At 71.7% G+C, this 115,343-nt stretch carries 100 protein-coding genes, 1 tRNA gene and 1 pseudogene (1 of these 102 running past the window's edge); 30 read left to right on the top strand and 72 right to left on the bottom strand.

Annotation, left to right across the window (positions count from 1 at the left end; translation table 11 throughout):
- The 8 genes from rapZ to LUM46_RS17095 form a co-directional block, all read right to left on the bottom strand.
- Window positions 1-491 carry the 5' portion of an RNase adapter RapZ gene (gene rapZ / locus LUM46_RS17130; RefSeq protein ID WP_274995431.1) on the bottom strand. It extends 448 nt beyond the left edge of the window, so 491 of the gene's 939 nt are visible here — the first part of the coding sequence; it begins with the start codon at window positions 489-491; its stop codon lies off the left edge, out of view.
- A gap of 19 nt (window positions 492-510) precedes the next feature.
- Window positions 511-2,457, bottom strand: a complete 1,947-nt coding sequence (gene uvrC / locus LUM46_RS17125) for an excinuclease ABC subunit UvrC (protein ID WP_274995429.1) — start codon at window positions 2,455-2,457, stop codon at window positions 511-513.
- 44 nt (window positions 2,458-2,501) lie between these two features.
- Window positions 2,502-2,987, bottom strand: a complete 486-nt coding sequence (locus LUM46_RS17120; RefSeq protein ID WP_274995428.1) for an OsmC family protein — start codon at window positions 2,985-2,987, stop codon at window positions 2,502-2,504.
- A gap of 41 nt (window positions 2,988-3,028) precedes the next feature.
- Window positions 3,029-3,694, bottom strand: coding sequence for a response regulator (locus LUM46_RS17115; RefSeq protein ID WP_274995426.1), 666 nt, complete (start codon window positions 3,692-3,694; stop codon window positions 3,029-3,031).
- The gene (locus tag LUM46_RS17110; protein WP_274995425.1) at window positions 3,691-5,022 is read right to left on the bottom strand and encodes a sensor histidine kinase; all 1,332 of its coding nucleotides are present in this window, start codon (window positions 5,020-5,022) and stop codon (window positions 3,691-3,693) included. The genes LUM46_RS17115 and LUM46_RS17110 overlap by 4 nt, the downstream gene beginning before the upstream one ends.
- Window positions 5,023-5,094: 72 nt before the next feature.
- Complete coding sequence (locus tag LUM46_RS17105; protein ID WP_274995424.1) at window positions 5,095-6,201, bottom strand: acyltransferase family protein; 1,107 nt, start codon at window positions 6,199-6,201, stop codon at window positions 5,095-5,097.
- Window positions 6,202-6,306: 105 nt separating this feature from the next.
- The gene (gene uvrA / locus LUM46_RS17100) at window positions 6,307-9,252 is read right to left on the bottom strand and encodes an excinuclease ABC subunit UvrA (protein WP_274995423.1); all 2,946 of its coding nucleotides are present in this window, start codon (window positions 9,250-9,252) and stop codon (window positions 6,307-6,309) included.
- Window positions 9,253-9,334: 82 nt separating this feature from the next.
- The gene (locus LUM46_RS17095; protein ID WP_274995422.1) at window positions 9,335-12,127 is read right to left on the bottom strand and encodes a tetratricopeptide repeat protein; all 2,793 of its coding nucleotides are present in this window, start codon (window positions 12,125-12,127) and stop codon (window positions 9,335-9,337) included.
- Window positions 12,128-12,347: 220 nt separating this feature from the next.
- On the opposite strand from LUM46_RS17095, the gene LUM46_RS17090 reads away from it, so the two are divergent.
- On the top strand, window positions 12,348-12,629 hold the full coding sequence (locus tag LUM46_RS17090) for a YciI family protein (protein WP_274995421.1): 282 nt from the start codon (window positions 12,348-12,350) through the stop codon (window positions 12,627-12,629).
- A gap of 161 nt (window positions 12,630-12,790) precedes the next feature.
- Window positions 12,791-13,657 (top strand): hypothetical protein, encoded by an 867-nt coding sequence (locus tag LUM46_RS17085; RefSeq protein ID WP_274995420.1) that lies wholly within the window; start codon window positions 12,791-12,793, stop codon window positions 13,655-13,657.
- A gap of 153 nt (window positions 13,658-13,810) precedes the next feature.
- Here the strand turns inward: LUM46_RS17085 and LUM46_RS17080 are convergent, their stop codons facing one another.
- The 6 genes from LUM46_RS17080 to LUM46_RS17055 all read right to left on the bottom strand — a co-directional run bounded on the left by LUM46_RS17080 (window position 13,811) and on the right by LUM46_RS17055 (window position 21,351).
- Window positions 13,811-14,812, bottom strand: a complete 1,002-nt coding sequence (locus LUM46_RS17080; RefSeq protein ID WP_274995419.1) for a TerC family protein — start codon at window positions 14,810-14,812, stop codon at window positions 13,811-13,813.
- Between the two features lie 226 nt (window positions 14,813-15,038).
- Entirely contained in the window at window positions 15,039-17,153 is a 2,115-nt protein-coding gene (uvrB, locus tag LUM46_RS17075) for an excinuclease ABC subunit UvrB (protein WP_274995418.1), read from the bottom strand.
- Window positions 17,154-17,198: 45 nt separating this feature from the next.
- Entirely contained in the window at window positions 17,199-18,587 is a 1,389-nt protein-coding gene (locus LUM46_RS17070) for an NAD(P)/FAD-dependent oxidoreductase (protein WP_274995417.1), read from the bottom strand.
- A gap of 142 nt (window positions 18,588-18,729) precedes the next feature.
- Window positions 18,730-19,416, bottom strand: coding sequence for a pyroglutamyl-peptidase I (locus LUM46_RS17065; RefSeq protein WP_274995477.1), 687 nt, complete (start codon window positions 19,414-19,416; stop codon window positions 18,730-18,732).
- A 44-nt stretch (window positions 19,417-19,460) separates the two neighbouring features.
- The gene (coaE, locus tag LUM46_RS17060) at window positions 19,461-20,090 is read right to left on the bottom strand and encodes a dephospho-CoA kinase (protein ID WP_274995416.1); all 630 of its coding nucleotides are present in this window, start codon (window positions 20,088-20,090) and stop codon (window positions 19,461-19,463) included.
- 64 nt (window positions 20,091-20,154) lie between these two features.
- Window positions 20,155-21,351, bottom strand: coding sequence for a cytochrome P450 (locus LUM46_RS17055; protein ID WP_274995414.1), 1,197 nt, complete (start codon window positions 21,349-21,351; stop codon window positions 20,155-20,157).
- Window positions 21,352-21,617: 266 nt separating this feature from the next.
- Here LUM46_RS17055 and LUM46_RS17050 point away from each other — a divergent pair, with 266 nt between their 5' ends.
- Window positions 21,618-23,507, top strand: a complete 1,890-nt coding sequence (locus LUM46_RS17050) for an ABC transporter ATP-binding protein (RefSeq protein WP_274995476.1) — start codon at window positions 21,618-21,620, stop codon at window positions 23,505-23,507.
- A 48-nt stretch (window positions 23,508-23,555) separates the two neighbouring features.
- Here LUM46_RS17050 and LUM46_RS17045 read toward each other — a convergent pair whose 3' ends face one another.
- From LUM46_RS17045 to LUM46_RS17020, 6 genes are all read right to left on the bottom strand, one after another.
- The gene (locus tag LUM46_RS17045; protein ID WP_274995413.1) at window positions 23,556-26,297 is read right to left on the bottom strand and encodes a tetratricopeptide repeat protein; all 2,742 of its coding nucleotides are present in this window, start codon (window positions 26,295-26,297) and stop codon (window positions 23,556-23,558) included.
- Between the two features lie 191 nt (window positions 26,298-26,488).
- Complete coding sequence (gene rpsA / locus LUM46_RS17040) at window positions 26,489-27,967, bottom strand: 30S ribosomal protein S1 (protein WP_274995412.1); 1,479 nt, start codon at window positions 27,965-27,967, stop codon at window positions 26,489-26,491.
- A gap of 226 nt (window positions 27,968-28,193) precedes the next feature.
- Window positions 28,194-29,963, bottom strand: a complete 1,770-nt coding sequence (locus tag LUM46_RS17035) for a dipeptide ABC transporter ATP-binding protein (RefSeq protein ID WP_274995411.1) — start codon at window positions 29,961-29,963, stop codon at window positions 28,194-28,196.
- Window positions 29,960-30,922, bottom strand: coding sequence for an ABC transporter permease (locus LUM46_RS17030; RefSeq protein ID WP_374726987.1), 963 nt, complete (start codon window positions 30,920-30,922; stop codon window positions 29,960-29,962). The genes LUM46_RS17035 and LUM46_RS17030 overlap by 4 nt, the downstream gene beginning before the upstream one ends.
- Window positions 30,919-31,926 (bottom strand): ABC transporter permease, encoded by a 1,008-nt coding sequence (locus LUM46_RS17025; protein WP_274995410.1) that lies wholly within the window; start codon window positions 31,924-31,926, stop codon window positions 30,919-30,921. Before LUM46_RS17025 ends, LUM46_RS17030 begins: the two co-directional genes overlap by 4 nt.
- A gap of 163 nt (window positions 31,927-32,089) precedes the next feature.
- Window positions 32,090-33,745: an ABC transporter substrate-binding protein gene (locus LUM46_RS17020; protein WP_274995409.1), complete on the bottom strand. Its 1,656-nt coding sequence runs from the start codon at window positions 33,743-33,745 to the stop codon at window positions 32,090-32,092.
- Window positions 33,746-33,971: 226 nt separating this feature from the next.
- Here LUM46_RS17020 and LUM46_RS17015 point away from each other — a divergent pair, with 226 nt between their 5' ends.
- Window positions 33,972-34,775: a class I SAM-dependent methyltransferase gene (locus tag LUM46_RS17015; RefSeq protein ID WP_274995408.1), complete on the top strand. Its 804-nt coding sequence runs from the start codon at window positions 33,972-33,974 to the stop codon at window positions 34,773-34,775.
- A 61-nt stretch (window positions 34,776-34,836) separates the two neighbouring features.
- Here the strand turns inward: LUM46_RS17015 and polA are convergent, their stop codons facing one another.
- Window positions 34,837-37,566 carry a DNA polymerase I gene (gene polA, locus LUM46_RS17010; RefSeq protein ID WP_274995407.1) on the bottom strand — a complete coding sequence of 910 codons (2,730 nt, stop codon included), beginning with the start codon at window positions 37,564-37,566 and terminating at the stop codon, window positions 34,837-34,839.
- A 7-nt stretch (window positions 37,567-37,573) separates the two neighbouring features.
- On the opposite strand from polA, the gene LUM46_RS17005 reads away from it, so the two are divergent.
- Window positions 37,574-38,014, top strand: coding sequence for a PaaI family thioesterase (locus LUM46_RS17005; protein WP_374726986.1), 441 nt, complete (start codon window positions 37,574-37,576; stop codon window positions 38,012-38,014).
- Window positions 38,015-38,089: 75 nt separating this feature from the next.
- On the opposite strand, the gene LUM46_RS17000 is transcribed toward LUM46_RS17005, so the two are convergent.
- Window positions 38,090-38,737 carry a GNAT family N-acetyltransferase gene (locus tag LUM46_RS17000; RefSeq protein WP_274995406.1) on the bottom strand — a complete coding sequence of 216 codons (648 nt, stop codon included), beginning with the start codon at window positions 38,735-38,737 and terminating at the stop codon, window positions 38,090-38,092.
- A 124-nt stretch (window positions 38,738-38,861) separates the two neighbouring features.
- Window positions 38,862-39,515 (bottom strand): ANTAR domain-containing response regulator, encoded by a 654-nt coding sequence (locus tag LUM46_RS16995; protein ID WP_274995404.1) that lies wholly within the window; start codon window positions 39,513-39,515, stop codon window positions 38,862-38,864.
- Between the two features lie 92 nt (window positions 39,516-39,607).
- Between LUM46_RS16995 and LUM46_RS16990 the strand changes: the two genes are divergently transcribed.
- Window positions 39,608-39,691 (top strand) — tRNA-Leu (locus LUM46_RS16990).
- Window positions 39,692-39,779: 88 nt separating this feature from the next.
- Here the strand turns inward: LUM46_RS16990 and LUM46_RS16985 are convergent.
- The 26 genes and pseudogenes from LUM46_RS16985 to LUM46_RS16860 all read right to left on the bottom strand — a co-directional run bounded on the left by LUM46_RS16985 (window position 39,780) and on the right by LUM46_RS16860 (window position 73,212).
- The gene (locus LUM46_RS16985; RefSeq protein WP_274995402.1) at window positions 39,780-41,504 is read right to left on the bottom strand and encodes a RyR domain-containing protein; all 1,725 of its coding nucleotides are present in this window, start codon (window positions 41,502-41,504) and stop codon (window positions 39,780-39,782) included.
- 134 nt (window positions 41,505-41,638) lie between these two features.
- Entirely contained in the window at window positions 41,639-43,075 is a 1,437-nt protein-coding gene (gene pyk, locus LUM46_RS16980; RefSeq protein ID WP_274995401.1) for a pyruvate kinase, read from the bottom strand.
- Between the two features lie 70 nt (window positions 43,076-43,145).
- Window positions 43,146-44,624: a glutamate synthase subunit beta gene (locus tag LUM46_RS16975; protein WP_274995400.1), complete on the bottom strand. Its 1,479-nt coding sequence runs from the start codon at window positions 44,622-44,624 to the stop codon at window positions 43,146-43,148.
- Window positions 44,617-49,188 carry a glutamate synthase large subunit gene (gltB, locus tag LUM46_RS16970; RefSeq protein WP_274995398.1) on the bottom strand — a complete coding sequence of 1,524 codons (4,572 nt, stop codon included), beginning with the start codon at window positions 49,186-49,188 and terminating at the stop codon, window positions 44,617-44,619. The genes LUM46_RS16975 and gltB overlap by 8 nt, the downstream gene beginning before the upstream one ends.
- 115 nt (window positions 49,189-49,303) lie before the next feature.
- Window positions 49,304-50,404, bottom strand: a complete 1,101-nt coding sequence (lgt, locus tag LUM46_RS16965; RefSeq protein ID WP_274995396.1) for a prolipoprotein diacylglyceryl transferase — start codon at window positions 50,402-50,404, stop codon at window positions 49,304-49,306.
- Window positions 50,401-51,333, bottom strand: coding sequence for a tryptophan synthase subunit alpha (gene trpA / locus LUM46_RS16960; RefSeq protein ID WP_274995394.1), 933 nt, complete (start codon window positions 51,331-51,333; stop codon window positions 50,401-50,403). The genes lgt and trpA overlap by 4 nt, the downstream gene beginning before the upstream one ends.
- Window positions 51,330-52,604: a tryptophan synthase subunit beta gene (gene trpB / locus LUM46_RS16955; RefSeq protein ID WP_274995393.1), complete on the bottom strand. Its 1,275-nt coding sequence runs from the start codon at window positions 52,602-52,604 to the stop codon at window positions 51,330-51,332. Before trpB ends, trpA begins: the two co-directional genes overlap by 4 nt.
- 11 nt (window positions 52,605-52,615) lie before the next feature.
- Complete coding sequence (gene trpC / locus LUM46_RS16950) at window positions 52,616-53,431, bottom strand: indole-3-glycerol phosphate synthase TrpC (protein WP_274995392.1); 816 nt, start codon at window positions 53,429-53,431, stop codon at window positions 52,616-52,618.
- A 230-nt stretch (window positions 53,432-53,661) separates the two neighbouring features.
- Window positions 53,662-54,138, bottom strand: coding sequence for a DUF2752 domain-containing protein (locus tag LUM46_RS16945; RefSeq protein WP_274995391.1), 477 nt, complete (start codon window positions 54,136-54,138; stop codon window positions 53,662-53,664).
- Complete coding sequence (locus LUM46_RS16940) at window positions 54,122-54,412, bottom strand: DUF4190 domain-containing protein (protein ID WP_274995390.1); 291 nt, start codon at window positions 54,410-54,412, stop codon at window positions 54,122-54,124. The genes LUM46_RS16945 and LUM46_RS16940 overlap by 17 nt, the downstream gene beginning before the upstream one ends.
- 7 nt (window positions 54,413-54,419) lie before the next feature.
- Entirely contained in the window at window positions 54,420-54,680 is a 261-nt protein-coding gene (locus LUM46_RS16935) for an HGxxPAAW family protein (RefSeq protein ID WP_274995388.1), read from the bottom strand.
- A 60-nt stretch (window positions 54,681-54,740) separates the two neighbouring features.
- Complete coding sequence (locus LUM46_RS16930; protein ID WP_274995387.1) at window positions 54,741-55,388, bottom strand: Trp biosynthesis-associated membrane protein; 648 nt, start codon at window positions 55,386-55,388, stop codon at window positions 54,741-54,743.
- The gene (locus LUM46_RS16925) at window positions 55,385-56,986 is read right to left on the bottom strand and encodes an anthranilate synthase component I (RefSeq protein ID WP_274995386.1); all 1,602 of its coding nucleotides are present in this window, start codon (window positions 56,984-56,986) and stop codon (window positions 55,385-55,387) included. Before LUM46_RS16925 ends, LUM46_RS16930 begins: the two co-directional genes overlap by 4 nt.
- Entirely contained in the window at window positions 56,983-57,384 is a 402-nt protein-coding gene (gene hisI / locus LUM46_RS16920; RefSeq protein ID WP_274995385.1) for a phosphoribosyl-AMP cyclohydrolase, read from the bottom strand. Before hisI ends, LUM46_RS16925 begins: the two co-directional genes overlap by 4 nt.
- Before the next feature lie 665 nt (window positions 57,385-58,049).
- Entirely contained in the window at window positions 58,050-59,939 is a 1,890-nt protein-coding gene (locus LUM46_RS16915; RefSeq protein ID WP_274995384.1) for an ABC transporter ATP-binding protein, read from the bottom strand.
- Window positions 59,936-61,870, bottom strand: coding sequence for an ABC transporter ATP-binding protein (locus LUM46_RS16910; protein WP_420875789.1), 1,935 nt, complete (start codon window positions 61,868-61,870; stop codon window positions 59,936-59,938). Before LUM46_RS16910 ends, LUM46_RS16915 begins: the two co-directional genes overlap by 4 nt.
- A gap of 200 nt (window positions 61,871-62,070) precedes the next feature.
- Window positions 62,071-62,841 carry an imidazole glycerol phosphate synthase subunit HisF gene (hisF, locus tag LUM46_RS16905; RefSeq protein ID WP_274995383.1) on the bottom strand — a complete coding sequence of 257 codons (771 nt, stop codon included), beginning with the start codon at window positions 62,839-62,841 and terminating at the stop codon, window positions 62,071-62,073.
- A complete protein-coding gene (locus tag LUM46_RS16900) occupies window positions 62,841-63,794 on the bottom strand; it encodes an FKBP-type peptidyl-prolyl cis-trans isomerase (protein ID WP_274995381.1) in 954 nt (317 codons plus the stop codon). Before LUM46_RS16900 ends, hisF begins: the two co-directional genes overlap by 1 nt.
- A 120-nt stretch (window positions 63,795-63,914) precedes the next feature.
- Complete coding sequence (gene pafA / locus LUM46_RS16895; protein WP_274995380.1) at window positions 63,915-65,276, bottom strand: Pup--protein ligase; 1,362 nt, start codon at window positions 65,274-65,276, stop codon at window positions 63,915-63,917.
- A 305-nt stretch (window positions 65,277-65,581) separates the two neighbouring features.
- Window positions 65,582-66,268: pseudogene (gene prcA, locus LUM46_RS16890) on the bottom strand (proteasome subunit alpha); the annotation flags it as partial.
- Entirely contained in the window at window positions 66,265-67,104 is an 840-nt protein-coding gene (gene prcB, locus LUM46_RS16885; protein WP_374726984.1) for a proteasome subunit beta, read from the bottom strand. The pseudogene prcA and the gene prcB, both read right to left, overlap by 4 nt.
- Entirely contained in the window at window positions 67,101-67,298 is a 198-nt protein-coding gene (locus LUM46_RS16880; RefSeq protein ID WP_274995379.1) for a ubiquitin-like protein Pup, read from the bottom strand. Before LUM46_RS16880 ends, prcB begins: the two co-directional genes overlap by 4 nt.
- Before the next feature lie 96 nt (window positions 67,299-67,394).
- Window positions 67,395-69,056: a depupylase/deamidase Dop gene (gene dop / locus LUM46_RS16875; RefSeq protein ID WP_274995470.1), complete on the bottom strand. Its 1,662-nt coding sequence runs from the start codon at window positions 69,054-69,056 to the stop codon at window positions 67,395-67,397.
- Window positions 69,057-69,161: 105 nt separating this feature from the next.
- On the bottom strand, window positions 69,162-70,823 hold the full coding sequence (gene arc, locus LUM46_RS16870) for a proteasome ATPase (protein ID WP_274995377.1): 1,662 nt from the start codon (window positions 70,821-70,823) through the stop codon (window positions 69,162-69,164).
- A 141-nt stretch (window positions 70,824-70,964) separates the two neighbouring features.
- Window positions 70,965-71,978 (bottom strand): tRNA (adenine-N1)-methyltransferase, encoded by a 1,014-nt coding sequence (locus tag LUM46_RS16865; RefSeq protein WP_274995376.1) that lies wholly within the window; start codon window positions 71,976-71,978, stop codon window positions 70,965-70,967.
- Between the two features lie 58 nt (window positions 71,979-72,036).
- Window positions 72,037-73,212 carry a site-2 protease family protein gene (locus tag LUM46_RS16860; RefSeq protein WP_274995375.1) on the bottom strand — a complete coding sequence of 392 codons (1,176 nt, stop codon included), beginning with the start codon at window positions 73,210-73,212 and terminating at the stop codon, window positions 72,037-72,039.
- A gap of 93 nt (window positions 73,213-73,305) precedes the next feature.
- Between LUM46_RS16860 and LUM46_RS16855 the strand changes: the two genes are divergently transcribed.
- A complete protein-coding gene (locus LUM46_RS16855) occupies window positions 73,306-74,226 on the top strand; it encodes a RecB family exonuclease (protein ID WP_274995374.1) in 921 nt (306 codons plus the stop codon).
- A 52-nt stretch (window positions 74,227-74,278) separates the two neighbouring features.
- Here LUM46_RS16855 and LUM46_RS16850 read toward each other — a convergent pair whose 3' ends face one another.
- Complete coding sequence (locus tag LUM46_RS16850; RefSeq protein WP_274995373.1) at window positions 74,279-74,968, bottom strand: HAD family hydrolase; 690 nt, start codon at window positions 74,966-74,968, stop codon at window positions 74,279-74,281.
- 145 nt (window positions 74,969-75,113) lie between these two features.
- Here LUM46_RS16850 and LUM46_RS16845 point away from each other — a divergent pair, with 145 nt between their 5' ends.
- A complete protein-coding gene (locus LUM46_RS16845) occupies window positions 75,114-75,674 on the top strand; it encodes an HD domain-containing protein (RefSeq protein WP_274995372.1) in 561 nt (186 codons plus the stop codon).
- Between the two features lie 17 nt (window positions 75,675-75,691).
- Here the strand turns inward: LUM46_RS16845 and LUM46_RS16840 are convergent, their stop codons facing one another.
- Window positions 75,692-76,234, bottom strand: coding sequence for a hypothetical protein (locus tag LUM46_RS16840; RefSeq protein ID WP_274995371.1), 543 nt, complete (start codon window positions 76,232-76,234; stop codon window positions 75,692-75,694).
- Window positions 76,235-76,401: 167 nt separating this feature from the next.
- Here LUM46_RS16840 and LUM46_RS16835 point away from each other — a divergent pair, with 167 nt between their 5' ends.
- The 3 genes from LUM46_RS16835 to LUM46_RS16825 all read left to right on the top strand — a co-directional run bounded on the left by LUM46_RS16835 (window position 76,402) and on the right by LUM46_RS16825 (window position 77,979).
- Window positions 76,402-76,632, top strand: a complete 231-nt coding sequence (locus tag LUM46_RS16835; RefSeq protein WP_274995370.1) for a hypothetical protein — start codon at window positions 76,402-76,404, stop codon at window positions 76,630-76,632.
- Between the two features lie 282 nt (window positions 76,633-76,914).
- On the top strand, window positions 76,915-77,316 hold the full coding sequence (locus LUM46_RS16830) for a hypothetical protein (RefSeq protein ID WP_274995369.1): 402 nt from the start codon (window positions 76,915-76,917) through the stop codon (window positions 77,314-77,316).
- 96 nt (window positions 77,317-77,412) lie between these two features.
- On the top strand, window positions 77,413-77,979 hold the full coding sequence (locus tag LUM46_RS16825; protein WP_274995367.1) for an HDIG domain-containing metalloprotein: 567 nt from the start codon (window positions 77,413-77,415) through the stop codon (window positions 77,977-77,979).
- Here the strand turns inward: LUM46_RS16825 and LUM46_RS16820 are convergent.
- Together LUM46_RS16820 and LUM46_RS16815 are read right to left on the bottom strand one after the other, a co-directional pair.
- Window positions 77,972-78,481: an NUDIX hydrolase gene (locus LUM46_RS16820; protein ID WP_274995365.1), complete on the bottom strand. Its 510-nt coding sequence runs from the start codon at window positions 78,479-78,481 to the stop codon at window positions 77,972-77,974. The two genes, LUM46_RS16825 and LUM46_RS16820, sit on opposite strands and share 8 nt — an antisense overlap.
- The gene (locus LUM46_RS16815; protein ID WP_274995364.1) at window positions 78,445-79,179 is read right to left on the bottom strand and encodes a helix-turn-helix domain-containing protein; all 735 of its coding nucleotides are present in this window, start codon (window positions 79,177-79,179) and stop codon (window positions 78,445-78,447) included. Before LUM46_RS16815 ends, LUM46_RS16820 begins: the two co-directional genes overlap by 37 nt.
- A gap of 166 nt (window positions 79,180-79,345) precedes the next feature.
- Here LUM46_RS16815 and LUM46_RS16810 point away from each other — a divergent pair, with 166 nt between their 5' ends.
- Window positions 79,346-79,633: a hypothetical protein gene (locus tag LUM46_RS16810; RefSeq protein WP_274995363.1), complete on the top strand. Its 288-nt coding sequence runs from the start codon at window positions 79,346-79,348 to the stop codon at window positions 79,631-79,633.
- 105 nt (window positions 79,634-79,738) lie between these two features.
- Window positions 79,739-80,632: a PAC2 family protein gene (locus LUM46_RS16805; RefSeq protein WP_274995362.1), complete on the top strand. Its 894-nt coding sequence runs from the start codon at window positions 79,739-79,741 to the stop codon at window positions 80,630-80,632.
- 87 nt (window positions 80,633-80,719) lie between these two features.
- Here the strand turns inward: LUM46_RS16805 and LUM46_RS16800 are convergent, their stop codons facing one another.
- The 3 genes from LUM46_RS16800 to LUM46_RS16790 form a co-directional block, all read right to left on the bottom strand.
- Window positions 80,720-80,935, bottom strand: a complete 216-nt coding sequence (locus tag LUM46_RS16800; RefSeq protein ID WP_274995361.1) for a hypothetical protein — start codon at window positions 80,933-80,935, stop codon at window positions 80,720-80,722.
- Window positions 80,936-81,057: 122 nt separating this feature from the next.
- On the bottom strand, window positions 81,058-82,368 hold the full coding sequence (gene mshC, locus LUM46_RS16795; RefSeq protein WP_274995360.1) for a cysteine--1-D-myo-inosityl 2-amino-2-deoxy-alpha-D-glucopyranoside ligase: 1,311 nt from the start codon (window positions 82,366-82,368) through the stop codon (window positions 81,058-81,060).
- Between the two features lie 63 nt (window positions 82,369-82,431).
- Window positions 82,432-83,352, bottom strand: a complete 921-nt coding sequence (locus tag LUM46_RS16790; protein ID WP_274995359.1) for an undecaprenyl-diphosphate phosphatase — start codon at window positions 83,350-83,352, stop codon at window positions 82,432-82,434.
- Between the two features lie 68 nt (window positions 83,353-83,420).
- Here LUM46_RS16790 and LUM46_RS16785 point away from each other — a divergent pair, with 68 nt between their 5' ends.
- On the top strand, window positions 83,421-84,395 hold the full coding sequence (locus tag LUM46_RS16785; protein WP_274995358.1) for an aldo/keto reductase: 975 nt from the start codon (window positions 83,421-83,423) through the stop codon (window positions 84,393-84,395).
- 16 nt (window positions 84,396-84,411) lie between these two features.
- Here the strand turns inward: LUM46_RS16785 and LUM46_RS16780 are convergent, their stop codons facing one another.
- Window positions 84,412-84,729, bottom strand: a complete 318-nt coding sequence (locus LUM46_RS16780) for a primosomal protein (protein ID WP_274995357.1) — start codon at window positions 84,727-84,729, stop codon at window positions 84,412-84,414.
- 185 nt (window positions 84,730-84,914) lie between these two features.
- On the opposite strand from LUM46_RS16780, the gene LUM46_RS16775 reads away from it, so the two are divergent.
- The 3 genes from LUM46_RS16775 to LUM46_RS16765 all read left to right on the top strand — a co-directional run bounded on the left by LUM46_RS16775 (window position 84,915) and on the right by LUM46_RS16765 (window position 87,131).
- Window positions 84,915-85,964 (top strand): DUF418 domain-containing protein, encoded by a 1,050-nt coding sequence (locus LUM46_RS16775; RefSeq protein WP_274995356.1) that lies wholly within the window; start codon window positions 84,915-84,917, stop codon window positions 85,962-85,964.
- Between the two features lie 106 nt (window positions 85,965-86,070).
- Window positions 86,071-86,286: a DUF5703 family protein gene (locus LUM46_RS16770; protein WP_274995355.1), complete on the top strand. Its 216-nt coding sequence runs from the start codon at window positions 86,071-86,073 to the stop codon at window positions 86,284-86,286.
- Window positions 86,283-87,131, top strand: coding sequence for a fructosamine kinase family protein (locus LUM46_RS16765; protein ID WP_274995354.1), 849 nt, complete (start codon window positions 86,283-86,285; stop codon window positions 87,129-87,131). Before LUM46_RS16770 ends, LUM46_RS16765 begins: the two co-directional genes overlap by 4 nt.
- 7 nt (window positions 87,132-87,138) lie before the next feature.
- Here the strand turns inward: LUM46_RS16765 and LUM46_RS16760 are convergent, their stop codons facing one another.
- Window positions 87,139-88,488 carry a M20/M25/M40 family metallo-hydrolase gene (locus tag LUM46_RS16760; protein ID WP_274995353.1) on the bottom strand — a complete coding sequence of 450 codons (1,350 nt, stop codon included), beginning with the start codon at window positions 88,486-88,488 and terminating at the stop codon, window positions 87,139-87,141.
- 97 nt (window positions 88,489-88,585) lie between these two features.
- On the opposite strand from LUM46_RS16760, the gene LUM46_RS16755 reads away from it, so the two are divergent.
- Genes LUM46_RS16755 through LUM46_RS16745 form a run of 3 tightly spaced genes read left to right on the top strand, consistent with a single transcriptional unit; the run spans window position 88,586 to window position 89,915 of the window.
- Window positions 88,586-88,828: a hypothetical protein gene (locus tag LUM46_RS16755; RefSeq protein ID WP_274995352.1), complete on the top strand. Its 243-nt coding sequence runs from the start codon at window positions 88,586-88,588 to the stop codon at window positions 88,826-88,828.
- Window positions 88,825-89,700: a Fic family protein gene (locus LUM46_RS16750; RefSeq protein ID WP_274995351.1), complete on the top strand. Its 876-nt coding sequence runs from the start codon at window positions 88,825-88,827 to the stop codon at window positions 89,698-89,700. The genes LUM46_RS16755 and LUM46_RS16750 overlap by 4 nt, the downstream gene beginning before the upstream one ends.
- Window positions 89,697-89,915 (top strand): hypothetical protein, encoded by a 219-nt coding sequence (locus LUM46_RS16745; RefSeq protein WP_274995350.1) that lies wholly within the window; start codon window positions 89,697-89,699, stop codon window positions 89,913-89,915. Before LUM46_RS16750 ends, LUM46_RS16745 begins: the two co-directional genes overlap by 4 nt.
- A 168-nt stretch (window positions 89,916-90,083) precedes the next feature.
- Here LUM46_RS16745 and LUM46_RS16740 read toward each other — a convergent pair whose 3' ends face one another.
- The gene (locus LUM46_RS16740; RefSeq protein ID WP_274995349.1) at window positions 90,084-92,198 is read right to left on the bottom strand and encodes a M3 family metallopeptidase; all 2,115 of its coding nucleotides are present in this window, start codon (window positions 92,196-92,198) and stop codon (window positions 90,084-90,086) included.
- 51 nt (window positions 92,199-92,249) lie between these two features.
- On the opposite strand from LUM46_RS16740, the gene LUM46_RS16735 reads away from it, so the two are divergent.
- Window positions 92,250-92,699, top strand: a complete 450-nt coding sequence (locus tag LUM46_RS16735; protein ID WP_274995347.1) for a DUF6314 family protein — start codon at window positions 92,250-92,252, stop codon at window positions 92,697-92,699.
- A gap of 76 nt (window positions 92,700-92,775) precedes the next feature.
- Here the strand turns inward: LUM46_RS16735 and LUM46_RS16730 are convergent, their stop codons facing one another.
- The 6 genes from LUM46_RS16730 to LUM46_RS16705 all read right to left on the bottom strand — a co-directional run bounded on the left by LUM46_RS16730 (window position 92,776) and on the right by LUM46_RS16705 (window position 99,891).
- Window positions 92,776-94,107: a ricin-type beta-trefoil lectin domain protein gene (locus tag LUM46_RS16730; RefSeq protein WP_274995346.1), complete on the bottom strand. Its 1,332-nt coding sequence runs from the start codon at window positions 94,105-94,107 to the stop codon at window positions 92,776-92,778.
- 148 nt (window positions 94,108-94,255) lie between these two features.
- Window positions 94,256-95,938, bottom strand: coding sequence for an ABC-F family ATP-binding cassette domain-containing protein (locus LUM46_RS16725; protein ID WP_274995345.1), 1,683 nt, complete (start codon window positions 95,936-95,938; stop codon window positions 94,256-94,258).
- A gap of 243 nt (window positions 95,939-96,181) precedes the next feature.
- Window positions 96,182-96,694 (bottom strand): DoxX family protein, encoded by a 513-nt coding sequence (locus tag LUM46_RS16720; protein ID WP_274995344.1) that lies wholly within the window; start codon window positions 96,692-96,694, stop codon window positions 96,182-96,184.
- Window positions 96,695-96,842: 148 nt separating this feature from the next.
- Window positions 96,843-97,784 (bottom strand): ABC transporter permease subunit, encoded by a 942-nt coding sequence (locus tag LUM46_RS16715; protein WP_274995343.1) that lies wholly within the window; start codon window positions 97,782-97,784, stop codon window positions 96,843-96,845.
- The gene (locus LUM46_RS16710; RefSeq protein WP_274995342.1) at window positions 97,781-98,794 is read right to left on the bottom strand and encodes an ABC transporter ATP-binding protein; all 1,014 of its coding nucleotides are present in this window, start codon (window positions 98,792-98,794) and stop codon (window positions 97,781-97,783) included. The genes LUM46_RS16715 and LUM46_RS16710 overlap by 4 nt, the downstream gene beginning before the upstream one ends.
- Window positions 98,791-99,891 (bottom strand): LolA family protein, encoded by a 1,101-nt coding sequence (locus LUM46_RS16705; protein ID WP_274995341.1) that lies wholly within the window; start codon window positions 99,889-99,891, stop codon window positions 98,791-98,793. The genes LUM46_RS16710 and LUM46_RS16705 overlap by 4 nt, the downstream gene beginning before the upstream one ends.
- A gap of 145 nt (window positions 99,892-100,036) precedes the next feature.
- On the opposite strand from LUM46_RS16705, the gene LUM46_RS16700 reads away from it, so the two are divergent.
- Together LUM46_RS16700 and LUM46_RS16695 are read left to right on the top strand one after the other, a co-directional pair.
- On the top strand, window positions 100,037-100,720 hold the full coding sequence (locus LUM46_RS16700; protein ID WP_274995340.1) for a response regulator transcription factor: 684 nt from the start codon (window positions 100,037-100,039) through the stop codon (window positions 100,718-100,720).
- A 5-nt stretch (window positions 100,721-100,725) separates the two neighbouring features.
- Complete coding sequence (locus LUM46_RS16695) at window positions 100,726-102,051, top strand: sensor histidine kinase (RefSeq protein WP_274995339.1); 1,326 nt, start codon at window positions 100,726-100,728, stop codon at window positions 102,049-102,051.
- A gap of 54 nt (window positions 102,052-102,105) precedes the next feature.
- Here the strand turns inward: LUM46_RS16695 and LUM46_RS16690 are convergent, their stop codons facing one another.
- Complete coding sequence (locus LUM46_RS16690; RefSeq protein ID WP_274995338.1) at window positions 102,106-102,678, bottom strand: TetR/AcrR family transcriptional regulator; 573 nt, start codon at window positions 102,676-102,678, stop codon at window positions 102,106-102,108.
- A gap of 106 nt (window positions 102,679-102,784) precedes the next feature.
- Between LUM46_RS16690 and LUM46_RS16685 the strand changes: the two genes are divergently transcribed.
- Window positions 102,785-104,185, top strand: coding sequence for an FAD-dependent monooxygenase (locus LUM46_RS16685; protein ID WP_274995337.1), 1,401 nt, complete (start codon window positions 102,785-102,787; stop codon window positions 104,183-104,185).
- Between the two features lie 60 nt (window positions 104,186-104,245).
- Here LUM46_RS16685 and LUM46_RS16680 read toward each other — a convergent pair whose 3' ends face one another.
- The 5 genes from LUM46_RS16680 to aspS all read right to left on the bottom strand — a co-directional run bounded on the left by LUM46_RS16680 (window position 104,246) and on the right by aspS (window position 108,913).
- Window positions 104,246-104,842, bottom strand: a complete 597-nt coding sequence (locus tag LUM46_RS16680) for a DUF4190 domain-containing protein (protein ID WP_274995336.1) — start codon at window positions 104,840-104,842, stop codon at window positions 104,246-104,248.
- Window positions 104,843-104,980: 138 nt separating this feature from the next.
- A complete protein-coding gene (locus LUM46_RS16675; RefSeq protein WP_274995335.1) occupies window positions 104,981-105,559 on the bottom strand; it encodes a DUF4190 domain-containing protein in 579 nt (192 codons plus the stop codon).
- 120 nt (window positions 105,560-105,679) lie between these two features.
- Window positions 105,680-106,246, bottom strand: coding sequence for a DUF4190 domain-containing protein (locus LUM46_RS16670; protein WP_274995334.1), 567 nt, complete (start codon window positions 106,244-106,246; stop codon window positions 105,680-105,682).
- Window positions 106,247-106,343: 97 nt separating this feature from the next.
- A complete protein-coding gene (locus tag LUM46_RS16665) occupies window positions 106,344-107,126 on the bottom strand; it encodes a GNAT family N-acetyltransferase (protein ID WP_274995333.1) in 783 nt (260 codons plus the stop codon).
- On the bottom strand, window positions 107,123-108,913 hold the full coding sequence (gene aspS / locus LUM46_RS16660; RefSeq protein ID WP_274995331.1) for an aspartate--tRNA ligase: 1,791 nt from the start codon (window positions 108,911-108,913) through the stop codon (window positions 107,123-107,125). The genes LUM46_RS16665 and aspS overlap by 4 nt, the downstream gene beginning before the upstream one ends.
- A gap of 248 nt (window positions 108,914-109,161) precedes the next feature.
- Between aspS and LUM46_RS16655 the strand changes: the two genes are divergently transcribed.
- The 5 genes from LUM46_RS16655 to LUM46_RS16635 all read left to right on the top strand — a co-directional run bounded on the left by LUM46_RS16655 (window position 109,162) and on the right by LUM46_RS16635 (window position 113,364).
- A complete protein-coding gene (locus tag LUM46_RS16655) occupies window positions 109,162-109,485 on the top strand; it encodes a hypothetical protein (RefSeq protein WP_274995329.1) in 324 nt (107 codons plus the stop codon).
- Window positions 109,482-111,182 (top strand): polymorphic toxin-type HINT domain-containing protein, encoded by a 1,701-nt coding sequence (locus tag LUM46_RS16650; RefSeq protein ID WP_274995326.1) that lies wholly within the window; start codon window positions 109,482-109,484, stop codon window positions 111,180-111,182. Before LUM46_RS16655 ends, LUM46_RS16650 begins: the two co-directional genes overlap by 4 nt.
- Entirely contained in the window at window positions 111,179-111,565 is a 387-nt protein-coding gene (locus LUM46_RS16645) for an SCO4402 family protein (protein WP_274995325.1), read from the top strand. The genes LUM46_RS16650 and LUM46_RS16645 overlap by 4 nt, the downstream gene beginning before the upstream one ends.
- Window positions 111,562-112,824, top strand: a complete 1,263-nt coding sequence (locus LUM46_RS16640) for a hypothetical protein (protein ID WP_274995324.1) — start codon at window positions 111,562-111,564, stop codon at window positions 112,822-112,824. Before LUM46_RS16645 ends, LUM46_RS16640 begins: the two co-directional genes overlap by 4 nt.
- A gap of 69 nt (window positions 112,825-112,893) precedes the next feature.
- Window positions 112,894-113,364 (top strand): PPOX class F420-dependent oxidoreductase, encoded by a 471-nt coding sequence (locus LUM46_RS16635; RefSeq protein ID WP_274995322.1) that lies wholly within the window; start codon window positions 112,894-112,896, stop codon window positions 113,362-113,364.
- 10 nt (window positions 113,365-113,374) lie between these two features.
- Here the strand turns inward: LUM46_RS16635 and LUM46_RS16630 are convergent, their stop codons facing one another.
- A complete protein-coding gene (locus LUM46_RS16630) occupies window positions 113,375-113,911 on the bottom strand; it encodes a hypothetical protein (RefSeq protein ID WP_274995321.1) in 537 nt (178 codons plus the stop codon).
- A 180-nt stretch (window positions 113,912-114,091) separates the two neighbouring features.
- On the opposite strand from LUM46_RS16630, the gene LUM46_RS16625 reads away from it, so the two are divergent.
- Window positions 114,092-115,306: a pyridoxal phosphate-dependent aminotransferase gene (locus LUM46_RS16625; protein ID WP_274995320.1), complete on the top strand. Its 1,215-nt coding sequence runs from the start codon at window positions 114,092-114,094 to the stop codon at window positions 115,304-115,306.
- Window positions 115,307-115,343 lie beyond the last annotated feature (37 nt).

Here is a 115,343-nt window from a genome sequence, read left to right as displayed (position 1 = left end):
ATCCGCAGGTCGGCCCGTGCGGCCAGGGTCGCGACGACGGACCGCTCCTCCGCTATGCCGTCGAGGATGCGGCCCTCGCCCTGCAGCGGGTGCGGCCGCCGAACCTGCTCGAACCGGCGCACGAGCACCTCGTCGCTCGCGTCCAGGAACAGGATCCGGTAGGCCACCCCGGCCTCCGTCATGTGCACGAGCACCTTGTCCAGCTCCGAGAAGAACTGTCGGCCGCGCACGTCCACGACGACCGCGACGCGCTCGATGCTGGAGCCCTTGGCCATGAGGTCGACCAGCGGGATGAGCATCATGGGCGGCAGGTTGTCGACGACGTACCAGTCGAGGTCCTCGAGCACGGCAGCGGCCCGGGACCGGCCGGCGCCCGACATTCCGGTGATCACCAGGACCTGTGGTTCGCTGCGCTCGGGGCTGTGCGTGGCGGCCTCGACCTCGGCGATCCCGTCGGGAGCGGTGGTGGGTGACGGCTCGGTGTTGCTCATGGAGCCAAGCATGCCAGCGTCAGCCCTTGAGAGCCGCCACCACCGCCTCCGCCGTCTTGTCCCCCATGCCACGCACGCTGGCGATCTCCTCGACGCTGGCGGCCTTGAGCCGCTTGACCGAGCCGAAGTGCGTCAGCAGCATCTTCTTGCGCGCCGGCCCGAGCCCTGGGACGTCGTCGAGCACGGAAGCGGTCATGCCCTTGCTGCGCCGCCTACGGTGCTGCGTGATCGCGAACCGGTGCGCCTCGTCGCGGACCCGCTGCAGCAGGTACAGGCCCTCGCTGGAGCGCTGCAGGATCACCGGGTAGTCGTCGCCCGGCACCCATACCTCTTCCAGGCGCTTGGCCAGGCCGCAGAGCGCGACGTCGGTGATGCCGAGCTCGTCCATCGCCTTCTTCGCGGCGGCGACCTGGGGCGGCCCGCCGTCGACCACGACGAGGCTCGGCGGATAGGCGAACCGCGCCTTCTCCTCCGGCGCGTCGGCGTCGACCTCGCCACCGGACAGCTCGGCGGCCATCTCGACGTCGTTGGACTTGAGCCGGTCGGCCAGGTAGCGCTTGAAGCGGCGCGTGATGACCTCGTGCATGGCCTCCGTGTCGTCGCGGGCGCCGTCGCCGTCCGACCCCCGGATGCTGAACGAGCGGTACTCGCTCTTGCGCGGGAGGCCGTCCTCGAAGACCACCATCGACGCCGACTGGTAGGTGCCCTGCGTGTGCGAGATGTCGTAGCACTCGATCCGCAGCGGCGCCGACTCGAGGTCGAGCGCCTCCTGGATCTCCGCCAGGGCCTGGCTGCGCGTGGTGAGGTCGCCCGCGCGGCGCGTGCGGTGCACCATGAGCGCGTGCTCGGCGTTCTTGCGGACGGTGGCCGCGAGCTCCTTCTTGTCGCCGCGCTGCGGCACGCGCACGTCCACCCGCGCGCCACGCAGGCCCGTGAGCCAGGCGCCGACCTGCTCCAGGTCCGGCGGCAGCACCGGCACGAGGACCTCGCGCGGCACCGCGTCCCTGGCCTCCGGTCCGTCCACCTCCTCGGCAGCTCCGTACACCTGCTGCAGCAGGTGCTCCACGAGCTCGCCGTCGGTGATGTCCTCGACCTTCTCGACCACCCAGCCGCGCTGGCCGCGGATGCGCCCCCCGCGGACGTGGAACACCTGGACGGCGGCCTCGAGCTCGTCGCCCACGAGGGCGAAGACGTCTGCGTCCGTGGCGTCGCCGAGGACCACCGCGTTCTTCTCCGTGGCCCGCCGCAGGGCCTCGATGTCGTCGCGCAGCCGGGCCGCCTGCTCGTACTCCATCTCGGCGGCGGCCTCCTGCATGCGCTTGGTCAGCCGGCGCTCGAACTTCGCGGTGTCACCCGCCATGAAGTCGCAGAAGTCCAGGACGAGCGCCCGGTGGTCGTCGACGCTGATGCGGCCCACGCACGGCGCCGAGCACTTGTCGATGTACCCGAGCAGGCACGGCCGGCCCGACTGCCCCGCGCGCTTGTAGACGCCGGCCGAGCACGTCCGGATCGGGAAGACCCGCAACAGCAGGTCGAGGGTCTCCCGGATGGCCCAGGCGTGCCCGTACGGGCCGAAGTAGCGGGTGCCCTTGCGCTTCGCGCCGCGCATGACCTGGGCGCGCGGCACCTCCTCGCCCAGGGTCACGGCGAGGTACGGGTACGACTTGTCGTCCCGGTACTTCACGTTGAACCGTGGGTCGTACTGCTGGATCCAGGTGAACTCGAGGGCGAGCGCCTCGACCTCGGTGCCGACCACCGTCCACTCGACCGACGCCGCCGTCGCCACCATCCGCCGGGTGCGCTCGTGCAGGTTGGCGACGTCCTGGAAGTAGTTCGCCAGACGCTGCCGAAGGTTCTTCGCCTTGCCCACGTAGATGACCCGACCGTGCTCGTCGCGGAACCGGTAGACACCGGGCGACGTCGGGATCTCTCCCGCCTTGGGTCGATAGGTAGCTGGATCCGCCATGCCCTCAACCTATGCGGTGCCACTGACACCAGGGGCGGGACGTGTCAGGCCAGGACAGCCAGCGGCGCCGGCGTGCAGTGCACCGGGAAGTTCACGGACCGCGAGATGAAGCACATGGCGTGCGCCTTGTGGTGCAGCGCTGCCACGTGCTCGTCCGTCGCGAGCTCGCCCGGGTCCACCACGATCTTCGGGTGCAGCGTCACGTCGGTGAACGCGCCCTCGCCACGCGCCTCGACCCGCATGGTGCCCGTCGCCGAGTCCTTGTACTCGCGCACGACCAGGCCCGACTCCGCGGCGAGGTGCAGGAACCACAGCATGTGGCACTGGCTCAGGCTCGCGACGAACAGCTCTTCGGGGCTGTTCCTGGCCGGGTCACCCCGGAAGGCCGGGTCGGCCGACCCGGGCAGGGGCGGCTTGTGCGGCAGGTCGATCTCGTGGTCGCGCGAGTACGAGGTGTAGGACGAAGTCCCCGTGTCCCCAGCGCCCGTCCACCGCACCGTCACGGCGTAGTCATGCGTGGCTCCGCTCATGAAGCCAGCGTAGCGGCTGGTGGTCCGGATCACACCGCCGTTCAGGCGGGTGTCGCCGGGAGGAGCCCACGCCGGTACGCCTCGCCGACGGCTGCCGCACGGTCGCGCACCCCGAGCTTGCCGTAGGCGTGCAGGAGGTGCGTCTTGATGCTGGCCTCGCTGATGAACAGGCGACGGGCGGCCTCACGGTTGGACGCCCCACCGGCCACCAGGGCGAGCACCTCGAGCTCGCGTGCGGTCAGGACCGCGGGTGCCGGACGGCGTACCTGGCCCATGAGATGTTCCGCCGCCGTCGGGGCGAGGACCGCCTCGCCGCGGTGCGCCGCGCGGACGGCGGCGGCGAGCTCGTCCGTACCGACGTCCTTGAGGAGGTAGCCCGTGGCACCCGCCGCGACGGCGGCCAGCACGTCCGCCTCGCCGTCGAACGTGGTCAGGACCAGGATCCGCACCCCCGGCGCGCGCTCGCGCAGCTCCGCCGTCGCCTCGACCCCGTCCAGCACGGGCATCCGGAGGTCCATGAGCACCACGTCGACTCCGCCACGCGCCGCCCGGTCGACCGCCTGCCGCCCGTCGGGCACCTCGCCGACCACCGCGATGCCGGGTTCGTCGGCGAACGCGCCGCGCAACCCGTTGCGCACCACCGGGTGGTCGTCGGCGATCAGGAGCCGGATCGGGTGCTCGACGGCGGAGGAGTCGCCCGCGCTCATGCCGGCCCCGGTCCGACCAAGCACGCAGCACCGGCGGAGCCCGCGGCGCCCACCGGGACGGCACTGCCGGGCTGGACGCTCGCGCTGATCGCCGTCCCCTCGCCGGGCGAGCTCTCGACGACGAGGCGCCCGCCGACGCCCTCGAGCCGGTCCCGCATGGTGATCAGCCCGAAGGCCGGTGCGGTGGCGTCCGGCGAGAAGCCCGAGCCGTCGTCCCGGACGTCCAGCAGGACCGTGTCGTCCAGGTAGCTGAGCGTCACGCCCACCCGGCGCGCGGACGCGTGCCGCGCGACGTTGGTGAGCGACTCCTGCGCCGCGCGGAACAGCGCGACCTCGGCCGCGGGCGGTAGCGGGACGGCATCACCCGTGACCTGGCACGTGCAGGTCACGCCGTGGTCCGCCGCCCAGCGGCGGGTGAGGTCGGACAGCGCTTCGGGGAGCCGGGATCCCACCAGCTCACCCGGGTGCATCGACCGCACGGAGCGACGCGCCTCGGCCAGCGAGTCCCGTGCGAGGTCGAGCGCCCGGTCGACGTGCGGACGCGACCGGTCCGGGTCGTGCCACACCCGCTGCGCGGCCTGCACCTGGGTGACGATCCCGGTCAGTCCCTGCGCCAGCGTGTCGTGGATCTCGCCGGCCAGGCGACGTCGCTCGCCCGCGACGCCCGCCTCGCGTGCCTGTTCCACGAGCCGGGTGTGCAGCTCCTTGTTCTCGGCGAGGGCCGCCTCCAGGCGGGTGACCGCGCGCTGCTGCTCCTGCTGCTGCTCCATGCCCCTGACCGAGAGGACGTAACCTCCCGAGATCGCGAGGGTCTGCACGGCGACGATCAGGGCGAGCATCCCGACGGAGCGCAGCGTGGGCACCTGGCTGGTCGTCACGAGGTTGATGACCAGGGACGTGGCGAGCACCCCCGCGGTGACCGCCGCCCATGAGCGGCCGTGGCGCACCAGGTGGTAGGCGTGGAAGAACCCCGCGATCACGAGGATGACGAAGTAGTCGTCACGGACGGCGAGCACCGCGGCGACGACCAGCAGACCAGCCAGGTAGACGGCGGTCACCGCGCGGCTACGGACCAGCGGATCGTGCCGGGTGTGCCCCGCGAAGATCCACCCCGCGGCGAGCACGACCAGCACGAGCTGACGCGTCCGGTCGGCCGGGCTGTAGGCCCCGGGTTCCGGCATCATGAGGCTGAGCAGCACGGGCACGGCCAGGAGAGCCCAGGGCACGGCCACCAGGAACGCCTCGAACCGCAGCCAGATGTCCGGCCCGCCCAGGTCGGCGCGCCACTGGCGCACGGACCACCGTCGGGACGTGGTGATGTCGTCCACCGGGAACCAGCTCCTTCTCGTCGTGGTCCATCGTGACAGGCGACGTGCCCGGCGAGGAGACAGGCGACGGGCTCAGAGGATCCTCCGGGCACCCGGGATGGCGCGTGTCCCTCGCGCGACGGCCCAGCACACCGGGAGGGCGACGGCGGCCAGCAGGGCGAACTTCGCGACGGCGGGCGCCTCGACCGGGGCCAGCACCCGGCCGAGCAGGACCAGCACCGGTCCGTGGACGAAGTACACCGCGTAGGCGTTGTCGGCCAGGAAGCGGAGCCGCGGCCCCTGCGTGGCGAACCCGGTGCGAAACAGGACGAGGACGGCGGTGGTGAGCCCGAGCGCTGCCGTGACGGTCGCGCCGGCGGCCACCAGCGACTGCCACGACCCACGGCCGGCGAACGTGTCCGGGAAGGCGACCACCACAGCCAGGTAGACCACCGCACCGGCGAGGGCAGCGCCCGCCCCCGTCCAGCCGGCCCGCACGGTGAGCGCGTCCAGCCAGCCCCGGCGCAGCGCCAGCGTGCCGAGCCAGAAGAAGGCCACGTACAGGGGCAGGTGGTCGGGTGTGGGCAGGCCCACCACCGGCCAGTACGTCTCCGACGGCACCACGGTGCGCCACAGCCACACCGCCGCCGTCAGACCCGTCACGAAGGTGAGAACCGTCGCCGGTCCCGGCACGCCGCGCCCGACGACGGGCGCCGCCGGCCGGCCACGACGCAGGTACCGCCACCCGGCGTAGACCAGCGACATGACCAGGAGGGTCTCGACGAACCACATGTACCGCGGGGCCGCGGTGGTGACCAGCCAGCGCAACGGCGACGTCTCGGCGCCGGCCGCCGGGAAGGTGTGCAGGTTCATCAGGGGGTTCAGCACGACCAGGAACGCCAGCAGCGGGATCCCGAGCCGGCGCAGCCGGTCCGCGGCGAACGCCCTGGCGCCCTTGCGGTCCAGCGATCCCGGTGCGAACAGGCCCGAGACCGCGAAGAACGCGCTCATGAACCACAGCTGGTTCAGGACGAGGAACAGCAGGAGGAGGTCGGACGTCGGGCCACGACCGGGTTCGTGGAACGGCCACGCCGGGAGCGGGCTGTAGATGACTGCCGCGTGGTGCAGCACCACGAGGACGGTCAGCCAGAGACGGAAGTTGTCGACGAAGGCCAGGCGCGACGGGGCCGGTGTGCTCATGGCGTCCAGCGTCGTCCGCGGCAGGCCCGCGCGAATCAGCCGGCAGGACACCGATCGGTGGACATCCGGTCAGCCGATCGGTGGATGTCCGATCGGCTGACCGGCTCAGGCAGTCGCTCCGGCCTTGGCCTTCGTCGTCTTCTTCGCCGCGGGCTTGCGCTTGGCCTTGCCGTTCGCCGGCGGCAGCACCGGGACCTCTCCGGCCTGGACGTGCCCGTCGAGGATCTCGGCGAGGTACGTACCGGTGTGGCTCTCCGGCACCGCCGCCACGGCCTCGGGCGTGCCCTGCGCGACGACGAGCCCGCCACCGCTACCGCCCTCGGGACCCATGTCGACCACCCAGTCGGCGTTCTTGATGACGTCCAGGTTGTGCTCGATCACGATGACCGTGTTGCCCTTGTCGGCCAGCGACTGGAGCACACCGAGCAGCCGGCGCACGTCCTCGAAGTGCAGGCCGGTGGTCGGCTCGTCCAGCACGTAGGCCGAGCGGCCCGACGACCGCTTCTGCAGCTCCGCCGCCAGCTTGACGCGCTGGGCCTCGCCGCCGGACAGCGTGGGCGCCGGCTGCCCGAGCCGCACGTACCCCAGGCCGACGTCGACCAGCGTGGACAGGTGCCGCGAGATCGCCGGGAACGCCTTGAAGAAGTCCGCGGCCTCCTCGATCGGCATGTCGAGCACGTCGGCGACCGTCTTGCCCTTGAAGTGCACCTCGAGCGTCTCGCGGTTGTACCGCGCACCGTGACAGACCTCGCACGGCACGTAGACGTCCGGCAGGAAGTTCATCTCGATCTTGATCGTGCCGTCACCCGCGCACGCCTCGCAGCGGCCGCCCTTGACGTTGAACGAGAACCGGCCCGGCCCGTAACCACGGACCTTCGCCTCCTCGGTCTCCGCGAAGATCTTGCGGATCCGGTCCCACACGCCCGTGTACGTGGCGGGGTTCGACCGCGGAGTCCGGCCGATGGGCCCCTGGTCCACGTGCACGACCTTGTCGAGCTGGTCCAGCCCGGTCACGCGCCGGTGGCGGCCGGCGACCCGCCGGGCACCGTTGAGCTGGTTCGCCATGACCGTGTACAGGATCGAGTTCACGAGCGTCGACTTGCCCGACCCGGAGACGCCCGACACGACCGTCAGCACGCCGAGCGGGAACGACACGTCGACGTCGCGCAGGTTGTTCTCGTGCGCGCCCACGACCGTGACCTGCCGGTCGGGGTCGGTCGGCCGCCGCACCGCCGGCACGGGGATGGCGCGCCGCCCGGCGAGGTACGCACCCGTCAGCGAGTCCTTCTTCTCCAGCAGGCCGGCGTAGTCGCCCGAGTGGATGACGTCGCCGCCGTGCTCGCCGGCGCCCGGACCGATGTCGACGATCCAGTCGGCCGCGCGGATCGTGTCCTCGTCGTGCTCGACCACGATGAGCGTGTTGCCGAGGTCCCGCAGCCGCGTGAGGGTGTCGATGAGGCGGCGGTTGTCCCGCTGGTGCAGGCCGATGGACGGCTCGTCCAGCACGTACAGCACGCCGACCAGGCCGGAGCCGATCTGGGTGGCCAGCCGGATGCGCTGGGCCTCACCACCGGACAGGGTGCCGGCGGGGCGCTCCAGCGTGAGGTAGTGCAGGCCGACGTCGAGCAGGAAGCCCAGCCGTGCGTGGATCTCCTTGAGCACCTCGGTGGCGATCTGCGCCTCGCGCACACCGAGCTCGATGCCCTTGAGGAACTCGGCCGCCTCGCCCACCGGGAGCCGGCAGACGTCGGCGATGGACAGCCCGTCCACCTTCACCGCGAGCACCTCGGGCTTGAGCCGCGCGCCGCCGCACGTGGGGCACGGGACCTCACGCATGTACGCCTCGTACTTCTCCTTGGACCAGTCGGAGTCGGTCTCGCGGTGCCGGCGCTCCAGGAACGTCACGGCACCCTCGAACCCGGTCGAGTACTGCCGCTCGCGGCCCCACCGGTTCTTGTACTTGACGTGCACCTTGTGGTCCCGCCCGTGCAGGATCGCCTCGCGGGCGCGCTCGGGCAGGGCCCGCCACGGCACGTCCATGGAGAACTTCATCTCTTCCGCGAGCGCCGTCAGCACGCGCTCGAAGTACTCCGACGACGTCTGGGCCCACGGGGCGACGGCGCCGCCACGCAGCGTCTGCTCGTCGTCCGGGACGATGAGGTCGGGGTCGACCTCGAGCCGGAAGCCGATGCCCGTGCACTCCGGGCACGCACCGTAGGGCGCGTTGAACGAGAAGGTCCGCGGCTCGATCTCGTCGAGTGCCAGGGGGTGCTCGTTCGGGCAGGCCCGCTTCTCGGAGAACTTGCGGGTGCGCGCCAGGTCGTCGACGTCGGCGTCGACCAGCTCGATCATCACGAGGCCGTTCGCCAGGGTGAGCGCGGTCTCCACGGAGTCCGTGAGCCGGCGCTGCACCCCCTCGCGCGACACGAGCCGGTCGACGACCACCTCGATGTCGTGCTTCAGCTTCTTCTCCAGCGCGGGCGGGTCGGTCAGCTGCACGACCTCGCCGTCGACCCGGGCCCGGGAGAAGCCCTTGGCCTGCAGCTCCTTGAACAGGTCCGCGTACTCGCCCTTGCGTCCGCGCACCACGGGTGCCAGCACCTGGTACCGCGTGCCCTCGGGCAGCTCGAGGATCTGGTCCACGATCTGCTGCGGCGTCTGCGACTGCACCTTCTCACCGCACACCGGGCAGTACTGCGTGCCCGCGCGCGCGAAGAGCAGGCGCAGGTAGTCGTAGACCTCGGTGATGGTGCCGACCGTGGAGCGCGGGTTGCGGTTGGTCGACTTCTGGTCGATCGACACCGCGGGTGACAGCCCCTCGATGAAGTCGACGTCGGGCTTGTCCATCTGGCCCAGGAACTGGCGCGCGTACGCGGACAGGGACTCGACGTACCGGCGCTGCCCCTCGGCGAAGATCGTGTCGAACGCGAGCGACGACTTGCCGGACCCCGACAGCCCCGTGAACACGATGAGCCGGTCCCTGGGCAGGTCCAGAGAAACGTTCTTGAGGTTGTGCTCTCGGGCTCCCGAGACGACGAGACGATTGCTCACAGTGGCATCCTAGGGCGGCCCACTGACATTCGCACGCCTGTTCTAGCAATCAGGCTGACAGACTCATCACACCCGCGCCGGGTCAGCGGACGGCGCGACCACCGGCCATGCCCGACCGGCGCACGCGCGCCTGCAGGTCCAGTGCGCGCAGGAGGTCCTGCTCGTGGGCGTAGGACCCGTCGACGAGCCGGCGCCGGACGTCCACGACCTCCTGCGCATACTCCGCCGCGGAGTCGAGCATCTTCAGGTCGAGGTGGACCGAGACCATGTTCGACAGCGCGGAGGCCAGTCCGGGCAGGTGGAGCCCCGGGCTCCGGCGCGCGAGGTCCCGGCGCACCCGCACGGCCTCCGCCGTCGGTTCGACGCCCTCGTCCGGACGCCCCGCGTCGATGAGCGCGGCCCCCAGGTTCAGCAGCGCGTCGGCGAGGTCGGGCTCGAAGCGTTCGGGGTCGCCCACGGCGAGCAGCCGCAGCTGGGCGACCGCCTCCTTCGACGGCGCGACGGCGTCGTCGGCCCGGCCCAGCTCCGAGAAGAGCACCCCCAGGTTGGACAGCGACCGCGCCAGGTACTCCTCGCCCGGGTGCCCCTCCTCGGCCAGCCCGCGCCGGATCGCCACCGCCTCCTGCTCCAGGGGCAGTGCCTCCTCGGGCTCCCCGGCCCGCGAGTGCGTGACCGCGAGGTTCGACAGCGAGGCGGCCAGCATCCTGCGGAACCGGGCAGGGTTCTCCCGGGCGAGCCTGCGGCGCAGCAGCACCGCCTCGCGCTCGAGAGCGATCGCCTCGTCCAGGTCGCCGAGCCGGGAGCGGACCGCGCCCAGCGACGCGAGCGTGTAGGCGAGCGTCCAGTTGTGCGCCGCGGGGCTCTCGCGGGCGAGCTGGCGCCGCAGGGTGACGGCCTCGTCGAGCGGTGCTATCGCCTCGCGGTCGCGACCGAGCGCCGCGTACGCGTTGCCCGCGTTCGTCAGCGCGAACCCGAGCTGGGGCCGGTGCCGCTCGGGGGCCTGCACCACGAGCCTGCGGCTGAGGTCCAGCGCCTCCAGCGCGACCGGCAGGGCCTCTGCCGGCCGGCTCTCGGTGAGCGTCACCGCCCGGTTGGACAGGGTCTGCGCCAGGGAGACGCCCCACTGCCGCGGGTCGCGTGCGACGAGGGTCCGCAGGATCGGGATCACCTCCGCGACGCCCGCCTCGTGCTCCTGCCGACGGCCGGTCTCGTCGAGGGCGATCGTCAGGGTGATCAGCGCACGCGCGAGCTCCGCCTGGACCCACGTCCTGTCCCGCTCGGGAGCCGCCCGGCACAGGTCGACCGCCTCGCGCGCGAGCGTCACGACCTCCTGGGTCAGCCCTGCCCGCCAGTGGCTGGACGCCAGGGCGTTCATCGCGCCGACCAGCGCGGTCCGATACCGGTCCGGGTCCCCGGCCGCCAGCCGGCGCCATGCGGCGACCGCACCGTCGAGCGCGTCCAGCGACTCCGCCAGGCGTCCGGTCTCGTTCAGCGCCGTGCCCAGGTCGACGAGCGCCTCGGCCCGGCTCACGGCGTCACGTGCTGCCGCGACGGCCAGCTCGCCGCGCTCGACGTCGTCGGGGTTGGCATCGAGCAGGCTCCGGGGCTTGAGCATGAACATCGTGCGCAGCGCGCGCGGGTCGTCGCCACCGGCGTCGGTGGCCCGGCGCAGGAGCTCGCTCACGAGCGACGCCACCCCGGGCACATCGCCCAGCTCCACCTCGATCCGGCGGGCGACCCGGACCACCCGCAGCGCGACCTTCCGGGACACGCCCCACGTGCACGAGCCGACCAGCGCCCGTGACCGGCCGAGCCGGTCCACGATCAGGAGGTCACCGAGCCGGTCGTGCCCGGCGGCGCTCGTCCCGAGCCCCACCGTCGAGCGCTGCAGCCCGAGCAGCCACTGCGCACCCGCGCGCCCGGGCAGCCCCGGAACGACCCGGCGCAGCACGTCCCGAGCGCTCGCGGCGTCGTCGGCGCCCAGCAGGCACGCCGCGGCGACGACGTCCTGGACCTCGTCGATCGTCAGCTCCAACCCGGCCTCGCGCGCCGACCAGGCCCACGAGCTCGCGGCCACCTCCAGGAGCGCGCGCACCGGGTGGGGCTCGGCCACCGGGACGGGCGCCCCCGCTGCCTCGAGGGCGGCGAGCGCCGCCGCCGCGTGCAGGTCGACCACGCGGATCGCACCCGGCGGTTCCGGCGTGCGCACAGCCGCGGCCCCTGGGTTCCGGACACCGAGACGCTCCGCGAACGCGGCGGTCGCGGCCTCCAGCACCGCGTCGTCCGTCAGGCCCGGAGCCAGTGCGAGGTCCAGCGCGACCTGTGTGGCGTCGTCGCGCTCGAGCTGCGGCCACAGGGTCGAGCCCCAGCGCAGCCGGCGCAGCCACTCCCCCGCGACCCGGGCGAGCAGGAGGATGCGGGTCCGGCCACGGGCGGGGCGAGCCAGCGCGTCGAGCATCGCGCCCAGGCCGAGCCGGGTCGCCGCGTTGTCCACGACGAAGAGCACGTCGCCCTGGGGTCGCTGGCGGACCGCTGCGGCCTCGCGGCCGCGTGGCACGGGGAGCACCGTCCAGCCGGACTCGCTCATGCGGCTGCCGAACTCGTACGCGAGGCGGGTCTTGCCGAAGCCGGCGGGAGCGATGACGAGCCGCAGGCTGACCGGCACTGCGCTCTCGGCCCAGGTACGGAGCTCGTCGAGATCCTGCTCACGACCCATGAACGGGACCACCGCCCGGGCCGGGTCGAGCAGCGCGGTGGGCCACCGGATGGCGTCGAGCGGCTCGTCCGTAGCAGCCGTCAGCGGGCCGCGGCGGACCATCGTGCGGGCGGCCCGGACCGCGGCGGCCAACCGGGTCGACACCTCCGAGACCACCACGATGAGCAAGTCAACCGGACGAACGTCCAACACTGCAAGAGGAACGGGCAGACTGATTCACCCGGTGAACACCTCCGTACACGGACGAACATCGCGCAGCACCTGCTCAGACGCTCGTGAACGCCGTCACGAAGCCGCGGTCCGAGCCTCGACGACGGCGACGCGAGGAACTCCGTCAACGATTAACGGGCGTCGGGGCCGTGATGGCAGGCTGGCGCCCATGAGCATCTACGCCGTGAGCTACACCTACTCCGACGACGTGGCGACCCGGGACGAGGTCCGTCCCAGCCACCGTGACTTCCTGCGCGGGCTCAACGCGGAGGGCATCGTCCGCGCCTCGGGTCCGGTCGACGGCGGAGTGGGAGCCCTGGTCGTCGTCGAGGCCGAGTCCGCGGACGACGCCCTGCGGATCCTGGACGCCGACCCGTTCGAGGTCCGGGGCGTCATCGCCGAGCGCAGCGTGCGCCAGTGGGACGTGGTGATCGGCGGGCTCGCCGAGTAGGTCCCCCACCAGATTCACCCCCAACCAGGTCATACCCGTGTCATACCCGGGCCATACGGAGAGTTTTACGCAATAGTCACGTTCGAGGCATAGCGTGGCGAGCTCCGTGGTGCCCATGATGCCTGTTCCGGCACTGCTGACTACGTTCGGGGAGGCACTGCATGACCTCTGTCGAGAGTACGACGGTGACGTACGAGGAGATCGGCCCGCGGATCTGCGTGACGCCGCCGTACTACGCACTCGGTGATCTGACCAGCCCCGCTCCTGGGCTGGCCCGCGCCACGGTCCCGGTCCAGACGCCGACGGGACGTCAGATGACCCACATCAACCTGGCGGAGGGTGGACGCCACCTCGCCATCCTCGGCCTGTGCGCCGCGGCCTCCACGAACCCGAGGGCGGGGCAGCACTACTACCTCGCCCACCGTGGTGTCGGCAGGATGTACCCGCCTGCCAAGACACTGACCACGCTCCGCGGTACCGCGACCGCCCGGATGTCCGGGCGCAACCGGGCCTTCGCCGAGACCGAGCTGCGCGACGCCGACGACAATCTCGTGGCGCGGCTCGACCTCGAGTACCTGGTCCTGTCGGTGCCCGTGTTCCGGCGTCTGATGGGCCCGGCCACGGCACCCGACGCGACGGAGCCGGCGAGTCCTTACAGCGCGCCGGCCCCGCTCACCGACGTCGCCGTCGATGCCCGCGGCGCCACGGCCAAGCTCTCCGTGGAGGCCGCGACGTGCCAGGGGCATTTTGCCGGCCACCCGGCGCTGCCCGTGTCGGTCGCGGGTTACGCGACGTTCGCGCTCTTCGACCACGTCCTGGAGGCGGCGATGGGTCCCGACGCCCGGTGGCAGGCCGGCCGGTACCGGCTGGAGGCCGACCACCTGGCCTCGGCCGGCCAGACCTGCGCGGTCGACGTCGAGCCGTCCGCCCCCGCCGAGCCCGAGGCGCACGACAAGGGGTTCACCGGGACGCTCCGGTCCGGCGATCGGGACGTCTTCACCATCCAGGTGGACTACACCGACGTGTGACCACGGTGCAGTCCACCTGGATGGTGATCCGGCAACGTCGTGCGTCCGCACCTGGGCCCGGTCGGCAGTCTGCCGACCGGGCCCAGGTGCAGGTACGGGTGCGCCGACCGGAGCGTGGCGGGCGAGGCCCGACCACATCGGACGGCCCGTGGATCACACGCGCTCGTCGACCTTCTTCTCGGCACGCCGCACGGCGCGGTCGCGCAGGAGGCTCGCCACGGTGGTGATCGTCAGCGTCACCACGATGACGCCGAGCGACAGCGGCGTGCCGATCTCCGGGACGAAGGTGACGTGCTCGCCGCCGTTGATGAACGGCACCTCGTTGGTGTGCAGCGCGTGGATCACGAGCTTGGCACCTATGAACGCCAGGATGACCCCGAGCCCGTAGTTGAGGTACACGAGGCGGTCCAGGAGACCGTCGATCAGGAAGAAGAGCTGTCGCAGACCCAGGAGCGAGAAGGCGTTGGCGGTGAAGACCAGGTAGGTCTCCTGCGTGAGGCCGAAGATCGCCGGGATCGAGTCCACCGCGAAGAGGATGTCGGCGCTGCCGATGGCGAGCATGACGAAGAGCATCGGCGTGATGAGCCGCTTGCCGTCGACGCGGGTCGTGAGCCGGTCACCCACGTACGAGTCCGACGTGGGGAGCACACGGCGGGCCATCCGTAGCACGGCGTTCTCGTGGAACTCGTCCTCGTGCGAGGTACCCGCTCGCATCTGGCTGATCGCCGTCCAGACCAGGAACAGCCCGAAGAGGTAGAAGACCCAGCTGAAGTTCTCGATGAGGGCGGCGCCCACCAGGATGAAGACGGTGCGCAGCACGAGCGCGACGGTGATGCCCACCAGCAGGACCTTCTGCTGGAACGCCCTCGGCACCCGGAAGCTAGCCATGATGAGCACGAACACGAACAGGTTGTCGACCGAGAGACTCTTCTCGGTGATGTACCCCGCGAAGTACTCACCACCGTAGACCGGTCCCCACACCGCCCACACGAGGCCGCCGAAGGCGAGTGCGATGGCGACATAGCCGATCGACCAGCGGGTCGACTCACGCAGCGTGGGCGCGTGCGGTGTGCGCACATGGCCGACGTAGTCGAACACCAGCATCGCGACGATCGCGGCGACAGTGGCAGCCCAGACCCAGAAGGGCACATTCATATAAACCTCCGGTACGCAGCACGAGGCACCGAAAGTCTCGCCCGCCCACACCCGCCTGAGCGGGGGTGGACCCATGTGACCGGACCGGCATCGACACCGACCGTGATGACGGCCCCATGGCGAAGGACTACTCCCCTCCGACCCCGCGAAGCATACGTGATCCCCACAGCGCCTCGCACGTACCCAGGTTGCAGGGTTCTCCGGGCACTCGCCCCCTGACCGGCCCCTAGGCCGTTGCCGCCTGCATCTGCCGCAGCTCCTTCTTGAGGCCCGAGATCTCGTCACGCAACCGGGCCGCCACCTCGAACTGCAGCTCGGCGGCCGCCGCGTGCATCTGGTCGGTGAGCTCCTGGATGAGCTCGGCCAGCTCGCTCGCCGCGGCTCCGGACAGCCGGTTGCCCGACGTCGCGGCCTCCTTCGGCGCACCCGGGACGCGGGCGCCCCTGCCCTCGCCCTTCGCCTTGCGGTTGTTCCGGTACCCGCCGGCCAGGAGCTCCTGGGTGTCCAGGTCCTCGCGGGCGAGCATGTCCGTGACGTCCGCGATCTTCTTGCGCAGCGGCTGGGGGTCCAGACCTCGCTCCGTGTTGTAGGCCACCTGCTTCTCACGACGCCGGGTGGTCTCGTCGATCGCCATGCGCATCGCCGGCGTGATCTTGTCCGCGTACATGTGGACCTGGCCGGAGACGTTACGGGCCGCGCGACCGATGGTCTGGATGAGGGACCGACCAGACCGTAGGAAGCCCTCCTTGTCGGCGTCGAGGATGGCCACGAGCGACACCTCCGGCAGGTCCAGGCCCTCCCGCAGGAGGTTGATGCCCACCAGCACGTCGTACTCGCCGAGCCGCAGCTCGCGCAGCAGCTCGACGCGGCGCAGCGTGTCGACGTCCGAGTGCAGGTACCGCACCCGCACGTTGCGCTCCAGGAAGTAGTCCGTGAGGTCCTCGGCCATCTTCTTGGTCAGGGTCGTCACCAGCACGCGCTCGTTGCGGTCGACACGGTCCCGGATCTCGCCCAGCAGGTCGTCGATCTGCCCGGTCGTGGGCTTCACGATGACCTCGGGGTCCACCAGGCCGGTCGGACGGATGACCTGTTCCACCACGCCGTCGGACAGAGAGCGCTCGTAGTCGCCCGGGGTGGCCGACAGGTAGACCGTCTGTCCGATGCGCTCGGTGAACTCCTCCCACTTCAGCGGGCGGTTGTCCATCGCGCTGGGCAGGCGGAAGCCGTGGTCCACGAGGGCGCGCTTGCGGGAGGCGTCGCCCTCGTACATCGCGCCGATCTGGGGCACGGTCTGGTGCGACTCGTCGATGACGAGGAGGAAGTCCTCCGGGAAGTAGTCGAGCAGCGTGTTGGGCGCGGTACCCGGCTCACGGCCGTCGATGTGCATCGAGTAGTTCTCGATGCCGCTGCAGGTGCCGATCGAGCGCATCATCTCGATGTCGTAGGTGGTGCGCATGCGCAGCCGCTGTGCCTCGAGCAGCTTGCCCTGCTTCTCCAGCTCGGCCAGGCGGTCCTCGAGCTCCTTCTCGATGCCGCCGATGGCGCGCTCCATGCGCTCCGGGCCTGCCACGTAGTGCGTGGCCGGGAACACGTAGACGGACTGCTCGTTGCGGACGACGTCCCCGGTGAGCGGGTGCAGGGTCTGGATCGACTCGATCTCGTCACCGAACATCTCGATCCGGATGGCGAGCTCCTCGTACACCGGGATGATCTCCACGGTGTCGCCGCGCACCCGGAACGTGCCGCGCGTGAACGACATGTCGTTGCGCGTGTACTGCATGGTCACGAACTGGCGCAGCAGCTTGTCGCGCTCCACGACGTCACCCACGTCGAGCCGGACCATGCGGTCGACGTACTCCTGCGGCGTGCCCAGGCCGTAGATGCACGAGACCGAGGCGACGACGATGACGTCGCGCCGGGTCAGCAGCGACGAGGTCGCCGAGTGGCGCAGCCGCTCCACCTCGTCGTTGATCGACGAGTCCTTCTCGATGTAGGTGTCCGACTGCGCGATGTACGCCTCGGGCTGGTAGTAGTCGTAGTACGACACGAAGTACTCGACCGCGTTGTTCGGCAGCAGCTCCCGGAACTCCGTGGCGAGCTGCGCGGCGAGCGTCTTGTTCGGCGCCATGACGAGGGTCGGGCGCTGCAGCTGCTCGACGAGCCAGGCCGTCGTCGCCGACTTGCCGGTACCCGTGGCGCCCAGCAGCACCACATCCTTCTCGCCGGCCTGGACGCGCTTGGTCAGCTCGGCGATCGCCGTCGGCTGGTCGCCGGCCGGCTCGTATTCGGAGATGACCTCGAACGGGGCCACCGTGCGCTGCAGATCGGTCACGGGTCGCATGTGACTACGGTACGACCCACCACTGACAGTCCCCCGCGAGCCACCTCACAGCCGGAGCGGAGCGGGCGCGTCGGCGGGGGCGCCCTTCTCGAAGAGCACCGACCGGACGACCGCCGGCCGGAACAGCTCGGTGGGCGGGGCCAGGAGCGCCAGCACCCTGCGGAAGCTGGCCTGGACCTCCGGGTTGACCCCGCACCGCTCCTGGACCCTCGCGAGGTACCAGCCGGTGAGCTTGTCGCGGAGGGTCCGCCTCGCGGCGTTGCCGGTGACTCCCGGCCGTGCCTTGTCCGCGCCCGTGGAGATGGTCCAGGCCTGGGCCGACGCCGCGAGCAGTGCCGCCTGCGTCCGGCGGTTCGCGTGCCCCGCGGCGAGGCTCTCGTCGAGCGCGACGGCGGCGAGCGCCGCCGTCGACATGCCCTGGCCGAACACGGGGTTCAGCGCGCACAGCGCGTCACCGGTGACGAGCAGCCCGTCGGGCACCAGGCGGTCGTACGCCCTGCGCACGTTCTCCGTCCGGAGGTACCCGAACACCGGTGAGAGCGGCTCGGCCCTGTCCAGCCACTGGCGCACGAGGGGGTGCGGCTGACGGTCGGCCAGCGCCTCGAACGCGCCGGGATCGGTGGGCAGCGGCTCGCCCCGCGGCGTGGCGAAGGTGATCATGTGGGTGCCCTCGGGCTCCACCGGGACGATCACGGCGCCCATCGTGTCCCCCACCAGGTACACGAGGCGGGCGTCGGTCAGCGCGCCGTCCGAGCCGTCACGGTAGACGCGGGTGGCGTAGCCCAGGCCGGCCTCGACACGGTCCTCGGCGGGCCGGGCGACACCGAGCCGCTCCAGCCACTCGGGCGTGCGCGAGGATCGCCCGGAGGCGTCGACGACCAGGTCGGCGGCGAGCACCGTCGGCTCGGCGTCGGCGCGCTCCCCACCGCGTTCGCGCAGCAGTACGCCGGTGACCCGCTCCGCGGTCCCGGTCAGCCCGACGGCGTCGGTCCCCTGCACGGCCGTGACCCTCGGGTGCGCGAGGACCCGGGTCCGCACCCCGTGCTCCAGCAGGGGCCGGGTGAGGCACAGCGTCGTGGACGTCGCGGGCCCCCTGCCGAACCAGCGGCCGCGCATGTTCTGGAGGTACTCGCTGGGCGACCGGACCTGCAGCGCCCCTGCCGCGACCAGCTCCGCCTCGAGGCCGGGCAGGAACCGCTCGGTGGCCAGCAGGCCGCTCTCCAGGAGGAGGTGGGTGTGCTTGCTCTGCGGCACTCCCTTGCGCGGCCCGGGCCGGTCCGGGTACCTGTCGCGCTCGACGACGGTCACCCGTCCCGCGTGCTCCGCGAGCGCTGCCGCCGCGAGCAGGCCGGCGATGCTCCCCCCGACGACGACCGCGTGCCCCCTGCCGTCGCCGACGCCCTGCCCGGCTCCGTCCGCCTGCCCGTCACCCACGCCGCACCACCTTCCCCGACCGATCCCCGACCGACGACCGTCGTTCCGACGCTCGCCGGACCACAATGTCCGTTCAGTCCGATTCTCGACCAGCGCTGACCGCTGGGCAAGGCCCGACGGCGCCCGTGACGCCGGCGAGCCGTCAGTGCAGCGCCCCGGCGGCCGCGGCGACCTCCACCGCCTCGCCGCGGGCCGCGGCGAGCGCCGTGCGCACCACGATCTCCAGCGCGCGAGCGAGCGCCTCGAGCGGGAGGTGCGGCTCGCCGCCGTCGGACAGTGCGGAGGCGGATGCCTCTCCCCCGACCTCTTCGGTGGTGCGCGGTACGTGGACGAAGCCGGACAGCACGCCGGGCCGCTCGGCCAGGGCGTGCTGCAGCGCGTAGAAGGTGGCGTTGCAGACGTACGTCCCCGCGCTGTACGTGACGCCGGCGGGGATGCCCGCCGCACGGACCGCGGCCACGGCTGCCTTGGCCGGCAGCGTGGTGAACCGGGCGTCGGGGCCGCCGTCGGCCACCGGGGCGTCGGCCGGCTGGGCGCCGCCGTTGTCGGGGATCCGGGCGTCCATCAGGTTGATGGCGACCTGCTCGACCCGCACCTGGGTGGCCCCGGCGGCCAGCCCAACAGCGAGGACGACGTCGGGCCGGTGCGCGTCCAGCAGCCGCAGCAGCGGGCCGTCGGCTGCGCGGACCTGGCCGAACTCCACCGGGAGGACCGCCGTGACGAGCTCGTCCGGACCTGCCCAGCGCGCCGCGAGCGCCGCGACCGCGTCCGCCGACGCGTTGGTGGCGTCACCGCCGAACGGCTCGAAACCTGTGACCAGCACCTTCATCACGCACGCTCCTCACCCGGGCCGTGCGGGTCACGCCGGCCGGATCACGCGGAGTCCGCCTCCGTCTCCTGCGCGACCTCTCCGGCCACGCGCTGCCACAGGGTATCCACCTGGGCGCGCAGGTCGTCCTCGCTCCCCGAACCGTCCAGGGTGAAGTCTGCGGCGGCGAGCCGTTCGTCGTCCGTGGCCTGCGCGTCGAGGCGGGAGCGCGCCGCCTCCTCGCTCAGCCCGCGCCCCTCGACGAGACGGCGTACCCGCTGCTCGGCGGGCGTGTGCACCACCACGAGCAGGTGGAAGCGCTCGGCCAGGCCGGTCTCCACGAGCAGCGGGATGTCGTGCACCACGACGGCGGTCGGGTCCGCGGCCGCCGCCATCGCCTCCCGCTCGGCGGACAGCCGCCGCACCTCCGGATGCACGATGTCGTTCAGCCGGCTGCGGGCGGCGTCGTCGGCGAAGACCAGGGCGCCGAGCCCTGGCCGGTCGAGGCTGCCGTCCGGCAGCAGGACGACGTCGCCGAACGCCTCGACGATCGCGGCCAGGCCGACCGTCCCGGGCGCTACCGCCTCTCGGGCCAGCAGGTCGTGGTCGATGACGACGGCGCCGAGCTCGGCCAGTCGCGCTGTCGCGACCGACTTGCCGGCCGCGATCCCTCCGGTCAGTCCGATGCGAAACATGGGCTCCATCCTGCCCCCTCCGGCCCGGCTCTGTCAGACGAAGCCGGACCGGAGCGGGCCGGCGTCACACCCGGGCAGGCGTGCGAGCGGCCTGCCGCTCGGGCGTGAACGCCACGGGCAGCACCGCCGGGTACCGCGACCACGGCGAGGGTGCCCAGGTCACGTCGGGGTCGGTGAGGCGCAGGTCGAGACGCTCCATGAGGCTCTCCACCGCGATCTTCACCACCAGCCGACCCGGGCGCCGGGCGGGGCACGCGTGCGGCCCGACGCCGAACGACAGGTGCGACCGGTTGTTCGCCTCGAACAGGTCCTCCGTGGTGCGTACCCGCGGGTCGTTGTTCGCGGCGGCCAGGCCCATGACGATCGCGTCCCCGGCCCGGATCCGCACCTCGCCGAGCGTGCAGTCCGTGACCGCGTACCGGGCGGGCAGGTTCGCCACCGGCGGCTCGCTCCACAGCGTCTCGTCCAGCGCGTCGTCGAGGCCCCTGCGCACCCCGGTGACCCGACCGGTGTAGCGCGGGTCGGTGAGCATCCGGCGCAGGGTGGCCGCTATCCAGGTCACGAGCATCTCGTTGGCCGCGCAGATCGCCACGACCATCGAGTGCACGATCTCCGTGTCGTTCTCGAAGCTCGGGTGCTCCACGAAGCGCGCGGTGAGGTTGTTCCCGGGGTCCTCCCGCGTCGCGAGGACGTGGTCGAGCACTATCTGGTCCATGGTGGCCAGCGCCGTCACGGAGTCGCCCCCGTGCCCGAAGACGCCGTGCGCGCACCGCAGCAGGGCGATGCCCTGCCGCTCGTCGAACCCGAACATCCCCGACACCGACAGGAAGGACACCGCCGCCGCGTACCCGCCGATCAGGTCGGCGTGGCCCTGGGCGGCGAAGGAGTCGATGAGCCGGCTGCACACGCCGCGCACCATCGCGGCAGTCTGCGCCTCGTCCATGCTCGCGAACGCCTCGTCCACGGGCAGCCGCAGCCGCCGGTGGTCCGCGCCGTCCGCGTAGTACAGCGCGCGCCGTCCGGCCGGGGACAGGATCGCGTGCAGGGTCGAGTCCAGTGGCAGCCGCTCCTTCCAGTGCCGCGGGTCGCGCGCGAAGACACTCTCCGTGCGCATGACCTCCATGACCTCGGCGTGCCCCAGCACGAGCCAGCCCGGCACTCCCGGCTCCAGGTCCACGGGGGCTACGGGGCCCCACTGGTCCTGCAGCTTCCGCAGTGCTGCAGTCATGTCCTCCGCGCCGGTCAGATCTACCAGCGCCACGCGACCTCCGCTTCGCTGCGGCTCCAGGTCAGACATGGCCCTCCACCCGTCGATATTCATCGAATCATCCATCGAAGTATGGGGCGACCTGCGTAGACGCCCGATCGTGGGTTTCTATCACGGGCTGCGGAGAACACGTAACACCCGCGTGGTCCAGATCACCCTCGATCCACCCGCTACGTTCGGGTCACCTGTGCTCACCGGCAGCACGGGGTGGCGCCGATACCCCCCGGGGCCGGGTCGCGTGGGACCATGCACCGGTGAGCATGCACGGTGGCGGCGGGAGTATGGGCGGAGGCCGCGCGATGCGGTCGTTCACGCAGGACGGCTCGGTCGCCCACCAGCGTCTCGGCTGGGCCACGCTGCGGCGCATAGCCAGCTTCGCCCGCCCCTACCGGGGCCGGCTGATCCTGTTCGTGGTGATCCTGGCCCTGGAGGCCGCTGCGGGTGCCGCCACCCCGCTGTTGTTCCAGCGCATCATCGACCACGGCATCGTCGACGGCGACAAGCGCCTGGTGGTCCTCCTGGCCGGCGCCGCGGCGGTGCTCGCGATCCTCGCCGCCGGCCTGTCCGTGGCGGACCGGTTCGTCTCGTCCCAGGTGGGCGAAGGACTCATCCTCGACCTGCGCGTCGCCGTGTTCGACCATGTGCAGCGCATGCCGCTCGCCTTCTTCTCGCGCGCCCGCACGGGTGCGCTGGTGCAGCGGCTCAACGGCGACGTGCTCGGGGCGCAGCGGGCCTTCACGTCGACCCTGCAGACGGTGGTCTCCAACACCCTGACCATCGCGTTCACGCTCGCGGCGATGCTCACCATGTCGTGGGAGCTCACGCTCGGGGCGCTCGCGCTGGTCCCGCTGTTCGTGTTCCCCGCGCGCTGGTTCGGCCGCCGGCTCGCGACCCTGACCCGGCGCGGCATGGAGGTGGACGCCGACCTGGGCCAGGTCATGAACGAACGGTTCAACGTCTCCGGCGCACACCTCGTGAAGGTCTTCGGTGATCCGGCGACCGAGTCCGAGCGCTTCGCCGAGCCCGCCCGCGAGCGCCGTGACCTCGGCGTCCGCACCGCCCTGCTCGGCACGTGGTTCCGGGTGGGGCTGTCGACCATCGCGTCGCTGGCCGTGGCGGGCGTGTACGGGCTGGGCGGTCTGCAGGCCATCGCGGGTGAGCTCACCGTCGGCACCGTCGTGGCGCTCGCCACCTATCTCACGCGCCTGTACGGCCCCTTGACGGCGATGGCGAACGTCCAGGTCGACGTCATGACCGCGCTCGTGTCGTTCGAGCGCGTGCTGGAGGTCCTCGACCTGGAGCCGTCGGTGGCCGAGAAGCCGGACGCCGTCGACCTGCGGGCGGCTGTCGCGCGCCGGGGCGCGTCCGTCTCCCTGACGGACGTGACGTTCCGGTACCCACGGGCCGAGGAGGTGTCCCTCGCGTCCCTGGAGTCGGTGGCGGGCCAGCGCAAGGACCCGACGACGGACACGCTGGTCGACGTCTCGTTCGAGGTTCCCGCGGGGTCGATGGTGGCGCTCGTCGGCCCGTCCGGGGCGGGCAAGACGACCGTGTCCCAGCTGGTCAGCCGCATGTACGACCCGACGTCGGGCACCGTCCGCATCGCCGGGGCCGACCTGCGCGACGTGACGTTCGCGTCGCTGCGGGCCACCGTCGGCGTCGTCTCCCAGGACGCGCACCTGTTCCACGACACGATGGCGGCGAACCTCCGGTTCGTCCGCCCGGAGGCGACGGACGCCGACCTGGAGCGGGTGCTGCGCCAGGCGCGCATCTGGGACCTGGTCGACCGGCTGCCCGAGGGCCTGGAGACGGTGGTGGGCGACCGCGGCTACCGGCTGTCCGGCGGTGAGCGGCAGCGCCTCGCGATCGCCCGGCTGCTGCTCAAGGCGCCCGACGTCGTGGTGCTCGACGAGGCGACCGCGCACCTCGACTCGGAGTCCGAGGCCGCCGTGCAGGTCGCGCTCGACCAGGCGCTCGCCGGGCGGACGTCGCTGGTCATCGCGCACCGGCTGTCCACGGTCCGGGCGGCGGACCGCATCGTGGTGCTCGCCGACGGGCGGATCGCCCAGTCGGGCACGCATGCCGAGCTGATCGCCGCAGGAGGCCTGTACGCCGACCTGTACCGGACCCAGTTCGCGGCGACCTCCTGAGCGCACTCCCGCCCGGGCCGGGAGGTTGTCCCGTGCGGGACCTGCGGGCTACCGCGCCGACGTCGGGTTCCGGATCGCCGCGTCGATCCGCGCGAGCACCGCGCGTGACCGCTCGAGCTCGGGCCGGTACCGCTCCGGCAGGTCGGCCGCGAGCCGGCGGCGCATGTCCACCGCCTCCTGCGCGTGCCCCAGCGCCGTGACGTTGTCGCCGACGGCGCTCAGCGCGCTGGCCAGGTTCGAGAGTGCGAGCGCCAGGTCGGGCCGGTGCTTGTCGGGGTTCTGGAGGACGAGCTGCCGTCGCATCACCACCGCCTCCCGCATGGGCTCCAGCGCCTCCTGCGCCCGGTCGAGGTCCAGCAGGGTGGCGCCGAGGTTCGCCAGCGCCTCCGCGAGACCCGTGCGGTACTTCTCCGGCTGCTCGCGGACGAGCCGGCGCAGCATGTCGACCGCCTCCTGCGTGGGCCGGAGCGCCTCGTCGAACCTGCCCAGGTCCGCGTACCGCACGCCCAGGTTGGACAAGGACTGCGCGAGGTACTTCAGGGACCGGGCGTTGCTGCTCGCGAGGCCCCTGCGGATCGCCACCGCCTCCTCCTCGAGCAGGACCGCCTCGTCGTACCTGCCGCGCCGGGCCAGGGTGACACCGAGGTTGGACAGCGAGTGCGCGAGGTAGTGCAGGTACCGGTCGGGATGCTCCCCGGCGAGTTCGCGCCGGATCTCCAGCGCCTCCCGCTCCAGGCGGAGCGACTCGTCGGCGCGGCCGGTGGTCGAGTACAGGGCACCGAGCGCGGAGAGCGCGCCGGCGAGGTCGGCGCGGGTGCCGCGCTCGTTCTCCTTGGCGAGCCGGCGCTGGATCTCCAGCGCCTCGACCAGCACCACACCCGCCTCCTCGTACCGCCCGAGGGCCTCCAGCGTGGTGCCCAGCTGGCCGAGCGACCATGCCAGCTCCCCGAGGTGCTCGGGGCGAGCGGCGGCGAGCCTGCGGCGGATCGCCACCGCCTCGGCGTTGGCGGGCAGCGCGTCCTCCGGCCGCCCGCTCTCGGTGAGGGCCTCGAAGTTGCCCAGCACGGCGGCGACCCGCGGCTCGTACTGGACGGGGTCGCCCTCCGCCAGGCGTCGGTAGAGGTCGAGCGCCGCGCGCTGCGCCACCTCGATCTCGCCGACCCGGCCGAGCTCGGTGTAGGACACCCCGGCGTTCTGCAGGGCGCGCGCGTGCTCGGCGTCGGCCCACGGCCGGTCGCCCGGAGGGAACCGGCGGCAGAGGGCGACCACCTCCTCCTGGACCGCGAGGGCGTCGCCGTGCCGGCCCACCGCCCAGTACCCCGTCCCGAGGTTGTTCAGGGCGCTGCACAGCGCGGGGCGGTGCCGGTTCTCGTCGCCCCAGGCAAGGCCGCGCCACAGGCCCACCGCCTCCTGCAGCACGCCGACCGCCACATCGGGCTCCCCCTCGGCGATCAGCACGACGCCGAGGTCGGCCAGCGCCTCACCCCGTGCCGCATCGTCGCCGGCCACCCGGGCGAGGTCCGCCACCCGGTGCGTGAGGCGGTCGAGCACCGGCACGGCCAGAGGGCCTGACGACCGCGGCAGCCTGCGTGTCACCCGCGTGAGAGCCGGCAGGTCCTCGGCCCGCTCGGCCGGCAGGGCCGACGCCGCCGCCTCGATGAGCTGGCCGGTGACGTCGCGCTCCGCGGTGGGCCGGTCGAGGCCCATCTCGGTCGCGAACACCAGCACCGCGAACGCCTGCTCCGGCTCCAGGTCGCGCGTACAGGCGGCGGTGAGCTCCTCCGACGCCGCCAGGGCGCGCGAGACGAGCAGCTCCGCCATGCGCGGGACGACGGGCAGGTGCCCGCGCACCCAGGTCACGGCGTCCGCCGTCCGGCCTGCCGCGGGTTCCGCGCCGGCCCGGCGCAGCGCGGCGCATATGCCGTCGTCCGTCGTGTCCCCCAGCAGCGTCGCCGTGGCCAGTGCGGCCTCGGCCGCTCCCGGCACGAGTCCCGCGCCGGCAGCGGAGATTGCCCAGCGGGAGCGCTCGTGGTCGAGCACGAGGTCGAGAGCGTCGGCCGGGTCGGCGACGTCCTTGCCGACGCCGAGCGCCATGGCCAGCGCCGTGGCGTGCAGGTCCAGCGCGCGCAGCTGCTGGTCCGGCTCCGGCTGGAACCGCGTTCGCGGGACGGGCCGGTGCAGGGCCCGCGCAAAGCGCGTCGTAGCCGCCTCCAGGAGTGCGCGGTAGTCGTCCGGGCGCTCGACCTCCAGGCCCAGCGCCGGGTCGAAGGCGACGTCGAGCGTCCGGTCGAGCGCCGGCTCCAGCGCCATCTCGCTGACCGACGGCGTCCAGCCGGCCCAGAGCCGGCTGGTCCACCGCTCCCGGCGCCACCACTCCCCGCCGGTGCGTGCCGTGCACAGGACGCGCAGCCGGCCCCGCGGCCGGGTGGTCCCGATCGCGTCGAGCATCGCCGGGAGACCTGGCCGGGACGCGGCGTCGTCGACCACGAGCAGGACCCGGCGCGCGCCGGCGACGGCGGACACCGCTGTCACCTCCGCACCGGGTGGCACGTGGACCACGGCCCATCCGGCACGACGCAGCCGCCTGCCGAGCTCGAGCGCCAGGCGTGTCTTACCCACACCGCCGAGCCCGCACAGCAGGCGCAGCGCCACCGGCTCCCGGGACCGGACCCAGAACCGCAGCTCCGCCAGCTCGCGCCCACGACCCATGAACGGCACGATGCCGCGCTCGGGCGCGAGGAGTGCGGCTGGGCTCGTGCCCCGCATCTCGTCGGGTCCGGGTCGGCTCATGGGGAGTCATCCAACAGCACGCCGACCGTCCTGGCCAGCGTGCCTGTGATACGTCCGAGAGCCCGACAGAACGGTGTTGCCGCAGGTCAGAGGCCTATTGCAGGCCGTGGGAGCACCCACCGCACCACATCCTGAAAACGACGACGGCCCGCCGCCCCGAAAAGGGGCGACGGGCCGTCGATCAGCTCGGGTCAGTTACCCGTGAGCTTCTCACGGAGCGCGGCGAGCGCCTCGTCCGAAGCCAGCGTGCCGCCGACCTCCTCGACCGGAGCCGAGGAGTAGGTGGTGCTGCCGCCACCCGCCGGAGCCGCGGCCGGGGCGTCGGCCGGTGCCTCGGTGTCCGCGGCGATCGCCTCGGCGACCTGCTTGCGGTGCGCGGTCCAGCGCTCGTGCGCCTTGGCGTACTCCGCCTCCCACGCCTCGCGCTGCGCCTCGAAGCCCTCGAGCCACTCGTTGGTCTCCGGGTCGAAGCCGTCCGGGTACTTGTAGTTCCCGGCGTCGTCGTACTCGGCGGCCATGCCGTACAGCGCGGGGTCGAAGTCCTCGGACTCCGGGTCCACGCCCTCGTTGGCCTGCTTGAGCGACAGCGAGATGCGGCGACGCTCCAGGTCGATGTCGATGACCTTGACGAAGACCTCGGCACCGACGGTGACGACCTGCTCCGGCAGCTCGACGTGGCGCACGGCCAGCTCCGAGATGTGGACCAGGCCCTCGATGCCGTCCTCGACGCGGACGAACGCACCGAACGGGACGAGCTTGGTGACCTTACCCGGCACGACCTGACCGATGGCGTGCGTACGGGCGAAGGTCTGCCACGGGTCCTCCTGCGTCGCCTTCAGCGACAGGGAGACACGCTCGCGGTCGAAGTCGACGTCGAGCACCTCGACGGTGACCTCCTGGCCGACCTCGACGACCTCGGACGGGTGGTCGATGTGCTTCCAGGACAGCTCCGAGACGTGCACCAGACCGTCGACGCCGCCGAGGTCCACGAACGCACCGAAGTTGACGATCGAGGAGACGACACCCGGGCGCACCTGGCCCTTCTGCAGGGTCTGCAGGAAGGTGGAGCGAACCTCGGACTGCGTCTGCTCGAGCCAGGCACGGCGCGAGAGCACGACGTTGTTCCGGTTCTTGTCGAGCTCGATGATCTTGGCCTCGATCTCCTTGCCGACGTACGGCTGGAGGTCGCGGACGCGACGCATCTCCACGAGGGAGGCGGGGAGGAAGCCGCGCAGGCCGATGTCGAGGATGAGGCCGCCCTTGACGACCTCGATGACGGTGCCGGTGACGACGCCGTCCTCTTCCTTGATCTTCTCGATCGTGCCCCAGGCGCGCTCGTACTGTGCGCGCTTCTTGGACAGGATCAGCCGGCCTTCCTTGTCCTCCTTCTGGAGGACCAGGGCCTCGACGGCGTCACCGACGGCGACAACCTCGCCAGGGTCGACGTCGTGCTTGATCGAGAGCTCCCGGGACGGGATCACACCCTCGGTCTTGTAGCCGATGTCGAGAAGGACCTCGTCGCGGTCCACCTTGACGATCGTGCCTTCGACGATGTCACCATCGTTGAAGTACTTGATGGTGGCGTCGATGGCAGCAAGGAAGTCCTCCTCGGTGCCGATGTCGTTGACGGCAACCTGGGGTGCGGACTTCGCAGGGGTGGAGATGGTCATTGAGTTCGATGCTCCGATGCGGACATGGCGTAGTAAGGACAGGGTCTGTTGTGGCTCTGCTAGTGCGGTACCGAAGGTCGCCACAAGGCGCACGGCACCGCCAGTCATCCTAGTGGCGTCGCAGCGCCCCGGTCAACGTGAGCCGACACGAGCCAGGGTGGTGCGAAGCCCAGGATACCGGGGGCTGCTGACGTTCTGCCGGGCGACCCCGGCCAGGCCTGATGGTTCAGAGCGCGAGCTCCAGGTCCTTGCCGGGGATCGCGTCCAGCAGCGCCCGCGTGTACGCGGTGGCCGGCGAGTCGAAGACCGAGTCGACGGTCCCCTCCTCGACCACGCGCCCCTCCTGCATCACCAGCACGCGGTCGGCGATCTGGCGCACCACGGCGAGGTCGTGCGTGATGAAGAGGTAGGTGAGGCCCAGCTCCTCCTGCAGCCCGGCGAGCAGCTGGAGGATCTGCGCCTGCACCACGACGTCGAGCGCCGAGACGGCCTCGTCGCAGACCACGAGCTCCGGCGAGAGCGCCAGAGCACGGGCGATCGCCACGCGCTGCCGCTGGCCACCGGAGAGCTCCGAGGGGAACCGCCGCAGCTGGCTCTTGCTGAGCGCCACCTGGTCGGCGAGCTCCTCCACCCGGGCCCGGCGGGCCGCCGCGTCGCCGTAGTCGTGCGCGCGCAGCGGCTCCTCGATCGCCCGGAACACCGAGTAGAGCGGGTCGAGCGACGAGTAGGGGTCCTGGAACACGGGCTGCACCCGGCGCCGGTAGGCGATCTGGTCCCGGTGGTTGCCGGCGCCCACGACGCCGCCGTCGAACGTGATCGAGCCGGTCGTGGGCTTCTCGATGTCGAGAATCATCCGGGCCAGCGTCGACTTGCCCGACCCCGACTCCCCCACCACGGCCACCGTGGAGCCGCGCGGGATGTCGAGGCTCACACCGTCGACGGCGGTGAAGCCGGTGCTGCGGGAGAACAGTCCCTTGCCGCGGATGGAGAAGACCTTGCTGACGTCCTTGACCGACACCAGGACGTCGGTCTCGGCCGCCGTCTCCTCGCCGTGGGCCAGCAGCGCGCCGTCCAGCACCTCGTCGAGGCCCCGCTCGCGCGCGATCTCGATGCGGCGCGAGGCGAGCGACGGGGCGGCCGCCATGAGCCGCTTGGTGTACTCGTGCTGCGGCGCCGTGAGCACCTGGCGGGCGGGGCCCTGCTCGACGATGTCACCGCGGTACATGACCACCACGGTGTCCGCGCGCTCGGCGGCGAGGCCGAGGTCGTGCGTGATGAGCAGCACAGCGGTGCCGAGCTCCTCGGTCAGGCCGGAGAGCTGGTCCAGGATCCCGCGCTGCACCGTCACGTCCAGGGCCGACGTCGGCTCGTCCGCGACCAGCAGCGCGGGACGACCCGACAGGCCCATCGCGATGAGCGCCCGCTGGCGCATGCCGCCGGAGAACTCGTGCGGGTACTGCGCGGCGCGCGCCCGGGCGTCGGGCAGGCCCACCTCCTCGAGCAGCTCGACGGTGCGGGTGCGGGCGTCCCGACGGGTGCGCAGCCCGTTGTCGATCAGGCCCGCGTCGATCTGCCGGCCGATCTGCATGATCGGGTCGAGGTTGGTCATCGGGTCCTGCGGCACGAGACCCAGCTCGGTGCCGCGCAGCTGCGCCATACGCTGCGGTGACACCGCGCCGAGGTCCTCCTCCTTGAACCAGATGTGGCCCTCCGCCACCGAGCCGTTGCTCGCCAGCAGGCCCAGCACCGCCATCGCCAGGGTCGTCTTGCCCGACCCGGACTCGCCGACGATCGCCACGGTCTGGCCCCGCTCGACGGTGAGGTTCGCGTTGGACACGGCGCGTGCGGCGCCGTTCTCCGTACGGAAGTCGACGCAGAGGCCCTCGACGCGCAGCACCACGTTCTCGGCGGAGTCCGCCTTGGAGCTCGCGACGGGCGCCGCGGTGGTGGGCTCCGTGGTCTTCTTCGCCGTCTTCTTCTCAGGGTTGTCGCTCATCGTCGGGTCCTGTTCCGGGGGTCGAGGGCCTCGCGCAGGCTCTCGCCCACGAGGGTGAAGCCGAGGGCCGTCACGGCGATACAGATGCCGGGCAGGATCGCCAGCCGCGGTGCGACCGCCAGCTCCTGCTGCGCGGCCGTCAGCATGCGGCCCCACTCGGCCGTGGACGGCTCGCCGCCACCCAGGCCGAGGAAGGACAGCGCGGCAGCCTCGATCACCGCGGTGGCCAGGCTCAGCGTCGCCTGCACGATGACCGGGCCCACGCTGTTGGGGAGCACGTGGCTCATGGTCACCGACCGGCGCGTCAGACCGAGCGCCGACGCGGCGAGGACGTAGTCCTGGCCCTTCTGCGCCAGCATCGAACCGCGCAGCAGCCGGGCGAAGATCGGGATCTGCACCACACCGATGGCGACGATCACGGCCATGGACGACTGGCCGGCGATCGCTGCGATCGACACGGCGAGCAGCAGCGACGGGACCGACAGCATGAGGTCCACCAGGCGCATGATCGCGAAGTCGACGCTCTTGCCGAACCAGCCGGCGAGCAGACCGAGCAGCAGACCGCCCGTGAGCCCGAACAGCGTGGACAGGACGCCGATCAGCAGCGAGGCCTGGGCACCCCAGATCAGCTTGCTCAGCACGTCACCGCCGTAGCGGTCCAGGCCGAGCGGGTACTCGGCCGACGGGCCGGGGATCATCGTGGGCCGGACCTCGGCCCGTCCCGGCAGCTCGCTGCCGCCGTAGGGTGCCAGCACCGGCGCCAGCACCGCCACGAGCACGAACACCGCGACGATCACCGCCCCGATGATGGCGACGGGGTTCTTGCGCAGGGTGCGCCAGGCACGTGCCCAGACGCCCTCCCCGCCGTGATCCTGGCCGCCCGGGCCGTCCCCGTGGATGCTCGGGTGGAGCGGCTCGGCGGCGGGGCCGCCGGTCACCGGAAGCTCGTTGGCGCTCACTGCTGCCTCCTCAGCCGCGGGTCGATCAGCCCGTACGACACATCGACGATCAGGTTCACGAGGGCATACACCACGGCGATCAGCAGGATGAAGCCCTGCATCACGGGGTAGTCGGCGCGGAACACCGAGTTAGCCAGGAAGCTGCCGATGCCGCTGAACGCGAACACGGTCTCGGTGAGCACCGCGCCGCTGAGCAGCAGGCCCACCTGTAGTCCGATGGTGGTGACCACCGGCAGCATGGCGTTCTTCAGGATGTGCTCGCTGCGCAGCCGGGCCGGCTTGATGCCCTTGGCCCGCGCGGTGCGCACATAGTCCGCGTTCTGCACCTCGGACACGGCGGCGCGGGTCATGCGGGCGACGATCGCCAGCGGGATGGTGCCCAGCGCGATGCCGGGCAGGATCAGGTGCATGAGCGCGTCCCATGCCGCGTCCCACTCTGCGGTGAGCAGACCGTCCAGGACGTAGAAGTTGGTGGGGTGCGTGGCGATCATCGTCGCGCTCTGCCGGCCCGTCGTCGGGAACCAGCCCAGCTCCACGGCGAAGATGTACTTCAGGATGAACGCCAGGAAGAACACTGGCACGGTGACGCCGATCAGCGAGACCACGACGGCGGAGTGGTCGATGATCGACCCGGACCGCCGCGCGGCGACGTAGCCGAGCGGGATGCCGATGCCGATGGCGAACACCAGGGCCACGATGGTGAGCTCGATGGTGGCGGGGAACCGGGTGATGAACTCGTCCAGGACCGGGCGACCACTCTGCAGCGAGGTGCCGAAGTCCCCCTGGATGAGCCGGAGCAGGTACTTGCCGTACTGGACCGGCAACGGCTGGTCCAGACCCATCTCGGCCTCGATCTCCGCCGCGGCCTCGGGGGTGTACCGCTCGCCCAGCATGGCCTGCACCGGCCCGCCGGGCAGGGCGCGCACCCAGCCGAACAGCAATATCGAGAGCCCCAGCAAGAGGGGTATCAGCAGCAGAAGGCGCTGCACTATCAGTCTGAGCATCGTTCCTCGACAGACATGCGATTCATCGTCGCTCGGCGGCAGGGCTCATGGCCCGCCCGCCAGGGGACTCCGGACAGCGGTCGGGGCGCGGCGGCTGCCGCGCCCCGACCTGAGGTATTTCACCCGAGGGCGTAGGACACCCTAGGCGGTTCGGAAGGGAACCTTACTCGCCCCCACCGAGCGTGATGCCGTTGTACACCTCGTCCTGCACCGGGGAGATCGGGTAACCCTCGACCCCGGGCGCCACGACGAGCGACGGCACGGGGCTGGCCAGCGGAACGCCGGGCAGGGCGTCCATGATCACCTCGTTCGCGTTCATGTAGGCCGCCTCCTGCTCCTCAAGGGGAGCGTTGCGGGCCTCCTTGATCGCGTCGAACACCTCCGGGTCGTCGAAGCCCCACTCCAGGGACTTCGCGCCGAAGAAGGTGCCGATGAAGTTGTAGGTGTCGTTGTAGTCGCCCGTCCAGCCCAGCAGGTGCAGGCCGTGGTTCTCGCCACCCTGAATGGTGTCGATGTAGGTCGGGCTCCACGGCTCGGGCGTCGCCTTGCTCGTGATACCGACCTCCTCGAGGTCGGCGGAGATCGCCTCGAAGATCGCGGCGGCGTCCGGCATGTACGGCCGCGAGACGTCGGTCGGGTAGTTGAACTCGATCTCGAGGTTCTCGTGGCCGGCCTCCTTCAGGAGCTCCTTGGCCTTCTCGGGGTCGTGCTCGTAGGTCGTGACGTCGTCGCTGTACCCGGTGACGATCTCCGGCACGAACTGCGTGGCCGGCGTCGTGCCCTCGGGCAGCGCTGCCTGGACCAGGCCCTCCTTGTCGATCGCGTGCGCGATCGCCTGGCGGACCCGGATGTCGTCCAGCGGCTTCTGCGCCTGGTTCATGCCCAGGTACAGGATGTTGAACGCGTCGCGGTCGAGGATCGTGTAGCCGGCCTCCTTGAGCGCGTCGACGTCGGCGGGCGCGACCAGGTCGTAGCCGTCGATGTCACCGGCCTCGAGCGCCTGGCGACGTGCGGTGCCGTCGGAGATCACCGTGAACACGATGGTCTTGACGTCGGCGATCTCGCCCCAGTAGCTGTCGTTCGCGGCGAGGGTCACGCTCTCGCCGCTCTTCCACTCCTTGAAGGCGTACGGCCCGGTACCGACCGGGTGCTCCTTGCCGTACTCGGTGAGCTGGGGAGCGTCAGCGGTGCCCTGCACCTCGTCCGCCCCGAACTCATCGAGCGCCGTGGGTGACTGCATGGAGAACGACGGCAGCGACAGCGCCGGGACGAGCTCCGGGATCGGCTCCTTGAGCGTGACGACGGCGGTCGCGTCGTCGGACGCCGCGCAGGACTCGTACAGGCTGTCCTCGCCCGTACCGCCGAAGACGGCCTTGTAGTAGTACGAGAGGTTCTCGTGCGCGGCCAGACCGGTCCAGCCGTGCCAGCGGTCGAAGTTGAAGCACACGGCCTCGGCGTTGAAGTCCGTGTCGTCGTGGAACTTCACGTCCTCCTTGAGGTGGAACGTGTACTCCAGACCGTCCTCGCTGATGTCCCAGCTCTCGGCGAGCAGCGGAGCGGGGTCCGCGGTGCCCGGCTCGACGCCGACAAGACCCTCGAAGATCTGGCGGGCGACCCGGAACGTCTCGCCGTCACTGGCGAACGCGGGGTCGAGCGAGCTCGGCTCGGCCGAACCGGCAAACACGAACGTGCCGTCGCTGCCGCCCCCGCCCTCGCCGCTCTCGGGGTCCCGCTCGCTGGCCACACAACCACTCAGAGCCACTGCAAGCGCAGTCACCAGGGTGACGCCGCCCGCAAGGCGCGTAGCGCGTCGACGCATGGCACTCTCCTTCCTCGAGCGCATCGGCGGACCCGGGTTCGGGCACGACGACACGCAGACGTTTGCGCCTGACCTTAGGAGCGTTCTCGTTGCCTGCGTATTTCGCTTGCCTGACCGGGATCCAATCGTGACCCTTTTGTTATGGGTGCTGCTGTGGTATCCGCGACCGACTCATAGACGCCGTCGCACGGAGCCATAGGAAGCAGACAGGCGCGATGATTACCTCGTGAGCCATGACCAGCCGGTGTCCTTCGGTTATCGCGACGTGCCCGACGACGGCCGCGCCGCCCGCAGCTGGTGGGACGCCAACGCCGACGAGTACCTCGAAGAGCACCGCGACTTCCTCGGCGACGCCGGTTTCCGCTGGGGCCCGGAGGGCCTGTCCGAGGCGGAGGCCGGCCTCCTGGGCGACGTCGGCGGGCGGGACGTGCTGGAGGTGGGTGCCGGTGCCGCGCACTGCTCGCGCTGGCTCGCCTCCCGCGGGGCACGGGTCGTCGCGACCGACTACTCGGCGAGCATGCTGGCCGGTGCGGGGCGGCTCGACGCCGCCACGGGTGTCGTCGTGCCGCGGGTCCAGGCGGACGCCCGGGCGCTGCCGTTCGCGGACGGGTCGTTCGACGTCGTGTTCACGTCCTTCGGCGCACTGCCCTTCGTGCCCGACGCCGGCACCGTGCACCGCGAGGCCGCCCGGGTGCTGCGTCCGGGCGGGCGCTGGGTGTTCTCCGTGACCCACCCGCTGCGGTGGGCGTTCCCCGACGACCCGACGCAGCGTGGCCTGACGGCGTCCCGCTCGTACTTCGACCGCCGTCCCTACGTCGAGGCCGCCGCGGACGGGCGGGTGCTCTACGCGGAGTACCACCGCACCGTCGGCGACCACGTGCGGGACGTCGTCGGAGCCGGGCTGCGCCTGGTGGACCTGGTCGAACCCGAGTGGCCGGAGTGGAACGACCAGGTCTGGGGCGGCTGGGGCCCGGAACGCGGCCGCTACCTCCCGGGCACCGCAGTCTTCGTCACCGAACTGCCGAGGTAGTCGCCTGGCGAGGTAGTCGTCAGGCGAGCAGGCGCCAGGTGACTACTTCGGAGGGGGTGGGTCAGTGGCCGGCCTCGTGCCAGGTGGCACCCGTGCCGACCGAGACGTCGAGCGGTACGTTCAGCACGAATGCCGCACCCATCTGGCTGCGCAGCACCTCCTCGGCGGCGGCCCGCTCCCCCGGCGCTACCTCGAGCACGAGCTCGTCGTGCACCTGCAGCAGCAGGCGCGAGCTGAGCCCGCGCGCGTCGAGCTCGTGCTGCACCTTGAGCATGGCGAGCTTGATGATGTCGGCGGCGCTGCCCTGGATGGGTGCGTTGAGCGCCATGCGCTCAGCCATCTGACGGCGCTGCCGGTTGTCGCTCGTGAGGTCGGGCAGGTAACGGCGCCGTCCGAGGATGGTCGCGGTGTACCCGGTCGCGCGCGCTTCCTCGACCACGCCCGAGAGGTAGTCGCGCACGCCGCCGAACCGCTCGAAGTAGTCGTCCATGAGCGTCTGCGCCTCGCCCGTCGCGATGCCCAGCTGCTGCGAGAGGCCGAACGCGCTCAGCCCGTAGGCCAGCCCGTACGACATCGCCTTGATCTTGGACCGCATCTCCGGCGTCACGTCGGCGGGCGCCACCTCGAACACGCGCGAGCCCACGTACCGGTGCAGGTCCTCCCCCGAGTTGAACGCGGCGATCAGGCCCTCGTCGCCCGAGAGGTGCGCCATGATCCGCATCTCGATCTGGCTGTAGTCGGCGGTCAGCAGCGACTCGTAGCCGTCGCCGACCTGGAACGCGCGCCGGATCTGCCGGCCCGCCTCCGTGCGGATCGGGATGTTCTGCAGGTTCGGGTCGGTCGAGCTCAGGCGCCCGGTCGCTGCGATGGTCTGCTGGAACGTCGTGTGGATGCGGCCGTCGGGCGCGACGGACTTGAGCAGCCCTTCCACCGTGACCCGCAGGCGCGCCACGTCGCGGTGCGTGAGCAGGTGGGCGAGGAACGGGTGCTCCGTCTTGACGAACAGGTCCTGCAGGCTCGCCGCGTCGGTCGTGTAGCCGGTCTTGATCTTCTTGGTCTTGGGCATGCCCAGCTGGTCGAACAACACCTCCTGCAGCTGCTTGGGGCTGCCGAGGTTCACCTCCCGGCCGATCACGTCGTACGCCGCTGCGGCGGCGTCCGCGACACCCTGGGCGAACTGCCGCTCCAGGCCGGTCAGGTACTCCGTGTCCGCGGCGATGCCGATGCGCTCCATCCGCGCCAGCACGCCGGACAGCGGGAGCTCGACGTCGTCCAGCAGGTGGGTGGCGCCACGGTCGGCGAGCTCACCCGCCAGGGCCGTGGCCAGCTCGGCCACGCCGTGGGCGCGCACCGCCTCCGCCTGCCCCTCCGTCTCGCCCTCGAGCGAGAGGTCCAGGGCGCCCTGCGCACCGTCGGGTTCCGCGACCTTCAGCTCCCGGCCGAGGTGGCGCACCGCGAGGTCGCCCAGGTCGTAGCCACGCTGGTCGGGGTAGCACAGATAGGCGGCGAGCTCCGTGTCGAACGTGACGCCCTCGAGGTCCATGCTCCGTGCGGCGAGCATGTGGGCCGCCGCCTTCGCGCCGTGCAGGATCTTGGGCGCCGCCGGGTCGGCCAACCATGCCGCGAGCGCCTTCTCGTCGTCGGCGCCGAGCTGGGTGAGGTCGAGATAGGCGGACTCGCCGCCGGGCTCCGCCACGGCCACCGCCCAGGCGTCCCCGCCGCCCGCCACCGTCTTGCCGGCCACGGCGACGCCCACGTGCTCCGAGCGGGCGGCGAGCCAGGCACCGAGGGCGCCGGGGGCGACGTCGGCCAGGTCGAGCTCGACTCCGGCGGTCACGGGGGTCTCGTCCGCGGCGGCGCCCGAGGGGTCGACGGCGAGGAGGCGGTCGCGCAGCTGGCCGAACTGCAGCGTGTCCGAGACGAGGTGCACGGCCTCCCGGTCGAAGCCCTCCAGGGCGAGATCGGCCACACCGAGCGGCAGCTCGACGTCGGTCAGCAGGGCGTTCAGTTCCCGGTTGACCCGGACCTGGTCCAGGTGCTCGCGCAGGTTCTCGCCCGCCTTGCCCTTGATCTCGTCGGCCGCGTCGAGCAGGGCGGCGAGGCCGCCGTGCGCGGTGATCCACTTGGCGGCGGTCTTGGGCCCGACGCCGGGCACGCCCGGCAGGTTGTCGCTGGTCTCACCCACGAGCGCCGCGAGGTCGGGGTAGCGCTCCGGGGGCACGCCGTACTTGGCCTCGACCGCCGCGGGGTCCATGCGGGCCAGCTCGGACACGCCCTTCTTGGGGTACAGGACCGTGACGTCGCCGTTCACCAGCTGGAGGGTGTCGCGGTCACCCGAGCAGACCAGCACCTCCATGCCCGCGGCCTTGGCCTGCAGGGCCAGGGTCGCCAGGATGTCGTCGGCCTCGATGCCGGCGAGCTCGATCGAGGAGACGTGGAGGGCGTCGAGCACCTCCTTGATGAGCGGGACCTGTCCCTTGAACGCGTCCGGCGTGGCGTCCCGTGTCCCCTTGTACGCGGGGAACCGCTCGGTGCGGAAGGTGACACGGCCCGCGTCGAACGCCACGGCGAGGTGCGTGGGCTGCTCGTCCCGCAGCAGGTTCGTCAGCATCGACGTGAAGCCGTAGACGGCGTTGGTGATCTGTCCTGAGCTGGTCGCGAGGGTGTCGGGCAGCGCGTAGAACGCCCGATAGGCCATGGAGTGGCCATCGATCAGCAGGAGACGGGGGCGGCCTGACGCAGGCTTGCCCGGAGTACGGCTTGGCACGGTGGAGGTCACGCCTGACAACATAGCCCGCATGACTGACACGAGCGCTTCCGCGACGCCCTCCGAGGCCGCAGCCGACTGGAAAGCCCTGTACGCCGGCGCCGACACGACCGGCACGCTCTTCGAGCGGATGGAGATGGAGGTGCTGGAGCTCGCGCCGGACCGCGCGGTCGGACGCATCCCCGTCAAGGGCAACACCCAGCCGGCCGGCCTGCTGCACGGCGGTGCGTCGGTGGTGCTCGCCGAGACGCTCGGCTCGCTCGCGGCGCAGGCGCACGCCGGCCCCGGCAAGCAGACGGTGGGCATCGAGGTCAGCGCCACCCACCATCGCGGCGCCCGTGAGGGTTACGTCACGGGCACCGCGACCGCGGTTCACCTGGGGCGCACGACGGCGTCGTACGAGATCGCCATCACCGACGACGCGGGCAAGCGGGTGTGCACCGCGCGCCTGACCTGCATGATCCTGGGCTGAACCGCCCGGCGGCTGACCGGTCTCGGCCGAGCGGCAGCCCGACCCGGGCCGCGACGGGCCCGGAGCGGGCCCGGGTCAGCCGGTCTTCGCGGGGTGGCGGCGGGACGGCGCGCCACCGCCCACCGGGCGCAGGTCGATGGGCCCTGACTCCAGGACGGACCGGGCGCGGCGACGGCGCGCGATGAGGTCCTCGAGACCGATGCGGGCGCCACGGCGCCCGGCGTGGGCGTCGCGCGCCGCGACGTCGGCGGCGAGGCGGCGCTGGAGCGCCGCCACCGGGGCCACGCGGTGGCCGGCCGCCGGGGCGAACCCGAGCCGCGCCAGGAAGCGCTGCACCCCGCGGTTGCCGGGTACCGGCGCGGAGTAGATGTCGGCGCACGCGTGCTCGGCGGCGAGATCGGTGGCCGCGCGGAGCAGCGCGTGCCCGACGCCGTGCCGGCGCGCTCGCGGCGCGACGAACAGCATGTCGAGGTACAGGCTCGCGCGGTACGCGAAGAGGTAGGCGTCGACGACGCGACCGAGGACGACGCCGACGACCTGCCCGTTCTGCTCCGCGACGAGCACGTGCCCGCCGGCCGCGAGCAGCACGCTGAGGTGCTCCAGCAGCCGCCCGGTCTCCTGAGCTCCTAGCTGGGCTCCGGTCGGTGAGTCGTCGCGCGCCTCGACGGCCAGTGCGGCAACGGCCGGCAGGTCGTCCTCGCGGGCAGGGCGTATCTCGAGCACACTCGTCTCCTTCCGGGATCTGGGGTTCCGAACTTCAGGCCCGGCTGAGCGGAGAGACTAGTCCTCGCCCGGCCGGCAGGAAATACACCAACCCAAATTTCACCCGCTCAGGGCATGGTGCGTGTCAGGCGCCGACCTGCTCGATGACGGCGTCCGCGACCTCGCGCATGGTGAGGCGACGGTCCATCGACGTCTTCTGGATCCAGCGGAACGACTCGGGCTCCGACAGGCCCATCTTGGTCATCAGGAGGCCCTTGGCACGGTCCACGCGCTTCCGGGTCTCGAAGCGTTCGGTGAGGTCAGCGACCTCGGCCTCGAGCGCACCGATCTGCGAGTAGCGCGAGATCGCGATCTCGACGGCGGGCAGCAGGTCGGCCGGGGTGAAGGGCTTCACCACGTACGCCATCGCACCGGCGTCGCGGGCGCGCTCGACGAGCTCGGTCTGCGAGAACGCCGTGAGCAACACCACAGGGGCGGCGTGAGCCTTGCCGATGCGCTCGGCGGCGGAGATGCCGTCCAGCTCGGGCATCTTCACGTCCATCACCACGACGTCGGGCTTCAGCTCGATCGCCAGGTTCACTGCGGTCTCGCCGTCGCCGGCCTCACCCACCACGTCGAACCCGGCCTCGCGCAGGGTCTCCACGACGTCCATGCGGATCAGTGCCTCGTCCTCCGCCACGACAGCGCGGCGTGAGGGGTTGGCGGGAGCAGCCTCCGGCTCGGCATCGATCATCGGGGGCAGATCCAGGGAAAGCTTCTCGGTGTTCTCGTCGGTCACGGAGTACATCCTACGTCCCGCATACCCGGGCTTGGGGCCTGGACCAGGGGTGTGGTTCGATGTCCGCCGGGACACCTTCCGTGTCCCCGCAGGCCGGGTTGGCGGAACAGGCAGACGCGGCGCTCTCAAAAAGCGCTGCCCGCGAGGGCGTGTGGGTTCGAGTCCCACACCCGGCACACGAGACGGTCGCGCACCGCTGTACGCGGAGCTGTACGCGGACGGCGAACGCTCTCGGCCCTCTGCCGGCGCACCTGACGACGCGGCCTACCTGACGACGCCCGGCCCGGCCGGTGCGATCCCCGCACCTTCCACCGCCGCGCCGTCGTAGCCGCCGTGGCCGTAGCCCTCCGCGTACCGCACGACCTCCAGGCCGAACTCCGCGAGGATCTCGGGCAGGAGCCGCACGACGTCACGATCCTTCTCCCGGTTCTCCTCGGGCAGCTCCGCCCACGGCACGCCGATCATCGGGTGCACCTTGGCGGCGTCGTCCCGCACCGGCCCGCTGCGCCAGCCCTGCGCCACCCGCACCGACTCCCACAGCTCGTGCTCGGCCTCGGCGAGCTTGTCCAGCTCCGCACCCTCGAACACGACCTCGGGAGCGCCGTCGCGCGGCGCGATGGTCGCACCCATCCGGGCCAGCCGCTCGGGCAGCCCGACGACCCAGCCCCGGTTGGAGGCCCGCAGGTCCTCGGGCAGGTCCTCCCAGCGCACCATCGCGGGGACCGAGCCCCAGCCCACGCCCCGCTCGCGCTGGTTGCGCAGGTACACGTGGTGCACGGACCGCGCGATCCGCTCGTACATGTCGGCGTGCGCCCGCGCCTCCTCGCGCTCGACCTCGGCGAGCAGGTCCCGCATGGTCACCGTGCGCAGGCGGCCGTCCAGGTTGTCGAGCACGCGCGACGCCTCCGTGCCGAAGGCGCCCGTCAGCCCGGCCAGCCCGTCCAGCAGGAGCACGAGCGACCCCGGGCCACCGTGCCACAGCTTCGTGGCCGTGAGGGCCACCCGCAGGGACGTGCCGTCGGAGGAGTGGCACACGTAGACCACGTCGGGCGGCCCGAGGCTGCCCGTGCCGAGCGCGGGCGCCACCCGCAGCTCGATCTTCTCCGCCACCGGCGACCAACGTGCCCGCAGCGCCTCGACGACCTGCCCGGCGTCGTCCGCCAGTAGGCCGACGGCCAGCCGCACCCCGTCCCCGGCGAGCTCCCACTCGCGCGCCAGGCCCACCACGAGGGCCTTGGCGAACTCACCGGAACCGACCACGAGCACCCGGGTCAGCGGGGGCGGACCGCCCGGAGCGTCCACCATCCGCCGCACCTCGCGCACGGCGAGCGCCTGCGCGGCGATGACGTCGAGCGTGAAGAAGTCGACGCCCGGCTCGGCGCAGCTGAGGTGCCGCGCCTGGAGGGCGACAGCGAGGTCGGGGTCGCTGACGTGGGCGTACAGCCGCTCGGGGCCCCGGCCTGCGGCGCGGACGGCGTTCTCGGCCTCCGCCACGGTCAGCACGTTCGCCGTCGCCTCGTCCGAGTCGTCGCCGCACGCGTACAGGACCGTCGCGCCGGTGAGGCCGACGTCGTGCAGGCCGGAGGCGTCCGGGGTGCGCAGCACCCGGTGGCCCGCCGCCTCGAGGGCGGCGGCGACCGTGTCTGCGGCGTCGGTCTCGCCGACGACTATCGCGTGGTCGCGGGCGCGACGGTCCCTGAACCGGCGGATCTCCCCGGTGAACAGGGCGCGCGCCGCCTCGAACAGCGCGTAGACGGCGGTGGCCGGCGCGAGGAACCGGGCGACCTGGAGCTGCCAGGAGAGCTGCCCTCCGCTGCTGGCCGGGTCGGCGCCCATCACGAAGAGCTGGAGGTCGTGATAGACGACGTCCCACCAGGTGCGGCCGGGCTGGTGGCTGGTGTCGAGCGCGAGACCCCACCACCCGAGCCCGAGGGAGACCACGACGAGGGCGGCGAAGCCGAGGCGGGTCCAGGGGAATGAACGGGTCACGACGGGAACAATAGCGACATCTTTCCCTGCGTTCGCCGAGGTAGACCCGTGGCGAGACAGAACTGGGGCCGGAACGCTGATCGGCGTCCGGCCCCAGTTCTATCTCGCCACGGGTCTACCTCGGCGCAGGCCGGTCAGACGACGCTGCGGCCGTCGACGTGCGACCCGATGCGGTGCACCAGGATCGAGTTGGTGGTACCCGGCACGCCGACCGGCGCACCCGAGACCACGACGACCAGGTCGCCCTTCTCGGCGAGGCCCTGGTCCTGCAGGGTCAGGTCCACCTGGTCGACCATCGCGTCGACGTTCTCGACCTTGGGCACCAGGTACTCGGTGGTGCCCCAGGTGAGGGCGAGCGTGTTGGCCACGTGCTGCTCCGGCGTGAAGGCGAGCAGCGGGATCGACGAGCGCAGGCGGGACATCCGGCGTGCGGAGTCGCCCGACTGCGTGAACGTCACGAGGTACTTGACCCCGAGCGTCTCGCCGATCTCGGCGGCGGCACGCGTGATGGCGCCACCGCGCGTGTGCGGCGTGGAGCCGAGCGGCGCGATGCGCTCCCGGCCCGCCTGCTCGGTGGCCTCGATGATCCGGGCCATGGTCTCGACCGTGACGATCGGGTAGTCGCCCACCGACGTCTCACCCGACAGCATCACGGCGTCGGCACCGTCGAGCACCGCGTTGGCGCAGTCCGACGCCTCGGCGCGCGTCGGCGTGGGCGACGTCGTCATGGACTCGAGCACCTGCGTGGCGACGATGACCGGCTTGGCGTTGCGCCGCGCCATCTCGACGATGCGCTTCTGCACGAGCGGCACCTGCTCCAGCGGCATCTCGACCGCGAGGTCGCCGCGCGCCACCATGACACCGTCGAACGCGGCGATGACCTCGGCGAGGTTGTCCACGGCCTGCGGCTTCTCGATCTTGGCGATGACGGGGACCGTGCGGCCCTCCTCCTCCATCACCCGGCGGACGTCCTCGTAGTCCTTGGCGGACCGCACGAACGACAGCGCGATGAAGTCGGCACCGAGCTTGAGGGCCCAGCGCAGGTCCGACTCGTCCTTGTCGGACAGCGCCGGCACGGAGACCGCGACACCGGGCAGGTTGATGCCCTTGTTGTTCGAGACGGGTCCCGGGACCTCGACCTCGGTGATGACACGCGGCCCCTCGACGGCGGTGACGCGCACGCGCACCTTGCCGTCGTCGATCAGCAGCGGGTCGCCCACCTGGGCGTCGTTCGGCAGACCCTTGTGGGTGGTCGACACGATCTCCTGGGTACCGAGGACGTCCTCGGTCGTGATGGTGAAGGTGTCGCCCTTGTTCAAGAAATGCTTTTCGTCCCCCGCGAACCGGCCGAGCCGGATCTTGGGGCCCTGCAGGTCGACGAGTACCGCGACCGATTTTCCGGCCGCCTTCGCGGCCTCTCGCACGTGACGGTAGACGGCCGCGTGCGCTTCCTGCTCGCCGTGGCTGCGGTTGATCCGCGCCACGTTCATGCCGGCGTCTACGAGTTCCCGGAGCATCTCCGGGGACTCCGTGGCGGGTCCGATGGTGCACACGATCTTGGCTCTGCGCATGTCTCCAGCCTAGGCAGGTGGGCGCCGCAGCGCCCTGTGGGGGTGAACAACTCCCGGGCGGGTTCTCCGGTCACGACCGCAGAGCGAGCGTGCGCGGACGCACCGGGGCAGGCAGCTCGGTGCTGCCCTGCAGGTAGGTATCAGCCGCGGCGGCCGCGGCGCGGCCCTCCGCGATGGCCCACACGATGAGGGACTGCCCGCGACCGGCGTCGCCGGCGACAAAAACTCCGGGCAGGCTTGCAGCGTAGTCGTCGCCGCGCGCCACCAGACCACGCTCGGTGATCTCGATGCCGGTCTGCTCCTCGAGCACGCCGGTCTCGGGGCCCGTGAAGCCCATGGCCACGAGCACGAGGTCCGCGGGGATCTCGCGCTCGGTGCCGGGGGTGGCGGCGCGGCGGCCGTCGGGCAGGTACTGGGTCTCCGCGACCTTGAGCGCGCGGACGTTGCCCTCGGCGTCCGGCACGAACTCCACCGTCGAGGCGAGGTAGGTGCGCTCGCCGCCCTCCTCGTGCGAGGTCGAGACCTCGAACAGGATGGGGTCGGTCGGCCACGGCTGGTTCGCCGGGCGCTCGAGCGGCGGCTTCTTGCCGATCGCGAGGGTGGTGACGCTCGCGGCGCCCTGGCGCAGCGCGGTGCCGAGGCAGTCCGAACCGGTGTCGCCGCCGCCGATGATGATCACGTGCTTGCCCGCAGCGGACGGCGCACCCTCCGGCAGGACGTCGGGCGTGCCGGCGCGCACCGCCTCGTTGGCGGGGGTCAGGTAGTCCATGGCGAAGTGGATGCCCGCCAGATCCCGCCCGGGCAGCGCCAGGTCGCGCGGCACGGTGGCACCGGTGGCGACCACCACCGCGTCGAACCGGCGCCGCAGGGCGTCCCAGCTCATGTCCGTGCCGATCGCGACGCCGGTCCGGAAGCGGGTGCCCTCGGCCTCCATCTGCGCCAGTCGGCGGTCGATGTGCAGCTTCTCGAGCTTGAAGTCCGGGATGCCGTAGCGCAGGAGGCCACCGACGGCGTCGTCCCGCTCGTAGACGACGACCGTGTGGCCGGCGCGCGTGAGCTGCTGCGCCGCGGCGAGGCCGGCGGGGCCGGACCCCACGACGGCGACCGTGGAGCCCGTGAGCCGCTCCGGGACGTGCGGCGTGACCAGACCGCGGGCGAACGCCTCGTCGATGATCGAGACCTCGACGTTCTTGATGGTCACCGCGGGCTGGTTGATGCTCAGCACGCAGGACGACTCGCACGGCGCCGGGCACACGCGGCCCGTGAACTCCGGGAAGTTGTTGGTCGCGTGCAGGCGGTCGATGGCGTCGGCCCACTGCCCGCGCCACACGAGGTCGTTCCAGTCCGGGATCAGGTTGCCCAGCGGGCAGCCCTGGTGACAGAACGGCACGCCGCAGTCCATGCAGCGGCCGGCCTGCTCCTTGAGGAACGGCTGCCCGTCCTCGCGGTGCGCGTGGGTGTCCTTCCAGTCGCGCAGCCGGACCTCGACGGGCCGGTTCGGCGGGAGCTCCCGCTCGGTGACCTTGAGGAATCCTCTGGGGTCAGCCACGTGCCACCTCCATGATCTGGTCCCAGACGGACGGGTCCCACTGGGTCTTTCCGGAGACGTCGGCGCCGGCGGCCTCCGCCTCGCTGAGTGCCAGGCGCACGCGCGCCCAGCCGGGCGGCAGCAGACGGCTGAAGCGCAGCCGGGCCGCCGCGGGGTCGGCGAGCAGCTCGGCCGCCACGGCCGAGCCGGTCTCGGTGTGGTGCCGCTCCAGCAGGTCGCGCACGGTCTCCCAGTCGGCGTCGTCCAGGGGTTCGAGCGAGAGCTCTCGCGCCTCGAGGGCGGCCTGGTTGACACGCGAGACCCGCAGGTCCAGGAAGTACGCGGTACCGCCGGACATGCCGGCGCCGACGTTGCGGCCCGTGGGGCCGAGCACCAGCACCGTGCCGCCCGTCATGTACTCGCAGGCGTGGTCGCCCACGCCCTCCGCGACGAGGGTGGCGCCGGAGTTGCGCACGCCGAACCGCTCCCCCACACGACCGCGCAGGTAGATCTCGCCGGACGTGGCGCCGTAGCCGATGACGTTGCCACCGATGACGTTGCCGCCGTCGAGCACGGACGCCTTGTCCGGGCGGACCGCGATGCGGCCACCGGACAGACCCTTGCCGACGTAGTCGTTGGCGTCGCCGAACAGGCGCAGCGTGATGCCGCGGGGCAGGAACGCGCCGAGCGACTGGCCGGCGGACCCCGTGAGGGTCACGTCGATCGTGTCGTCGGGCAGGCCCGCACCGCGGTACCGCTTGGTCACCTCATGGCCGAGCATGGTGCCGACCGTGCGGTTCACGTTCCGGATCGGCAGCTCGATCCGCACGGGCTCACCGTGTTCGAGCGCCGGGGCGGCGGCCGTGACGAGCTGGTTGTCCAGCGCCCTGGCAAGGCCGTGGTCCTGCAGCGTCGTGTGCCGCAGCGAGGAGCCCTCCTTGAGCTGCGGCCGGGCCAGCACCGGGGTCAGGTCGAGCCCCTGCGCCTTCCAGTGGTCGACCGCCTTGCGGGTGTCGAGCACCTGCACCTGGCCCACCGCCTCCTCGAGGCTGCGGAAGCCGAGCGCCGCGAGGTGCTCACGCACCTCCTGGGCGATGAACTCGAAGAAGTTCACGACGAACTCCGGCTTGCCGGTGAACCGGCTGCGCAGCTCGGGGTTCTGCGTGGCGACGCCGACCGGGCACGTGTCCAGGTGGCAGACCCGCATCATGACGCAGCCGGACACGACCATGGGCGCCGTCGCGAAGCCGAACTCCTCGGCCCCGAGCAGCGCCGCGACGATCACGTCGCGGCCGGTCTTCATCTGACCGTCCACCTGCACGACGATGCGGTCACGCAGGTCGTTGAGCACCAGCGTCTGCTGGGTCTCGGCCAGGCCGATCTCCCAGGGCGTGCCGGCGTGCTTGAGCGACGTGAGCGGCGAGGCGCCCGTGCCGCCGTCGTGCCCGGAGATCAGGACGACGTCGGCGTGCGCCTTGGACACGCCGGTCGCCACCGTGCCGACGCCGAACTCGCTGACCAGCTTCACGTGCACGCGCGCCTCGGGGTTGGCGTTCTTCGCGTCGTGGATCAGCTGGGCCAGGTCCTCGATCGAGTAGATGTCGTGGTGCGGCGGCGGCGAGATGAGGCCGACGCCCGGCGTCGAGTGCCGGGTCTTCGCGACCCACGGGTACACCTTGTTCCCGGGCAGCTGCCCGCCCTCGCCCGGCTTGGCGCCCTGGGCGAGCTTGAGCTGGATGTCGGTGGCCTGCGTCAGGTACTCCGACGTGACGCCGAACCGGCCCGACGCGATCTGCTTGACGCGCGAGCGCCGCTCGTCGTCGTACAGCCGCTCCGGGTCCTCGCCGCCCTCGCCCGAGTTGGACCGGCCGCCGAGACGGTTCATCGCGATCGCGAGGGTCTCGTGCGCCTCCGCCGAGATCGAGCCGTACGACATGGCGCCCGTGTTGAACAGCTTGACGATCTCGCTGACCGGCTGGACCTCGTCGATCGGCACCGGCTCGCGGTCGGGGCTGAACCGCAGCAGGCCGCGCAGCGTCATCAGGCGGTTCGACTGCTCGTCCACGCGCCGCGTGTACTGCCGGAAGATGTCCATCCGGCCGGACCGGGTGGCGTGCTGGAGGCGGAAGACCGTCTCCGGGTCGAAGAGGTGGTCCTCGCCGTCCCGCCGCCACTGGTACTCGCCACCGGTGGTGAGGCGCTCGCCGGGCTTCTTGTTGCCCGACGGCGGGTACGCCTCGGCGTGCCGTGCCGCGACCTCGGCCGCGATGACGTCCAGGCCGATGCCGCCCAGCCGCGAGGTGGTCCCGGTGAAGTAGTCCTCGACGAGGTCGTGCGAGAGACCGATGGCCTCGAAGATCTGGGCGCCGCGGTAGGACATGATCGTGGAGATGCCCATCTTGGACATCACCTTGAGCACACCCTTGCCGAGCCCCTTGATGAGGTTGGCGACCGCCTGCTCCGGCGTGACGTCCAGGTACCCACGACGGGCCAGGTCCTCGACGGTCTCCATGGCGAGGTACGGGTTCACCGCGGCCGCGCCGTAGCCGATGAGCAGCGCGACGTGGTGCACCTCGCGCACGTCGCCGGCCTCGACCACGAGCGACACCCGGTTGCGGGTGTGCTTGCGAACCAGGTGGTGGTGCACGGCGCTGGTCAGGAGCAGCGACGGGATCGGCGCCAGCTCGGAGTTGGCGTCGCGGTCGGACAGCACGAGGAAGCTCGCACCCTCCTCCACGTACCGGTCGACGTCGGCGAAGATCGCCTCGAGCCGGGACAGGAGGGCGGCGCCGCCGCCCGAGACCTCGTAGAGGCCCTGGATGGTCTCCGCCTGGAAGACACCCTCCAGCTCCCGGTCGCGCTCGACGTGCACGATCTTGGCGAGCTGGTCGTTGTCCAGCACCGGGAAGCCGAGCACGAGCTTGCGGGCGTGCTCCGGGATGTCCGCGAGCAGGTTCGGCTCGGGGCCGATGGCACTGCCGATCGCCGTGACGAGCTCCTCGCGGATCGCGTCCAGCGGCGGGTTGGTCACCTGCGCGAACATCTGGGTGAAGTAGTCGAACAGGAGGCGCGGACGCTGGGACAGCACCGCGACAGGCGTGTCGGAACCCATGGCACCGAGCGGCTCGCCACCCGTGGTCGCCATCGGCGACAGGATGATCTTGAGCTCTTCCTCGGTGTACCCGAACGCACGCTGCCGACGCCGGACGGACGCCGGGCTGTGCGCCACGTGCTCCCGGTCCGGCAGGTCCTCGAGGCGGACCGAGTGCTCACGGATCCAGTCCCCGTACGGGTGCATCGCGGCGAGACCGGACTTGATCTCCTCGTCCTCGACGATCCGGCCGGAGCCGGTGTCCACGAGGAACATCTTGCCGGGCTCCAGGCGACCCTTGCGGACCACCGTGGCGGGGTCGATGTCGAGCACGCCGGCCTCGGAGGCCAGCACGACGAGACCGTCCTCGGTGACCCACCAGCGCCCGGGGCGCAGCCCGTTGCGGTCCAGCACGGCGCCGATCAGGGTGCCGTCGGTGAACGTGAGGGAGGCGGGGCCGTCCCACGGCTCGATGAGGTTCGCGTTGAACTCGTAGAACGAGCGCAGCGCGGGGTCCATACCGGGGTTGTTCTCCCAGGCCTCCGGCACCATCATCAGCACCGAGTGCGGCAGGGAGCGGCCGCTCAGGTGCAGCAGCTCCAGGACCTCGTCGAAGCTGGCCGAGTCGCTCGCGCCGGGCGAGCACACCGGCTGCAGCGCCTCCAGGTCACCGAGCAGGTCGGACTCCATGGTGCCCTCGCGCGCCGCCACCCAGTTGCGGTTGCCGCGCACCGTGTTGATCTCGCCGTTGTGGGCGAGCAGCCGGAACGGCTGGGCCAGGGGCCACGACGGGAACGTGTTGGTGGAGAACCGCGAGTGGACCAGGGCGAGCTCCGTGGCGTACCGCGGGTCGGACAGGTCCGGGAAGAACGGCTCGAGCTGCGCGGTGGTCAGCATGCCCTTGTACGTCAGGGTGCGGGCGCTGAGCGACGCGAAGTACAGGCCGATCTCGTTCTCCGCCCGCTTGCGCAGGCGGTAGCACCGGCGGTCCAGGTCGATCCCGGCCAGCCCGCGCGACGGGTCGGCGACGACGATCTGCCGGAACACCGGCATCGAGGCGCGCGCCGTGGGGCCGACGATCCCGGCGTCCACCGGGACGTCGCGCCACGCGAGCACGTCGAGCTTCTCCTCGGCGGCCAGCGCCTCGATGCGGCGCACGACGGCGTCCCGCTCGGCGTCGTCGGTCGGCAGGAAGGCCGTGCCGATCGCGTACATGCCTGCGGGCGGCAGGTCGACGCCCACCACGTCGCGGATGAACGCGTCGGGGATCTGGGTCAGGATCCCGGCGCCGTCGCCGCTGTCCTCCTCCGCCCCCACCGCTCCGCGGTGGTCGAGGTTGAGCAGGGCGGTGAGTCCGGCATCGACGATGTCTCGTCCGGGCGTGCCACGCAGGGTCGCGACGAAGGCGACACCGCACGCGTCATGCTCGGCCGCCGGGTCGTACAGGCCCTGTGCGGGCATCCCCACCTGTTGTGTCGGCAACGGCTTGGTCATGGGTCCTCACAGGCACCCGGCCGTAGCCGGGCGCAGTTCCTTGCGATGGTCCGGGACGACGGCGGCCCGGTCGGTCAGGGGGCTCGTCGTCCGGTGGTCCCGGCGGCCGTGCCCCTCAGGTGCGCGCGGAGGTGTCCGCGTCGGACTCCTCCACTGCTGCTGTCTTCTCTTCCTCCGGCGAGGCAGCTGCCTCGCCGGTCCCTTCACTTGCTGGCTCACTCGCTGGGTCACTTGCTCGTTCGCCTGCTGGGTCAGGCTCAGGATCGGCCCCAGGTCCGGCCGACGGATCATCCCCCGCAGGCCGCAGCCGTACCGACTCTTCCCTGGTGGGGAACTTCCGAGCCAGCACCACCGAGACCACCAGGGCCACGAGGCCCAGGAGGATCGACGTCCAGACGTTGAGGCGTAGCCCCAGCACCAGCTCCGCATCGTCGATGCGGAGCATCTCGATCCAGACCCGTCCGAGAGTGTAGAGCAGGACGTACGCCCAGAATACCCGTCCATGACCCAACTTGAACCGACGGTCGAGAAAAAGCAGAAGCCCAGCCATGACGAGGCACCACAGGAGCTCGTACAGGAACGTCGGGTGGAACAGCGTTCCCTCCGGGTACGCCACACCCGTCGCCGGGTTCGACACCAGGTACTCGGCGTCGATCCGCAGGCCCCAGGGCAGCTCGGTGGGCCGCCCGTACAGCTCCTGGTTGAACCAGTTGCCGAGACGGCCGACGGCCTGCGCCACCAGGAGCCCGGGGGCCACGGCGTCGGCGAAGGACGAGAGCCGGACGCCCTTCTGGCGGCAGCCCAGCCAGGCCCCGACGGCGCCGAACGCCACCGCGCCCCAGATGCCGAGGCCGCCCTCCCAGACGTAGAGCGCCGTGATCGGCTCGCCCCCGCCCGAGAAGTTCTCACCGAAGTACCGGTCCGGCGACGAGAGCACGTGATAGATCCGGCCCCCGACGATGCCGAACGGCACCGCCCAGAACGCGATGTCCAGGACGTCCTCGGGGCGGCCGCCACGCGCCTTCCAGCGCCTGGCGGTCATCCAGAGGGCGACGACGATCCCCGCGAGGATGGCCAGCGCGTACGCGCGCAGCGGGAAGATCCCGAGGAACCAGGTGTGCTCGGTAGGGCTGGGTATCTCGGCGACCACGGCAGCGGGCAGCAACGCAGGCAGCTCGACGGACAGAGATGCCGGCAGTGCGGTCAGCAGCGTCACGGGGCCTCTCCGGGTGTCGTCGCGCCGCCGGGCGTGACGGCAGCGGATGGGTCAGTGGGCGCGGTAGCGCGGGCAGACCGTACCCCGGCGGCGAGGTCCTCCGTCACCTCGGCCAGATCCGTGAGACGGGCGGCCCACTCGTCCTCGGTCAGCGGGCCGTCCGACAGCAGCGGACGCACCATCGCGGAGCCGACGATGACGCCGTCGGCGAAGCGGCCCACCTGGGCGGCCTGCGCACCGGTGGAGACGCCGAGGCCCACGCAGACGTTGACGGCACCGGCCGCGCGGGTGTCGGCCACGAGCTGCTCGGCGCGCGAGCCCACCTGGCTCCGCTCCCCCGTCACACCCATGAGCGACGCCGCGTAGACGAACCCGCGCGAGGCGGCGACGGTGAGCCGCAGCCGTTCCGGCGTCGAGCTCGGGGCCACGAGGAACACGCGGTCCAGCCCGTGCGTCTCGCTGGCGGCCAGCCAGTCTCCGGCCTCGTCGGGGATGAGGTCGGGCGTGATCAGACCGGCGGCGCCCGCGGCGGCCAGGTCGCGCGCGAACGCGTCCGCCCCGTACTTGAGCACCGGGTTCCAGTAGGTCATGACCAGCACGGGCACGTGCGGCGCGTACTCGGTCAGCTCCCGCACCACACGGAAGACGTCCCGCACGCGGGCACCGGCGTCGAGCGCGCCCTGCGCGGCGGCCTGGATGACCGGGCCGTCCAGCACGGGGTCCGTGTACGGCACGCCGAGCTCGATGACGTCCGTGCCGTGGTCGATCAGCGTCTTGAGGGCCTCCACCGACCGGTCCACGGTCGGGTAGCCCACCGGCAGGTAGCCCACCAGCGCGGGGCGGTTCTCCTGCGCACGCAGCCGGGCGATCAGGTCGCTCGTGCTCGACCCCGTCTGCGGCCCGGTGGCCGGCTCTGTCACAGTGCTCATCCCCGGCCCTCCTGCCGCTCGAGCTCTTCCGTCGCCACACCCTCGTCGAGCAGCCCGAACCAGCGGGCCGCCGTCGCCACGTCCTTGTCGCCGCGACCGGAGAGGTTCACGAGGATCAGAAGCGGCTCGCCGTCGGGTCCGGTGCGGCCTTCTGCCGCCGCGGCCTTGCCCACGCGCATCGCGCCCGCGAGGGCGTGCGCCGACTCGATCGCCGGGATGATCCCCTCGGTGCGGCACAGCAGGCGGAACGCCTCCATGGCCTCGTCGTCGGTCACCGGCTCGTAGGTCGCGCGGCCCAGGTCGTGCAGCCAGGCGTGGGCCGGGCCGACGCTCGGATAGTCGAGACCGGCCGAGACGGAGTGGCTGGGCAGGGTCTGGCCGTCGTCGTCCTGCAGCAGGTAGGAGCGGGCACCGTGCAGCACGCCCAGCGCGCCGCCGCTGAACCGGGCCGCGTGGCGCCCCGACTCGATGCCCTCGCCGCCGGCCTCGAAGCCGCGCAGCTCGACGCCCTTGTCGTCGAGGAACGCGTTGAAGATGCCGAGCGCGTTGGACCCGCCGCCCACGCACGCCGCGACGACGTCGGGCAGGCGGCCGGTGCGCTCCAGGATCTGCTCGCGCGCCTCCTCGCCGATGATGCGGTGGAACTGACGCACCATCTCGGGGAAGGGGTGCGGGCCCGTCACGGTGCCCAGGAGGTAGTGGGTGGTCTCGACGTTGGCCACCCAGTCCCGCAGCGCCTCGTTGATCGCGTCCTTGAGCGTGCGCGAGCCGATCTTCACCGGCACCACCTCGGCACCGAGCAGGCGCATGCGTGCCACGTTCAGCGCCTGGCGCCGGGTGTCCTCCTCGCCCATGTAGACCACGCACTCGAGGTCCATCAGGGCTGCGGCGGTGGCGGTGGCGACGCCGTGCTGGCCGGCCCCCGTCTCGGCGATGAGGCGCTTCTTGCCCATGCGCTTGACCAGCAGGGCCTGGCCCAGCACGTTGTTGATCTTGTGCGAGCCGGTGTGGTTCAGGTCCTCACGCTTGAGGAACACGCGCGCCTCACCCGTGTGCGCGGCGAACCGCTGCACCTCGGTCAGCGCGCTCGGCCGGCCCGTGTACTCCCGGTGCAGGCGCTGCAGCTCCGCCGCGAACTCGGGGTCGTCGGCCGCCTTGCGGAACTCGGTGTCCAGCTCGTCGAGCGCGGCGATGAGCGCCTCGGGCACGTAGCGCCCGCCGTACTCGCCGAAGTACGGACCGGAGACGTCGGACAGCTTCACGTCGGTCACCTCGGACCCCTTCAAGCCGGACGGACGGACCGCAGCGACGGGTGCGAACCCGCTGCGACGAGGTCGGCCACCGAGGCGCGCGGCGCGCCGTCGGTCACCAGGGCCTCGCCCACCAGGACGCCGTCGGCGCCCGCGCGGGCCATCTCCATCACGTCGTGCGGACCTCGGATGCCGGACTCCGCGATCTTGATCACGTCGTCCGGGATGTACTCGGCGAGGCTGCGGAACAGGCCGCGGTCCAGCTCGAGGGTCTTCAGGTTGCGGGCGTTGACGCCCACCACCCGCGCCCCGGCGTCGACCGCCCGGCGGACCTCCTCGAGGTTGTGCGCCTCGACCAGGGCCGTCATGCCGAGCGAGTGCACCCGCTCGACGAGCGACTCGAGCACCGTCTGCTCCAGGGCGGCCACGATGATCAGCACCAGGTCGGCCCCGTGCGCTCGCGCCTCCCACACCTGGTACGGCGTCACGATGAAGTCCTTGCGGAGCACCGGGACGTCCACCCGGCCGCGCACGGCGTCCAGGTCGGCGAGCGAGCCGTTGAACCGGCGCTGCTCGGTGAGCACGGAGATCGCGGACGCGCCGCCCGTCTCGTACTCGACGGCGAGCGCCGCAGGGTCGTCGATCGACGCGAGCGAGCCCTTGCTCGGGCTCGAGCGCTTCACCTCGGCGATCACCGACACGGCGTCCGCCTGCTTCAGACGACCGAGGCACTCGAGGGCCCCGGGCACCGCGGTGGCACGCTCCTTGAGCGCGTCGAGAGACACACGTGCCTCACGCTCCGCGAGGTCCTCACGAACTCCCGCGACGATGTCCTCCAGGACCGACATGTAATGAGCCTCCCCGTGCCCTTGCTCTGCCCTCGTGCTACGCCTCGTACGTTTGCCGGGGCGATCGCCCCATGGCCATCGTAGGCGGACCCAGGGTGTGGTCCTGACCACTCCCGGACCGTGAGACGACGTCCCGTCAGATCCCGGGCCGGGAGTCGTCCGAGGACTCCCTGGAGATCACCTGGTCGGGCCAGGACCGCGCCCGGTCACGTCCGGCGTCGGGTCCGGCGTCAGGTCCAGGGCGTCAGATAGGGCTGCAGGACGGGGAGGTTGCGCGCCACGAAGAACGCCAGGGCGACCCCGAGGGTGACCCAGCCGGCGGTGCTCGACAGACCCTTGACGGGACGGCCGCGTGCGGCGGCCACGAGCCACGTCAGCCAGAGGACCACCACGACGGGGGCGGCCACCGTCCACAGCGCGTTCGCCGACCAGGCACCGGCCAGGTCGAGGTGCGCGAGGTCGTGCGTGGCGCGCAGCCCACCGCACAGGGGGCAGGCCAGGCCGGTCAGCTCCAGCAGCGGGCAGAACCCGTAGGAGCCGCGCACGTGCGGGTCGCGCAGCGCGACCAGCAGCGTGGCCGCGCCGACCGCCGCGCCCGCGAGGAGCGGCGCCCGGAGCACCGAGGTGGTGGCGGGCCGGGCAGGCCGAGCGTCGGGCCCGGCGGCCGGCGCAGGGCCGGGCTCGGCGATCTCAGGAATGGGGCTCACCCGCCAGGAGCCGGACGACGAGCAGCCCGATCACCACGGCCAGGATCGCCAGCGAGATCCAGCCGAGCACGACGCCGGTCAGCGCCATGCCCTCGTTGTTCGCCTCGCCTGCGCGCACGGCGCGGCGTCCCTGGTTGCCGACGATGATGGCGGGGATGCCGGTGACGACACCCAGCGCCAGGACGACCGACGCGATGCCCAGCACGAGCGACCAGACCCCCAGGTTGTTCCGGGGGTACGCGGCGGGCCGTGCGGGCATCGCGAGCTCGGTCATCGTGGACCTACCGCTGGACCTTCTTCTGGCCCATGCCCAGGTTCCGCAGCACCAGGCCGACGATCAGCGAGACGCCGACCACGACCAGGCCGACCGCGAACATGACCAGCCCCGACGGCGACGACGCGGCCAGCACGAGGCCGAACGCGGAGATGAGCGCGCCGAGCGTGATGCCGGCCATCGTCACCCACGCGGCGACCGTGTGGCCGTGGTTCGTCGGCGGGACGCCCGGCGGCAGGTAGGCGATCTCGGGCTTGTTCTCGGTCATCGCAGGTTGGTGCCTTTCGTGTCGTGCGGTACGCGCTCAGCCTAACCGCTCGGCGTGAGGTCAGCGGCCCGTCGGGTCGTCGCCCCGGGACAGCGCGTCCCAGGCGTCGTGGGGGTCGATCTCGTCGTCGTCCTGCTCTGCGGCGTCCGGACCAGTGGCGTCCGACCCAGGAGCGTCCGACCCAGCGGCGTGGCCTTGCTCGTCCGTGCTGCCGGCCGTCCCCGTCCCGTCCGCGCGCTCGTGCCGGCCAGAGGTCCCCGCCCACCCGCGCGCCGCGACAGCGGCCCAGACGGCCACGACCACCGCGAGCACTCCCGTGGCGATCGCGGCCCACGGCCACGCGGTCAGCGTGACCGGTGACGTGAGCTCGGTGACACCGCTCGTCGCGGACGCGGCGGCGGTGGCGGCAGGTGTGGGGTCGGCGACGACGACGAGCGTGCTCGCCACCACCAGCACCCCTGCCCCCGCCGCGACCACGAGGGCCACGTACCGGGCGACACGCCCCGTGAGCGCGCAGGCGATGCCGGCGGCGAGGAGGACGAGCGCACCGGCTCCCACGCCCGGCGCCGCCGAGGTGCCCGAGGCAGCGACCGCGACCTCGGGCTCCAGCGCGGTCGCCACCGTGGTGGTCACCCACGTGGGCGAGCCGGTACCGAAGGTCAGCGCGCCCAGGACCAGCAGCGCGAGGACGGTGCGGGTACGGGTCACCTGCCGCCCCCGGCCTTCCGCAGCGGAGCCAGGCGCGACGCGAGCTGGATGGCGCGTACCGCCGCGGCGGCCTTGTTGCGCGACTCCGCGTACTCCAGGGCGGGCACCGAGTCGGCGACGATGCCGCCGCCCGCCTGGACGCTCGCCCGCCCGTCGGCGATGTACGCGGTGCGGATGGCGATGGCCATGTCCATGTTCCCGCCGAAGTCGAAGTACCCGCACACCCCGCCGTAGATGCCGCGGGACGCGGGCTCGAGCTCGTCGATCAGGGCGATCGCCCGGGGCTTGGGCGCACCCGACAGCGTGCCGGCCGGGAAGGTGGCGCGCAGCGCGTCCAGCGCGCTGCGACCGGCGCGGAGCCGGCCCACCACCGTCGAGCACATGTGCATGATGTGGCTGAACCGGCGCACCTTCATGAACTCGACCACCTCGACGCTGGTGGGCTCGCACACCTTCACCATGTCGTTGCGGGACAGGTCGACGAGCATGATGTGCTCGGCGCGCTCCTTGGGGTCGGCCAGCAGCTCCTCGCCGAGCTCCGCGTCCTCCTCCGGGTGGGAGCCACGCGGCCGGGACCCTGCGATCGGGTAGGTGGTGACGTGGCCGTCGTCCACCTTCACGAGGGTCTCGGGGCTGGAGCCGACCACGGCGAACTCGGCACCGTCCGGCTTGGCCAGGTGGAAGTAGTACATGTACGGGCTCGGGTTCACGGTGCGCAGCGCGCGGTAGACGTCCAGCGGGTCCGCCGGGCAGTCCAGGTCCAGGCGCTGGGACAGCACGACCTGGAACACCTCGCCGTCGCGGATCGCCTCCTTGCCAGCGAGCACCGCGTCCTCGAACTCGTCCTGGGTGGAGCGGAACTCGAGCTGCGGCTCCGGGCCCTCCACGACGACGGAGGTGACACGGGTCCCGCCCGCCTCCAGCTGCGCCTCCATGGCGTCGAGCCGGGCGACGGCGTCCGCGTAGGCCTCGTCGACGCGCTCGTCCGTGGCGTCGGCGTTGATCGCGTTCGCGACCAGCCACACGGTCCCCTCCCGGTGGTCCACCACGGCGAGGTCGGTGGCGAGGCACAGGGCGAGCTCCGGCGCGCCCACCTCGTCCGGGGCCGTCGCCGGGAGCGTGGGCTCCCAGTGCCGCACGATGTCCCAGCCCAGCACGCCCGCGAGGCCGCCGGTGAGCGGCGGCAGGTTGGCCACGCCGGGCGTGCGGAGCGCGACCAGGGCCGCCTCGAGCACGTCGACGACGTCACCCTCCGTCGGGACGCCGACCGGCACGTCACCGGTCCAGACGGCCCGGCCGTTGTCACTGGTCAGCGTCGCGCGGGACGCCACGCCGACGAACGACCAGCGTGCCCAGACCCCGGACTCCGCGGACTCCAGGATGAAGCTGCCCGGCTTGCTCTGCGCCAGCGTGCGGTAGAGGCCGACGGGCGTGGCGTCGTCGGCGAGGAGGGGGCGGACGACCGGGATCACCCGGCGGTCGGTGGCCATCTCCCGGAACTCTCCGAGGCTCGGCCAGGTGCGACCCCAGGGCAGGTCGGCGGGTGCGGTCGCCGCGCCCGCCTCGTGGGGGTCGAGCTGGGTGTCGAGCTGGGTCACCGGTTCTCCTCGTCTCGCTGGTTGGTGTCCTGCGGCTCGCGCTCTCCGACCACCGCGCCGAGGTCGCCCCCGGCCTCGAAGCACGTGCGCGTGCCGGTGTGGCACGCGGCGCCCACCTGGTCCACCCGGACCAGCAGCGCGTCGCCGTCGCAGTCCATGCTCACGGCCTTGACGTACTGGGCGTGCCCGGACGTGTCGCCCTTGCGCCAGTACTCCTCGCGGCTGCGGGACCAGAAGGTCACGCGTCCTTCGCTGAGGGTGCGGCGCAGGGCCTCGTCGTCCATCCAGCCGACCATGAGCACCTCGCCCGTGTCGTGCTGCTGCACGACGGCGGCCACCAGGCCGGCATCGTCCCGCTTGAGTCGGGCAGAGATCGTGGGATCGAGAACATCGGGCACCTGAGAATCCTGCCACGTCACGGGCCGACGGCGGTGTGATGTCCGCCGCCGGCGCGTGTCCGGTCCTAGATCCGGTGACTTCGTCGTAGGCCGCTGGACGACGGCGTCGGACCGCAGGACAGCTCCTCGTTGTGCTTGTCCAGCGTTGCGCGCACCTTGCCGGACACCGCGCCGGGCGTGGATACCGTCCCGCGAGTAGGTGCGACGCCCGCCGGGCAGGGCCCGCCTGCGGCTCGAGCGCGATCGGAAGGCCCCAGACACCATGGAGGGCAAGCGCGCAGGCACCGACCACCACCGAGTCAGGCCCGAGCATGCGCTTCGCAGCGAAGGCTGCCCGACGTCGCCGGCGATCGGGATGCCGGGAAGCGATGGGCGTCGGGTCGGTGTCGTAGACGCCGCGGGTGACTCGTCTCCACGCCCCCGACTCGATCAGCCGGTCGACACGCGTGGGCGACACACCGAGGTCAGGACACGGCGCGGTCAGGACACTGCGCGGTCGTGATCAGGCCTGCCTGAGCCTCGGCGATGATCGCGAGATCGCCGGGGAGCTCGTTCCGTCGTCCCATGGCGCCGGCCAACGCCGTTCACACGGCGCGGCGGCGACGTGTCCGGCGGACCTGTGCACGGACTCCGTCCGGGTGATGGGTTGCGGTTCGGCGCAGTGGCTACCGGGTTTGGGATATCCAGCTCGCGTGCATACGGGCGTAGATGCCGTCGGCCGCGGCCAGCTCGTCGTGCGGGCCGACCTCGGCCACGTGACCCTCGTCCACCACGACCACGAGGTCGGACGCCTCTGCGGTCGAGAGCCGGTGGGCGATGGTGATCGTGGAGCGTCCGGCGGTCAGCGAGTCCAGGGCGCGCGCGATGCGGACCTCGGTGGCGGGGTCCACGGCCGACGTCGCCTCGTCGAGCACGAGCAGGTCCGGCTGGGCGAGGTAGGCGCGTGCGATCGCGACGAGCTGCCGCTCCCCCGCCGACAGCGCCTCGCCCCGCTGGCCCACCTCCGTGTCGAGCCCGTCCGGCAGGTCGGCGACCCAGTCGGACAGCCCGAGCTCGACGAATGCCTGCTCGACGGCAGCGCGGGTCTCGGGCGTGATCTCCACCGGTTCGGCCACCGGTCCGGTGGTCGGACCTGCCGCCCCACCCCGCAGGCCGTACGCCGCGTTCGCCAGCACGGTCCCGTCGAAGAGGAAGCCCTCCTGCGGCACCAGCACGACGCGCTCGCGCAGCGACGCGAACGTGAGGTCCCGCAGGTCCACGCCGTCCAGCTCCACGGCGCCCGACGTCGGGTCCATGAGGCGGGTGACCAGCTTGGCGATGGTCGTCTTGCCGGAGCCGGTCTGGCCCACCACCGCGACCTTGGTGCGCGGCGGCAGGTCCAGCGTCACGCCGTGCAGCACCTCTGGCCCGTTCGGGTACGAGAACCGGACGTCGCGCAGCGTGACGCGGGCGGGCCCGCGCTCCTGCGTCGTCGCGCCCGGCTTCTCGGCCACCTGCACCGGCGTCTCGATGACGGCGATCACGCGCCGCCACCCCGCCACCGCGTTCTGCAGCTCGTTGAGGATCTCGGTCGCCATCTGGACCGGGCCGGTGAACAGCTGCACCAGGAACAGGAAGGCCACGAGCTGACCGGCCGTCAGGCCGCCGCCCACGCCGAGCAGCGTTCCCACGACGACGACGATCGAGAGCACCAGGTTCGAGATCAGGACACCCGACGAGAACGTCGCGGCGACCAGGACCTGTGACCGGGCCTGCGCGCTGCGGGTGTCCTCGACGGCGCCGCCGATGCGGCGCCCCGTGCGCTCGGACACGCCGTACGCGCGCACCGTCTCGGCGCCCACGACGGCCTCGGAGATGGCGCCCAGCATCGCCCCGACCCGCTCCCGCACCAGGGTGTAGGCGCGGTTGACGTACTTCTGCCCGTACCGGATCACCAGGAACATCGGCACGAAGGCGACCCACACCACCGCCGTGAGGACCGGCGAGTACACGACCATCAGCCCGGTCGCCACCACGATCTGCAGCGCGCTGACGAGCAGCATGATGCCGCCCCACTGCACGAACAGCGACACGGTGTCGACATCGTTGGTGACGCGGGAGACCAGCGCGCCGCGCCGCTCGGTGTTCTGCGTCAGGGTCGACAGGTCGTGCACGTGCCGGAACGCCTTGACCCGCAGGGTCGCCAGGCCGGCCTCGGCCGAGCGGAACAGCCGCACGTTGACGAGCGCCGCGCAGAGCCCGGCCAGCACGAGCGCGCCCGCCGCGAGCGACGCGAGGAGCGCCACCCGGCCCGCGTCGGGTCCGTCGTCGGCCAGGATGCCGACGTCGATGGTCTGCTGCACCGCGAGCGGCACCACCACCCGGCCGGCGGCCGCGAGGGAGGCCAGCCCGAGCGTCACCCAGATGCCCCGGGCGATCTCGGGGCTGATCTCGATGCCCCGGCGCAGCGTCGCGAACACGCCGAGGCTGCTCGTCGACTCGATGCGCGCGCCGTCGGCGTCGAGCAGGTCCTCGGGCACGTCGGGCACGTCGCGCTCGTCCGTCGCCGCGGTCATCCGGCCACCTCTTCCAGCTCGTCGTCCAGCACACCGGCGGCGGCCGCGTCGGCCCGTTCCTGCTCCCTGCGCTCGGTCTCGACCTCGTAGGCCGTGGCCAGCTCGCGGTAGCCGGCGTCGCGCGCCATGAGCTCGTCGTGCGTCCCGGTGTCGACGACACGGCCGCCGTCGACGTGGATGACGCGGTCGGCGAGCGCCACCGACGACATGCGGTAGGCGACCATGATCACCGTGGTGCCCGACCTGCGGCCGGCGCCCGAGCCGGTCCCGCTGGCCGCCTGGCCGGCGGCCCGCTCGTCGGCCCGGTCGGCCAGCCCGCGCAGGATCTCCTGCTCGACCCGTGGGTCGACGGCGCTGGTCGCGTCGTCGAGCACGAGGAGCCGAGGGGCGCGGACCAGGGCGCGTGCGATCGCGAGGCGCTGGCGCTGCCCGCCGGAGAGGTTGGCGCCGCGCTCGCCGAGCGGCGCGTCGAGGCCACCGGCGAGCTCCCGCACGGTGTCCTCCAGGCGGGCGAGCCGCAGGGCCTCCCACACGTCGTCGTCGGACGGTGCGCCGGGCGCGCCCTCGTCGGCGAGGGTCACGTTGCCGCGCACCGTGTCCTCGAAGATGAACGTGGTCTGGGTGACGAACGCGACGTGGGCCGGGATCTCGCCGTCGGCCAGGGTTCGCGCGTCGACGCCGTCGAGCAGCACGTGTCCACGGGTCGGGTCGGACAGGCGGGCCAGGAGGCTCACGAGAGTGGTCTTGCCGGCGCCGGTGGTGCCGACGACGGCGACCGTCGTACCGGGCTCGACGTCGACGTCCACGCTGTCGAGCAGGGTGATCGTGCGGCCGCGCGCCCCGCTGATCGCGGGCACGTCGACGCCCACGCCGTCCAGGCGGACAGCGAGGCCGGCCTGGCCGGGCGTCTGCGGCAGGCGGGCGTCGCCGTACGCGAGGGCGCCCGTCGAGTCGACGACCTGCGCGATGCGCTCGTAGCCGACCAGCGCGCGCGGCAGCTCGCCGAGGACCCAGCCGAACGCCTGCACGGGCACGGTCATCATGGTGAGCAGGTAGGCAGCGGTGACGATGTCGCCGGCGACGACGTCACCGGTCGAGATGCGCCACGTACCGATGGCGAGCACCAGCAGGGTGCCGACCGCGGGCAGCGTCTGGATCACGGGGTCGAACAGCGAGCGCACGATGCCGACACGCACGTTGGCGGCACGCAGCTCCTGCGTGCGGGCGTCGAACCGCTCCTCCTCGCGTCCCTCCGTGCCGAGCGACTTGACCAGGAGTGCGGCCTCGAAGCTCTCGTGCGCCGCGTCGGCGACGTCGCCGCGCAGGCGCTGCGCCCGGGTCACGGCCGGGGACATGTGGCGCTGGTAGACGGCGTTGACGGCCACCGTGACGGGGATGACGGCGAGCGCCGCGAGCGCCAGCCAGGGGTCGATCGTCAGGAGCATGCCGATGGAGACGCCGATCATGACCACGACGCCGAGTGCGAACGGCAGCGGGTTGAAGACGCCGGTGGCGGCCTCCGTGTCGGAGGTGGTGTGGTTCAGGAGCTGGCCGGCGGGGTGCGCGCGGTGCCAGGAGGCGGGCAGGCGCAGGTACTGGCGGGTCAGCGCCGTGCGGTGGTCGGCCTGGATCCGGACGACACCGAAGCCCGCCCAGATGCGCCGGCCCGCGACGGACAGCGCGAGGGTCAGTGCCACGGCGGCGAGGACGAGGCCGCCGAGCCACACCCGGTCGCGCGCGACCTCGTCGCCGGCGATGGCGGGCACGACCACGGCGTCCGTGGCCCAGCCGACGGCGCGGCTCACACCGACGGTGAGGGCGCCGAAGATCGCCGAGGCGCCCACGGCCAGGGCGTAGATCCCCGGGTGGGACCGCATGCCGCGCCACATCAGCGCGAGCGACCGGCGGACACGCGAACCGGTCAGCCCCATCGGCCTGGGTCGCGGGGCGTCTGTGGGCACAGCTGTGGGCACGGCGAGATCTCGCTTCCTCGGGGACAGCAGAATTTTCTCACGGCCCGGGAATCGATTCGACAGATTTTCGCCCTGGGCGTCAACGACGTTACGACCTTGACCTAAGTTGAGGTCAAGCGCGCCGGCGGAGGGCTGGTCGCGGCCGGTGACGCCGGGCGTCAGCGGACGACGAGACCTGCCGCGCGCATCGTGTCCTTGACCTGGCCGACGGTCAGCACGCCGAAGTGGAACACCGATGCCGCGAGGACCGCGTCGGCCCCCGCCTGTGCGGCCTCCACGAAGTGCTGGGGCGTACCAGCTCCGCCGGAGGCGACGAGCGGGACGTGCACCCGCTCCCGCACGGCGCGGAGCATCTCCAGGTCGAACCCGGCGTTGGTGCCGTCGGCGTCCATCGAGTTGAGCAGGATCTCCCCCGCTCCCAGGACCGCCACCCGCTCCGCCCACTCCACGGCGTCGATGCCGGTGCCGCGCCGCCCGCCGTGGGTGGTGACCTCGTAGCCCGACGGCGTGGTGACGTCGCCCGTGACGCGGCGGGCGTCGACGCTGAGCGTCAGCACCTGCGAGCCGAACCGCTCGGCGATCTCGGCGATCAGCTCGGGCCGCGCGATCGCTGCCGTGTTCACGCCGACCTTGTCGGCACCTGCCCGCAGCAGGCGGTCGACGTCGTCCGTGGAGCGCACGCCCCCTCCGACGGTGAGCGGCACGAAGACCTGCTCGGCGGTGCGGCGCACGACGTCGACCATGGTCTCTCGGTCGCCGGACGAGGCTGACACGTCCAGGAACGTGAGCTCGTCGGCGCCCTCGGCGTCGTACCGGTCGGCGAGCTCGACCGGGTCGCCCGCGTCGCGCAGGTCGGCGAAGTTGACGCCCTTGACCACTCGGCCCGCGTCGACGTCCAGGCACGGGATCACGCGGATCGCGACGGACATCAGCCCTCCTTCTTCTCGGGTTCTTCCTCGGCACCCGCAGGGTGCGGATCGGCGCTGTGCGCATCGAGGATGTCGACCACGTACACCAGCGTCTCGCCGGCGAGCCGGCTCGTGGTGTTGGCGTGGCCGTCCTGCGGCGGTACCACCAGCATGACCTGGGAACCGACGGTCTGTTCCAGCAGTCCCTGGTCCCAGCCCTCGACCAGTCTGCCGATCCCGATCTCCGCGGACTGCGGCGGCGTGCCCTCGGTCCACGTCGTGTCGACCACCCCACCGTCGCTCCAGCGCACGGCGGTGAACTCCACGGTGACGATCTGGCCGGCGCGCACCTGATGCCCCGACCCTCGGATCAGCGGGTGCACCACCAGCTCCGACGGCGGCTCGACGCCGCGCGGGACACGTACGGTCGGGGCGCCGAGCTCGTCGAGGCGCACCTGTGGCAGGTTCTTGCCCGGTGCGGCCGCCTCGACGCCCGACGCACGAGCCGGCAGGACGTCCGCCACGAGCAGTACCGGGACGCCGTCCTGCTCCTCCATGAGCAGGAGCCGCGTGCCGACGCGCTTGCCCTCGAGCGCCTCGAAGAGGTGGTTGCCGAGCGACCGCTCGGTCATCGCGTACGCCACCGGCGCCGTGCGGAAGGTGTTCTGCAGCTCCGAGCCGTCCCGGCCGTCCTGCGCGTAGAGGTTCAGGAGCACCGGGTCGTCGCGCTCCAGCACGTCCCCCGTGCCGGGCCAGACCGTGCGCGAGCCGGGCTCGACCACGGCGAACGGCTGCTCGTACTCGAGCGTGGGCGGCGCGCCACTCGTCCCTTTGACCTGTAGCGGAGCCTGCGAGGCCGACGACGTCGGCGCCGGGCCGACGTCCACCGGCAGCGACGCGGGCGCGCACGCGGCGGTCACGGCCACCGTCGCCGCTGCCAGCGCGCCGACGACGACACGTACCCAGGAACTCACCAGCAGATTCTCCCACGACGCGACGATGCTCCCGGCACCGCGTCCCCGGTACGAGACCCTGCCCACAAGGAGGCCCCGGGAAACCGGCCCCGTGACCGGTCCCGGGGCGCTCGCCCCTGCTCACATGCTCTCGATCAGGCGCTCCACCCGGTCGTCGACACTCTTGAACGGGTCCTTGCACAGCACGGTGCGCTGGGCCTGGTCGTTCAGCTTGAGGTGCACCCAGTCCACCGTGTAGTCCCGCCGCGCCTCCTGGGCCGCCCGGACGAAGTCGCCGCGCAGCTTGGCCCGGGTGGTCTGTGGTGGCAGCGCCGTGGACTCGAAGACCTCGAGGTCGGTCGTGACCCGCTCGACCATGCCACGGGCCGCGAGCAGGTTGTACAGACCTTCGGTGCGGGAGATGTCGTGGTAGGCCAGGTCGAGCCGTGCGATGCGCGGGTCGTCGAGGCCCATGCCGTGCTTCTCCTGGTACCGCCGGATGAGCTTGAGCTTGATGGCCCAGTCCAGCTCGCGGTCCACGAGCGACAGGTCCTCCACCTCCAGCGCGCGCAGCCCTCGCTCCCACAGGTCGAGCACCTGCTTGACCACCGGCGTGACCTCGAGGTTGGCCTCCACGAGCTCACGAGCGCGCTCGTAGTACTCCGACTGGATCTCGACGGCCGTCATGGTCCGCCCGTTGGCCAGGGTCACGGCGTGCTTGCCCGTGCGGTCGTGGCTGATCTCCCGGATGGCTCGGATCGGGTTCTCCAGCGTGAGGTCCCGCATCGGCACCCCCGCCTCGACCAGGCGCAGCACGAGATCGGTCGATCCCACCTTGAGCATCGTGGTGGGCTCGGCCATCGAGGAGTCGCCGACGATGACATGGAGCCGGCGGTACAGCTCGGCGTCAGCGTGCGGCTCGTCGCGCGTGTTGATGATCGGGCGCGACCGCGTGGTCGCGCTGGAGACGGCCTCCCAGATGTGGTCGGCACGCTGCGAGAGGCAGAACACCGCGCCGCGCGGCGTCGAGAGCACCTTGCCCGCCCCGACGAGGATCTGGCGCGTGATGAGGAACGGCACCAGCACGTCCGACAGCCGTGAGAAGTCGCCGGACCGCCGCACCAGGTAGTTCTCGTGGCACCCGTAGGAGTTGCCCGCCGAGTCCGTGTTGTTCTTGAACAGGTGGATCTTGCCGGGGAGCTCCTCGTGCTCCAGGCGCTGCTGCGCGTCCGCGACCAGGCCTTCCAGGATCCGTTCGCCGCCCCGGTCGTACGAGACGAGCTGGCGCACGTCGTCGCACTCCGCCGTCGCGTACTCGGGGTGGGATCCGACGTCGAGATAGAGGCGGGAGCCGTTCCTCAGGAAGACGTTCGAGGAACGGCCCCACGCCACCACCTTCCGGAACAGGTAGCGGGCGACCTCGTCAGCCGACAGGCCACGCCCGTCGTCGGCCGCGCACGTCACGCCGTATTCGGTCTCGAGACCGAAGATCCTGCGGTCCATGGACTTCCCCTCCCTGTTCGCGGAACGTGCTGCTATCGCTCGGTGTCGGGCGTGCTGCCGGGTGCCTCCGGTCGCTCGTCCGGCTTCTCCTCGGTCGGGGATGCGTCGGTCGGGCCCTCCGGCCCGGCGTCCGACGCATCAGGGCCGGTGGTGGCGGTGTCGCCGGAGCCGGCGGCGGAGTCGGTCGGGTCCGGCGGAACCGTGTCCGCCGTCGAGGTGCCCGGCGTAGCGGTGCCGACGGGGAGGGCGTCCACCGGCGGGAGGTCGTCCCCCGTCGCCTCGCCCGAGGACGCCTCCGCACCGTCCGCGAGCAGGTCGGCCAGGACCGGCCGGGCAAGGCGCCGGAACGACCGCCGAGGCCGGCCCCGCTCCAGGACCGCGACCTCGAGCTGCGCCGCCTCGATGGTGCGTGACGAGGAGCCCTCGCCCGAGCCGAGTGCGGCCACGGCGAGCCGCAGCGCCTCGCCGAGCGACATGTTCTCGCGCCAGCCGTCCTTGACCTTCCGGCCCAGCTGCTCGGCCTGGCCGCCCATGACGACGAAGCCGTGCTCGTCCGCCACCGTGCCGTCGTACGTGAGCCGGTAGATCTGGTCGTCCTCCGGCGTCGCGCCGACCTCGGCGACGACGATCTCCACCTCGAGCGGCTTCGACTCGGTGATGAACACCGTGCCGAGCGTCTGCGCGTACGCGTTCGCCAGGCCCCGGGCCGTCACGTCCGACCGGTCGTAGGAGTAGCCGCGCATGTCGGCGTACCGCACGCCGGCCACGCGCAGGTTCTCGAACTCGTTGTACTTGCCGACGGCCGCGAAGGCGATGCGGTCGTAGATCTCCGAGATCTTGTGCAGCGCACGCGACGGGTTCTCCGTCGCGAACGCGATACCGCCGTCGTAGGCCAGCACCACCACGGACCGGCCGCGGGCGATGCCCTTGCGGGCGAAGTCCGCCCGGTCCTTCATCAGCTGCTCGGGCGAGACGTAGAACGGCATGTTCATGCGAGGTGCCCCCTCTCTCGACGCTGCGCCACGATCTGCTCCGCAACGCGGGAGATCTCCGCGTCCTCGATGCGCTGATAGCCGTCCACGGACACCGTCGCGACCACGGGGAAGATCCCGCGCACGGTGTCAGGGCCGCCCGTCGCCGAGTCGTCGTCCGCGGCGTCGTAGAGCGCCTCGACCGCCACCTGGACCGCGGCGTCCGCGTCCATGCCGCGCCGCCACAGCTTCTTCAGGGAGCCCCTGGCGAAGAGGGATCCCGAGCCCACGCCGTGGTGCTCGTGCTCCTCGTAGCGGCCACCGGTCGCGTCGTAGCTGAAGATGCGGCCGGTGTCCTTGTCCAGGTCGTAGCCCGCGAACAGCGGCACGACGGCCAGCCCCTGCATCGCCATGGGCAGGTTGGCGCGCAGCATCGTGGCCAGGCGGTTCGCCTTGCCCGTGAGCGAGAGCAGCGATCCCTCGATCTTCTCGTAGTGCTCGAGCTCGAGCTGGAAGAGCCGCACTAGCTCCAGACCGATACCGGCGGAACCGGCGATGCCCACCGCCGAGTACTCGTCGGCCGGGAACACCTTCTCGATGCTGCGGCTGGCGATCATCGGCCCGGCGGTGGCGCGGCGGTCGCCCGCCAGCAGGACGCCACCGTCGAAGGTGAGCGCCACGATCGTGGTGGCGTGCGGGGACAAGGTCGCCGGGTCGGTCACGCCCGCCGGCATGACTCGGTTACCGGGCAGGCGGTCGGGGGCATGCTCGGCCAGGAAGTCCACGAAGGACGACGATCCCGGACGCAGGAAGGCGTCCGGGAGTCGTCCTGTGGTGCGGTCTGCGCTCAGGGTCACTGCCCACCCTTCTGGACGAATCCACGAACGAACGACTCGGCGTTGGTCTCCAGCACGTCGTCGATCTCCTCGAGCAGGGCGTCGACCTCGTCGTCGTCCTTCTGCGCCGCCGCCGCGGCGGGCGCCGGGGTCTCCGCGTCGTCGTCGGGAGTGCGGTCCTCTTGTGACGGGTTGATTCTTTCCTGACCGGCCATGATCGCCTCCTGGTGATTCTCTGACGTAGTGCTGGTCTCGAAGCCTAGGCCCTGACCTCAGGTATTGACCCTAGGCGGTGACACTGACATCCCCGGTCACCTTCTTCCGGAGAGTCCCGCGAGCAGGGCCGCGGCGTCGGGGCTCGCGTCGAGCAGCGCACCGATGTGGTGGCGTGTGCCCCGGGTCGGGTCGAGCATCGGCACGCGCTGCAACGCCTGGGACCCGTCGACGTCGAAGATGACGGAGTCCCAGCTCGCCGCCGAGATCTGGCTCCCGTAGCGGGCCATCACCTCGCCCCGGAAGTAGGCGCGCGTGTCTGTCGGCGGGTGCTGCACGGCTCGTGCGACGCTCTCCTCGTCGACGATGCGGTCCACCGCACCCTTGGCGAGCAGCCGGTGGTAGATGCCTCGCTCGGGACGCACGTCGGACCACTGCAGGTCCATCGCGTGCAGCCGGGGGTGGTCCCACTCCAGCCCGTCCCGCGAGCGCAGGCGGTCCAGGAGCCGCATCTTGGCGATCCACTCCACCTCGCGCGCGCAGGAGCCCGGGTCGGTGCCGAGGCGTTCGAGGACGGACGTCCAGCGGTCGAGCACGGCGTCCGACTCCGCGTCGGTGCCGAGCACCTTCAGGGACCGTCGCACGACGTCGGCGACCTCACCCTGCACCTCCAGCGCCGTCATGGTCCTGCCGTCCGCCAGGTCGAGCCGCGCGGTCAGCGCGAGGTCGCGCGAGACCTTCTGCACGTCGCTCACCGGACTGGCCAGCCGGAGCGCCTCGAGCTCGGCACGGGCCTCCACGCCGGCCTCGGCCAGCTCGTCGAGGTGCTCCAGCACCCACAGCACCAGCGACGTCGTGCCCGTCTTCAGGTAGGTGGGCACCTCCATCAGGTTGGCGTCCCCGAGGATGAGGTGCAGGCGACGCCACCGCTGCCGGTCGGCGTGCGGCTCGTCGCGAGTGTTGACGATGGGCCGGCGCAGCGTCGTCTCCAGGCCGATCTCGGCCTCGATGTAGTCGGCGCGCTGGGAGATCTGGTAGCCCGCGGTACCGCTCGTCGCCCCCAGGCCGACGCGCCCGGAGCCCGTGAACACCTGGCGGGTGACGAGGAACGACGTGATGAGCTCCGCGAGCGTGGTGAAGGGCAGCGACCGGTCCACGAGGTAGTTCTCGTGCGTGCCGTAGCTGGCGCCCTTGCCGTCCACGTTGTTCTTGTAGAGGACCACCTCGCTACCGGGGAAGCCTGCCAGCTCCCTCAGGGCGGCGAGCATGACCCGCTCGCCGGCGACGTCCCAGCGGACGATGTCCTCGGGTGACATGACCTCGGGCGAGGAGTACTCGGGGTGGGCGTGGTCCACGTACAGCCGCGCGCCGTTGGTGAGGATGACGTTCGCAGCGCTCGGGTCGTCGTACTCGTCGGTGGCGGGCCGCTCGACCTCCTGGGTCGGGGCCGACCGGCGTCGGCCACGGCCGGGCAGGCCGGGCTCCACCACGGGGACCTGACCGGTGACGGGGCCCGACGGCGCGGGCCGCGCCGGGTCGTCGGTCAGCATCGAGGGCTGCGCCGAGGCGCGGTCGAGGTGGAAGCCCCGCGCGTCCTGCAGCGGGTCCTCGTCGTCGTAGTCCCAGCGAGCCTTGCCACCCGTCCCCTCGGAACGGGTGGAGATCGCCCGGTAGGTCGTCACCACCTGGCTCGACAGCAGCATGGGGTTGGCCAGGGGGCGACCTGGTTGCAGGACCCCGTACTCGGTCTCTATGCCCATCACACGACGCACGCTCACGTTCACCACCCTATGCCGGAGTAGTCCCGTTGGTGAGGCAGGGTCCGCGCCCGCCGGACGACGGACGCGGACCCTGCTCCATGGCTGTCAGAGGTACTGACCGGTGTTCTGGACGGTGTCGATGGTGCGCGGCGTGGCGCCCTCGCCCTTCTTCTGGACGATGGTGCGGATGAAGACGATGCGCTCGCCCTTCTTGCCGCTGATGCGCGCCCAGTCGTCGGGGTTGGTCGTGTTCGGGAGGTCCTCGTTCTCCTTGAACTCGTCGACGCACGCGGTCAGCAGGTGCTCGACGCGGATGCCCTTCTGGCCGGTGGCCAGGAAGTCCTTGATGGCGTTCTTCTTGGCCCGGTCCACCACGTTCTGGATCATGGCGCCCGAGTTGAAGTCCTTGAAGAAGAGGGTCTCCTTGTCGCCGGAGGCGTAGGTGACCTCCAGGAACTGGTTCTCCTCGTCCTCCGAGTACATCCGCTCCACGACCGACGTGATCATGCCGTCGAGGGCCGAGGCGATGTTGCCGCCGTACTCCGCCACGTCGTCCGCGTGGATCGGCAGCTCCTTGGTGAGGTACTTGCCGAAGATCTCCTTGGCGCCCTCGGCGTCGGGCCGCTCGATCTTGATCTTCACGTCGAGACGTCCCGGGCGCAGGATGGCCGGGTCGATCATGTCCTCGCGGTTGGACGCGCCGATGACGATGACGTTGTCGAGCCGCTCCACGCCGTCGATCTCGGCAAGGAGCTGAGGCACGATGGTCGTCTCCACGTCCGACGAGAGGCCGGTGCCGCGGGTGCGGAACAGCGACTCCATCTCGTCGAAGAAGACGACGACGGGCATACCCTGGCTGGCCTTCTCCCGGGCACGGGCGAAGATCAGGCGGATGTGCCGTTCGGTCTCGCCCACGTACTTGTTGAGCAGCTCCGGGCCCTTGACGTTGAGGAAGTAGCTCTTCACCTCCGGGTTGCCCCCGTGAGCGCGAGCGACCATCCCGGCGAGGGAGTGGGCCACCGCCTTGGCGATGAGCGTCTTGCCACATCCGGGCGGACCATACAGGAGCACGCCCTTGGGCGGGCGCAGACCGTGCTCCCGGAACAGGTCGGGGTGGGCGAACGGCAGCTCGACCGCGTCCCGGATCGCCTCGATCTGCTGACCGAGGCCACCGATGTCCTCGTACTCGATGTCCGGGACCTCTTCGAGGACCAGCTCTTCGACCTCGGACTTCGGCACGACCTCGAAGACGAACCCGCTGCGGGTGTCGACGGTGAGCGAGTCACCGACGCGGAGCGGCGCGTCCATCACCGAGCCGGCGAGGCGCACCACGCGCTCCTCGTCCGCGCGGCCCACGACGAGCACCCGGTCGCCCCCGAGCATCTCCTTGACGGTCACGAGCTCGCCGGTGGTCTCGTACTCGCCGGCCCCGACGACCGTCATGGCCTCGTTGAGCTTGACCTCCTGGCCAGGGCTCAGCCGCGTGACGTCCAGGCTGGGGCTGGCGGAGACGTGCATCTTGCGGCCGGCGGACGAGATGTCCACCGAGCCGTCCGTGTGCGCGCCCAGGAACACGGCGTACGTGCCCGGCGGCTTGGCAAGATCGTCGAGCTGTTTCTTCAGCTCGACGATCTGGTCGCGCGCCGCACGGAGAGCCTCCGCCAGGCGCTCGTTCTTGGCTGAGAGGAGGGCAATCTGGCGCTCGTAGTCGCGGTTTGGCAAAGACTCGTGCTCGGGATGGTTGTATCCTGACGTGTTCTCGGTCATGACATCCCCTCTCGTAGGGCCCGGGAGGCGACCATATGACGCAAACGCCTCCGAGAACAGCACTCTAAGCACAGTCACTGACACACCGGGAGTAAGAACACCCGTTTGAGACGTCCGGGGTGCTCGATCGTTACAGCCCGTTCACGCAGGCGGGGCGTTCGTGTCCGCGGGCGCAACGCCCAGGTCACGTCGCACCTTTCGGACCTTCTTGTCCGACACCGCGCGCTCCCCGAGCTCCTCCGGCGTCCACTCCGCCTCGGGCGTCACGGGGTACGCACCCTTGGCAGGACGCCGTTTCCGCTCGGGCGCGACGACACCGTCGGCCATCCGGCGGGCGATGATGAGAAAGCCCGTGTGACCGATCATCCGGTGCTCGGGACGTACGGACAGACCCTCGAGGTGCCACCCGCGGATCATCGTCTCGAAGGCCGCCGGCTCGGTGAACCGGCCGTCCGCACGCAGGTCTTCTGCTGTGCGCGAAAGTTGGGTGGTGGTGGCCACGTAGCAGACGAGCACCCCGCCGGGGGCGAGCGCCGAGGCGACCGCGTCGACGTTTTCCCAGGGGGCGAGCATGTCCAGGACGACGCGGTCGACGGTGCCCGGCTCCGCGACCTCGGGCAGCACGTCGGAGAGGTCACCGACCGAGAGCTCCCACGCCGGGTGCGGCCCACCGAAGAACGTCTCGACGTTGCCCTGGGCGATGGCCGCGAAGTCCTCGCGCCGCTCGATCGAGTGCACGTGGCCGGCGTCGCCGACGGCGCGCAGCAGCGACATCGTCAGCGCACCGGAGCCGACACCGGCCTCGACCACGCGTGCACCCGGGTAGATGTCGGCCATGGCGACGATCTGCGCGGCGTCCTTCGGGTACACGACGGCTGCGCCGCGGGGCATCGACAGGACGTAGTCGGCCAGCAGCGGGCGCAGGGCGAGGTACTCGATCTCCGCGGTGTTGACGACCACCGAGCCCTCGGGCTGCCCGATGATCTGCTCGTGCTTGAAGTAGCCCTTGTGCGTGTGGAAGGTCCCGCCAGGCTGCAGCGTGATGGTGTGCAGGCGACCCTTGGGGTCGGTGAGCTGGACCTTGTCGCCCACGCGGAACGGGCCTCGGCGCAGTTCGGCGCCAGTGGCGGTCGGGGTATCGGTGGGTGTGGTCACGACGGACCATCCTAGGCGCTGGGCTCCCCGCCCGCGTGCCCCGGGGCGGCGCCGTCGGTCACGTCGCGCGGACCGCCCGCGCGACGTCGGCGAGGTCGAGCACCCCGGTGACCCGGCCGGCGTCGACCACCGGGACCAGTCTGGCGCCACCCGACCGCTGGGCCAGGTGCGTCAGCAGCGCCGTGCCCGACATCTCCGGGTGGACCGCTGACCCCGGGACGAACGGCACGGCCACGGCGTCGACCTGGGTCAGCTCCCGGGCCGACGCCGGTACCGCGTCGACGGCGTCGCCGTCGAGCACCGCGACGGGAGCGTCGTCGTGCCCTCCCACGACGACCACGTAGTGCGCCGGCACCCCGCCGCCCGCCGCCGCGGCCCGGGCGCTCAGCGCCCCCGCGACCGTGGAGCCGAGCGGCACGAGGACGGCGGGGCCGGCGAGCGCCGCGGCGGAGAGCCCGTCGATCGCCTCCCTGCGCAGGCCGTTCGTGATCGCGGCGCCCGCGCCCGCCCAGAGGAACGCCCCGATCAGCGCGGACCACAGCACGGTGGTGAGCCGTGGGGTGGTGCCCTGCACGAACGGCACCGCCAGGGCCCAGACCAGGACGCCGACGGCGACGACGCGGCCCACCCAGCCGGCGATGATCGTGCCGGTGGTGCGCTTGCCCGTGCCGGCCCAGACGATGGACTCGAGGATCTGGCCGCCGTCGAGCGGCAGCCCGGGGAGCAGGTTGAACGCCCCGACGAAGGCGTTGGACAGGGCTCCCGCGTACAGCAGGAGCGTCGGCACGTTCAGCACCGGTGATGCCTGGTACGCGAACCAGAACCCGGCCGCGAGCGCCAGGTTCGTCAGGGGCCCGACGACGGCGACGAGGAAGCCGTCCAGCGGTCGTCCCAGGCCGCCGGTGTAGGCGGTGTGGCCGCCCCAGAGCGTGACGGCAAGCTCGGTCACGTTCTGGCCGCGCGCCCGGGCGACCAGCGCGTGCGCGGCCTCGTGCAGGAACACGGAGCCGAACAGGAGCAGCACGAACGCGAACGCCACGAGGTAGGCGCCCGCGCCGAGCCCCGGCGCGAGCGCCTGGACGTTGGGCACGAACAGGATCGTCAGGATGAACGCCGCGAGGAACCAGGACCGCGTGACGATGACTGGAGCGCCGGCCACGCGGCCGATGACGAACCCTTTCGAGCGCTGCGGGGCGGGCGGTGCGGGCGTGGAGGCGGGCTCCGAGGTGGTCACCGGACAAACCTATCCGCCCTGTCACGCTCGGGCGCACGGCACGCTGTGGACGGCTGCCCGGGGATGTCGGTGACCGCGCCTAGGGTTGGGGCCATGACGACGACGGAGGTATCCCAGGAGCCGGTGCTGGACGTGACGGCGGAGGCGGCCGACGACGCCGTGTCGACCGTGCGTGCGCCGTCGCGGCCGCCGGCCCTGTCCCCGTCCCGCGCGAACGACTTCATGCAGTGCCCTCTGCTGTTCCGGTTCCGGACGGTGGACCGGCTGCCGGAGCCGCCGTCAGCCGCCGCGGCACGCGGCACGCTGGTGCACGCGGTGCTGGAGCGGCTGTACGACGCGCCGCTGGGCGAACGCACGCTGGCCGCCGCGCACGACCTGCTGCCCGGTGAGTGGGACCGGCTGCTGGAGGCGGACGACCGGTACACGTCGCTGTTCACCGACGGGATCGGGCCGGACGGGCAGGATCGCGAGGGGTGGCTCGCGGGAGCCGGCTCGCTGTTGGGCACCTACTTCACGCTGGAGGACCCGAACCGGCTGGAGCCGGCCGAGCGGGAGCTCCTGGTGGAGTCGCAGCTCGACGGGGGCCCGCTGCTCCGCGGCATCGTGGACCGGCTCGACGTCGCGCCGACCGGCGCCGTGCGGGTGGTCGACTACAAGACCGGCAAGTCGCCGCGCCCGGGCTACGAGTCGTCGGCGGTGTTCCAGATGCGCTTCTACGGGCTGGTGCTGTGGCGCGAGCGCGGCGTGCTGCCCAAGATGCTGCAGCTCGTGTACCTGGGCGACGGTCAGGTGCTGCGCGGCGAGCCCACCGCGGGTCAGCTGGAGCAGACGGAGCAGAAGATCCGCACCGTCTGGTCGGCCATCGAGGACGCCGCGCGGACCGGCGAGTGGAAGCCACGCAGGTCGAAGCTGTGCGGCTGGTGCGCGCACCAGTCGATGTGCCCGGAGTTCGGCGGTACGCCCCCCGAGATCCCGGAGGGTGCGATCCCCCTGCGCCTGGGGATCGCCGTCTGAGCCGGGACGACCGGGTCACGGCTCAGCCCAGCACGACTCAGCCCGGCACGGCTCAGCCCAGCAGGTCGATGACCTCGCCCGACACGATCCGACCGAGGGCCTCGAGGTCGATCTGCTTGAGCGATCCGGCGCGGCTCAGGCCGGGTCGTGGCGGTACGGGCACCTCGGCGGGCACGCCGAGGGTGCGGGCGCCCGACGCGAGCGCCGAGGTGATCCCCGGGCCGGAGTCCTCGATGGCCACGCAGTCCTCGGGCCGCACGTCGAACAGGCCGGCGGCCACGAGGTAGGGCTCCGGGTCCGGCTTGCCGTGCGCCACCTCGTCACCGGTGACGAGATGGGCGAAGGTGCCGGCGGGGGCGCCGTCGGCCACGACCTCGGCCTGGCTGCGGTAGGACATGGTGACGATCGCGCAGGGGACCCGCGCCGTCCGCAGCTCGTCCAGGAGCTCCAGGACACCGGGCCGCCACGGCACCGCCTCACGCAGCTGCTCGTTGACCCTGGCGACGAGCCAGGCGACGATCTCGGCAGGCTCGAGCGGGACGCCGGCGTCGCGCAGCATGGTGCCGGTGGTCAGCAGCGCCTGGCCGACGGCGCCCAGCGCGTCCTCGTGCGTCCACGTCGCTCCGTGCGCCGCGACGATCTCGCGCTCGGCGCGCATCCAGTACGGCTCGGTGTCGACCAGGGTGCCGTCCATGTCGAACAGGACGGCGGCGGGAAGGACAGCGGAGGAGTCGTGGGGCACCGGGACATCGTAGGTGCCGACGTTGTACACCCGGTAACCGGCTGGGAGACACGAGTGACGGTCCAGCGACACACGCGACACACGGGACACACGGCTCCGGTAGCGGCGCGACGACGAACCGCGCGGGATCCCGGACGATAGCCCCATGACGCACACCGCCGCCTCCGGCATCGCCGCCTTCACCTTCGAGATGGGCGTGCTCAAGCGCCTGCGCCGTTCCGGCTGGTGGCAGGTGGGTGTCCGGGACCCGGAGTCCGTGGCCGAGCACAGCCTGCGGGTCGCGCAGCTCGCCGCCCTGCTGGCCGCGGAGGAAGGCGCCGACCCGGCGCGCGCCGCCTATCTCGCGCTCTGGCACGACTCCCAGGAGACCCGTATCACGGACCTCCCGCACACAGCCCGCCCGTACGTCACCAAGCCGGACAACGTGGCGGTCACGCGCGACCAGGTCGCTCCCCTGCCGCACGCCGCCGCCGCGACCGTCGTCGATGCCGTCACCGAGTTCGAGGCGCAGCAGACGCCGGAGGCGCGCTGCGCGCGCGATGCGGACAAGCTGGAGTGCCTCGTCCAGGCGGTCGAGTACCGGCACGGCGGCCAGGCCGGCGTCCAGGAGTGGATCGACTCGTCCTACGCGGCGCTCCGCACGGACGTCGCGAGGCGAGTGGCGGACGCGGCGCTCAGCCAGTCCCCCATGAGCTGGCGGGGCTGAGGAGAGCGTGCCGCGGTTCAGTCCGTGAGGAGCTGCTCCGCCCGCTCCTCCTGGTCGGCGTCGAGCTGGGTCCTGCCGAAGGCGGCGACCGCCTGGTCGAACGTCTCGTTCACCGTGGGCTCGATCTCGACGACGCCCGCCGGGGACACCATCGCCTCGTCGTACTCCGCGATCCACGCGTCCATGTGCGCCATGTAGGCGTCGCGAGCCCGGTCGAGCTCGCTGCCGTCGGGCAGCGTCACGGCCTGGGCGTCCTCCTTGGCGGCCAGGACGTCGGCCCGTGCCTCCTCGGCGAGGTCGGGCACGTCCGCCATGAGCGCGGTGGCCAGCTCCTGCTGCTGTCCGGCGTCGGAGGTGGCCTCGATCTCGTCGAACCGGCCGCTGATCTCGTCGATGTAGTCACGCATCGTCGACTCGCTGTGCTCCACGGCGTCGAGCAGCACGTCAGCGGGCTCGCTGGTGCGTTCGGCCTGGGACCAGGCGATGCCGCTGCCGGCGCCGGCGACGACGAACGCTCCGACCGCGGACAGCAGGGCCCGGTGGTTTCGCAGGTTGAGCATTCGTTCATACTCGCCCGAACCTCGGGTACTTCGCGCACCTCGCAGTGTGATTCGTGACGGAGCAATCAGACATATGCCCTTCTTTCGGGCAGCGAATCCCTGCTTCCTGGATCCCTCCGGACCAAAAACGCTGGGCGAGGCCCGGTGGGCGAACCTACCGTGGCGCCATGCCGAAGATGCGTGTGGAGCTCCCGGCAGCAGACCGGGCGACGGCCCAGAAGATCCTCCGGAAGTACGCCGACGGCGGCAACGACCGGCCCTCCGACGATGCCGTCCTCGAGGAGATCTGGCGCCTCGGCCACACCCCGGCAGGCCGGCCAGAGTGTGTCGGGATCACCAACGGTTCGCCGACCTACCTGAAGTTCGACGTCGAGGTCCACCCCGGCGTCTCGCGCTGACCCTCACCACAGCGGGTCGGCCCACACGTCGGGGCCGTCATCTCGCTCGTACCGGGAGAACGTGTCGGCGTCAGCCGCGATACCGCGGGCCTCGAACACCGATGGGCACGATGATCGCGCCCCGCCCATACCAGCGCAATACCCATGCGGCACCCCAGGTGCCGGCTCCACGAGGCAACTCACAGCCCCGCCGCGCGCACCAGGGCGTCCTGCGCGATGCTGGCCCACGATCGACGGCCATGGCCGGCGAGTCCCGGCAGCACCGACGAGGAGGAGCAGACCGTGTTCGGACCCGATTTCTTCGAGCGACTCTCGCAGCGGACGTACTACGACCTCGACGGCAACCCGATCACCCAGGACCAGTGGTCCGTGCTGCGCCTCGGGGCCGGCAGCGGCCACGTCGCCCACGACCAGATCGGCTTCTACCACGTGTCCACCGTCTGGACCGGGATCGACACCACGGCCCCGGCCCGCGACGACCACGGCCGCACCCCGCTGATCTACGAGACCATGGTGTTCGTCGAGCGGCTCGACCCGGACGGTGTCCTGTCCGAGGACGACAAGCTCGACTGCACCGAGGAGTACGCGGAGCTGCACGCCACGCGCGAGGACGCGCTGGCCGGCCACCACCGTGCGACGGCGATGGTCCGCAACTGGGTCGTCAACGGCCGGCCGGAGCTCTGACGACGGGGGTCCAGGATGCAGACCAGCACACGTCCCCCGACCACGTCCCTTGCCGCCCGACGCGCCGTGCACGGCCCGGCGCTCTACGGTGAACCGATGCACGGAACCATCCCGCGGGAGCTGGACCCCGCGGGCGCACAGGCGCTGCTGACCGAGCTCTTCGAGCCTGGCGCCGACCGTCTCGCGCACTCGATCGGCGTCGGCCGGCGGGCCGAGCACGTCGCGCGGGTCCTGGACTGCCCGGACCTGCTCGTCTCCGCCGCCTACCTCCACGACATCGGCTACGCCGCCGCGGCGCGCGACACCGGCCTGCACCAGCTCGACGGAGCGCGCTACCTCCGCGGGCTGGGGGCTCCGCCGGAGCTGACCGGCCTCGTCGCACACCACACGGAGGCAACCGTGGAGGCGGCGGAGCGAGGTCTGGACGGAGCGCTGCGGCGCGAGTTCCCCGAGCCGGCCACCGGGCTGCTGGACCTGCTCACGTACTGCGACATGACCACGTCGGCCCGCGGTGAGACCGTCACGGTGGACGAACGGTTCGAGCGGATCTACGACCGCTACCCGCCCGGCCACCTCGTGTCCCGCAGCATGCGCGACGCGGAGCCGCGGCTGCGCACGCTGGTGTCCGGGATCGAACGCCGGCTGGGGCTGCCGTTCAGGTGAGGAAGGGCTGCGTCCGCGTCGGATCCACCGCGTGCTCGATCCGCAGCCGCATCGAGGGGTGGATCGCCAGCTCGCCGAGCCGGTCGACCTGCTGCCACACGACCTCGCTGGACTCCACCGAGGTCCGGGCCGCTCCCCCGGTGACCGTGCCGCGCATGCAGATGGAGAACTGGGCACGGACCTCGCCGTCCGAGTACTCGATCACGTGCCGGGGATCGGTGTAGATCCCGACCAGGCCCGTGATCCGCACGCGGTACCCGGTCTCCTCCTCGGTCTCCCGGACGCCCGCCTCACGGACGGTCTCGCCGGGGTCGATACCTCCGCCCGGCAGGGCCCAGAGGTCGTTGTCGGTGCGGTGGATCAGCAGCAGCCGTCCGACGTCGTCCCGCACCGCCACCGTGACCGAGGGGACCACGGAGTTCACGGGCGGCGCGGTCGGGTCGTCGAAGTAGTCGAACCGCACGGTCAGGCCACCCTGCCCGAGTCCTCCGTCCGAGGCCATGCCTCCAAAGGTTTGGCGGCGGCCCAGACCCGCTCGAACCCTGCCTGGTACGCGGGCGCCATCGACGCCTCCGGTCCGTCCTTCAGGTGCAGCAGCGGGTTGGCGCCCGCGGGCGAGCCCCACACGTGGGTGTTGACGAGCAGGTCGTCGTCGAACCGGAACGTCGTGGCGTACAGGGTGCGGTCGTGCAGCCGCACCTCGACGCCCGGGGTGCCCAGTGCGGGCGCGAGGTAGGCCAGCACCAGCGCGATCCGTCCGGCGAGACCCGTGCCGCCCTCCTCCTCCGTGCGCACCGCCACGGCCTCGCCGTCCGGGTCGCCGAGCAGCAGGCGCACCTGCACCCCGCGCGCCGCCATGGTGACGATCTCCGTGGTCAGGTCAAGGGTCTGGTCGGGCAGGAACGTCGCCGCGAAGGCGTGCAGCTCGAACCGCTGCTCCACGCCGGCGAGGAAGGCGCGCCAGGTCCCCGACGGCACCGCACGGCGCGCCGGGTACACCCCGACGATCTCCTGCGCCGCCGCCTCGGCCCGGTCGACGTCGCCCCACAGCGCCGCGACGTCGCAGCCCAGAGCCTCGGACACCGCCACGCGGTGGCGCGGGTGCGGTGTGCGGCCCTGGGCCACCCACCGCTCCACGGTCTTCGGGTCCACACCGACGGCAGCCGCGAGCCGCACCTGGCTCAGGCCGGCCTGGCTCATCGCTGCGACCAGTCTTTGGTTCCTCACGTGTTACCCCCCAGGGACGTATCTATCACCGAAACGTCCCGACCGCTGCCGATGGCACGTCCCATGCTCTCGGCGCACAGTGGTGTCAGCCAGTCGTCAGATGTCCGCCCCCTGCCCGACCCATGCTCCGGAGAGTCTCGTGAATCCCATTGCGACGCAGTCGGTCACCGAACGTCTCGGCGATGTGATCGATCTGCTGCGGCACGTCCGTGCGGACTGGATCGAGGTGCTCACCGTCACGCCCGAGCGCGTCTGCCTGCAGCCCTGGCACCTGGACGACGGCGAGAGCATCGCCCGCGCGCTGGGTCTCGACCACGCCATCGACCAGCGCATGATGAATCCTGGCTACACGCTGTGGACGGGCACCTGGCGTGGCGTCGAGGTGCAGGTCCGCGGGGCGCTGCGCGCCGGCGTCCCGGTGTTCTGACCTGGCCGTCCGCGCCGACGCGGGCAGCCGACCGCCAATTCGCCCGTCCGCGAACGCGGCCGTGCCCCTGGTCACGCCGAGCGCCCCACACCCTAGGCTGGGGGGATGACCGACGCGCACCACGAGCAGCCGGAGCAGGCCTCGCCTCGCCAGACCGTGCTCCTCGCTGCCTTCGAAGGTTGGAACGACGCGGGAAGTGCCGCCACGTCGGCCCTCACGCACCTGGCCGAGGTGTGGGGTGCCGAGAAGGTGACAGAGCTCGACCCTGAGGAGTTCCACGACTTCCAGGTCAACCGGCCGTACATCTCGTTGGACGACGACGGCAAACGGTCCATCACCTGGCCCACGACCTCCGTGTCGGTGGCCCAGGTGGGCGAGCGCAAGGTCGTGCTGGTGCACGGCGTCGAGCCGTCCATGCGCTGGCGCAAGTACTGCGAGGACCTGCTGCAGGTGGCCGACGACCTGGGCGTGCGGACCGTGATCACGCTCGGCGCGCTCCTGGCCGACGTACCGCACACGCGGCCCATCCCGATGACCGCGACGTCCGACAGCGTGGGCCTGCAGGCGGTGCTCGACATCGAGGCCAACACCTATCAGGGGCCCACCGGGATCGTGGGGGTGCTGCAGCACGAGGCCGCGCAGCGCGACCTGCAGTCGGTCAGCCTGTGGGCGGCGGTGCCGCACTACGTCGCCAACCCGCCGTCCCCCAAGGCGACGCTCGCCATCCTCACGCGCGTCGAGGAGATACTCGGCGAGTCGGTCCCCATGGGCGAGCTGCCGGACGACGCCGCCGCCTGGCAGCACGGCGTGGACGAGCTGGCCTCCGAGGACTCGGAGATCTCCGAGTACGTGGCGCAGCTCGAGGAGGCGAAGGACACCGCCGAGCTCCCGGAGGCCTCGGGCGACGCGATCGCGCGGGAGTTCGAGCGCTACCTGCGCCGGCGGGACACCGGTGGCAAGGACAGCGGCGGCAAGGACACCGGCCCCGAGAAGCTCTGACCGGACGGCGGACCGCAGCAAAGACGCCTGAGCCCACGGGGCTCAGGCCTCTTCTGTTCGGCGTCTATTCGGCGTCGGCGGTCGGGTTCACGCGCTGTTCGAGATGGGTTCGATCCGCACTCCGGCGTCCGGACCGTGAAATCCCACCCACGTCTCAAGACACCGTGCGGCGTCCTCGACGCGGTCGTAGACCGGTGTATATCCCGGTCCGTTGCGCACCACGCGATAGCGCGTGCTGCACCGGGGCGTCGTCGTGACGGTGACCCGGGTCTCACCCGTGAAGTCTTCCTCGTACTCCGTCATGCTCCCCATCCTGCCCCGGGTTAAATGCAAACGGAAGCAGGGGTCAAAACTAACCTGGTCGGCGCATGGCGTGGTGCTGGCCTACCTGACCCAAAGCGGACCCCTACGGGACCTTCAGGAGGTCAGAGACGCACTCCGAGCAGGGCGTTTACCGTACGGGACATGACCCCGGGAGCGCCCTCCTCGTCCGCGGACGTGTCCCGTGCGGGGTCGAGGGACAGGTCCGCCCAGGCATCGACGGCCGCCAGTGCGGCCGGCGCGTCGAGGTCGTTCGCGAGCGCCGCACGGACCGTCGCGAGGGTCGCGTCGGCGGACGGACCGCCGTTTCCCGAGACCGCGTCGCGCCACCGGACGAGGCGTGCCTCGCCCTCGGGCATCGAGGCCTCGTCCCACTCCCACTCGGTGCGGTAGTGGTGGGCCAGCAGTGCCAGGCGGATCGCCATCGGGTCGTGGCCGGCCTCGCGCAGGCGCGACACCAGGACGAGGTTGCCGAGCGACTTGCTCATCTTCTCGCCCTCGTAGCCGACCAGGCCCGCGTGCACGTGCGTGCGGGCGGCGGCGGGCTCGGCGCCCTCGGCGCCCGGACACAGCACCCGCAGGTGCGAGGTCGACATCTCGTGGTGCGGGAACAGCAGGTCGGACCCGCCGCCCTGCACGTCGAACGGCTCCCCCGCCGCCAGGTCGAGCCCGTCCCGGGCGATCACCGCGCACTCGATGTGCCAGCCCGGGCGTCCCGTGCCCAACGGGCCTCCGTCCCAGGCCGGCTCGCCGGGCCGCTCCCGGCGCCACAGCAGCGGGTCGAGCGGGTCCTTCTTGCCCGTACGGTCGGGGTCGCCCCCACGCTCGGCGAAGTAGGCCAGCGACTGTTCCCGGTCCAGGCGTGCGACGGTCCCGAAGCGCGGGTCGGCGGTGAGGTCCGCGTAGACGTCGCCCAGCTCCGGCGTCGCACCTCCGGCGCCCGGCTCCAGCGGGACGCGGTACGCGGCCCCGGACTCGACCATGGCGGCCACCGCCCGCGCGACGTCGGGCACCGACTCGACGGCCCCCGTCCACGTCTGCGGCGGGATGACGCCGAGCGCCGTCATGTCCTCGCGGAACAGGGCGGTCTGGGACGCGGCCAGCTCGCGCCAGTCGACGCCGGTGGCCTCGGCGCGCTCCAGCAGCGGGTCGTCGACGTCGGTCACGTTCGAGGTGTAGATGACGTCCTTGCCCGCGTCCCGCCAGGCGCGCACCAGCAGGTCGAACGCGACGTACGTGTTCGCGTGCCCGATGTGCGTGGCGTCGTACGGCGTGATGCCGCACGCGTACAGCCGCGCCCGCAGGCCCGGCGCCGCCTCGACGAGCTCACCGGTCGACGAGTCGTGGACCCGCACCGGGTCGGAGGCGGGGAAGCCGGGAAGCTCCGGGACTTGGGGTGTGGGCCAGGCGTGCACGCGACCAACGATAACCGCCGCCCAGGACGCTCCCGGACCACGTCAGGGCGCTGAGAGTGTGTTCTACACGACGCCGCCGGTCGCGTCGATGGTGCCCGACATGAGCAGCCACACGACGGCGCCCGCGAGCGCGAACCGGTAGAACACGAACGGCTTGTAGGAGTAGTTCCCGACGATCTTGAGGAACCCGATGATGACCGCGTACCCGACACCGAACGCGATGATCGTGGCGATGATCGTGGCACCCCAGCCGGGCGCCCCCTCGGGGATCGGCTCGCCCATGGTCTTGAACAGCTGGTAGAAGCCCGAGCCGAGCACCGCGGGCAGCGCGAGCAGGAACGAGTAGTCCGCCGCCGCCTTCCGAGTGAAGCCCATGGTCAGGCCGGCGGTGATCGTGCCGCCGGAGCGGGACACCCCCGGGACCAGTGCGAGCGCCTGGGCCAGGCCGAAGCCGAGGGCGCTGGGTCCGGTGAGCGACGTCAGCTCGCGCTCCTGGCGGCCGAAGACGTCGGCCAGGAGCAGCAGGAGCCCGAAGAACGCCAGCGTGAAGACGGTGAGCCAGAGGTTGCGGAACGTGGACTCGATCTGGTCCTCGAACAGGAGCCCGAGCACCACGATCGGGATCGAGCCGAAGATGATGTACCAGCCCATCGCGGCGTCGTGGTCGGCCCCGGAGCCGGGGCGGCCGTGCCGCAGGTCCACCGAGCCGGACCGTGGCCCGAGTCCGGCGCGGGCGCGCCAGCCGCTGCCGTTCGCGCCCGAGAGCGCCCTGAACCAGGCGACGAGAATCGCGCCGATCTTCTTGCGGTAGTAGATGATCACTGCGATCTCGGTACCGATCTGGGTGATCGCGGTGAAAGCCGCACCGGGGTCGCCCGAACCGAGCAGCTCACCGACGATCCGCAGGTGCGCCGACGACGAGATCGGCAGGAACTCGGTCAGACCCTGTACGAGGCCCAGAAGGATCGCTTCCCACGCAGTCACGGGCGGTGACACTACCCCACGGCGCGCCTCCGGACGCACCCGCTGCGGCCGCGGGTAACCTGCCGCACATGGAACGACGCCGCGTAGGCAGGTCTGGCCTACGGGTCTCCGAACTCGGGCTCGGGACCATGACATGGGGCCGCGACACCGACGAGATCGACGCGGCCGAGCAGGTACGGGACTTCCTCGACGCAGGGGGAACCCTGATCGACACCGCGGCCAGCTACGCCGACGGCGACGCCGAGCGCGTCATCGGCACCCTGCTGTCCGGCAAGATCGAGCGCCACGAGCTCGTGCTCGCCACCAAGGCGGGCATCCGCTCGGAGTCGAGGCCGGACGGCGGCTCGGGGCGCGTGGTGGACGCCTCCCGAGGCGCGCTGCTCGACAGCCTCGACGAGTCGCTGCGGCGCATGGGGACCGACCACGTCGACCTGTTCCTCGTGGCCTGCCCCGACCCGCACACGTCCCTCGAGGAGACCTGCAACGCGCTGCGCATCGCGGTCACCACGGGGCGCGCCCGGTACGTCGGGCTGAGCAACCACCCCGGCTGGGCGACCGCACGCATGGCGACGCTGCTCGAGCCCGACGTCGGCCTGGCCGCCGTCGAGCTGGAGTATTCCCTGCTGCAGCGCGGCGTGGAGCGCGACGTGCTGCCCGCCGCCGACGCCCTCGGTGCGGGGCTGCTCGCCTGGTCACCGCTCGGGCGCGGGGTGCTCACGGGCAAGTACCGGCGCGCCATCCCGGCGGACTCCCGGGCTGCCGGAGCGCTCGCGGGATTCGTCCAGCCGTACCTGGAGGGTTCGGCGTCCGCCGTCGTGGAGGCGGTGGCCACCGCTGCCGAAGGGCTCGGCCGCACCGCAGGGGAGGTCGCCATCGCGTGGCTCCTGGAGCGCGAGGGCATCGCGTCGGCGATCGTGGGCGCGCGGACGCCCGCGCAGCTTCGTTCCTCGCTGGAGGCCGCGAGCCTCGAGCTGCCCTACGAGGTGCATGCCGCCCTCGACGACGTCTCCGCGCCCGAGATCGGCTACCCCGAACGCTGGTGACCGTGACCGTGCCTGGTCAGCGCTGCTGCGCAGGCTGCGGCTCGTCCTCCTCGATGACCTCTTCCGCGTCCTCCAGGTCGTCGTCGAAGTCGATGTCCTCGAGGTCGTCGTCCTCGTCGTCATCGTCGTCGATCTCGTCGGCCAGGTAGAACGGCGTCACCTCGCCGAACACCGTGGCCAGGGACTCCTCGTACACCTCGTAGGCGTCGGCGAGCACGTCGTACGCGTCGTCGACGGCGGGGTCGTCGTCACTCCGGCGAGTGGCGACCGCGTGATGATGGGCCTCGAGTGCGGCAACGAGGCGATCGAGCGCGGCACGCGGTTCAACGGTCATGCCCTGACTGTAGCGCCAGGTCCTGGCGAGCGGGATCGCAAATCCTGATCGTTACGGCGGAGATACCGGGGTATCGTCGCGCCGGCCCGGAACGTGGTGCACGGGGTTTACCCTCATCCCTGACCAGGCAACATGGTCCCGTGGGGGGACGACGAGCCCGGAGCGGGATTGCTTGGATGGCTGACATGAGCACTGCTGCCGCCTCCACGACGCCTCGCCTGACCGCGGCCCGACCGCGCTGGGCGTTCCTCGACTCGCTGCGGGGGTTCGCCGTCCTCGGCATCCTGCTGGTCAACGCCATCGATATCACCCAGCTGGGAATGGCACGGCTGATGGACGGCGGGGGCCGCGTCCCCGACCCGGTGCTCGACGCGCTCTACCTCACCGTCCAGACACGCTTCGTACCGATCTTCATCGTCCTGTTCGGCATGAGCCTCTGGATGGTGCTCGACAGCGCACGCGCCCGCTCACCACGTCCGTGGCTGGTGATGGTGCGCCGCATGGTCGGCCTGGCCGTCATCGGCGGGCTGCTGATGTTCGCCTACCCGGGCAACATCCTCCTGGAGTACGGCGTCGTCGGCCTGCTGATGCTGCCCGCCGTCCTGCTGGCCCCTCGCGGGGTGACCCTCGGGGGCGGCGCTGTGCTCACCGTCGTCGCGTACGTGGTGTTCGGCGGCGGGCTGCCGTCCGTCCCCGGCCTCGTGCTCCTCGGCGCGGGCGCGGCGGCCTTCGGCCTGCCCCGGGCGCTGGAGTCCTCCGGCAGGGCCGTGGCGATCGTGTTCGCCGCCTCGGCCGTGCTGACCGTCCCCGCCCTGCTGTGGCAGCTGACCACCCCGGGCGACCCGCGGTTCTCGACGCCGGGCGCGGCCGCCGGTCTCGTCATGGCAGTGCTGTACACGACCGGGCTGGCGCTCCTGTGGCGCACACGTGCCCGGACGGTCATCGCCGCAGCCTTCGAACCACTGGGCCGGATGGCCCTCAGCAACTACGTCGGGGCGGCGATCGTCATGGCGCTCGCCGCGTCAGTGGTGGACTTCGGCCACATGACCACCGTGACGCCGGTGCTGACCCTGTCGCTCGCGCTGATCGTGGCGCAGTCGCTGCTGAGCCGGCTCTGGCTGAAGCACTTCCGCTACGGCCCGGTCGAGTGGCTGTGGCGCACCGCGACCTGGCTCCGGCCGGTGGCGCTGCGGCGCGACGCGCGGTCGACTGCGACCCCGGTCACTGTGCCTTGACCGTCCCGTGGGTCACAATGGGCGGAACGAAGTGTGTTGGTGCCGCAGCTCGGCGATGAAACCGGCATAAACTGACCTCACCCGCGACCCGAGGACGGTGCATCAGATGGCGAGAGACGGCTCCGTGTTCCGCAAGCACAGTCAGTACGAGTACCGCGTCATGACGTTCGATCCCGACACCACTGTGCCGGACGCCCGCCGGCTGCTCACCGAAGAGGCCGAGTACGGCCGCTGGGAGCTGGCGAGGACCCGTCTCTACATCGGCGGTCGACGCAAGGTCTGGCTCCGCCGCAAGGTCATCAGGGTCTCGTCCACCCTGTGACGGCCGCTCCCTCGTCCGGCGTGTTCCGCAAGGCCCGTGCGGACGCGCCGGACGGTTTCTTCGCCCGCGAGGCAGCCGGCCTGGACTGGCTGCGGGTCCCGGGCGGGCCGCGGGTCGTCGGGGTGTCCGACGTCGGGCCCGGCCATCTCGACCTGGAACGGCTCTCCCCCGTGGCGCCCACCGCGGCCGCCGCACGAACCTTCGGCGCCGCGCTGGCCGTGCTGCACGACGCCGGGGCGGACGCCTTCGGTGCGGGCCCTGGCCCGGCCTGGGGCTGGTCCGGCACCGCCGACGGCTGGTTCGGTCCGCTGGACGACCCGCTGCCGATGCCCGGCGGCGCCTGGCGGTCCTGGCCGGACTTCTACGCCGAGGCGCGCCTGCTCCCGCTGCTCGACCAGGGCCGGGCCCGTGGGGTCCTCGGCGACGCCGACGCCCGGCTGGTCGACGCCGTCTGCACGTCGCTACCGCGCCTGGCGGGCCCGGCCGCGGACGACGAGCCCGCACGCCTGCACGGTGACCTCTGGTCCGGCAACGTGCTGTGGGCCGACGGCGGCCGGGCGGCGGACTCCGGCCAGAGTCCACCGCCGGGCGCCGTCGAGGCGGTCCTCATCGACCCCGCCGCGCACGGCGGGCACCGCGAGACCGACCTGGCGATGCTCGCGCTGTTCGGCGCGCCCCACCTGACCGAGATCCTTGCGGGGTACCAGGAGGTCCACCCGCTCGCCCGCGGCTGGCAGCACCGCGTGCGGCTGCACCAGCTCTACCCGCTCGCGGTGCACGCGGTCCTCTTCGGCGGCTCCTACGTGTCCGAGACGCGGTCGCTCCTGGCCGAGCTGGCGGCGTAGCCCGCGTTCAGCAGGTCGCCAGCAGACGGTCGAGCACGCGCGTCCCGAACTTCAGCGCCTCGGTCGGCACGCGCTCGTCCACGCCGTGGAACATGCCCGCGAAGTCGAGGTCGTTCGTCAGCTGCAGCGGCGCGAAGCCGTAGCCGGTGATCCCGAGCCGGTGCAGCGACTTGTTGTCCGTGCCGCCCGACAGCGTGTACGGCAGCACCTTCGCCCCCGGGTCCTCCGCGTCGATCGCCGCGACCATGGCGTCGACGAGGGAGCCGCTGAACGGCACCTCGAGCGCCGTGTCCTGGTGGATCGTCTCGATCCGCACCGCGTCGCCGGCGAGCTCGCGCAGCTTCGCCATGCCCGCTTCCTCGTGCCCCGGCAGGAGCCGCACGTCCAGCGTCGCCTCCGCACGGCCCGGGATCACGTTCGCCTTGTAGCCGGCCTGCAGCTGGGTGGGGTTCGACGTGTTGCGCACCGTGGCACCCACGAACTTCGCGACCGGGCCGAGGGCAGCGATCAGGTCGTCGACCGTCGCCGGGTCCGAGTAGTCCACCGGGAGCCCGGTGAGGTCCCCGACACCGCGTAGCAGGGCGTCCACCGTCGGCGTGATCGTGTACGGCCAGGCGTGCTGCCCGATCCGTGCGACGGCGGCGGCCAGCTCCGTCACCGCGTTCTCCTCGTTGACCTGCGAGCCGTGGCCGGCCCGGCCGTCCGCGACGAGGCGCAGCCAGGCGAGCCCCTTCTCCGCCGTCTGCAACAGGTAGGCGCGCTTGCCGCCCAGCTCGACGGAGTAGCCGCCCACCTCGGAGACCGCCTCGGTGGCGCCCTCGAACAGCTCGGGCCGGTGGTCCACGGCCCACCGCGCCCCGTACACACCGCCTGCCTCCTCGTCGGCGAAGAACGCGACCACGACGTCGCGCGCCGGCTTGCGGCCCTCGCGCACCATCTGCCGCACGACCGCCAGGATCATGGCGTCCATGTCCTTCATGTCGACGGCGCCGCGGCCCCACAGCAGGCCGTCGGTCTCCTCGCCGCCGAACGGGTCGACCGTCCAGTCGTCCGTGGCCGCCGGCACGACGTCGAGGTGGCCGTGCAGGACGAGGGCGGGCCGGCTGCGGTCCTCCCCCGCCAGGCGCACGACGACGGACGCGCGCCCGGGAAGGGACTCGAACAGCTCGGGCTCCAGCCCGACCTCGTGCAGCAGCTCCATGACGTACTCGGCCGCGGCGCGCTCACCCGGGCCCTCGTTGTTCCCGTAGTTCGACGTGTCGATGCGGATCAGCTCCTGGCAGATCCGGATGACCTCGTCGGCGGCGGTGGGCGTGGGCACGGGCGTGGGCACGGCGGCCGGAACGGTGTCAGTCACGGGGTCCACCGTACCGAGCCCGTGCGTCACGCCCGCCCGGAGGAAAGCGTGCATCATCGCCGCGTATGATGGGGGATACAGCGATGGGAGACGTGGCGTGGCAAAGAAGAAGACCACCAAGTACCGCGTGTTGAACGCCAAAGAAGCAGACCAGACGATCAGGGCTGCCGAGGGTGTGCTCGCTGCGGCAGGGCATTACCCCCGAGGCGCCGAGGTGCGCGAGGACACCCGTCGGGCTCTGAAGGGCGAGATCACCTTCGACGAGGCCGCCTCACGGATCGCAGCGCGCTCCGCAAAGCGTGTCGCTAAGCGGGCGTCCGAGCGAGAATCCGCCAGTTGAGCCCACGGTTCCGTGCTTGGGAGGACTACCACTACCCGGGCACCAGCGTCCTACTGAACAAAGCTGGACACCTGGACGCTGAGGATCTACGCGAGTTTGAGGAAGAGTATGCGCTGCTGCGAGTATCCCAAGCGCTCGGCACCGAACCGATAGCGGGACACCTCGACCGAGCCCATATGTGCGCGATCCACCGGCATATCTTCGGCGACGTGTACGCCTGGGCTGGGGAGGAGCGCACCGCTCCGTCGCTCCCGCAGAAGATGACCAAGAAGGGCCCCACGCCACAGGAGATACGCGACGGTAGGTACGACGCGGAGGCCAGTCATCCTTACTTGTACTTCCCAGCCGGGGAGGCAATGACCGATCACTTCGACCAGTCGATCCGCACCCTCCATAGGATCTCCGGGCTACGGGAGTTGACCGGCAGCCAGTTTGCCTCCGCCATCGCCGAGCCGTGGGGCGAGATCAACGTCGCGCACCTGTTTCGCGAGGGCAACACCCGTACTCAAGTCGTGTTCTTCACCTACTTCGCCCAGGCGCACGGGCACACGCTGGACTCGGGGCGGTTCAGCCAGGATCCCGGCTTCCGACTCAAGTTCAACGCGGGACGATTCATGGTTCAAGCGACCCTGGACGCAACCTTGCTCGCGGAGACGCTGGCTGAGGTCATCGACGTGGATCCGTCGGTCGACGGCGGTAGTGAATCCGTGGAGCCGACGACTGATGTCACCGTGTACTACCAGCCGCACTACGTCTCATTGGGCGGAGTGTGCGGTGCTCCGACTGCCATCGGCAAGCGATGCCAGCGCCGTGGGCGCTGCCCGCACCACGGGACGGGGATTGAGACGAACGAAGCGAGGCCGACGTCATGAAGACAGGTACCGTCGGGGAACTTGCCACCGTCGCAGCCAAGCACGAACGTGAAGTGAGGCGGATCCGCGAGCAGATGGAACAGGCGATCGGCGTACGCAATGACGCAGTTCGCGGCATGCGTGAGGCTGGCGCATCGTACGGTGACATCGCAAGGGCGCTAGGACTCACCCGCGCCGGGGCGGTCGGCATCTGTCGCAAGATCGGTGTCGAGTAGTCGCTGGGACGGAGGCTCCTTGGCCTTGCCGTTGCGTTGGACATGGGTTACGGACCGATCGATTCCGCCGGCTGTAGCAGGGCGCCCTCCCCGGGGCCTTGGCCAGCCCGATCCAAGGTCACTTGCGCAAAACGCCGCAAGCCTAGATCTGGGCGGGCAGGGCAGTCTTCAGCCGGCCAGGCCACGGCGCTCGAGCAGCGGCGCGATCTCCGGTGCCCGTCCCCGCAGGTCCTCGAACGACGCCAGCGGGTCCTGCGACCCACCGCGCGCGAGCAGCCTGCGACGGAACGCCTCGCCGTTCTCCCGCGTCAGCCCGCCGTTCTCGGCGTACCACTCGACGGTGTCCGCGTCGAGCACCTCGGACCAGATGTAGGAGTAGTAGCCGGCCGAGTACCCGCCGCCGAAGACGTGGTTGAAGTAGGTGGTGCGGTACCGCGGGGGCACCGCGTCGAGGTCGACGCCGGCCGCGGCGAGCGCCGCCGCCTCGAAGGGCAGCACGTCCTCCACCGACGTCGGCACCTGCGACGGCGTCAGCTGGTGCCACGCCTGGTCCAGCAGCGCGGCGGCGAGGTACTCCGTCGTCGCGAAACCCTCGCCCCAGGCGCGGGACGCGAGCATGGTCTCGACCCACTCGGCGGGCATCGGCTCGCCGGTGGCGTGGTGCACCGCGAAGGACCGCAGGATCTCCGGTTCCCAGGACCACATCTCGTTGACCTGCGAGGGGTACTCGACGAAGTCGCGCGGCACGGACGTGCCGGACTGCGACGGGTAGCGCACGTCGCTGAGCAGCCCGTGCAGCGCGTGCCCGAACTCGTGGAAGAGCGTCGTGACCTCGTCCCAGACGAGCAGGGTGGGCTCGCCGGCGGGCGGCTTGACGATGTTGAGGTTGTTGACGACCACCGGCTTCTGGTCGAGCAGGTGGCTCTGGGACACGAGGCTGTTCATCCAGGCTCCGCCGCGCTTGGACTCGCGGGTGTACCAGTCGGCGAGGAACAGCCCCAGGCCGGTGTCCGGCTCGCCCGGCTCGGGCGCGTCGAACACCTCGAAGACGCGCACGTCCGGGTGGTAGCCGGGCAGGTCGTGCCGCTCGGTGAAGGAGAGCCCGAAGAGCAGGTTCGCGGCCTTGAGCACGCCGTCGTGCACCACCCGCTCGAGCTCGAGGTAGGGGCGCAGGGCGGCGTCGTCCAGGTTGAACCGCTCCTTGCGCACGGCCTCGCTGAGGTACGACCAGTCGGCGGCCGGCACGCTGCCCGGCGCCTCACCGCTGGACGCCCCGCTCACCTTCGCGAGCTCGCTCGCCTCGCGCCGCGCGTTGGCGACGGCGGCGGGCGCGAGCCGGGCGAGCATCTCGTTGACGGCGGCCGTGGTGCCCGCCGTCGCGTCCGCCGCGATGTACGCGGCGTGGTGCTCGTAGCCGAGCAGCTGCGCGTGCTCGGCCCGCAGCCGGGCCAGCTCCAGCAGCACGTCGCGCGTGTCGGTCGCGCCGCCCGTGGCGCCGCGTGCCATGGAAGCCTCCTGGACGCGTGCCCGGAGGCCGGCGTCCGCCAGGGACGCCAGCACGTTCTGGTGCGTGAAGAGCTGCATCTCCAGGAGCCAGCCGTCCTGCCCGCGGGTCGCTGCGGCGGCGCGTGCACCGGCCTTGGCGTCCGCGGACAGCCCGGCGAGCTCCGCCTCGTCGGTCACGAGCACGCTGGCCTCGTTGGCGCCCGCGAGAAGCCTGCGCCCGAAGCTCGCCTGCAGGGACGTGATACGGGAGTTGAGCTCGCGCAGCCGCTCCTGGCCGGTCTCGGACAGCTCGATGCCGGACCGCTTGAACTGCGTCAGGAGCTTCTCGAGCAGGTACGCGGTGTCGGGTTCCAGAGCGAGGGTGCCGGCCGCGGCGGCGTCGGCCAGGGACTTCACGCGCGCGGAGAGGCGCGCGTCCATCAGGACGGCGTCCTGGTGGGCGGCGAGCTGCGGTGCGAGCCGCTCCTGGATGTCCTCCAGGCCGGGCGTCGAGTCCGCGGGCAGCAGGCTGTAGAACGCCGTGACCGCGCGGTCGAGCAGCCGCCCCGCCCGTTCGAGCGCCTCCAGGGTGTTCTCGACGGTCGCCGGCTCCGGGTTGGTCACGATCGCCTCGACCTCCGCGCGGTGGACGGCCATGCCCTCGACGACTGCCGGCTCGTAGTGCTCCTCGCGGATCGCCGTGAAGTCGGGCAGCCCGTACGGGAGCGTCGACGGGGTGGCGAAGGGGTTGGCCGGGTCCAGCTCCGCGGAGCGGGTGGTCTGATCGTTCGAGGTCATGGGGACATCCTTCCCCACACCGTCCCCATACCGTCGCCGTATGATCGGTCCGTGGATCCGCTCCGCCTCGTCGGCACCTGGGACTTCCGGCGGGAGGTCCAGGACCACCGCGACGGCTCCGTGTACACCGCGCGGGGCGAGGCCACGTTCCGCGCCGAGGACGACGGCCGGATCCGGTGGACCGAGAACGGCACCCTCACCTGGCCCGCCGGGTCCACGCCGGTGACCCGCACGCTGTTCCTGGTCCGGGAGGAGCCGGGCGGCCTCGGCTCGCCGTCCGGCTGGCGGGTCACGTTCGAGGACGGCCGCGACTTCCACCCGTGGACAGCCGGCGCCGTCGAGCACCTGTGCGGCCGCGACCTCTACCAGGGCGGCATGGCCCTCCCGCCCGGCCCGCCCCGGTCGTGGGAGCTGTCCTGGCGCGTCCGGGGCCCGGAGAAGGACTACACGATGCGTACCCGGTACTCCCGCCCTTTCGAGGTCGAGGTTGCTCCGCTCTGAAACGCTTCAGAGCGGAGCAACCTCGACCTCGAAAAGGGTCAGCAGGTCAGCCCAGCTCCTGCCGTAGTGCCGCGCGTCAGAATCCCGCCGTGATGCGGGTGAACTCGAACCCGGGCTGGTCCCGGTTGACGGACCAGAACGCGAGCCGCGTGAGCCCGTTGCTCCGCGCGTAGTCGCGGATCTGCGTCCAGGCGGCCGTGGTGGTGACCTCACCCTGGTCGGAGCTGCCGTTCATGCCGGAGATGCCCATGTGGGCGTACGCCTGGGCATCCGTCCAGCCGTTGGCCGCCTTGAGCTGGTCCTTCAGGCCCTCGGACGCATTGACCGTGTCCTGTGCGATGTTCGATGAGCCGAAGTTGAACGGCATGATCGTGTAGTTGTCGATCGGCACCCCGAGCTCGGCGGCCCGGTTGATGAGGCGGGTCCCCGCACCGGTGGGGCCGCTGTGGCCGGTGCCGATCGTGACGGCGATCCGCACGTTCGGGTTGTTCTGCTTGACGATGATCAGCCCTCGCAGGATGCGGTCCTGGACCGTGTAGTTCTCGAACTCGTCGGAGTTCTCGATGTCGAAGTCGACGACGTCCGGCTGGTGGGCGTTGATGACCTGCTGCACGGCACCCGCGTACGCGGCGGGCGTCGAGCAGCTGGGGCCGAGCTTGTTGCCGGACCAGCCGCCGAACGAGATCTGTACCTGTCCCCCGGCCGCCTTGATCGCGTTGATGGTCTGCTGGTCGACGCCACCGGTCAGCGGACGGCTGCCGTCCCACGCGGGGTTGCAGCCGCCGGACGACAGGATGAAGGCCATAGTGAACGCGCGGATGCCCGTCTGGCTCATGACCGACGTGGCGCTCGGCGGGTTGCCCCAGCCCAGGTACAGGTAGGGCGCGCCCGGCATCTTCGCCGGGTTGTCCGGGTTGCCGCCGCCGGACGGGAGCGTCCAGCGCTGGTTCGCTGCCCCGGCCGTGCAGTCCCACAGCTGCAGGGGCGTGCCGTCGGCCGAGCTCGGCCCCGTCGCGTCGAGGCACGTGCCGAGTGCCCGGAGCGTGCCGTCCGCACCGGCGGTCCAGCGCTGCGCGGCGGTGCCGTTGCAGTCCCAGAGCTGCACGCGGGTGCCGTTGGCGGAGCTGCCGCCCGCCGCGTCGAGGCACTTGCCCAGGGCGCGGACGGTGCCGTCGCTCCGCACGTCCCAGCTCTGGGCGTTCGTGCCGTTGCAGCCGTAGAGCTGCACCTGCGTACCGTTCGCGGTGTTCGCCGCGGCGACGTCGACGCACTTGCCGCCGTATCCGGTGATGGTTCCCGTCGCGGCACGGGCGGGCAGGGCGCCGCCGCCCACCGCCAACGCGGTGACGAGAGCCATGGACAGGACCGCGAGGCCACTGAACGCACGGCGCCGTAGACGTGCTTGCATGGTCGTCCTCCCTCAACTTTCAGGCTTGTCAGTGAGGAGACCGTACGGCCCGCCGAGGGACCGCCACATCAGGGCTTCCCCGTACACCGACCACGGGGGGCCAAACCACGGGGGCCAGAGCCGCCGCGGCTCGGCACGCCGCCGTCGGTCATGAGGAGCGCCGCGCCTCCGTCAGGTTCCCCTCCGCGTCCAGCCGGATCTCCGCGTCCAGGCCCAGCCGGTCCAGGAACGCCGTGTCGTGACTCACCACCAGCAGCGCACCCCGGTACGCCGACAGCGCGGCGACGAGCTGGTCGGTGCTCGCGATGTCGAGGTTGTTCGTCGGCTCGTCCAGCACCAGCAGCTGCGCCGGCGGGTCGGCCAGCAGCAGCCTGGCCAGCGCCACCCGGAACCGCTCGCCGCCCGACAGCGTCGCGACCGGCCGGTCCACCGCGGCGCCCCGCACCAGGAACCGCGCCAGCCGGTTGCGCAGCTCCCCTGGCGGCACGTGCGGCGCACCCGCCCGCACGGCCTCCAGCACCGGGGAGTCGTCCGGCAGCACGTCCACCCGCTGCGGCAGGTACGCGACGCGATCGGTCAGCAGCTCCCCCGACGCCCCACCCCGTTGAGTGCTGGCTATCTGTCGAGCGGAATCGGTTTCGTCGCGCACATACCCAGCACTCAACGGGGAGGTGGGGTGGGGGGCGGACAGGAGGCGTTCCAGCAGGGTCGTCTTGCCGACGCCGTTCGGGCCCGTCAGTGCGATCCTCTCCGGACCCTGGAGCACGATCTCCCGGCCGTCCGCCCCACGCAGCACCGCCAGCCGCCGCCCGGCGGGCACCCCCGGGTCCGGCAGGTCCACGGAGATCCGGTCGTCGTCCCGCACCGCACGCTCCGCCTGGTCGACCGCCGCCCGCGCGGCCCCGACCTTGTCGTCCAGCATCCCGCGCCGCGCCCCCGCCGACTTCTCCGCGCTGTTGCGGCGGTCGTTGATCACCGCCTTGACGTACTTGCTGTTCGCAGCGTCCTTGCGGCCCTTGCGCTCGCTGTGCGCGATCCGTTCCTCGGCCTCGATCCGCTGCCGCTTCTCCCGGCGCAGCGTCTGCTCCGCCGAGCGCAAGGCCTGCGCGGCAGCCTCCTGCTGCACCTCGAGCCACTCCCGGTACTGCGAGTACGGGCCACCGAACGTGGTCAACGAGCCCCCGCGCAGCTCCGCCGTCTCGTCCATCAGCTCCAGCAGCGCCAGGTCGTGCGAGACGACGACGAGCGCGCCCCGCCAGCCCCGCACCAGCTCGTAGAGGCGCTCGCGGGCATCGCCGTCGAGGTTGTTGGTCGGCTCGTCGAGCAGGGCGACCGAGGCACTGCCGCTCGACTGACGCAGCCGGACGCCGGTGATCGCGGTCAGCACCGTCTCGCCGCCGGACAGCGTCGCGACCGAGCGGTCGAGCCCGGTGGGCAGGCCGGTGGCGGAGAGCAGGGCCACCGCGCGCTCCTCGACGTCCCAGTCGTCGCCGACGACGTCGAAGTGCCCGGGGTCGACGTCTCCCGACTCGATGGCGCGCAGCGCACGCACGACCGGCGAGATGCCGAGCAGGTCAGCGACCGTGGCATCGACGTCGAGGGTGATCCGTTGCGGCAGGTAGTCCGCGGTCCCGCTCAGCGTGACCTTGCCCGACGTCGGCGTGAGCAGGCCGGCGACCAGGCGCAGCAGGGTCGACTTGCCCGCGCCGTTGAGGCCGGTCAGGCCGGTGCGGCCGCGGCCGAACGCGCCGGAGACGTGGTCGAGCGCGACGGCGCCGTCGGGCCAGGCGAAAGTGACGTCGTGCAGCACGACGGAAGGGTTGGACAACATGGAAGGACTCCCGGGTGGTGGCTGATGCCGACGCCGGGGTGCCGCGGTGGAGGGTGCGGCAGGGCAGACGTCAGCGCGAGGTGGTCTCGTACCGGGAGATGTCTGTCATCACAGTCCTTCGGGTAGCTCCCTCACACGCGCGGCACACCCGCAGGAGCGAGAACCAGCCTGACACGGACCCTTTCCGGGGCGCAACGTGATTCACGGCTCCGTCGCCATGGCTCACGGCGCGCCCCGGCAGGATCACCGTCCGGTCAGGACGGCGCCACGGATCCGCTCGCTGCGCAGGAACAGCGCGGCCCAGAGCGCGACGGCGTACAGGACCGGCGTGAGCGTGTGCGACGCCGAGTCCTCCAGCCGGATGTGCGCGGCCACGGCGCCGCCCAGGTAGGCGGTCAGGAGCAGCCCGCCGAGGAACGCCGTCCACGGCACGAGGTAGAGGACCACCGCCACGCCCTGCAGCACCCCGATCAGGAAGACGGCGGAGGCCGGGTAGCCGATGGCCTCGAACATGCCGACGGACCGCTCGGACACGGTGAGCTGGCCGTACGCGCCCTGCGCGAGGTTCGCCGCGACCGCCAGCGTGACGATCCAGCCGAGCACCGGAGCGGCCCGACCCGCGAGCGCCCACCAGCCGCGGCGGCTGGTGGTGGGCGCCTGCTCGGTGTCTCGTGCCGGGGGCGCGGCGTCCTGTGCGGCAGTGCGTGGTGCGGAGGGTCTGACGGCCTCGGTGGGGCCTGGAGCATCGATGGTCATGTCGTGGTCTCCGTCTCGTGCGACGTCAGCGGCGCGGTCACAGGAAACGTAGGACGTGGCATCACCGCAGGACACGGCGCTAAACGATTAGGGAGGCGAACTCGCGCGGGCGGTCGCGCGGGGCCGTCGGCCCCGCGCGACGGCCGGCTCACCCGGCCTTGGTCGTGATGCGGGCGTAGGCCAGCGACATGCCGATCACGAGGTAGCACCCGGCCCGGAACGCACCCTCGGCCAGGCCGTCGAACGACACCGGGTCACGGATCAGGTCGACCAGGCTGGTCAGCGACGACGGCAGCAGGAAGGGGTGCAGCCAGTCCAGCGCGGAGATCTGCATCAGCACGACGGAGACGATGAGCCCACCGAGCACACTCACCACGACCACCATCGGGTGCTCCGTGAACGCCGAGATCGCCAGCGCCACCGCACCGACCGCCATCAGGTAGAGCGTCGCCCAGGCGACGGCGAGGCCCAGCCGCCCCAGCACGTCGGCCATCGACAGCTCGGTGCCGGACATCGACACCAGCCCGTCGGTCCCCGTGAGGACCAGCCCCGTCACCATCCCCGACGTGACGACCAGCCCGGACGCGACCAGCGCGACGACGAGCACGCCGGCCGCCTTGACCAGCAGCAGCCGGCCACGGGACACGGGAGCGAGCAGCCAGCCGCGCAGCGTGCCGTGGGACTGCTCGCCGGCGAGCGCGTCACCGCTCGCCATCGCCACCGTGAGCGGCAGCAGGAGCATCAGCAGCGTCATGAGCGAGCCGAGCGGCAGCACGAAGGCACTCGCGGCCATGGTCACGAAGATCGGCGGGCCGCCGTCGGACGCACCCGGACCGGCCCCCGGTGGCCCCGTGTCGACCGGAGCACCGCCGCCGTCGAGCGTCAGGTCGACGGCCACCCCGGTGATCACCGGGAGTGCGGCGAGCAGGGCCAGCACGGCCAGCGTCCGCGGACGCCGGAAGATCCACCGCACCTCGGCCCGCAGGAGGCGCCCGAGCGGAGCGCGCCGGCGGGCGGGCAGCTCTGCGGGTACGCCGGGGCCGGGGGCGGTTGCCGGACCGCGGGTGGCGGCCGGGTGCGGAGTGGTCATCGCACTGCCTCCGGCTCCTCGGTGTCCAGCTCGCCGACCAGGTCGCCGACGTCGTGCGTGAGCCGCGCGAAGGCCTCCTCCAGGCCGGTGCGCTCCCGCCGGGCCTCGTCCACGCGCGCTCCGGCACGGACCAGCGTCTCGATGACCGCCGCCGGCGCGGTCGTCGTGAGGTCCACGCGGATGCCGTCCGGTGCGAGCCGCGCGGGGATCCGATGGTCGCGCAGGGTCTCCACGGCGGTGGGTCCGTCGGGCGTGGACACGAGCAGCGTGGGACTGCCGGACTCCAGCAGGTCGTCCAGCGCGCCCTGGGCCACCACGACACCCTCGTTCAGCACCACCACGTGGGTGCAGGTCGCCTCGACCTCCGCCAGGAGGTGGGACGACACGAGCACCGTGACGCCGCGGTCGTGCAGCTCGGCGATGATCCGGCGGACCTCCTGCGTGCCGGCCGGGTCGAGGCCGTTCGTCGGCTCGTCCAGCACGACGAGCCGACGCGGCGCGAGCAGCGCCGACGCGAGCCCCAGCCGCTGCTTCATGCCGAGCGAGTACGCGCGGTACTTCTTCCGGGCGGCGCCCGCGAGACCCACCCGCTCCAGCGCCGCGGACACGGCGCCGTCCAGCTCCCCGCCGGCCAGCAGCGGCTCAGCGGCGGCGAACCGCAGCAGGTTGTCCCGGCCGGACAGGAACGGGTGGAAGCCCGGACCCTCCACCAGCGCCCCGACGTGCGGGAGCACCTGCTCGGCGGCCTCCGGCACGGGGACGCCCAGCAGCTCGATCTCGCCCTCCGTCGGCTGCACGAGGCCGAGCAGCATCCGGATGGTCGTGGTCTTGCCCGAGCCGTTCGGCCCGAGCATCCCGACCACCGCGCCCTCCGGCACCTCCAGGTCCACACCGTCCACGGCGACGGTGCCGCGGTAGACCTTGCGCAGCGCTCTGGTGCGAGCCGCCAGGGCGGTACCGGAGCCGTTCCCGGCCTCCGGCACCGCCCCTTCGGCGCGCGCTGTGGTCACTGGCGGTCCGCGTCGTCGGCGTCGAGGGCGTCGACGAGCACCTGCCGCGGTACCGCACCCGCCGCGATCCGGCCGTCCTCGGTGACGACGGCGCCCCCGACGGCGGTCCGGACGTACGTCCCGGAACCGAACTCGCCGGTCACCGGCGTACCGATCTGCTGCAGGATCCCGTCGAGGTCCTGGCCGCGCGCACCGGCGTCCGCGCCGGAGCCCTCGCCGGAGCCACCGGCCGGCGCCTCCCCGATGACCACGGTGTCCCAGCCGGTGCCCACTGTCGTCGCACGCTGTCCGACGTCGCCCGCGTCCTCGGCGTCCTCGAGCGCACGCACCGCGTCGTCCGCCTCGGTGGTCTCGACCGTCGCGCCGTCCGGCGGCGTGAACTCGAACAGGTCCGCGTCCTGCGCACCGAGCTCGAGCTCGACGAAGCCGAGCGACAGGACAGGGTCGGACGTGCCGTTGGCGAACACGTCGAAGCGCAGCGGGACCCGCGTCTCCTCGTCGATCGCCACGGTGATCTCCCGCAGTAGCGTCTTCTCCGACGGCTTCGGCGTCAGCACCAGCTCGTAGGCGGCACGGCCGGCGACGCTCGCCGTGCCGTCCACGGAGATGTCGCTCGTCGGGCGGAGCTGCTCGATCATCTCGGCCGCCGCCTGCGACGGGTCCGCCATCTCTGCCTCGGCGTGCCCCCGCGCCGCCGCCTTGTCGTCCTCGTCCCACGTGAGGGCCGTGGCGGTGCGCTCCTGGGAGTCGTAGGCCCACGCCTCGTCCGCGTTCTTGACGAACGTCAGCTCGGACGCCTGCCGCTCGACCTGGACCCGGGCGCTCTCCTCGCCGTCGTGGAACACCCGCACCGTCTCGAAGTCGAGCGCCTCCCCGCCGGGCACGGCGGGCAGCCCGAGCTCGTTCTGCAGCTCGGCCACGCCGGCGAAGGCCGGCGCGCGGGCAGCCAGCGTCGAGGCGACCAGCTCCTCCGCACCGACCGCGGGCAGCTCCGGGTCGTCGTCCGCCCCGGCGGGCAGCGAGCTCAGCGCCAGGCCGGCCAGCCCGACCGTGATCCCTGACCCCGCGGCGACCAGTGCCTTCGTCCTCGGCCCCATGTCCAGCTCCTTCGCTCTTCGACCAGTGTGCTCCACCGGCTCGTGCGCCGACACCGTCAACGATGCCCCCTGTCGGCTGAGACCTTCCTCAGGCAGCCGTCCCAGGATGCTCCAGGAGGGCGCCGCGTACGGCATGCTGGCAGGCATGAGGCCGCAGATACTCGTGGTCGACGACGAGCCAGGCGTGCGCAAGGCCCTCGACCGCGGGCTGCGCGCCGAGGGCATGGACGTGACGGTCGCCGCCGACGGACCGTCAGCCCTGCGCCTGGCGCGCACCGGGTCGTTCGACGCGATACTCCTCGACATCATGATCCCCGGCCTGTCCGGGTACCGCGTGCTCGAGGAGCTACGCGCCGACGGGATCGCAACCCCGGTGCTGCTCGTGTCGGCGAAGGACGGCGAGGTGGACCAGGCCGACGGCCTCGACCTCGGCGCCGACGGCTACGTGGTCAAGCCCTTCTCGTTCGTGGTGCTGCTCGCCCAGCTGCGCGCCACCCTGCGCCGCGCGGCCGCGTCGACGGCCCGGGACCGCATCCGGCTCGGGCCGCTGACCATGGACCGGGAGGCACGCACGGCGCGGTACGACGACGTCGACGTCCCCCTGAGCCCGCGCGAGTACGCGCTGCTCGAGGCGCTCGCCGTGCGGGCCGGGACCGTGCGCACGAAGGACGAGCTGCTGCACGAGGTGTGGGGCGACGAGTGGGCGGCGACCAGGAACGTCGTGGAGGTGTACATCGGCTACCTGCGTCGCAAGCTCTCCGCCGTAGGTGGCGGCGACCTGGTGCGGACCGTGCGGGGCCGCGGGTACCAGCTCGGGGACCCCCGCTAGTGCGCGTGCCGGCGAGCGGGCGCCGCGTGGGCATGTCGCTGCGCCTGCGGATCACCGCCCTTGCCACCGCGGTCACGCTGGCCTGCCTGCTCGGTCTGGCGACGGTCGCGGGGCGAGGGCTCGGGCCGCTGCTGACGGACGCCGTGGACGACGAGCTCCAGGAGGCGCTGGGCGGCGCGACCCGCGCCGTCGCCGCCGGTGCCGCGCCGGCCTCCCCCGACGGCCTGGAGGTGCGGGTCCTGGACACCGCGGGCGGACCCGTCGACGACGGCGCGCCACCCGCCCTGACGCGTGCGGAGATCCGGGCCCTGAAGGCCGGTACGCCGACCACGACGGACGGCCGGGGATCGGTCCGCTGGCACGGCGCGGTCGTCACGGCCCCCGACGGGAGCCAGCGGCTCGTGGCCGTCGGGACCGGGCTCGTAGGACAGGAGGCCGCCGAGGCCTCGGGCAGCCGCTGGCTGCTGGTCACCGCCCTCGTCGGGTCGGTCGTGGCCGGGGTTGCGATCTGGTTCGCCGTCGGTTCGGCGCTGCGCCCGGTGGCCCGGATGCGCCGGTCCGTCCGACGTCTCGCACCCGGCGCGCGTGTCGAGGTGCCCGACGCCGCCGCCGGGGAGCTCCGTGCACTGGCCGACGACTTCAACGTCCTCCTGGACCAGCAGGACGCGACCACGGAACGGCTGCGGCGGTTCACCGGCGACGCCGCGCACGAGCTCCGGTCCCCCGTGGCGTCGATCCGCGTGCTGTCGGAGGTCGCGGTGGCCAATCCTGATCCCGAGCTGTCGCACGAGGTGCACGCGGACGTCCTGACGGAGGCCGAGCGGCTGTCCGCGCTCCTCGACGGGCTGCTGGCCCTGGCGCGCTCGGACGCGGGCGAGCTGCCTCCGGCGGACTCCGGCGACCTGGTGGACGAGGTGCGCGCCGCGGTGGACCGCGCCGGGGAGCAGCCCGTGCCGATCGTGGTCAACGCCATGACGGGCCGGGCCTGGGCCGCCGCCGCGCAGACCGAGATCGAGCTGGTCCTCGACAACCTGCTGCGCAACGCCTGCCGGTACACCCGCACCCGGGTGGTGGTCTCGGTGCTCGCGAGCCGGTCCACCGTGCGCGTGCTCGTCGACGACGACGGTCCGGGCGTCCGGACGGAGCACCGGTCGAAGATCTTCGATCGCTTCTACCGGGTCTCGGACGACCGCGCTCGCACCTCCGGCGGCGCTGGGCTCGGCCTGGCACTGGTCGGCGAGCTCGTCCGCCGGCGGGGCGGCCGCGTCGCCGTGGGCGAGTCGCCTGACGACGGCGCCCGGTTCACCGTCGTGTGGCCCCGGGCCGGCTGAGTCGCGCCCCGGCTCGGCCGTGCGCAGGCTCAGCCGCGCACGACTCGGCTCGGGTCAGGGCGTCTCCGCAGTGATGTACCGCTGGACGGTCGGCGCAAGCCAGGCGATCACGTCCTCCCGAGACATGTCCGCGGCCGGGCCGAACTGCAGCACGTACCGCACCAGCGCCATGCCCAGCACCTGCGAGGCCACGAGCGCGGCGCGCCGTTCGGCGTCGGCCGGGTCGGGTACGAAGGTCCGAGCGGCCGGCACGAGCTGGGTGGCGAACACCTGACGCAGGCGGTCGGAACCGGACTCGTTGGTCACCCCCACCCGGAGCAGGGTGCGCAGCACGGTGTCGCGCTCCCACAGCTCCAGGAAGTGCGTGACCAGGACGACGCCCAGCCGGTCCGGATCGAGCTCGCCGAGGTCCGGGAAGTCGAGCTCGACGTCGATCACCGCGGCGAACAGCCCGTCCTTGGAACCGTAGTAGCGCATGACCATGGAGGGGTCGATCCCGGCGTCACGGGCGATGGCGCGCACGGTCGCGCGGTCGTAGCCGTCGGAGGCGAAGCGCTCCCGCGCCGCGTCCAGGATCGAGGTGCGGGTCACGTCGGAGCGGCGGCGCGGAGACACGGGACCTGTCATGCCTACAACTGTAGGCCAACATCCGTTGACGTCCTTGCGCGCCGCTCGCTAGGGTTGTCAACAAGCGTTGGCCAACAACCGTTGGCCAGGCAACGAGGAGGACACCATGGATACGGACGTCGTCGTGGTCGGAGCAGGGCCCACGGGCCTCCTGCTCGCGGGGGACCTCGCCACCGCGGGGCCTCGGGTCGCCGTGCTGGAGAAGCGTCCGGCCGAGCTGAGCAACCTCACCCGCGCGTTCGCCGTGCACGCCCGCAGCCTCGAGGTGCTCGACGCGCGCGGCCTCGCGGACGAGCTGGTCGCCACCGGGCAGCCGGTCGGGAGCGTCCGGCTCCTGGATCGCCTCACGATCAGCCTCGAGGCTCTGCCCTCCCGGTTCCAGTACGTGCTCGTCGTGCCCCAGTACGAGGTGGAACGGCTGCTGCGGCGCCGGGCCCAGGAGGCCGGCGCCGAGCTCCGCCACGACAGCGAGGTCGTGTCCCTGAGCCAGGACGACGAGGGCGTCACCGTCACCACCGCGGACGGTCCGGACCTGCGGGCCAGGTACCTGGTCGGCACGGACGGCGCCCGGTCCACGGTGCGGAGCGCTGTCGGCATCCCGTTCCCGGGCCGGGCAGTCATCCGGTCGATGGTCCTGGCCGACGTCCGGCTGACCCGTGAGCCCGCCGACGCCCTCACCGTCGCGGCGGCGAACGAGTCGCTCGGCTTCATCGCCCCGTTCGGCGACGGCTGGTACCGGTTCATCGGCTGGCACGGGAACCGCGACGTGAGCGAGGACGAGCCGGTCGACCTGGACGAGGTGCGCGCCATCGCGCGAGCCACCCTGGGCGACGACTACGGCATGACCGAGCCGCGCTTCCTGTCCCGGTTCCACTCCGACGAGCGGCAGGCTCCCACCTACCGCACGGGCCGCGTGCTCCTCGCGGGAGATGCCGCGCACGTGCACAGCCCGGCGGGCGGGCTCGGCATGAACACGGGTATGCAGGACGCCGCGAACCTCGGCTGGAAGCTCGCCGCGGCACTGCGGCTGCCCGGCGACGCCGGCACCGCCGTCCTCGACAGCTACGAGGCCGAGCGGCACCCCGTCGGCCGGCAGGTCCTGCGCGCCAGCGGCGGGATCCTGCGGGCGGCGACCAGCCGGGGACCGGTCGCCTCGGTCGCGAGCGCCATCGGCGTCGGCATCGTGTCGCGGGCGGCCCCGATCCGGCGCCGGGCGGCCGGCTTCGTCTCCGCGCTCGGTATCGCCTACCCGCGGCCCCGCGGGGCGCACCCGCTGGTCGGCACACGGGCGCGCGACCTGCCGCTGGAGGGCGGCCGGCGCCTCGCCGAGGCGCTGCGTGCGGGCCGGTTCGTCCTGGTCGCCCCGGCGGGTGCGCCGATGCCCGACCTGCCGGCCGCGCTCGGCGAGGTCGACCCCGCCGAGCGCGTCCTGGCCCGCCGGGCCGACGGCGGCGCGACCTCCCTGCTCGTCCGCCCCGACGGCTACGTCGCGGCCGCCCAGGTGTGACACCCACGGGCGTCGCCCGGCCCGCGCGCTTCGGCAGGCCGGGCTTCAGTGGTCCGGGCTTCAGTAGTCCGAATAGGTGCTCGAGTCGCTGAAGAAGCCCTCGCGGAACTCCGGGATGCTGAACAGGATCGCGACGACGATGACCACGAGAGCCGTCAGCCCGATCGTCACCCAGCCCGTGATGATGCCCCCGAGGGCCAGGCCCGCGTTGTCCGCCAGCCCTTCCTTCTGCGCCTTGCGGCTCAGGTGACCCGTGATGACGGCGGGGATGGCAGCGAGGAACCCGACGAAGCAGCTGAACAGCATGACGACGCTGAGGATGCCCAGCACGAGCGACCACACGCCGAGCGCGTTCTTCTCGGGCGAAGCGGCGTACCCGTAGGGCGCGCCGTAGGGCGCCGGCTGAGGCTGCCCCGGCTGGTAGGCGGGCCCCTGCTGGTACGGCTGCTGATACGGCTGGTACGGCCCCTGCTGGTAGGGCTGCGGGGAGGGCTGCTGCGGCGCGGGCTGCTGCAGGTCCGGGTACGGCTGCCCGTACGGGGGCGGAACTGCCCCCTGGTCCGGGACCGGGGCTGCGGGAGCCGGGTCGGGGACCGGCCCAGGAGCGTCCTGCTGAGGCGGGTCGTACGGGGACTTCCACCCGTCGGACTGGGTCATCGTGCTGCCTTCCGTGCTCGGCCGCGCCGGACGGCGCGGTACGTGAACGTGCAGATCAGCCCGTCACACGCCGGATGAGGTGCGCTTCGGTGTGTGACGGGCTGACCAGGGACCTGCTGGACGAACGCGGAGGCGGGACTAGCCGTTCTCGAGCTGCTCGAGCTGGTCGAGCGCGTCCTGGAGCTCGGGGTCGAGCGACGGGTCGATGCCCTGCTCGAGCCCCTGGTCGAGCTCCTGCTGGTACTGCTGCTCGAGCTCCTGCTCGATGTCGTCCTGGAACTCCGGCGAGTTGACCAGGAAACCGATGAACACCAGGTACGCGGCCCAGCCCAGGGTGATGAGCACCGTGCCGATCCAGCCCATGATCAGGCCGGCCAGGCCCATGCCGCCGTTGTCGGCCAGGCCCTCCCGCTGCGCCCGACGGCTCTTCGAGCCGGTGATGATGGCGGCGATACCAGTGAGGAGACCGCAGCCCAGGACCGACAGGATGCCCAGCACGAGCGACCACACGCCGAGGCTGTTCTTCGGCAGCGGCCCGGCACCGTAGGCGCCGGGCTGGCCGCCCTGCGCGTAGACCGGACCCTGCGGCGCCTGCGGGTACGGCGTCTGCTGGTACGGCGCCGGCTCCCCCGGAGCCGCACCGGGCTGGCCCTGGTCGGGCTGCTGCGGCTGCTGCGGCGGGTCGTACGGCGACTGGCCGCCGTCGGGCTGGGTCATCGTGCTGCCTTTCTGCTTGCGTCGTGCCGGGGCTGAACCGGCGAGGAGGAGCCAAACCTACAGGTCGGAGGGCCTGTACGGCACGTAAATCGCGTGGGGAGCTCTCCCCACGCCGGAGGTTCAGTAGCCGTTCATGTCGTTCCACTGGCTGATACCGCCGGACAGCAGCCCGGCGCCGAGCACGAAGACGAAGAACACAACACCGAGGAGCGCAAGCGCCACGTTGATCCAGCCCAGGATCAGGCCCGCGGTCGCCATGCCGCGGTTGTTCGCGAGACCCTCGTCGGCGGCCCGTCGGCCCTTGACGCCCGTCACGATCGCCGCGATGCCGAGCAGGAGCGGGCACGTCACGTAGCTGAGGATTCCCGTGACCAGCGACCAGACGGCCAGGTCGTTCTTCGGCGGCGTCGCCGCGTACCCGTACTGGGTGACCGCAGGTGCCGCCGGCTGGCCGTATCCCGACCCGCTCTGCTGCTCGTACGGCGTACTCGCCTGCCCGTACGGCGCGTTCGCGCCGGCCTGTCCATAAGGCTCGGTCGTACCCTGCTCGAAGGGCTCGCTGCGGCCGGGCTGCGCCGGTCCGCCCGGAGCCGGCTCCGCTCCGAACGACTCGGGCACCGGCTGCGTGGGCGGCGTCTCCGGATCCTGCTGAGGATCGCGCGGTGTGCCGCCGTCGTTCTCGGTCATGAGGCTGCCTTCCAGGTCTGGGTCCGGAGGCGCCGGGACCAGCGCCCCGACTCCACCTAACCAGTGAAGACGTGGGCGCGCCCGGCAAACACGCGGGTCAGACCCGGTGCCACTGCTCCACCTCGTGCTCCAGCACGAAGCCGAGCCGGTCGTAGACCCGGCGCGCGGCGACGTTGTCGTCGTACAGCCCGAGCGTCACCAGCCCGCGTTCGGCCACCCCGTCCGCCGTCATGCGTGCCGTCATGGCTCCGGCGTACCCGCGGCCGCGGAACTCCGGCAAGGTCCCGATCGCGCCCAGGTGCACGGCGTCGCCGGGAACCGGGGTGGCCGAGCCGACGGCGACGAGCGCACCCTTCCGGCGTCCCGCACCGTCCGACGGCAGCCGGACGCCGTACCAGCGGGCGCGGCGCGCGCGGGGGTCACGCACGCCCAGCCGGCTGTTCGGGTTCGCCTCGGCGAGCACGTCCGCCATCTCGTCGATGTCCCGGTCGAGGTCGAGCCGTTCCACGACGGCGCCGCCGACGTCGGGCACCTTCGGCGCCGTCTCGGTGGCCATCCGGTCCCAGGTGGCGGCCGGGCCGAGGCCCCAGCCGGAGAGGATCTCCCCGGCCAGGGCCCCGGTACCGCGGGTGACCAGCACGCCGCGCACCGTGTCGTCCGGCGTCACCGTCCGGAGCACGGCGGTTACGCGCTCGGGCTCACCGACCGCCGTGTAGACGCGTCCGGCACGCTCGCCCGTCGGGTCGACGAGCTCGACGACGGCGGCCACGCCGGCGTCGTCCGGCGCCGTGCTGTCGGTCCACGACCGGGCGGCCTCGAGGAAGTCGTTCCGGACGGTGTGGAAGACGTGGTCGAGCCCGTGACGGCCCAGCCGGGTCACGCCGTGGTGGCCGCCACGGGCACGGCGGCCTCGGGCTTGAAGTCGACGCCGGCCTCCTTGCGCTGCTCCGGCGTGATCGGCGCCGGCGCCGCGGTCAGCGGGTCGAACCCACCGCCCGACTTCGGGAACGCGATGACGTCGCGGATCGAGGCCGACTTCGTCAGCAGGGCCACGATGCGGTCCCAGCCGAACGCGATGCCGCCGTGCGGCGGAGCGCCGAACGCGAAGGCGTCGAGCAGGAAGCCGAACTTCTCCTGCGCCTCCTCCTGACCGATGCCCATCACCTCGAAGACACGCTCCTGCACGTCGCGGCGGTGGATACGGATCGAGCCGCCACCGATCTCGTTGCCGTTGCAGACGATGTCGTACGCGTAGGCCAGCGCCTCGCCCGGCGCCTGCTCGAACGTGTCGACCCACTCCGGGGTCGGCGACGTGAACGCGTGGTGCACGGCGGTCCAGGCGGACGAGCCGAGGTCGACGTCGTCGTCCTCGCCGGCCGGCTTGAACAGGGGTGCGTCCACGATCCACACGAACGCCCAGGCGTCCTCGTCGATCTGGCCGGTCCGGTGCGCGATCTCGACGCGCGCCGCCCCGAGCAGCGCCCGGGAGTCGGTGGTCTTGCCCGCGGCGAAGAACACGGCGTCGCCCGGCTCGGCGCCGGTGACCTTCGCGAGGTTCGCGCGCTCGTCGTCGGACAGGTTCTTGGCGACCGGGCCGCCGAGCTCACCCTCCTCCGAGAACGTCACGTACGCGAGGCCCCGCGCGCCGCGCTGCTTGGCCCACTCCTGCCACGCGTCGAACTGGCGGCGCGGCTGCGACGCGCCGCCCTTCATCACGACGGCGCCCACGTACTCCGCCTGGAACACGCGGAACGGCGTGTCCTTGAAGAAGTCCGTCAGCTCGACGATCGGGTTGCCGAAGCGCAGGTCTGGCTTGTCGGAACCGTAGAGACGCATGGCCTCGTGGAACGTCATGCGCTGGATCGGGGTCGGGATCTCGACGTCGATCAGCGCCCACAGGGCCTGCAGGATCTTCTCGCCCAGGGCGATGACGTCGTCCTGGTCCACGAAGCTCATCTCGACGTCGAGCTGCGTGAACTCCGGCTGGCGGTCCGCGCGGAAGTCCTCGTCGCGGTAGCAGCGGGCGATCTGGTAGTAGCGCTCCATGCCGCTGACCATGAGGAGCTGCTTGAACAGCTGCGGCGACTGGGGCAGGGCGTACCAGGAGCCGGGCGCCAGGCGGGCCGGGACCAGGAAGTCGCGGGCGCCCTCGGGGGTGGACCGGGTGAGCGTCGGCGTCTCGATCTCGACGAACTCCTGCTCGTCCAGCACGCGGCGCGCGGCCTGGTTGGCCTTCGACCGCAGGCGGAGCGCGGCGGCGGGCGCCGGACGGCGCAGGTCGAGGTAGCGGTGCTTGAGGCGCGCCTCCTCGCCGATGACCTCGGTGTCCGCGAGCGCAGTGGACACCTGGAACGGCAGCGGGGCCGACTCGTTCAGGGTGACGACCTCGGTCGCGACCACCTCGATCTCGCCGGTGGCGAGGTTGGGGTTGGCGTTGCCCTCGGGGCGGCGGCCGACCTCACCGGTCACCTGCAGCACGTACTCCGCGCGCAGCGGGTGGGCGATCTCCTCGTCCCGGATGACGACCTGGGCGATGCCCGACGCGTCACGCAGGTCGATGAACGCCACTCCCCCGTGGTCACGGCGGCGATCGACCCAGCCCGTGAGGGTGACGGTCTGGCCGATGTGCTCGGCCCGTAGTGAGCCGGCCGTGTGGGTGCGGAGCACTGAGCGTTCCTTTCGTACGGAGGATGAGGTCCCGTCGGCGAGCGCCCCGGCGGGCGGGACGACGACGTGGGGAGCGCCTCACGGCGCGCCGACGAGTCTAGTGCGTGACGACCACAGCTGGTCTCGGGGAACGGTCCATGGGTACTTATATCCATGGTGCGCGCGTATCCAGCCCAGTATTCTCGCTGCTCAGCAGGGGTAGGGACGGGGGCCTGTGCAGGCCATGGACGGATGGAAGGGGCGGGCCGATGGCTGACCTGAAGATGGATCTGGATGCGGTTCGAGAGCTGGGTTCGAGCCTGACGACGGTGGCGAACGAGTTCGAGAACGCGAATGCGAACAGTGACCGGATCGCTGGTGCCGTCGGGCACGAGGGACTGGCAGGGGTCGTGCGGGACTTCGCGCACAAGTGGGATGACACGCGGGAGAAGATGACGGAGAACCTGCGGATGCTGGCGGAGTCGTCGACGCAGGTGGCCGAGGCGTTCACGGACGTCGACCAGCAGCTCGCCGACGGCGTCACGGGTGAGGGCTCGGCGCCGGCGCCGACGTCGGGGAACGTTCCGGTATGAGGCCGTCTGACTGGTCGCCGGTGGGGTTGGACGCTGATCCGACGCCGGGTGACCCGGTGCTGGTGCTCTCGGGTGGGCAGGAGTATCTGGAGGTCGCGTCCTCGATCGACAACGCCGCCTCCTCGATGTCCCGGTTGGATGTGGACGGCACCGTCTCGCAGGCCGTGGACGCGCTGATGGCGACCAAGGAAGACACCATCGGGGAGATCCGCAAGGCCCACGGCCGGTACGTCGCCGCGGGTGAGGCCCTGGTCGGGTACGCCAGCTCGTTGGAGCGCGTGCAGTCCGAGACCCTGTCCGCGTTGGATCGGGCCCGTGAGGCGCAGGACGCGGCGCAGGCGGCGTCCGGGTCGCAGGACCGGTGGCAGGACCTCGCCGACTCCGCGAAGGACGAGACGGAGAAATCGGAGTACGAGCAGAAGGCGCGGCAGGCCGGTGGTGAGGCTGATCAGGCTGCCGGGTCCATCAGTTCGGCGAAGTCGGACATCGATTCCGCGGTCTCGGACCGGGACCGGGCCGCCGAGCACGCGATCGACCGGATCGAGGAGATCACCAGCTCGGACGACCTGAATGACGGGTGGTGGGACAACTGGGGCTCCAAGCTGGTCGCCGCGATCGCGGACATCGCGGACATGATCTCCACCATCGCGGGGATCCTCGCGATCATCGTCGCGTTCATCCCCGTCGTGGGCACCGCCCTGGCCGGGGTGCTGATCGTGATCGCGGCGGTGGCCGCGATAGTCAGCGCGGTCGCGAACATCACCCTGGCCGCGACGGGTGAGCGGTCCTGGGCGGAGGCCGGGCTGGCCATTGCGGGCGCGGCGCTCTCGCTGATTGGTCTGGGTGGTGCGGCCAAGGCCGCGATGGGCCTGGCCAAGGGGATGAGCAAGACAGCGGTGAACCAGGGTGTGAAGTCGGGCAAGAACTGCATGCTCGGGATGGGCGCCTGCTTCGTGGCTGGTACCCCGGTGCTGACGGCGGACGGCACCAAGCCGATCGAGGACATCCGGGTCGGGGACAAGGTCTGGACCCGCAACCTGGTCACGGGGCTGGACGAGCTGCAGCTGGTCGCCGAGACGTTCGTGCGCCAGACCCTGGCGCTGCACCACCTGACCGTCAACGGCGCGACCGTGTCGACCACGCCCGAGCACCCCTTCATGGTCCAGGACCGCGGCTGGCAGCCGGCCGGGAACCTGCGTCCCGGCGACATCCTGATCACGCCCGAGGGCACTGTTGTCCTGGAAGCGGTCCGGGTCGAGGAACGCGACCTGGCCGACATCGTGGAAGTGTACAACTTCCACGTCGAGAACAACCTCAACTACTACGTCCACGCGGGCGACACACCCGTCCTGGTCCACAACACCCACCAGGGCGGCGCAGCCAGCTGGGGGGACAAGGTGGCTGCGGCCCGGAACAAGCTGCCTGAGAGCTGGGGGCCGGGGAGGCCCAACAAGAAGAAGGTCGGCCAGCGATGGCAGGATCCTGACTACCAGGGGAACGGATTCCGTATGGACGAGGGCGACCCCACGCACACTGGGCCTTTTCAGCAAGTCGATCATGTGGTCGTACGGAGCGGGGGTAAGGTCCTCGGACCAGACGGGAGACCGCTCCCCGGGACCGGGGCCCTCCAGGAGAACCCACAAGGGCACGTCCCGCTGGCAGATTGGATGCAGTGGACGGAGTGGAACAAGCCGTGAGCAACAAGATCCAGTACCCCGAGATGCGGGCTCAGGTGGTCACATCTCTCCGCTCCTTGAGCAACCTCGAGCACCAACGCACACGATGGGGAAAGCTGTCAGAGGACGGGGCGTACTACGACGACCTGGACCTCAACGTTCACGTCTTCTACGACGACACCATGGTGTTGCCCGACCCGGTCGAGAGCGTCGGGTCGATCATCACGACCGACGAGGTCGACGTGCTGGAGAAGCTCAACTCCGTCCTGGAGCCGATCATCGACGAGCTGGGCGACCAGCCCGACGCGGCGTACCTGGCTCATCCGGGCTGGAGCGCCGTCGTCAACGCCGCCGCCGACGCTGTCCAGGTTCTCGAACGGAACGGAGGAGACCCTCAGGTATGAGCGACGAAGCGTCCCAGGTGGGACCTGTCGGCCCCGACATCGAAAGTCCGACCGTCGACCCGCAGTCCGACGTCGGCTCGCCCGCGCTCGCCCTGGCCCTGGCGGCGGGTGACCGCGCCGCTGTCGGCGAAGCGCTGCGGGACGACGCCGTCGTCGTGCCGATCCTCGATCGCGGGGACGGCACACCCCAGATCCAGGTGTTCCCCACTCCGGAGGGATCGGCCAAGCCCTACCAGCTCTGTCTGTTCTCGACGACGCAGACCCTGGGCGAGTTCCTCAGAAACGCCCCGGACCGCGCGTTCAGCCTGCGCCGGCGCGACTCGCTGGGCCCATTCATCAAGCGGCACGGTGACGCGCTCCAACAGGTCGTCATCGACGCCGCTGGGCCCAACACCATGACCCTCGGGGTCGACGAGACGTTGGCGCTCCTCGACCCGCAGCCCCCCGCAGACGACCCGACCGGCCTGTTCGACGAGACAGGCGCCGGGATCAGCGGCGAGGCCCTGCACGCCCTCGGCACGGTCGAGAACCCCGGCGGGTTCCGCGGCATCGGCATCGAGCTGAACCTGCCCGAGCACTGGGCCATCGTCGAGCTCGACGATCCCGAGCGGCGTGACCGCCAGATCCGCGAGATCGTGAAGCAGCAGACGGTCAAGCTCAGCGACCGCTCCGCTCCCCTGCGGCGCGACCTGCGACAGAAGATGATCGAGGTCGCCGACAAGGCCGAGGCCGCCGGCGGCCAGGCCATGGCCTACCTGCTCCTGCCCGGCCAGGAGACGGCGCTCGCGCTGAACGTGACCCTCTACTGGCACGATCTGGGCCCTGAGGAGGGCAGCTCGAGCCACCTCCAGCGCATCCAGGACCGGCTCGGCGCCAACCCTGGCCCCGACGACGCACTGACCCGCACCGAGACGCTGTCCGGACCGTTCCTGCGCCACATCCGGCTCACGCACGGCTCCGAGGAAGTCGGCGGTCAGGACGTCCCGCTGCTCCTGATCGACTACTGGGCCGAGGCGCCGGGCAAGCAGTCGGTCGCGCGGCTCGCGTTCTCGACCCCGCACGTCGGGATCCGGGACGAGATGCTGCGCCTGACCGACAAGGTCCTGTTCTCCACGGAGTGGATCCTCGGCCGGCCGAGCGAGAACACGCCCGCCGATGCTCCGCCTGAGCCAGGCCCGGCCGAGCCGGGTCCTGCCACGCCCGCGTCGCCTGCTCCGGCAACGCCTGCTCCCACGGCACCGAGCCCGGCCGGCGTCTGACCCTGGTGAGAGGGAGCCCTGGCGAGCCGTCGCCAGGGCTCCTGTCCTGCCTGACGTAACCTGCTGCACATGGCCAGGACGATCGCAACCAACACCACGGTGACCCGCGACGAGCTGCTGGAGTTCCTCCGCTCGCGCCGCAACGGGATCCTCGTGACCAGCCGGGCCGACGGCGCCCCGCAGCTGAGCCCCGTCACGTACGGCGTGGACCAGCAGGGGCGCGTCGTCGTCTCGACCTACCCGGAGCGCGCCAAGGTCCGGAACCTGAAGAAGCGGCCCGCGGCGTCGTTCATGGCGCTCGGCGAGGACTTCGGGGACGCGTGGGTCCAGGTGGACGGCACGGCCGAGGTGCTGGACATCCCTGACTCCGTCGAGCCGCTGGTCGACTACTTCCGTGCGGCCGCAGGCAAGGAGCACCCGGACTGGGACGAGTACCGCGCCGCCATGGTCGAGCAGGGCAAGTCGCTCGTGCGGATCACCGTCGAACGCTGGGGCCCGATCGCGACGGGCGGGTTCCCGCCGCGGCTCGCGGAGGGGTGACCAGCCCTCGTCAGGGACCGATCGCGGGATGGCGGCTACGGACGAAGGCCCACGTCCCGGCGACGAGCCCGAACGTGAGCAACCAGTTCCAGACGCCGGGCAACGAACCCACCTCGATGGTGATGCCGAAGATCCGGTCCAGGAGTATCTGGACGGTCGCCAGCACCAGCACGATGGCGACCCACAAGGCCAGGACGAGAACCACGGTCACGCCGACCGCCGACTGCCGACCGGAGATCCCGTCCGGTTCGGCCGGGGGACCGACCCTGGGATGGCGGCTGCTGACCAGGGCCCACGTCCCCACGGCGGCCGCGATGGTGAGCGTCCAGTCCCAGACGCCGGGCAGCGCTCCTACCTCGAGACCAGTGCCGAAGATCTGGTTCAGGAGCACCTGGACGCCCACGACCACCAGCACGATGGCGAACCACAGGGCCAGGACGAGAGCCGCGGTCACGCCGGCCGCCGACTGTCGGTCGGAGGTGTCGTCCGTCTCTCGCGGCGGCTCGGAGAAGCCGTCCGGTCCCGACGCGTCATGTGAAGCGGTCATCTGTTTCCTGCCCCTGTGTCCGACCGGCCGGGCGAGGTCCGCCTGGCCTGTGACTACAGACGTAGAGAGGGCATCGTCGCTGGTTACGGACCACCGACCGCTCCGAGATCATCCGGAGCCCTCACCACGTACCGGAGTGCCTGTTCCGGAGCCGGTCCAGGGATCTGAGAGCATGTGCCGGTGCGAGAGATCCGGCAGAGCCGCAAGCTGAAGTCCGTCCGCTACGACGTCCGGGGTCCCATCCTCGAGGAGGCGTACCGGCTGGAGGCCGAGGGCCACAAGATCCTCAAGCTGAACATCGGCAACCCGGCGCCGTTCGGGTTCGAGGCGCCCGAGGCGGTCCTCGCGGACATGATCCACCACCTGCCCGAGGCGCAGGGCTACAGCGACAGCCGTGGCATCTACTCGGCACGCACCGCGGTGGCGCACTACTACCAGTCGCACGGCATCGACACCCACGTGGACGACGTCTACATCGGCAACGGTGTGTCCGAGATGATCAGCCTGGTGCTGCAGGCCCTGGTCGACGACGGCGACGAGGTGCTGGTTCCCGCACCGGACTACCCGCTGTGGACCGGGGCAGTGAGCCTGCAGGGCGGCACGCCCGTGCACTACCGGTGCGACGAGGAGAACGGCTGGAACCCTGACCTGGAGGACATCGAGGCCCTGATCACGCCGGCCACCAAGGCGCTGGTGATCATCAACCCGAACAACCCGACGGGCGCGGTCTACAGCGAGGGCACCGTCAAGGGTCTGGCGGAGCTGGCCCGCAAGCACGACCTGGTGCTCCTGAGCGACGAGATCTACGAGAAGATCCTGTTCGACGGCGCCACCCACCACCACACCGCCACGTACGCGGCCGACGACGTCCTGTGCATCACGTTCAGCGGGCTGTCCAAGGCGTACCGGATCTGCGGCTACCGGTCGGGGTGGGCCATGATCTCGGGCCCCAAGCACCGCGCCGCCGACTTCATCGAGGGACTCACCCTGGTGGCGAACATGCGCATGTGCGCCAACGTGCCGGCGCAGCACGCCATCCAGACGGCGCTCGGCGGCTACCAGTCGATCAACCAGCTGATCGTGCCCGGCGGCCGGTTCTACGAGCAGTCCATGCTCGCCGACAAGCTGCTCAACGAGATTCCGGGCGTCACCTCGGTGCGGCCCCGCGGCGCGCTGTACTGCTTCCCGCGGCTGGACCCCGAGGTATACCCGATCAAGGACGACGAGGCGTTCGTCATCGGCCTGCTGCGCGCCAAGAAGATCCTGGTGACCCACGGCTCCGGGTTCAACTGGCCGGAGCCCGACCACTTCCGCCTCGTGACCCTCCCCGACGTCGACGTCCTCACCGAGGCGATCGGCCGGATCGCAGAGCACCTGGAGACCCTGCGCGCCTGACGACCGTGCCGCGAGCTCGTGAGCCTCGTCCACCACA

Source organism: Promicromonospora iranensis, assembly GCF_028994805.1.
In the GTDB taxonomy this organism is placed as follows: Bacteria; Actinomycetota; Actinomycetes; order Actinomycetales; family Cellulomonadaceae; genus Promicromonospora; species Promicromonospora iranensis.
This window is presented reverse-complemented; position numbering and strand designations above follow the sequence as displayed.

Coding starts and splice junctions, on each gene's coding strand:
- uvrC (WP_274995429.1), bottom strand. CDS start 2,457: ATGGCGGATCCAGCTACCTATCGACCCAAGGCGGGAGAGATCCCGACG.
- LUM46_RS17120 (WP_274995428.1), bottom strand. CDS start 2,987: ATGAGCGGAGCCACGCATGACTACGCCGTGACGGTGCGGTGGACGGGC.
- LUM46_RS17115 (WP_274995426.1), bottom strand. CDS start 3,694: ATGAGCGCGGGCGACTCCTCCGCCGTCGAGCACCCGATCCGGCTCCTG.
- LUM46_RS17105 (WP_274995424.1), bottom strand. CDS start 6,201: ATGAGCACACCGGCCCCGTCGCGCCTGGCCTTCGTCGACAACTTCCGT.
- LUM46_RS17090 (WP_274995421.1), top strand. CDS start 12,348: ATGAGCATCTACGCCGTGAGCTACACCTACTCCGACGACGTGGCGACC.
- LUM46_RS17085 (WP_274995420.1), top strand. CDS start 12,791: ATGACCTCTGTCGAGAGTACGACGGTGACGTACGAGGAGATCGGCCCG.
- LUM46_RS17080 (WP_274995419.1), bottom strand. CDS start 14,812: ATGAATGTGCCCTTCTGGGTCTGGGCTGCCACTGTCGCCGCGATCGTC.
- uvrB (WP_274995418.1), bottom strand. CDS start 17,153: ATGCGACCCGTGACCGATCTGCAGCGCACGGTGGCCCCGTTCGAGGTC.
- LUM46_RS17065 (WP_274995477.1), bottom strand. CDS start 19,416: ATGAAGGTGCTGGTCACAGGTTTCGAGCCGTTCGGCGGTGACGCCACC.
- coaE (WP_274995416.1), bottom strand. CDS start 20,090: ATGTTTCGCATCGGACTGACCGGAGGGATCGCGGCCGGCAAGTCGGTC.
- LUM46_RS17050 (WP_274995476.1), top strand. CDS start 21,618: ATGCACGGTGGCGGCGGGAGTATGGGCGGAGGCCGCGCGATGCGGTCG.
- LUM46_RS17045 (WP_274995413.1), bottom strand. CDS start 26,297: ATGAGCCGACCCGGACCCGACGAGATGCGGGGCACGAGCCCAGCCGCA.
- rpsA (WP_274995412.1), bottom strand. CDS start 27,967: ATGACCATCTCCACCCCTGCGAAGTCCGCACCCCAGGTTGCCGTCAAC.
- LUM46_RS17035 (WP_274995411.1), bottom strand. CDS start 29,963: ATGAGCGACAACCCTGAGAAGAAGACGGCGAAGAAGACCACGGAGCCC.
- LUM46_RS17025 (WP_274995410.1), bottom strand. CDS start 31,926: ATGCTCAGACTGATAGTGCAGCGCCTTCTGCTGCTGATACCCCTCTTG.
- LUM46_RS17020 (WP_274995409.1), bottom strand. CDS start 33,745: ATGCGTCGACGCGCTACGCGCCTTGCGGGCGGCGTCACCCTGGTGACT.
- polA (WP_274995407.1), bottom strand. CDS start 37,566: ATGTTGTCAGGCGTGACCTCCACCGTGCCAAGCCGTACTCCGGGCAAG.
- LUM46_RS17005 (WP_374726986.1), top strand. CDS start 37,574: ATGACTGACACGAGCGCTTCCGCGACGCCCTCCGAGGCCGCAGCCGAC.
- pyk (WP_274995401.1), bottom strand. CDS start 43,075: ATGCGCAGAGCCAAGATCGTGTGCACCATCGGACCCGCCACGGAGTCC.
- gltB (WP_274995398.1), bottom strand. CDS start 49,188: ATGACCAAGCCGTTGCCGACACAACAGGTGGGGATGCCCGCACAGGGC.
- trpA (WP_274995394.1), bottom strand. CDS start 51,333: ATGAGCACTGTGACAGAGCCGGCCACCGGGCCGCAGACGGGGTCGAGC.
- trpC (WP_274995392.1), bottom strand. CDS start 53,431: ATGTCGGTCCTGGAGGACATCGTCGCGGGAGTTCGTGAGGACCTCGCG.
- LUM46_RS16940 (WP_274995390.1), bottom strand. CDS start 54,412: ATGACCGAGCTCGCGATGCCCGCACGGCCCGCCGCGTACCCCCGGAAC.
- LUM46_RS16935 (WP_274995388.1), bottom strand. CDS start 54,680: ATGACCGAGAACAAGCCCGAGATCGCCTACCTGCCGCCGGGCGTCCCG.
- LUM46_RS16915 (WP_274995384.1), bottom strand. CDS start 59,939: ATGACCGCGGCGACGGACGAGCGCGACGTGCCCGACGTGCCCGAGGAC.
- LUM46_RS16910 (WP_420875789.1), bottom strand. CDS start 61,870: ATGGGGCTGACCGGTTCGCGTGTCCGCCGGTCGCTCGCGCTGATGTGG.
- hisF (WP_274995383.1), bottom strand. CDS start 62,841: ATGTCCGTCGCGATCCGCGTGATCCCGTGCCTGGACGTCGACGCGGGC.
- pafA (WP_274995380.1), bottom strand. CDS start 65,276: ATGGACCGCAGGATCTTCGGTCTCGAGACCGAATACGGCGTGACGTGC.
- LUM46_RS16880 (WP_274995379.1), bottom strand. CDS start 67,298: ATGGCCGGTCAGGAAAGAATCAACCCGTCACAAGAGGACCGCACTCCC.
- dop (WP_274995470.1), bottom strand. CDS start 69,056: ATGGGCATAGAGACCGAGTACGGGGTCCTGCAACCAGGTCGCCCCCTG.
- arc (WP_274995377.1), bottom strand. CDS start 70,823: ATGACCGAGAACACGTCAGGATACAACCATCCCGAGCACGAGTCTTTG.
- LUM46_RS16855 (WP_274995374.1), top strand. CDS start 73,306: ATGACGACGACGGAGGTATCCCAGGAGCCGGTGCTGGACGTGACGGCG.
- LUM46_RS16845 (WP_274995372.1), top strand. CDS start 75,114: ATGACGCACACCGCCGCCTCCGGCATCGCCGCCTTCACCTTCGAGATG.
- LUM46_RS16840 (WP_274995371.1), bottom strand. CDS start 76,234: ATGCTCAACCTGCGAAACCACCGGGCCCTGCTGTCCGCGGTCGGAGCG.
- LUM46_RS16835 (WP_274995370.1), top strand. CDS start 76,402: ATGCCGAAGATGCGTGTGGAGCTCCCGGCAGCAGACCGGGCGACGGCC.
- LUM46_RS16825 (WP_274995367.1), top strand. CDS start 77,413: ATGCACGGAACCATCCCGCGGGAGCTGGACCCCGCGGGCGCACAGGCG.
- LUM46_RS16820 (WP_274995365.1), bottom strand. CDS start 78,481: ATGGCCTCGGACGGAGGACTCGGGCAGGGTGGCCTGACCGTGCGGTTC.
- LUM46_RS16815 (WP_274995364.1), bottom strand. CDS start 79,179: ATGAGCCAGGCCGGCCTGAGCCAGGTGCGGCTCGCGGCTGCCGTCGGT.
- LUM46_RS16805 (WP_274995362.1), top strand. CDS start 79,739: ATGACCGACGCGCACCACGAGCAGCCGGAGCAGGCCTCGCCTCGCCAG.
- LUM46_RS16800 (WP_274995361.1), bottom strand. CDS start 80,935: ATGACGGAGTACGAGGAAGACTTCACGGGTGAGACCCGGGTCACCGTC.
- LUM46_RS16785 (WP_274995358.1), top strand. CDS start 83,421: ATGGAACGACGCCGCGTAGGCAGGTCTGGCCTACGGGTCTCCGAACTC.
- LUM46_RS16780 (WP_274995357.1), bottom strand. CDS start 84,729: ATGACCGTTGAACCGCGTGCCGCGCTCGATCGCCTCGTTGCCGCACTC.
- LUM46_RS16775 (WP_274995356.1), top strand. CDS start 84,915: ATGAGCACTGCTGCCGCCTCCACGACGCCTCGCCTGACCGCGGCCCGA.
- LUM46_RS16770 (WP_274995355.1), top strand. CDS start 86,071: ATGGCGAGAGACGGCTCCGTGTTCCGCAAGCACAGTCAGTACGAGTAC.
- LUM46_RS16745 (WP_274995350.1), top strand. CDS start 89,697: ATGAAGACAGGTACCGTCGGGGAACTTGCCACCGTCGCAGCCAAGCAC.
- LUM46_RS16740 (WP_274995349.1), bottom strand. CDS start 92,198: ATGACCTCGAACGATCAGACCACCCGCTCCGCGGAGCTGGACCCGGCC.
- LUM46_RS16730 (WP_274995346.1), bottom strand. CDS start 94,107: ATGCAAGCACGTCTACGGCGCCGTGCGTTCAGTGGCCTCGCGGTCCTG.
- LUM46_RS16725 (WP_274995345.1), bottom strand. CDS start 95,938: ATGTTGTCCAACCCTTCCGTCGTGCTGCACGACGTCACTTTCGCCTGG.
- LUM46_RS16720 (WP_274995344.1), bottom strand. CDS start 96,694: ATGACCATCGATGCTCCAGGCCCCACCGAGGCCGTCAGACCCTCCGCA.
- LUM46_RS16715 (WP_274995343.1), bottom strand. CDS start 97,784: ATGACCACTCCGCACCCGGCCGCCACCCGCGGTCCGGCAACCGCCCCC.
- LUM46_RS16705 (WP_274995341.1), bottom strand. CDS start 99,891: ATGGGGCCGAGGACGAAGGCACTGGTCGCCGCGGGGTCAGGGATCACG.
- LUM46_RS16700 (WP_274995340.1), top strand. CDS start 100,037: ATGAGGCCGCAGATACTCGTGGTCGACGACGAGCCAGGCGTGCGCAAG.
- LUM46_RS16690 (WP_274995338.1), bottom strand. CDS start 102,678: ATGACAGGTCCCGTGTCTCCGCGCCGCCGCTCCGACGTGACCCGCACC.
- LUM46_RS16685 (WP_274995337.1), top strand. CDS start 102,785: ATGGATACGGACGTCGTCGTGGTCGGAGCAGGGCCCACGGGCCTCCTG.
- LUM46_RS16680 (WP_274995336.1), bottom strand. CDS start 104,842: ATGACCCAGTCCGACGGGTGGAAGTCCCCGTACGACCCGCCTCAGCAG.
- LUM46_RS16675 (WP_274995335.1), bottom strand. CDS start 105,559: ATGACCCAGCCCGACGGCGGCCAGTCGCCGTACGACCCGCCGCAGCAG.
- LUM46_RS16670 (WP_274995334.1), bottom strand. CDS start 106,246: ATGACCGAGAACGACGGCGGCACACCGCGCGATCCTCAGCAGGATCCG.
- LUM46_RS16655 (WP_274995329.1), top strand. CDS start 109,162: ATGGCTGACCTGAAGATGGATCTGGATGCGGTTCGAGAGCTGGGTTCG.
- LUM46_RS16650 (WP_274995326.1), top strand. CDS start 109,482: ATGAGGCCGTCTGACTGGTCGCCGGTGGGGTTGGACGCTGATCCGACG.
- LUM46_RS16640 (WP_274995324.1), top strand. CDS start 111,562: ATGAGCGACGAAGCGTCCCAGGTGGGACCTGTCGGCCCCGACATCGAA.
- LUM46_RS16635 (WP_274995322.1), top strand. CDS start 112,894: ATGGCCAGGACGATCGCAACCAACACCACGGTGACCCGCGACGAGCTG.
- LUM46_RS16630 (WP_274995321.1), bottom strand. CDS start 113,911: ATGACCGCTTCACATGACGCGTCGGGACCGGACGGCTTCTCCGAGCCG.